We start from the raw sequence: 93103 nt of genomic DNA on the forward strand, positions 1-93103 counted from the left end.
TCCTCCTGTCTTTCCTCCAATAATGCCAGTCACTTGTTTAACTCAATAAGCAACTGGCATTTCTCCAATTCCCTACTCTTTCCATGACCAAAAACAGCTAGAGAACTAACTCTAGCTGTTTTTACTATTAAATTTCTTTCACAAAGTGATCAACTATTACATCTTCCATTACTAGTTAATCTTTTTTTGCAGATCTGTATCTACATTTACTTCACTTTTTTTATTAGCGAGCCATGTTTCCTCAATTTCTTCAAGAGATTTGTTCTTCGTTTCAGGAACAAATTTCAATACAAAGAAGAAGGCGAACGTACTAATAAGACCATAAATTAGAAACACTCCTGTGCCTAACGCTTCATTTAGTGGAGGGAATGTAGAAGAAGCAGCTAAATTCGCTCCCCATACTAATGTTACCGCAATCGCAACTGCCTGGCCTCTAATTTTATTAGGGAATAGCTCCGAGAGGATAACCCATGTCACAGGTCCCCAAGTCATTTGGAACACAGCTACGAATCCTAAGATAAATAAAAGTGTTGCAATTCCTTCAATACCTGCAAAGAATAATGCTGCTACTGCTGTTAAACAAATGGCACAACCAGCTGAACCAAACAGAAGCAAGAACTTTCTTCCTTTTTTATCAATTAGTCTGTAAGATAAGAATGCAACTACAACTCCTATTGCTCCAACAAAAATCGTTTGGAACATTGATGTTGACTGATCTGCACCAAGGTTTTCAAATATTCTTGGAGCATAATACAGAATTACATTGATACCAATAAATTGTTGTAAAACCGCCAACGTCATACCTACGATTAAAACTAACTTTCCATAATAAAATAGGTTTACTTTTTCCGTCTTTGTATTTAAAGAATGTTTTATTTGTTGAAGAGTCTCAGTCGCAACTTGTTTTGAGCCATTTAGTTTTTCTAATAAGTTAAATGCTTTGTCATATTCCTTTTTAAGAGCCATATATCTTGGCGTCTCTGGAATAAATAAGAGCAGGAAGAAAAATAACGCAGCTGGAATTAATTCTGAAGCAAACATTAATCTCCATCCAATATCATTGATCCATTCAGTCGTTCTCCCTAATGCAATTTGCCAATTGACAACGTATACAATTGTTTGTCCAAATACAACTGACATACTGTATAAAACAACCATTTTTCCTCTTATATTTTGAGGACTCATTTCACTAATGTAGATAGGAGCAATAGCTGAAGCTAAACCGACTCCGATCCCACCAATAATTCTATAGATATTAAAAGTAACCAATAACGCCAGACTAGGTTCACCTACAGTAAAGAATAAAAGTTCTGGATAGGCTGAGCCAAGTGCTGATAGGAAAAATAATGCTGCTGCAATAACGAGTGTATTGCGCCGTCCGATTTTATTGGACAAGATTCCAGAAACAATAGCCCCTATAATACACCCTACTAATGCACTTGATACAGTTAGACCATGAACAAAGGAACTTAACCCTAAATTATCGACTAAATATAATTGAATCGATTGTTCTGCACCTGCAATAACAGCTGTATCGTAACCAAAAAGAAGTCCACCTAACGAAGCAACGGCTGCTACAAATAAAATGTAATAACGTTTGTTATTTATCATAAAGTTGAAGGAATTTCCTTCTCCCTCCCTTTTGTTTTCAAAATAGTATGCTGATTCTTTTTCACATTCAATTGTTTCCCTATTAGTAAAGATTTTCATATAAACCATAGCAAGTAATAATAAGCTAGTTTTTTATTTCCTCAGAATATTCCCAATAAGGAAAACGCTATCATTAATATCAATAACTTACACGCAATGAAATCGTTATCATTAAACTCAATACCTATTATAATAAAGAATTACCAATAGTGTTAGTGAAAAAGTTTCTAATTTAATATCTATAAATCATTTTCATCATTTCTAAAAAGAAAGTGCCTCAAAAGGTTCTTATAGTCCTTTCGAGACACTCCAACTGCAATCATAAAATTGCTGAATTCCCAAAAAAACTAATTAAAGTGTAACACAAGTATAACGCTTTCGTAATAGAGTTAAATTACAGATTTAAACCCTCTTTAATTGATTTCAGTGTTAGTTCGTTTGACCATTCTGGTCGATCAGGATAAGCAAATACGGAATTAGTTACTATTCCATCAAATTTCATCTCTCTTAATTTACGATATAATGCATCAAAGTTGATTTCACCTTCACCTGGGTTTAAATGCTGATGAATGGTTACTTTTGCATCAGGTGGATTGACAATATAACGTAATCCAAAAGCTGCTTTATGATTAAGAGTGTCCGCAATTAAAACATGAGCCAGTAAATCTCCCGCTTCGTCTAAGTGCTTTTCTACATCACCAATTCCATCATCATAGAAGAAAGCGTGCGGAACAGAATAAACTAACTTAATCCAATCTTTGTCTAATGCACGAATCATTCGGATCGCTTCTGTGTTCAATTCAATAAAATCATTCGGATGGGATTGTAAATTAAGTTTTATGCCTTCTCTTTCAAAAATTGGCATTAATTCTTCCATCGATTTTACAAACGCCGCTTCACTTTCAACCGGACGGCTGATATCGCCAGCAAATTCACTGTTCATTAGATCAACTTCAAGTTCAGAAGTGATTTCAATACAGCGCTTCCAATTCCTCACGGCCGCTTGACGTTCTTCTTCTTTTGGAGAAGACCATTGTTGAACAGGTAACACGGAAGAAATTTTCACTCCAGCATCTGAGCAATATCTTTTTAGATCTTTAATTAGCTGTTTATCTACCTTTGGATATTCATAAAACCAAATAAAATCTTTACGTGGAGATAACTCTACATATTCATACCCTAACCGAGCTACGGTATCGATTGTGTCTTTTAAGTTCGTATTGTCGCGATAATGTGATGGATCATATGCTAAACGCATGTTGAAACTCTCCTTTCATTGTGGCAAAACATTTTTTTAATATTAAGAATAATTAACTTACATATGTGAATTGAAATGTTACACATTTAAACAGTAAGCTTAGATCCTCACTTGTTTTCTTATCTTTCATGTGTAATCGATTTCAATACCACGCATCTTTTGTTGCTCATTAGCAATTACATCTTTACTTTAATGCATGATCCCCTTTACGACCTTGCAAAATCTAACTCAAAAACTGTATATTCTTGCTCTTTGTTTGATTCCGCTTCCAATTACTATAACATTTACTTCTTTTTATAGATGAAATATACTAAAAGAATAAGTTATCTATTATTCTAAGGGTGATAAAAATGAATTATTATATTCCGAAAGTAGAACCAGGCCTCAAGTTAAAAAAGGGATTATATTTTTATGAACCTTCTGAATTAACAAAGAACTTATATTTTTATGTGTTATGGGGCGGCGAATATATTGTAGAATCGCCTTATAGTATTAGACGTAACTATATGAATTCCTTTTTAGTTTTTTTATAAAAAAGGGTCCATGCATTTCCATTACCTTGATCAAGCCTTTACAGCCTCAGAAGGTGATATTGTTTTATTAGATTGTAAAGAAAAGAACAATTATTCAGTGACAGAAGAAACTGAGTTTCAATTTATTCATTTCACAGGCAAAGACACCCAAGATTTATATAATGAGATCTACCAAAGAAATGGGTGTGTATTTAAACTGCCATCCGATCAAAACAATATACCAACTATACTTTCGCTCTTGGCATCAAAAAAAGAAATTGATTTTAACATCTCCCTTGAGATTTATCAATTATTAGGGAATTTATTAGAAAGTACACGTAACACTTTTGAAAGCAGAGACGCCAATATGAACAAAGTTCCACCTGAAATTCAAACAGCTCTAGCTTATATCAATGAAAATTTCTCTTCTAAAATTACCATTGACAAGCTCAGCGAATTATCGAACCTAAGTTCGTCTCATTTTTGTCGTACATTTAAAAAATATATGGGCACTAGTCCCTATCAGTATATACTGAACTACCGTTTAAATCAGGCCAAGAATTTACTCGTACAAACCAACCTATCAGTTGAACAGATAAGTGAAGATTGTGGATTTTATGGAATAGGACATTTTATTAAAGCTTTTTCTAAATCGACTGGTGGGATGACTCCAGGTAAATTTAGAAAAGTTTGTTTTTAATTTTTTGGTTTCATGGCCTCTTCATGTTCCAGCTCGTATAAAAAAGGATCCTAAAATAAGGATCCTTTTTTTATTATTCAGTTATTTTCTTATCACAATTTTCCCGTTAAAAATTGGGCTTCGCCAAATCCAAAGCTCCAATCAGCATTTCCATTCGAAACAATTGACATCATGATGTCATTTGGCTGGATCCCACATTGTTCCCCAAGTTCTTTAACCATTAGCTGATATAATTGTTGTTTTTGCTCTTCGGTTCGTTCCTTGCTTGTCACACTGATGACGACGACATCTTTACTTCGCTCAAACCCTAACCCAGTATCTTCAATAATCATCTCATTAGCTCTGTGCTGACTAACAATTTGATACCGATCTCTTTCAGGCACTCCGAAAGCTTGAACCATCGCTTTATGAGCAGCATCTAATAACTTTTTCAATGATTGTTCATCTCTACCCTCTATTACATCAAAACGCATTAAAGGCATATGTATTCCTCCTAGATTTTTTAAGAGTAATTGTATAATTTCGCTTCTCATTTTGCAACAGTAAATATCTTAACTTCAAAATATTGTCTCAAATCTAAATATACTATCTCAACATCGATTAGTCCGTAGGTCTTATCAAGATTCTTCCTTTACATATCACTTCGATATAACTTTTAGTTATAACCAACCATTAATTTTAACACTTACACTATATCAATTCTCTCGTGCTACGATACGACTAAGAAAAAAACAAACAAAACTTATCGAAAGAGGGTATAAAAGATGACAAAAGTATTAACGAAAGTTCCATTTAAAGCAGACCATGTAGGAAGCTTATTGCGTCCAGAAAATTTACATAAAGCAAGAAAGGATTTTAACGAAGGTACCATCACAGCCGAACAATTACGCGCCGTTGAAGATCAAGAAATTAAACGTGTCGTAGATAAACAAATTGAAGTGGGACTTCCCGCTGTAACAGATGGAGAATTCCGAAGAAGATTTTGGCATACGGACTTCTTAGAACATCTAAACGGAGTCGAAGGTTATGTACCTGACCATGGGTATAAATTTAATGGAATAGAAACAGAGAGATATAACATTCGTTGCAACGGGAAAATTTCCTTTAACCCAGACCACCCTTTTATTCAAGATTTCGTTGAATTTAAAGAGTACGTTGGAGACCGTGCAGTTGCAAAATTAACGATTCCAAGTCCAAACCAATTATTCAATGCCGGCATTCAAGATCTAGATCTTTACCCTAACATTGATGACTACGCAAATGACATTATTCAAGCGTATCAAGACGCAATCAAAGCCTTTTACGATGCCGGTTGCCGTTACTTACAATTAGATGATGTGTATATTGCTGGACTTTGTGCGCCGCAACTTCCATTCAGCTCTAGTGATCTATCAAGACAAGATCTAATTGACCTTGCCTTACGTGTTGTGAACGGCTCTCTTGAAAACAAACCAGAAGATTTAATTGTTACGACTCACCTATGCCGTGGAAACTATCGTTCTACTTGGGCTTTTGAAGGCCCATACGACAAGATTGCTCCTACTTTATTTGCTAAAGAAAAAGTAGACGGTTTCTTCCTTGAATACGACGATGATCGTTCGGGAGATTTTAAACCACTAGAGCATATTCCAAATGGCGGTGCTCAAGTTGTCCTAGGAGTATTCACATCAAAATTTGCTGAATTGGAGGACAAAGAAGCCATCAAAGCACGAGTGAAAGAAGCGTCTCAATACGTCCCACTCGAGCAATTATGCATTAGCCCTCAATGTGGTTTTGCTTCAACTCATCACGGTAACGACCTTACAGAAGAAGAGCAATGGGAGAAACTGAAATTCATTATTGATGTAGCGAATGAGATTTGGAACTAATAGAAAAAAGAAGCTCTTAGACGAGTTAGTCTGAGAGCTTTCTTTTTGGTGCCTCTACCTATAATTTTTCCTTTGATTTTTTACCTCATATTAAAGTACAAACTTTTCAAAAAAATGGTAAAATACAATTTATGAAAGAAAAACTTTTACATACATTAGTTCTAGAACGTCACAGAAAGGAAAAGCATAATGACACAAAAGGTAGCTTTACTTTCCATTGGAGCTGCGGCTTTTTTATGGGGAATCATCGGAATTTTTGTAACTTATTTATATGAGATGGGATTTACCCCAACACAAGTCGTAACGGTTCGCGCTTTATCCGCCTCTTTGTTCTTAGTTCTTTATATCCTCATTAAAAATAGGAACTACCTCAAGATTAAGGTAGCAGACAGTAAGTATTTTGTTGGGACTGGGGTCATTAGTTTTCTCTTTTTTAATTGGTGTCTCTTTAGTGCCATTGATCAGATGTCTATATCGGTAGCAGCGATTCTTCTTTATACCGCCCCAGCATTTGTAACCATTTTTTCCTGGCTGATGTTTAAAGAAGCTCTCACAAAACGAAAAATCACTGCACTACTTGTCACGCTTATTGGATCTTCCTTTGTCGTTGGGATCTTACCTAGCTTAAACGAGTCGATTTCGTTAGTAGGGCTCGTCCTTGGTGTTGGATCGGGTTTCTTTTACGGGCTTTACAGCATATTTGGAAAGTTTGCCTTACAAAAATATCATCCGTTAACCGTTACGGTCTATACATTCTTGTTCGCAGCCGTTGCGATTACTCCTTTTAGTGGATTGTGGAACGTTCTTTCGCTGTTTTCCAATCTTTATGTGTGGATATTTATTATAGGCCTTGGCTTTCTTTCAACGATGCTTCCTTTTTTGTTGTATACAAAAGGTCTTAGCACCATTGAATCAAGCAAAGCTTCGATCATTGCGACAATGGAGCCTGTTGTCGCATCGCTCGTTGGATTTGCAATCTTTCACGAAACCTTAACATTCTATCAATACGTTGGGATTATTTTAGTCATCGCAGCGGTCCTAATTGTTCAAGAAACAGCTAAAACGACTTCGAAACAGCCAATCATTCGGGATAAGGCTTCCGTTTAAACCCCTACACCAAGACCTCCTGTACTCGATGTACAGAAGGTCTTGGTTATGAATTGAGTCTACGGATATTTTCTTTCGGTGTGACAAGGCACTTTCACTTGCGTCTTACCTACTGAAAAAGGTCAATCACTTCCTCTAACGATACTTTTTGTGAGTGTGTAATGGTGATGCCTTCTGTCCTGAATTCGTCCTCGAGGATTTGCCAGTTATTCGTAATTAACTGCAAAGGTTGTTCGACAAAGTGAAAAACATTTGGATGATTTCTAATTGAATCCGTCATCCCCGTAACCCATAACCTTGCCCAGTTTTCATAAATTTCATCTTTATTAGCTGTGTAAATGATTTTTCCTCTATCTAACACTGTAATATAATCACAAAGTTGGTTAATTTCGTCCACCATATGCGTGGCTATGATCATGCTTTTTTCGCCACTTTCCATAAAGAGCATAAGGTCTTCCTTTATTTTTCGCTGCGTGCTAATGTCAATACCTGCAGTTGGTTCATCAAGAAGGAGTAGATCTGGATGGTGACTTAAGCTAAAAATAAATTCGACTTTCTTTTTCATCCCTTTCGAGCAATTGCCATACTTCGTTTCTTCATTAATTTGATAGCGCTCAAGTAAATGATGATATGTTTTATCATCCCACGTTGGATACCAAAACGAGATCATGGTAGAAAGTTCTTTGATCGATAAATAGGAAAATGGTTCTAGCAATTCCCCAACAAACCCTAGTTTCTCCTTAAGGGATACTTCATTTTCCATAGTTAGTTCTTGGTCAAATATTTCAATCGAGCCTTCTGTTGGCTGAAGAATGTTCATAATTAAACGAAATAACATACTTTTTCCAGATCCATTTGCCCCTACTAACGCTACAGATGTGCCCTTTTCTACATTCAAATTTAACGGACCAAGCATAAACGCTTTATAATTCTTCGTTAATTCCTTTATTGTCATAACATTGGTGGATTCCATATAACACCTCCAAATCCTTACTTTTTATCTAAAAAGTAAGAAGAAATAATCTCGTCAAATATGGTACGCATTTCAGCCTCGGTATAACCTACTCGCTCTCCTTGTTCCACTGCTTTTAAAAAGGCATCGTGGACAACCTTGGTCTTCGTATTCTTCCTTACTTCTAACTCGACCTCTTTTACAAAAGTTCCTTTGCCTTGAACGGTCTTGATATAGTCCCCTCTTTCTAGATTTTGGTATGCTTTCCGTGTTGTGATTGCACTACAAGCAAGGTGACTTGACAGCTCCCTTATGGAAGGAAGAGGCGTGCCCGGCTGCAACTGTCCACTAACAATTAAGGATATAATTTGCGTTTCAATTTGATGATAGATTGGTTCTCTGCTCTCATCGGAGACCCGAATAGGCAGCTTCATGTCCCTCCTCCCTTTCATCATAAATAGTCCCTTCTCTGCAACCTTCTTGACAGCAAGAAATTCCAAACGTATACTCCGATCAGTCCGACAAACAGCATAGCAAAAGATACCATCCAACCATATTCTTGAATGAATAAGAAGCTCCATTCAACAATTCCATAATCGGAAAAATAATGGGTAATCGCTATAACGGAAATAAACAAAACAATTAGTACAACAGGTGATAAGTGAAGCATTTTCCCATTTGTTCCATATTCCAAAAACGGATTAAGTCCTCCTAAAGCTAGCGAATAGCCTAGCCAAAATACTATGAATGCCGCATACGTACTTAGTGAAATGTGAGAAAAGAATTCTTCGCTTAGGCCAATTGTAATAATCAGATAAAACACCGTAGACATGAGAAGCCATGTGCCAAGCATCATGATCGTTCTACTCAAAGCCAAAACCGCGACCGAAATCGGTAACGAACGAAAAAGTGCTATTCGTTTCGTAAAAGGGTCTTCCTTAATCGTACGCCAACTTAAGTATGGCCCCGACATAAAGATCGCAGCCAATGAAGGTGTCATCCCAATAAAAAACGCATCGATTATAAAATCTGGTGAATAAGGTTTTTCTGTCACAAATAAATTGGATATCAGTTGGGGCATACGTTGTGTAACAATTAATCCCCAAAAAGCAGTCACCAACACCGTTAACATAACAGGTCGCCAATGTTGACGGAACTCCTTTTTAGCTAACCAAAAAGCTTGATGGATCATTCTTTTTTCACTCCCTGTGTTACCTATTCAAAGAAACGCTGAATGAATGGCCGATCATCTAATCCTAAAATATCAATACCAAAATGAGCAAGAATGGCAAAGAGAATGCTCCAAGTTGTAATACTAATCACAACCCACAAAAACGTTTTTTTCTTGGAACCACCTAATGTTAAACCCATAAAAGCAGTAAGATGACTACCAACAAATAGTGGACCTATCATCGCTAAACCTGGTAGCCCGTAGCGTTTCCACAATTTCTGTGCTCTTTGTTTCTTCTTACTTGGTGCTGCTTCTTCTTGATCCCCTTTTTTCTTTTCTCTCCACCTTTTAATTACATCAATAAATGCTATTAAAAGAAAGACCGTAAAGATATTCCCCGCTAAACCAATTAAAAGCGTTGGTAAAAAAGAAACTCCCCCAATAATCGCAATTGGTATGACAAAATAGGCTTCAAAAAGCGGAATAGCCGATAATAGAAAAACAAAAAAGTATACCGTAATCAGTTCTAATACACTCATACATTTCTCTCCTCCAAGTGTTATAGTGTGTATATCAATATACACACTATAACACCATTCCCAAAAAAAGAAAAGGCTTTTTAAACATTTATGTGCCCAATTTAAAAACAAACTTGCTGTTAACTAGAAAAACCAGTTAATCTCTAACGTTCGGCATCATGACGCAAACAGCTAATAAAATAAGAAAAAAGGGCGACTGATCAAGCAGTTACCCTTTAAGCTTTTTCTATGCTACTAGTTTCTTTTTAAAGACCTTTTCTGGTGAAACATACTCTTCATAAGTGACTTCACTACTAGCTACGATTAACCCTAACTTCCATAACTGACTAAATTCCTGGCAAGTAGATTTGTTTAAAATATAATAATGCGTAAGGAACCGTATTTTCAGGGCGATCATCGATGTTCATGGAAGCACGCCTAACCTGCTTGAGCAAATTAATAACGAGCGGTGAGCATTTTTTTACGAGTGTAAAATTGGACTCCATCTTTGCCGTTTGCGTGGAGGTCACCATAAAATGAATCTTTATAACCTGAGAATGGAAAGAAGGCCATTGGAGCAGGAACGCCTAGATTTACCCCAAGCATCCCTGCATCCATATCTTCACGAAACTGACGAACCGCTTTTGCATTGTTCGTGTATAAACAAGCTCCATTTGCAAATGTAGACTCATTGGCAATCTCAATGGCCTCGTCTAAGTCTTTTACTCGAACAACGGATAAAACAGGTGCAAAAATCTCCTCTTTCCAAATTTTCATTTCTTGTGTCACGTTGTCAAAAATGGTTGGTCCAACAAAGTAGCCTTCTCCTTTTGCTGCAACGTCTCCGCGTCCATCACGAATCAGTGTCGCCCCTTGTTCTACACCTGATTCGATGTATCCAATTGTTTTTTCCTTATGTCCTTCTCGAATAACGGGTCCAAGGAACACACCATCCTCTAATCCATTTCCAATCGTAATGCTATCAGCTGCTTGAGTTAGATTTTCAATGAATTCATCTGCAATCTCATCTTCTACAACGGCTACTGCTGCAGCCATACATCTTTCCCCCGCTGAACCGAAAGCGGCATTCATGATTTCTTTTGAAGCAAACTGTAAATCAGCATCTTTCAACACAATCGAATGATTTTTTGCTCCTGCAAGCGCTTGAACACGTTTGCCATTGGCTGCTGCTGTTTTGTATACATACTCTGCAACTGGTTGCGAACCAACAAATGAAACAGCCTTAACATCTTTATTTTCCAAAATGCCATTTACGACATCATGAGCACCGTGAACAATATTTAACACACCATCTGGAAGGCCTGCTTCTTTAAATAATTCTGCTAAACGGTTAGCAAGTAATGGAGTTCGTTCAGATGGTTTTAGTACAAATGTATTTCCACAAGCAATCGCTAATGGGAACATCCAGCATGGAACCATCATTGGAAAGTTGAATGGTGTAATTCCTCCCACTACTCCAATTGGGTAACGGTACATTCCTGATTCAACCCCTGTCGCGATATCAGGAAGCTGCTCACCCATCATAAGTGTTGGTGCCCCTGTAGCAAACTCGACACATTCAATTCCGCGCTGTACTTCTCCATATGCTTCACTGTAGCTTTTTCCATTTTCTTGCGTGACAATCTTTGCAAGTTCTTCCCAATTTTCGACTAACAATTGCTGATATTTAAATAAAATACGAGCACGCTTTGGTACAGGTACTTTCTTCCATGTTTTGAACGTTTCCTTCGCCACTGACACAGCGTTATCTAGCTCTTCCCTTGTTGAGAAGGGAACTCTAGCGAGTATTTTCCCCGTTGCTGGATTTGGCACCTCTTCAGTAGATTGGCTAGTAGAGTCTACCCATTGTCCCCCTACAAAGTTTTTTAATGTTTGAACCGTTTGTGTTAATTCCATTTTAGAACCTCCTGTTAAAAATGAGATTAAACCTTACTGTAATGATATTTCTCGTCTAGTAACCTAACACTAGATTCTGTGAAAATTATCAGCTTCCTACTCTTTTTAATTTACTTTCCCATTCTTATCGACTGACTTTCTAAACAAATTACAAACGACGATCCCCCTCATATCCATCATTATAGTCATAGGCTACATCTTTTTGAAATATTTGTAATATTTCCTCACTCATTCTTTTTGTGAAGGCGCGATTAAGAAAACAAACAAACTACTGAAATCGCCAAACCTAAGATCTCTCATATGTTAATTATAGAGATACATTCAACCATTAAAAAAAGAGCCTATACTTAGACTCCCATTTAACACTTTTGAGTTGTTTTTAAGGATTACTCACTGACTCGAACAATTCTCGGATCTGTAAACACATCTTTTTCATCAATGCTTAGTGAGGAAAATTCACTCACAATCGCCCCTTCTTCACTAGCTTGGAACCAATGCTTCGTGTTGGGAGGGATCGTATATTGCTCTCCAGCTTTTAAGATAATTTCATGCATGGCTGTATAATATTCTTCATCCCCTTTTGGTGGCTGACCTTTACGGTTCTCTGATTGGTCACCTTCCACATAGAGATAAACAGTGCCTTTTCTACAACGAAATGTTTCCTGCTTCCCTGGATTCGTCTCGTCAATAGGCGGATGCAAATGTTCTGGACATGTTTGATTAGGTAATAAAACCAAATCCTTTGCACAGTAACGAGGAAAATTTACATATGTATAGAGTTGTAACCCGGTCGTTCGAATATCATGTAAACCAAAATCTGCTACTTCAATTTGAGGAATTTCTTTTTCAGTCAGAACGATACCAGCTGATTTTAATGCTTGAACCGTTTCATGTCTAATTTGTTCTTCTAGCTTTTTTTCAACCATACTTATCACTCTCCTTAGACAGGGGCCAGGTTGTTATCCCTCTGTTTATTCGCGTTATCTCTTATAGTAGGATTTTAGTCGTCCTACCACAAAAAAGAATTCGCTTTCATTTATATCATACCAAATAATGTACGATTATTAAATATTCGCTTCTTGCCCTACCACCGAAAAAAGAGCAGCTGATTATACAGCTACCCCTTTAACATATCAATTATTTTTTTAAAACGGATTGTAATCAAAAGTGGGACGAGATTCATGCCCAAACTCTATCCTACTTTCACAATAATCGCTGCCCCGTTGTCACCAGCCGCACAACCTGTTGCTAACGCGTAACCGCCGCCTTTTTCAACCGTCTCTTCGATCGCTTCAATAAGCAATCGCCCGACCGTTGGGCCTTGCGGATGACCGAACACTAATGAACTTCCATAATTATTGACATTCATCGCATCAATTCCAAGCTCTTTTGCAAGGAACATATCATTCACGATAAATGGATTATGATTTTTAATTGCTGTCATGTCATGAACCGTTAATCCCGCTCTCTCCAGTGCCATTTTCACTGCAGGTACAGGAGCTGCAGGCATTTTTGCTTTTTCTACTCTTGAATATCCATATGAAATGACTTGGATTGGAATACTAGGATTCGTGCTTAGACGCGCAGCATTCTCTTTTGTTGTCACAATGATTCCAGCATTTCCATCCGCGGGATGCGTCTGAGAGCCAAATGAGACGATTCCGCCTTCGGTCGTAGGTTTAAGTCTATTTAACGCTTCTCTTGACGTTTGACTAACCCCTTCATCAGCTTCAAGGACTTTTGTTTCCCGCTTTGAAACAGGCACTTCGATTGGCATCATATAACGCTTTTGAAAAGCCCGATCATCCTTCAAAGACTCAGCATATTGTTCATACCTACGAAGAGTTAGTTCATCGGCCTCTTCTTTCGTAAAACCATTTTCTTTAGCGATTGTTTCTGCGGTGACAATCATACCAAGTCCTGTTGACGGGTCTCCCGCCATATTGTCCATATTCCAATTCTCCGAAAGGACCTCGCCTCCCGGTCCCTTCGGATTTGGCCAAATCGTGTGCGGGCCATTGGAACATCGATCCGCTAGTAAACAATAGGCTGTGTTCACATTTCCTAGTTCTACAGCAGCCGCTGCATTGAAGACAGATGTAGTAGATGTCGCACATGCATGCATCACCGTCTGCCAGGTACATCCGGAGCTCCCATCATTGTGGAAGCCCAGGAAGAACCATAAAAGATGCTTTTCTGACCGATTGTGATTCCAAGGTATAAGTAGTCTAGCTCTTCATTCGGATCTAGTTTTTTTAACTCAAACCATTTCTTACTACTTCTTGCCCCTAGTTGTATGGAATTCTCATTTTGTAAACTGCCTTGCCATTTAGCGAACGGCGTCGTATAGTATCCTCCGTACGGAATATACGCTTTATGAAACATGCTCATCTACACTCCCCACAACGACTTTCTCATTGAAAATTGGTCGTTTACCAGTCGTAGTGGAAATTAAACCTGTTAAGGCATCCTCTGTTTCAAAAATAGCAACCAAACGATCTAATTCCAGTTCAATACTTTCATCAATCGTAAGCTCTGACTCTTTATTAATAAGTTCGTTGATTGTTTTCAACGCAATTAATCCTTTTTTCGAAAGAATGTTTACGGTTTTCTCCGCGAACGAACTACTTACTCCTTCTGGTTGCTGTCCTTTTAGCATTCGCTGCACATTTTCTTCTGAAAAGGCATCAACACATTCGCTGAATGAAGAAGGAATTTCTCTCTCCACATACTTATCAATCTTGCCATTTTGAACAAGTTTCTCGATTGTGACTTCAATGTCCTCCATCTCTACTAATTCTGTGACGATCCCTAACTCTTTCGCCTCTTGTGCCGATAGCGTTTTTCCAGTAAAAGCATAGTATTTAGCGAGTTCTTTGCCAACATGATGGTTCATTCGAAGCATTCCACCTAGACCTGGGTAGATTCCGATCCCACTCTCAGGAAAGCCCATTGATCCTTGGTTTGTTGCAACGATCGCTTGACAAGCTAGTGCCATTTCACTTCCACCACCTAGAGAAATGCCATCAAGCACTGCAATGGTCAATTTATCAGACGTTTCAAAACGTCTAAGTAATTCATGTCCTTTGCGAGTGAAAGCCACGTTTTTATCGATTTGATTGTTTTGAATGCAATCAATGAAATATTTAATATCAGCTCCTGCGACAAAGGCTTTCCCCGCGCCTTGAATCGCGATTCCTTTTACTTGCGGGTTGTTTTCAGCTTCAGTAAATGTCTTTTCGAGCTGATCAACAACAGCTGGATTTAATGCATTCAACACTTCAGGGCGATTAAGTGTAATGTATGCAATTTCGTTTTTAATCTCTAAATCAATAAAACGAAACTCAAATGGCTCTCCTTTTTCGGCTTGTTTTCTTAACACTTCAGGCAAGTGAAAACCTGGACGTTTTTCATATAATTCTTGAACCATATTCCACGCTTCCCTCACGCCTACTTTATTGATAAGCTCAAATGGTCCTAGTTTCCATCTTAATCCGATTTTTGCTCCTCGATCTGTGTCTTCAATGCTAGCTACTCCCTCATCTACTTGCGCACCGGCCACTCCAAAGATCGTAGCATATAGATGTCGATTGATTTCGGCAAATTTGCTTTCATCAACTTCACCTTCTAAATCCCACCCTTTTTTCAATTCTACCTGTTTTCTTAATATTTCAGCTGGTTCATAAAACTCACTAATCTGTGAAGCTACATAACTCGATGCATGTAGGGCAATTGGAACTCCTGTTACGTTCATTAATTCAAACGGACCCATGCCGATCTCAAACCCTTGTTTGGCAGCGGCATCAATAGTTGGAATATTAGCTACTCCTTGGTCAAATAATTGAATAGCTTCTGTTAAGAACGTTGTAAAATAACGATTAACCGCAAACCCTGGTGAATCTTTTACAACAATGCAAGTCTTATTATGAAGTTTTCCAATTAAAAGAGTTGTTTCAACTGTCTCTTCACTTGTACCATCATGTGGAATGACTTCTACTAATCTATTTTTTGCTGGATGATAGAAATAATGCATTCCTACTACCTTTTCTGGGCGGTTCGTATATTTCGCAATTTCTCGAATGAAGATCGTTGATGTGTTCGTGGCGAAAATCGTTTTAGGATCACAAATTTTATCAAGTTTCGCAAAAACTCCACCCTTAATTTCAATGTCTTCAAAAACGGCCTCAACAACAAGATCGGCATCCTTTAACGCTTCATAAGATGAGGTCCCATGAATTCTTGCCATCGTATCAGCCACTTGTTCTTCCGTGAATATCCCACGCTCAATTCCTTCTTGTAGAATCCCATAAATCGTCGAAATGCCTCTTTCCACTTGCTCTTTTGTTACATCCACTAACGTCACATCAAGACCTTCTTGTGCCATTTTTTGTGCGATTCCAGAACCCATATTCCCTGCTCCTACTACCCCAACTTTAAATGATTTTCCCATGTTTTTCTCTTCCTTTCTTGATCTAGTCTTTTATTTAACGGAATTTTCAGTCTACAGAAGTTACAATCTCTTTTATCTCAATTGCACTTGGTCTTTAATCTTGTTTTGCATGTCTACCTTTTTGATCTTCCCTGAAGGTGTCATCGGGAAGTCATCCACAAAAATGATTTTATCTGGGACTTTGTAATCGGCTACTTTGCTTTTAATAAAGGTAAGGACCTCTTCTTCAGTCGCTTCACAATTAGGTTTCAGCTGAATGCAAGCACATGAGATCTCACCAAGAACCGTATCTGGTAATCCAATAATCGCAACATCATTCACATAGGGAAGGGTATAAAAGTGCTCCTCAACTTCTCGAGGATAAACGTTGTAACCACCTCGAATAATCATTTCCTTTTTGCGCCCTACAATCCGAATATACCCAGCCATATCCATCGTCGCTAAATCTCCTGTATAAAACCACCCTTGCTCATCAACCACTTCGCGCGTCTTTTCAGTCATATTGTAATAGCCTTTCATTAAACCAAAACTACGACACGCCAGCTCACCAACAACTCCGATCCCTACTTCTTTCCGCTGCTCATCGACGATCTTAAGATCTACACCTGGAAGTGCTCTTCCGACGGTCTCTGCCCGTAATTCATCATCATCCTTAAAGCTAGTTAACGTTAACGTTGGAGATGCCTCTGTCATTCCATAACCAACCAAAACATTGCATCCCATTTCGCTTCGTATTCGCTTAATAATTTCAACAGGCGCCGGAGCTCCGCCCATTTCACCTGTTCTTAAAGATGAAAGGTCATATTTTTTAAACGAAGGATGATTCAATTCGAGAATATACATCGTTGGGACACCTGGTTGAATCGTTACTTTCTCCTGTTCAATCAGCGCCAATGCTTTTTCTGGCTTAAATTTTTCCATTAAGACCATTCTGCTTACCGATGCAATCGTACGTAAAACAAACATAAGTCCCATCACATGAAAGATCGGTGTCGGAAGTAAAAAAACATCGTTTGGTGTACATTCCATGCATTCCGTCCCCGCTACTGCGGTATGAACCAGATTACGATGCGTGAGCATAGCCCCCTTTGGTCTTCCGGTCGTTCCAGATGTATATAAAATGGCATAAACATCATGTAGAGGATCAATGACAGCATCTAATATTGCCTTGTTTTTCCCATCTTCCAACAAGCGATCATAGCTTAGCATATCGCTTGCTTCAAAACGAACTGTGATGAAGTGTTGTAAAGTGGGAACACTTCCCTCAATCTCTCTGTATTGCTGAGCATGATGGATATGATCAAATTCCTCTGGAAAGAAAACAGCTTTTGCACCTGAATTGTTCAAAATGTACATCACTTCGTCTTTTCTAAACCGTGTGTTAAACGGAATTAAAATAGCACCTAATTTAGCTAAAGCAAATTGAATGACAATGAATTCATGCCAATTTGGTAAACTAACGGCAACTCGATCCCCTTTACCAATCCCTAGCTGGTTCAAACTTGATGCTAATTGACCGGCTTCTCGATCTAGTTCTTGATACGTTACACGCCTATATCCATCGTATATAGCTTCTTCATCTTGTTTCATCGCTAATGCCGCTTCAAGCAATTGGGACAAAGACATCTGATATCGCTCTTTGAACATGAGTTATTACCTCTCCTCAATTGATCTTATTTCGCCTTAATGTAATCGCTTACTTTTTACTGTTTATTTAAGGGGAATCCCCCATGAACGACTAGGCAACATCCTTCTCTTTCTAACAACCATCCACCTCCAGCTAAATATGAGTATTATCTTTTCCTATGGTTTAACTTTAAACTTAGAGTGAAACTCGCACCACCTACATGACATACGAAAAAACTTTTATAATTCGTTATTTTTGATGAAGAGGACAATTGCTTAGTAAATAAATGAAGGGATCGTACAAAAAATAGTACGATCCCTTTTGATTAATGAATTTCATATTTTTTCTTAAGCGATTCTGGAGACATTTTGATCATTCGCTCAAAAATAAATGCAGCCACCATAACATCATCCAAGACCCCAAAAAAAAGCAAGAAATCAGGAATAAGATCAAACGGAAAGACTGCATATCCGATTAGAAGAAAAACCCCTATGCCTTTTTTCCAAGCAGATATTTCTTTTGAAACAAAGTAATCTTTCAAAAATGGAACAAATCTCCAAACTTTTAAGATAAATGTCAGCCTTCTTACAATTCTCCTCACTCATATCACCTACGTTTCCGTCTAAACCTATTCTACACTTCGAACTTGTTTTCTAGCAATCTCAGCTGTTTTACCCACCATTGTTGTTCATAACTTCTCCTAACTTGCACATCACTTTTACTTACTTGTCCAATAACTCCCTATTAAAAAATACCTGACACCATCTACTGTGCCAGGCATAATAAATTTAGCTAGAAAAATACTTATTAACCAGCATCTCTGCCATTCGAGTTGTTAATGCTTGAGTCGTTAAAGTGGGATTGACTCCACCAATTGAATTGTAGTGTACACTATTATCAGCAATAAAAAGACGTTTAACTTGATAGGCTTCACAGGAGGTGTCCACTACATGCCCCATTCTCATCGTGCTTTCTAAATGAATGTAGAGATTCGGTGGCAAATCACTTCTATGAATGGATTTGGCTCCTGATTGCTGCAACATATTCATTGCAATTTTTGTTAATTGGTTTCGCTTTTCTGTATCTTGCTTACTCGGTGTATATTTCACAATTGGTATGTTTCCATGTTCGTCTTTCGTATGAGGATCCAGTTCAACTCGGTTGTTGTATTGCACTTCATCAGCTGTAATGATCAGAAGGCTTAATGAATTTCTATATTGATTCATCGCATCTTTCAATTCGTTCCCTACGAGTCTCCCTTTTTGATCCGCTAGATTATGTTGGGGTTGGAGAGAATTGTATCCCGCTTGGCTAAATCCAAATAAAAACTGAGCTGATAAACCAGGGCTGTTCCCAAGATTTTCTATCATTCCTAACCCTGGATAATCAAGTCTAGCTCCAGATGTATGGCCAACAAACGGGTTAATAGATGGACTTCCTAAGATACTCATAAGGGTCTTCTCATCGAACGTACCTGTTACGGCATCCATATAATGATTCGTTAAGCCTCTTCCAACCCATTCATTATGTGGAAGGTCAGAATTTAACCAGAGTCGTGGAGTTTCGACGCATCCAGCAGCCATTACGATCACTTTTGCATAGAGTTCCTCCGTTTCTCCTGTCCATGTGTTCCGAAATTGAACCCCAAATGCCTCTTCCTCTCCACTTGGTTGTGTTTCTGTTAATACTTTTGTTGCATAGGAATTCGGACGGAATGTAACATTTCCTGTTTTCATGGCCAACGGGACATAGCTCACATTAGTTGAACGTTTCGCCATCCGATCCACAGATGGACCGTACGGACAACCCTGTTCACAATGTCCGCTTAACGTGCAACCTTCCATATGGCTAATCTGTTCCAATGAAACATTTGGATTCATTAAGTTTTCATTAGGAGGTAAAATGGCATTAGGCTGAGGCCGATACCCGACACTCCTCACATCTAGTGTAGGCAAAAGTGAAAAGCCCGCCTTTTTTGCCCCGTAATAAAACAGCTCTTCTTTCGCTGTTGTAGGAGCAAATTCAACCGGCAATGTTGCTTCGACTTTTTCGTAATAGGGCACAAGTTCCTCATAACTGATCGGCCAACTTTCAAAACTCACAGGATAGGCTCGTGGAGAGTTTCCATAATAATGAAGTGTCGTTCCACCAATTCCAGCATTTTGCCACAATAATGCTTGATCAGGAATAGTTCGATACCATGGTGAACGCCTTCGGTCTGCAGGACCCCAACGAAACTTACCCGTAACGGGGTCATTCATATCATTTTCAAGTCTCGTTAACTGTTTTCTATATAAAGATGCATCTAAATCGTTTGGATCATGGCTCGCTTTCGCTCCTCGATGTGAATTTGGTTCAGGCCATTTTTTATTTCCATACCAAGGGCCTGCGTCAAGAACGGTTACTTTAAGTCCCATTTCTCCTAACTCTTTTGCAGCTACCGCCCCACCACCGCCGGAGCCTATAATGATTACATCGATGTTCGTACTCATGTTTCCCCTCCTGTTCTTCCCATCCTTAATAAAAACCCGCGAAAATCACGATAACCATACGAAGGACCAGGATAGCCAACCTGGCTCCAACCTAAAGGATGGTATTGTAACTGGCGATTTTGAGGTGGGTTATTTCTAGTTGTGCCATAAGCTGGCCATTCGGAATAGTTCCCAAAATAGGCAAATCGGTTAAGTGCATCTGTGACATATTGAACGAGACCCGCATCATTTTGAAAAGGAGAGGGTAAAGAATACAAATCCACTTCAAGGTTTTCTAAGCAAGCTAACGTTCGAACACGATCTTTTCTCGAAAGGGTCGTAAAAACCCCTCCATGTTGATTGTGTTGTTTTTGAATCGATTGGGTTGGTTTGTGATTAAGTAAGTAGGTTGCTGCTACATCTAACATAAGGGCAGTTGGATAAGCGAGAGGCGCACGCATTTGATACAGATGCTGTTGAATGGTGATGTAGTGGTCTAATGCATAGATGATATATTCATGAACAAATAAATCCGAAGCTTGATAGATCTGTTGTTGGCCGTTGTTCATCAGAGTACTTGCTGGCAGGAGAGCGTCCGTAAGTGCTTTAAATGTCGCATGAAGGTACTCTTGATTGTATGACGTCATTCCATTCACCGCCTTATTCTGAACTAATGGTTTTAGTATCATCATTAATCCTTATTTTTCTGGTGGGAACTTTATGAATAAAGGGACAGAGATGTATAAAACACTCCCTGTCCCTCTTTTTAGTCTTATTTAAGATTGTATAAAACGGAGGTTGCTTGTTCAGAAACGTCCCATAATTTTTCCATCGTTTCTTTTTGATAGACGGTTGCGCGCGGGACTTCAATTGTTGGATTTCCTTTTCGGTTTCCTGCGCCATCAGGACCCATGTATTCTCCACCTACTAAGTTCTCATCTGTTGCTGCCATAATAGTAGGCAAAGCCCCTTTTTCAGCTGGTTGACCCATTAGTTTCATTAATGGTTTGATATACCAAGGCGTTTTGGTTTTGCCGATTTTAAATAGATTCGTAGAAGAAATTCCCGGATGGGCCGCTAAGCTTATTGTTTTGTATCCATTTCGTTTCAAACGATCATCTAATTCTTTTGCAAACAGGAGATTGGCCAACTTACTCTGGCTATAAAACTTCATCCCTTTATACCCCTTTGAACCATCTAGGTTATCAAAATCTATGATTCCACTTCGATAAGCAATTGAGCTCAATGTTACAACCCGGGGCTGAACTCCTTTCTCTAACAAAGGTAGCAATAGACCCGTTAAGGCAAAGTGTCCTAAATGATTGCTAGCAAACTGAAGTTCAAATCCTTCTTCTGTTTGCGAATAAGGAGGAAGCATCACACCCGCATTATTAATCAACAAATCTAAGGAATCATATTTTTCAGAGAAAGCATTCACAAAATCATGAACGGTTGCTAACTTCGATAAATCTAAATAAAAAACATCAATTTCCCCTTCTGGAAAAAGGCCCAATAACTCTTGCTTGGCCGTTTCACCTTTGTTGACATTTCTCACTGCCATAATGACTTTGTATTCTGCACCAGCAAAGTATTTGGCTGTTTCAAACCCTAACCCGCTATTCGCACCTGTGATAATGACGGTTTTATTGGACATTTATGAACACCTCAATTTTGATTTTTTTATAAAGATAGTAAAACAGCACCTGAAACCTCTACAGGTGCTGCTAATTTCTTTTATAAGAACAAATTCTTAAGTCTCTCCCAAAAACTCACTTTCCCCTCTTCCTCCACGAAAGTCAATTCTTCCTCTTCATCTAATTCAATCGGTTGTGTCTTTAAAATAAATTGAACAGAATCCACATTATTATTTTTCGGCGATACAAACGAAACAGGCTCGAAATCAGATTTATCGAATTCTTCCATCATCGCATCAATCTCTTCTTGCATCGTTTCAGGTAAGTCAAACGTCTCATCAGCTAATTCTGTTGTGCCATCATAAAGTTCACCAACACCGTTAGCCAATTCTGACGTTCCTTTGGCTACTTCACCAAATCCCGAATCAATTTCACTGTAGGAATTTGCAAGCTGAGACACACCATCTGTATAAGAAACGAGACCTGCATGAAACTCGCCATAATTTTTAGCAAGCAAGCCAAGACCCTCTTCTAGTTCACCTAATGCATCCAATCCTTCCATACTTTCAAACGCAACGGAAAGCTCACTTGCCATCGTCCGTAATTGGTTACTGATTTCAGTGACCGCGTCGCTTGTTCCTGTCAATGCAGGAGCTACTGCGGCAAATGCTTCTTTGACATTGTCAAATGTTCCTTTTGCTGTTTGAGCAGCAACAAGAACATTGACTAACTGTTCAACGGTTTCTGGGTTCGCTCCACTTGCATACAATTGCTGAATGTCTTCTTCAGACACAGCAGAACTTGGGATTCCATTCATTGCTTCACTGAGTGCCGAAAATGCAATTTTATAGTTTTCTTGCAGTTGATTTAATCCTCCAGCTACCTCTTCAAGACCATTTGCCATTAGGGACAACCCTTCTGGTAATTGTCCTAAATCACTTAAGTCCATCTTGTCTGATGAACCGCTCAGTCCCTCTGACAACAATGAGAGTGATTCTTCAATCGTTCTGGACGCTTTGATGATTTCAGAAGAAGCACCTCTTATTTCAAACATGCCTGCTTCATATTTATTTGAACCTGAGTTTAAGCTTTGAACCCCATTATTTAGTTCAGACACACCTGTGTTCAATTCAGACACACCATCATTTATTTCCTGAATCGCATCACTTAACGTACGCATTTCACTCGTCATTTCGTCTGTTTCAAAGTGATCAAGCGCCATTGATAATGGAATTCCCGCAATGTCGATTCCCTCCATCTCAAAATCAACAACGTCGGCAAGAAAACTGATGTCTCCTTCGCTATCAGGCATAACGGTATACGTTAATTGTCTCTTCTTCCCTACATTAGAAATCGTAGCATCTGGTGCTTGAATGTTACTGATGATTTCTGTATCAAGAGTTAGAGAGATTTGCATCGTATAGTTTTCAAAAAACGTTGGATCTACCTGCTCATTTTCTGAAGTTTTAATCGTCAACAGCAGACGACCCTCTTTTCCTGCTAACTCATCTGGAAAAATCTCTTCCCCATCAAGCATGTAAGAAATATCGATATCCCATGGCAATTCCCGAGCAGCCAGATTTCCTTGATAGTAAAACCAACCTGCAGACGCATCTAACTGTACCTCATCTCCGTCTTGCTCAATCACGGAGAGATCCGTTAAATTACGTATAGTTGTATATTCTCCATAGTCAATGATGGAACCAGGCTCCGTTACATCTAACATATTCACAACATAAAGTTCGTTTAGCACGCCCGTTGCACTTAAGTTTCCGTACACAACTTCATCCTTAGAAGCTGCAGCCTCATTTGCATTGGCACTGGCTACTTGAAAAGGAAAAACGAGCAGCGTTGCTAAACATACAAGCGTCATTTTCTTCTTCATCATTTTTCCTCCTTATAAAAGTTTGCTTTAATCGTTGTTTTCCCTATTACTTTATCAAACACAAGAAGTAACGCTGGCAAGAAAAAGAGAACTAAAATAAACGCCAATAGTGCCCCTCTTCCAAGTAGTAATCCAATCGATCCGACAATCGGATTGCTAGACGTGATCCATAAAATAAAACCAACACCTGATAAGATAGCCGCAGAGATCGAAATCGAGAATGTCTTTTCATTTAATGTTTTCATAATCGATTGCTTCGCAGACATTTCTTTGCGATTCTCAAGATAATTTTCGGTAAAGAGTATCGCGTAGTCCACTGTCGCTGCAAGCTGAACGGTGCTGACAACCAAATAACCGACAAAGACTAATGGTGTATCCGTAAAGTACGGAACAGCAAGATTGATCCATACCGCTGCTTGAATCGTCAGTAATAAAACGACTGGCAGAGAAATCGACTTAAATGTAAATATTAAGACGGTCCCAATCGCAACGATCGTCAAAATGTTAACCACTGTGTTATCTCTTGTAATGGTCGTTTTCATATCATACAAGGCAACGCTCTCTCCAAGGGCTAACGCTTCATCCCCATAGTAAGATGCTGCAATGTTACGGACGGTTTCCACGACACCAAAGGCAACATCTCCTTCATTGTCTGTGTCTGTATAAAGAATAATTTGACTATAACTTTCTGAATGAAACTGTTCCGTTATCGAAGGGTCGAGATACTCCGGCGGGATTGCTGGACTAACGGCTTGATTATAAGAGATTACATTTGAGACATGCTGGACTCCTTCTAATTCTTGTTCCATCCTTACTTCTCTAGCCACATCGCCTTTTGGGACAAGAATTACAATTGGAGTGGTCTTTCCGAACACCTCATCAACGGCTACAAGATCCTGACCAAGACGAGTTGATTCAGGCTGTTCACCGTTTCCATAAATAAAGGACGTTTGTTGTTGTGCTAAGAAAGCAGGTACAAGAACTACAAACACAGCGATTAAGCTAAACACACGCACCTTCATTACACCCTTTCCAATCGAGAAGGTACTCGGTACGAAAGGCTTATGTTGAGTCTTATCTATCCATTTATAAAACATAACTGTTAATGCTGGCAAAAACACCATTACACTAATGAAACTTAATAAAATCCCTTTTACAAGGTTTACTCCTAAATCAGCTCCAATTTCAAACTGCATAAACGTTAAAGCCAAGAACCCGAAGAACGTCGTAGCGGCACTCGCTGCGATTGCCGGAAACGATTTTCTAATAGCAAGTTGCATCGCCTCTTCTGGATTCGCTGTTTTCGTCCGGTAATGCTGAAAACTATGAAGAAGAAAAACAGCATAATCTAATGAAACCGCTAATTGTAAAATAGGAGCAACCGATTGAGTAACGAATGAAATCTCACCTATAAAAATATTCGTACCTAGATTAATCAAGACCGATACACCAATAGCTGTCAGGAAAAACAGTGGCTCGATCCATGAAGTAGTAGAGATTACAAGAATAATGACAATGAGTGGCACTAACAACAGCGCTGCATAGATTGCTTCACTTGATGCCATACTTTGAGCAACCGCTGTATCAGCCGCCTCTCCAATTAGCGCATTTTCCTCACCAATCAGTTCGTAAATAGCTTGCGTAATTGCTACTTCATCCCCTTCTCGTACCGTTAACGAAAGAAGAGCATGATTGTCCTTATAGTACATTTCTACTAACTCGCTTCTGCCATTTCTAAAGGCGTTTTTAAATCAAGTACTTGATCGAGCCAGACAACATCCGTTACTCCATCAATCTCCTCAAGCATGTCTTTGTACGATAGTGCTTCTTGTACAGATACATTCCGAATCATCACTTGCGCATTTGAAAGAGGTGTATCAAATTCCTTTTCCATCATCTCAATCGCTTTAGTTGACGGAGTGTTCTCTGGCATATATTCACTCATATTATAATTGACTGAAACAAAAAACTGGGCGATTGCACTAAACACGGTCAGTAGCATAAACACAATTACAATCGACTTTTTATATTTCATGATTTTTGATGCAAAACCTAGCATGCTGAACAACTCCTTGAATCGTAACTAATGTCTAAGTATAATGACACTGTGTAGGATAATCAACAAACAGTTTATTATCTTTTGTTACATATCCAACACCAACAAAATAAATGATGGTTTTTTAACAAATTGTCTTAATAAAGGGTGAAATAGCATGAGTTCTAAACTAGATAGACGAATCAAATATACCCGACTCGCTTTGCAAGAAAGTTTTATCAAACTAATGCAAGAAAAACCGTTAACAAAGATTACGATAAAAGAAGTCTGTGAATTAGCGGATATTAATCGTTCAACGTTTTATTCCCATTACAAAGATTTATATGATCTCCTTAATCAAATTGAAGATGGCATCATCGAAGACTTAAACCAAACATTGTCCTCCTTCAATCACACAAAAAACGAAGAAGCAATCCAAATGACAGAAACATTGTTAGAATATCTCGTAAAAAATCACGAAAGCTCTCAAACGTTATTTAGTGAAAATGGCAATCCCGAATTCCAACAGAAAGTAATGATGTTGGCCCACCAACATTTATTAAACGTTTTAAATGCAGATAAACAAAACCTCCCTATTAATGCTGAATATTTAAGTTTGTATATCGTGAACGGTAGCATACACGTGATCCAACATTGGCTAAAAAATGGGGTAAAAGAATCTCCTAAAGAAATAGCTGAATTAATTATTACTCTTGCCAATGAAGGACTTTCTCCCTTTCAACAATGAGCATCACCCTAACATCATAAAAAAGCAAAGGATGTTCTTCCACTTCACTCTCCTGAAAGTGACAAGAACAGTTCCTTTGCTTTTTTATAGTGAAAGTTTTCTTAGAGAAAGAGCAACAATCCTTCTTTGCTACAACGAAGCAACGTACTATTTTTCCTTTTAAAGAGCATCATTCACTCTCGGGTTTTAATCGTTTACTTACCTGTTTTCTCCTCTTCATTTCTACTCAGTATAATTCCAGATATATGTGACAAAAGATGACAATGATCGGTTATTTGAGAATCTGATATGATATAATATACGTTACAACCTACTCCTTTTTAGAACATGTTAAATCTTTTAGAAGAGGTGGCTCTTATGGAAAAATTTGATATAATTCTTGATGAATTACAAAAATTAACCCAGCGAGTAATTAGTATTGAGGGAAACGTGGTTACAAAGCAGGATCTTAAACATATGGCTTCTAAGCAGGACCTTGAATACATGGCCACTAAGCAGGACCTTGAATACATGGCTTCTAAACAGGATCTTGAAAACATGGCCACTAAACAGGATCTTGAAAATATGGCCACTAAACAGGATCTTGAAAATATGGCTTCTAAGCAGGACTTGGAAAACATGGCCACTAAACAGGATCTTGAAAATATGGCTTCTAAGCAGGACTTGGAAAATCTATCTATTAAGATTGAACAAATGAGCAAAAAACTTGATGCTGTTGCCTCACAAGTGGCCCACAATACTGAACAAGAACTACTGTTAAAAGATGTTGCTCAAAAAGTAATAGATCATGAAATGGACATCCGTCTCATCAAACAAATGATAACCAACAAATAGGTTTCCAGAAAGTATCCGTTCCTTTATCCCCCAATTGTCGTTCAACATCGTTTCTTCATACAAAAAGTTGAATCAAGCACCAACCTCCAGACCTTCCTCTATTTTAATTCTATCGCCCCTCCATTGATTCGTTTAAATCCTCGTAATTTCCCTAACTCTTCAACTATCTTTAATGCCGCTTTGTCTTTTGCTTTCGCTTCTATCATGATGTCTGCTGATTTCCCGTATGCTTTTAACGCTTTTATAAACGCCGTCGCAAATTCGACCTCAACATAATCAGCATGAGCTCGGATTAATTTTTCTGATTTAGGAGAGGATAAGTGGAATTTAGGAGGCTTTCCCGTCCCTTCCAAGTGGCAAAAATTCTTGGCAGTAACTCCTCAACCGTTTGTTCACCAGGATTCGCCCAATGATGATGATAGTCAAAAACAAATGCAAGGCCGTGCTGTTCACAGACTCTTAGTGTCTCTTCAGCCGTATACGTTTTGTCGTCATTCTCAAGTGTTGTTTGCTTTCGTATGTTCTCATCTAGCTTTACAAAATTTTCGTTGAACCGACCGATGGCTTCTTCCTTATTCCCATAAGCACCGCCGACATGAATATTGATTGATGCATTCTTATGTAGTCCCATTGCTTCAAACATCTCATAGTGATAAGTCATATCAATAATGGCATTCGTCGTGATATGTTCTTGTGGGCTTGTAAACAAAGTGTATTGATTTGGGTGAAAGCTAACACGTAAATGATGTTTCTGAACCAAATTTCCAATCTCTTTGAACAAATCACCAAAAGGTGTAACAAAATCCCATTTCACCTCCGGATGGGTCGCAAGTGGTACAAGGGAAGAGGACATCCGGTATAATTCAATGCCGTGTGCAATATTATAATGAAGAATTCGAATCGTGTTTTTTAAATTTTGTTCCGTAATATGGTATAACTTTTCCTTTCTACTCGCTTCCTCTTGCTTCTTCCAATTCGTAAACGTTAATGTCCTAGAAGGAGTTGCTTCCCATAAAGAGAGTGCTGTAGAGACATACCCAAACCTTAGTATCATTGTTTCCTCCAACATTTGATTATAGATGAATGTAGTTTGTGTGAATGATGTCAACTTCATACTTTATAAAAACATAAGAAAAACACGCAACTAGTTTTACACTTTATTGGTCTTTCATTCAATTCCATCATTATGAATGATGCAAAATATTCTTCTTACTTACCATCCTCTCTCAAAAAAAGACGTTAGGCAACCATTTCAAACCTCTCCTTCCTCCAGTCCTATTAATCATATAAAACACGAACTAAATCACTGGTCTTCAAAACTTCTTCCACTTAGTTCTCATAATAATTCTCGTTTATTAATTAATTTTTTCATTATAAGACTCTTTTCGCATATGGATATAGTGAGAGATATAGCCAATCAATTGCGTCTTATTCATCTAAAATCAATCAAGCAACACTACCTATTTCCCAACTCTCCCAAGGGTTCTTCGACAAATCTCGTCTGAAAAAGGACTCATTTTTTAAAATCGCAAGTTATTTTTCTTTCTTTTTGAGTAATAGTTTATTATAATGATTACATAATAATAATTATTGTCTTTCCGATTCGATTTCATAAGCTGAAGGCCATAATTATTCTTACTACTAACTTATTAAAAAGGAGAATGAGAAAATGCATAACTATACTGATAATGCGAACGGCGGAAAATGTCCTTTCATGCACGGTAGCGCTACAAATAACAGCCCTACTGTTACAACAAACAAAGACTGGTGGCCAAATCAATTAAACTTAAATATTTTACATCAGCATGATAGAAAAACGAATCCTATGGGTGAAGAATTTGATTATGCAGAGGAATTCCAAAAATTAGATTATGATGCTCTTAAGAAAGATCTACATGATTTAATGACAGACAGCCAAGATTGGTGGCCAGCTGACTATGGCCATTATGGTCCTTTCTTCATTCGTATGTCTTGGCACGCAGCTGGTACATACCGTACAGGTGACGGCCGTGGGGGCGGCGGAACCGGTAATCAACGTTTCGCGCCTTTAAACAGCTGGGAGGACAACGGGAACCTTGATAAAGCTCGTCGTCTATTATGGCCAATTAAGCAAAAGTACGGAAACAAGATTTCCTGGGCTGACTTGTTAGTTCTAACAGGAAACGTTGCTCTTGAATCAATGGGCTTTAAAACTTTCGGTTTCGGAGGAGGACGTGCTGATATTTGGCAACCTGAAGAAGATATCTACTGGGGTTCTGAAAAAGAAATGTTAGGTGAAAATCGTTATTCAGGTGATCGTGAACTGGAGAATCCACTAGCTGCTGTTCAAATGGGTCTAATCTATGTAAATCCAGAAGGTCCAGACGGTAAACCGGATCCGATTAAAAGTGCTCACGACATCCGCGAAACGTTCGGACGTATGGGAATGAACGATGAAGAAACCGTTGCCCTAATTGCTGGAGGTCATACGTTTGGTAAGGCACATGGTGCGGGTGATGCTTCAAATGTTGGTCCAGAACCAGAAGCTGCTCCGATTGAAGCGCAAGGCTTTGGCTGGTTAAGCACTCACGGTAGTGGTAAGGGTGGAGACACCATCACAAGTGGCCTTGAAGGTGCTTGGACTGCTAATCCAACACAATGGGATAATGGTTACTTCGATTTATTATTCGGATACGAATGGTGGTTGACTAAGAGTCCTGCAGGCGCTTATCAATGGCAGGCTGTAGATCCTGATGAAAAAGACCTTGCACCAGATGCTGCGGATCCGTCTAAGAAGGTTCCAACCGTTATGTTTACAACTGATTTAGCATTACGCCATGACCCAGCATACGAAAAAATTGCACGTCGTTTCCATGAAAATCCTGAAGATTTTGCAGATGCATTTGCTCGTGCATGGTTCAAACTTCTTCACCGTGACATGGGTCCTAAAGCAAGATATCTAGGACCAGAAGTTCCACAAGAAGATCTTATCTGGCAAGATCCAGTACCAACTGTTGATTATGAATTAACAGATGCAGAAGTAGCTGAATTAAAAGAAAAAATCCTAAACTCAGGTCTTTCAGTAAGTGAGCTTGTTACAACTGCGTGGGCTTCAGCAAGTACGTTCCGTGGCTCTGATAATCGTGGTGGTGCAAATGGTGCCCGCATCCGTCTTGCTCCTCAAAAGGATTGGGAAGTGAATCAACCAGAACAACTTGAGAAAGTTCTTGGTGTCCTAGAAGAAATTCAAAGTAGTCTAGACAAGAAAGTCAGTCTTGCTGATTTAATTGTCCTAGGTGGTTCTGCAGCAATTGAAAGAGCTGCACAAGATGCAGGCTTTGATGTAACAGTTCCTTTTGCTGCCGGGCGCGGGGATGCGACACAAGAGCAAACAGATGTTGAAGGCTTTGAAGTACTTGAGCCTGTTGCTGATGGATTCCGCAACTATCAAAAGAAACAATACAGCGTAAGCCCAGAAGAACTTCTTGTAGACAAAGCACAACTACTAGGCTTAACTGCTCCTGAAATGACTGCACTAATTGGTGGTTTGCGCGTTCTAGGTACAAACTACGGTGGTACTTCACACGGCGTATTCACAGATCGTGTTGGAGCCCTTTCTAACGATTTCTTTGTGAACTTACTTGACATCGGAGTTGAGTGGAAGTCTGTTGATGGAGTCGTATACGAAGGACGTGACCGCACAAAAGGTGAAGTCGTTCGTACTGCAACAAGAGTTGACCTAGTATTTGGTTCAAACTCAGTTTTACGTGCAATTGCTGAAGTTTATGCTCAAGATGATAACAAAGGTAAGTTTGTTAATGACTTTATCTCTGCATGGGTGAAAGTAATGAATGCAGATCGTTTCGATCTTAAGCTTAAGAAAGCTGAATTAGCAGGAAATTAATGTTTATAGTAAAAACGTCGTCCTAACCGGACGACGTTTTTTGGTTGAGTCGAATTCAGACCGTATTCAAAAAGAAAAACATTTACATGAAAAACCTTCATTTACGCCCCGACTTTTTCCGCTTCGCTTTGCTCGTTTAGAAAGAGCAAAGATAGGTTGTTAAATTCCTTAGCTTCCTCAATAATACATACATGACCAGCACCTTTAATGAGTTGAATAGAAGCAAATGGATCCCGCGATACAGCCTCTGTTGCCGACTCAATAAACATGTGATCCTCCTCACCCATAACGATTAACTTCGGGATTGAATTTTGTGTATTGACTGCGTTATTATACGCATACTCAGGCTTCAACACTAATTTTGCCCACTTAAAAAACTCTTGCCTACCCAATTTCACCGCTTCTCTTATAAAGATATCACGTGACCGTTTGTGATTTTCTTTTGGCATCATTATTAGCGCAAAAGCTTTATAAAAAAACATATATGGAGCGAAAAAACGTAAGGAGTATACAGCTTTTACTAATTCTTGTGACCACCAGCTCCAGCGAACCACTGCCCCTGCTAAAACAACCGATTTAATCCGGTCTGGTGCTTGTGCAATCATTTGCTGGGCAATAATGGTACCTAGTGAAAAACCAACCAAATGAAATGCACTAATCGAAAGCTTGTCTATAACGGAATAAATTTCCTCTGAAATCTTCTCAACTGTATGAGCTTCTCTTGTAAAAGATTGAGAGTCGCCGTGTCCTGGGAAGTCTATTAATAGTAAATTAAAGTATTTCTCATATTCGTCGATTTGTTTATAAAAAACAGTTGAGTTACCACCTAACCCATGTAAAAGAACAACCCAATCCGTCCCTTTGCTTTTTTCAATTGTTTTATACGATAGCAAGGTATTTTCACTTCCTTTTCATTTAATTCACCATTAACAGGTAACACCTTATTGCGTAACGAGCTCTGGTTGTAAATAGCTAAGCAACATATGCTCGAAAACAGCCTCATTTAAATCTAATTCTTCTAAACTAGCTGCTTTTAGCAACGTACGGGTATTTTGCGAATCAAACTCAATGGAACGTGATAAATACTCCTCAAACACTCTCATCTTTTCATGTAACATAAGTTCTTCCTTTGTCAATTCATACTCGCCATCAATTGAGCCAATTTCTAAATTGGGAAATTGTAAAGTCTTTTTAATAATGTTAAAGACTGTCTGATTTGAGAGTGGATTTGGATTCGTTATGTTATAAATGGTTTCTTTTTCTCCGTGTTCAGAGGCAACGGCCAGAACGTCTGCAACATAATCAACAGGTACAAGATTTGAATTCGTCTCACTCGCAAACACGACTCGAAACGATTTAGTCTTGTAAAAATCATTCTTTGAAATTATACGCTTCATCATGCGTATCCCTTTTAAAAGACCATATAACGCAAAATTTGTGTCAGCTTCCCCTGTCTTTGTATCACCAATGATAATTGCTGGTCTCATGATCATCGTTTCGAAATCGTTTTTATAAGAAAAAACAACTTCTTCACCAACCGCCTTGCTTTGTTCATAGTAATTAACAAACTCTTGCTCTGTCGAATAAAGCTGTTCGCGTCCGATTACCCCTTTTCCTACCGTATATGCCGTGCTAACGTAAATAAACTTCCGCACGCCTATGCGTTTTGAAAATTCCAGTACATTGCGAGTTCCATCAACATTAACGGAAAACGTCTCTTTTTTCATCTCTTCATCAAATGACAATAATGCAGCCATATGATAAACCGTATCTATTTTATTTTCCATCACATTGATTACCGTATGATCCTTCACGAGTGATGGATTTGTTATATCACCATAAACAGCAACGATTTGCTGTTTTTCAATCGCTGTATTTCCTTTCAGCAATCCTGCAAACTTTTTTTCATTACGCACTAATACGTATAAAAAGTGGCCTTGTTTAATTAATTTTGATATTAATTTCTTCCCTAGAAAACCTGTAGCACCTGTTAAAAATATATTCATCCTTCTCTCAACTCCATAGATAGGTTGGTAAACCTTTTCTAGTATATCATTAAGAAAAAAATGAAAAATACAGCCACCATCCATTGAAAAGTCTCTTCGTGACTGGTATGAAAGCATTTCTTTTATGAATGTTGAAATTTTTTAAGGGCTGCCTCAAAAAATTCTCCACATAACCTTCACATTTTTGGGTAATAAAGTAACAAACATCATTAAAAATGGCAAAATATAACTATTATAAAATAACTAAATCGCAGTTTGAACTTCCAGTGATGATCGTTAGTGATTTATCCTTCGATCTTATCAATGTACTAAAGTCATTCCTTCTCCCCAAAAAACCTGCCTATCAGCACGGAAACGTACTAAACGACAGGAACCTTTTTCTCCACGTTGTAAATCACTTGTAAAAATAGCTGAACTTAAACCATGTTCAGTATCATTGGCAAATTTCTATTACTTCTCCCCTCCGTCCACTCTCCATTTATATAGCTCTTGTTCATACTCTCAAAGTTTTGGAATTAATTCACCCTTTTCAATCCGTATTTTAAACACGCTTACATAATTATGAATTACGTACATGGATTGATATAATAAGGGGAGAAACTTCCCTTAATTAGGAAATGGCACTAAAAAAAGTTGAATTAGAAGGAAAAATTCCCGCTAATTACTTTATATACATGATAATTTGATTTCTGTGTATGTTTAAAGGGAAAAATTCCCCTTATTTATCCCTAATCTAGCTATATTTTTCAGTTTAAAGGGAAAACATTCCCTTATTTTAAGGTACCTCTGAAGAAAAATTCGTATACTGACAAAATCAATTTTTACAATCCTCCTCATTGCGTACATTGTTTTACAAATTCTGAACAATGCTTTCTGATATTTTAACTTAAATATCCAAATCCTTCTCTTTTACATTAGAATTCACGTAGCAAATCACATCAAATTCACAAGAAGGAAATATTTATTTACACCTATGTGAATAGGTGTGCGAATGACTGTGTGATTTTACATCTATTCAAGTAATGAACATTGATATAACAACAAAAAAACACATGTGATTTCTCCGTGAAATCGCATGTGTTTTCGTTTGTGAATGGCTTGTTTGCACCTCTGAAGTAAACCCGTTAAGATTACTAGAGTGTTTTTTCGAATTCAAACAGATAAAGTAAAGTATCTATCACCATCGGTAAAAATCGATAACTAAAACAATTCAATCTGCTCTTGCTCCCCAATACGAAGCAGTGCATCTGGATCGTTATCTTGAAAATATGCTGTTCGGATTTGCTTCTCTTTTGTCATGATTTGTTTGCCTGCTTGTCCGGTTTGGCGCAGTCTGCAGCTATAAATGACAGGGAAATAATCACGCAAAAACTTTCCTTCTGCATGAGCAGTTAAGGCAATAATTTGAAAGCCTAGTTGTTCAGCAATAAAAAAGACTGGTTGAAGTACATGTTCACTTGATGCCTTTCCGAATGGATTATCGACAATAACGGTTCTGCTTCGCTTTTTTGATGGGCGAATGTCCAGTCGTTTTTCGGCAACATAATTTAATAAACCTAAAAACAGCGTCATATTCTTGCTCCACTTTTCACCGCCTGACCAGTTGTTGGTCGTTTCCCAAACGTACCGTCTTGATGTGACGGACTTGTTATTTGTAACTTTTCGACAAAGAACCGAAAGTTGTTGTTGCTTGGTGACGATGTGTAAAAGTTGGCGAGAGTGAAGGGCTTGTTCTACTTCTTGCTGAACCTTCGCTGTGTTCTCTTTGCCTTCTACATCCTGAAATCGTTCTGTGTCTAATCTGTTTGCAAGAGATTGAATGTATTGTCGTAAGTCTTGTTTGGCTTCATGCTCATTCCACTCCGGAATTGAGAAATCAAAGATTGTCTTAGACGAATCGTCTACTTTAACTCTTGTATTCTTTGGAATTGTTTTTAACTCTTGAACAATCTTGACAATATGGGTATACATTCGATGAATGAATTGTTCAATTTCCTCGTCTTCTTTCTTCATATTCGCTTCGGCTACTTGGACCGCACGTGTTAACGTCTCGGTCATCCTCGTTTGGAATTCAACGATTTGATCATAACTTACGTACAAATTAAGTCCGCTAACGGTACGCTCCTGTAACTTACGGTTTGTAATAAAATCTCGGCAAAAATCCTTCAGGTTGTCCCTCTCTTTTGAAAGAAGTGATTGAAGTTCTTCCACGTTCTTTAACTGCTTTAACAAAGTTCCCTCAATGTCTTTGAACAACTTTTTCGAGTTATAAGGCAACGTTAATCGAACATTTTGATCAAGTGGTTGTTCTTCGACTGTTGGTGCCAGAAATTCATGTTTCACATTTAGCTTGTCATACTCCTGAACAATCTCTTCTACTTGTTTTTGTTCGGTTTCAGTTTCTTGCTTCTTTTTCTCTAATTGATATTTCCGTTGCTGAAGGTCCTTTTTTTCTTCAACTAGTTCATCTTTGACAGTCGGGAGGGCTTGCGCAAACGATAGAATCTCTTCTTCAGCAAACCGTTTTAAAAACTCTTCTAGCTCCCTCTCCCAATCTCGTTCCTGCTTGGATTTAGCATCACGAACTGTATCGAACTTCTCTTGTTCCTTCTTAATGACAATCTCAAGATCACGCTTCTTGATTTCTAAACTCTTCAAACGCTCTTCCCCGTCAATTGGAAACCGTAGTGACTCATCTAATAGGTCAAATTGTCGATGAAGTGAGGCTATTTCCGCTTCAGCTCGTTCTACCCTTTCTTTTTGACTTTTCATTTGTTGCTCAAGTTGAGTTCGTTCTACCGATAGTTTGTTTAACTGCTGTAAAATAACGTGTTGCTCTTGTTTTAATTGAAAGATGCGTTTATCCGTAAACAAGGGTTTTGTAATATGTTTTGTTTCCTTAAAAAGATCTTGTGCTTCAATCTCTATTCGCATATTCGTTCGTTGGTCGTTTATTTCCTTTACGACTTCTATTAGTTCTTGCTCAAGGTGAGAAACAGAACGATCCAACTGTTCTTTCTTTTTCAACTGTTTCGCTCGCTCGTCGCGTTCGTTGTTGATCTTTCTCACCAGTTCATGTACCTCTTTTTCACGGTCTACGTATGATTGGCAAGTAGTAAGCAATTGATTGATTTGTTGGAACGTTGACTCATGATCTCTCATTTGCTCAGCCTGGTTTGAGAGTTTTTCTCGAATCTCGTGCAACTGTGTACTTAATAACTGACTTCTTTTCTTCTTCCTGTTCTTTAGCTTTTTTTAATTCTTGTATTTCTTGAACGACCTCTTGATAATCCGCAAGAGTATGTTGGTCATAAAATACCTTCAATTGGTTGTAGACCGTTTTCCATTTTTCAAGTGTCGCTTCAGCCTCTATCCGTTCCTCTTTGATCAGAGTCGCTTGAGCCAAAAGCTGCTCTTTCCACTGTTGAAACACTTCCGCGTTAAGATTACGCTCCCAGTGCTTCGGTTGAATCGTATCCCAATGTGGTGTTTGTTCAAGTAAGGCATGGGCTTCATCATTTGATAAAACAATAATCGGAAACTGCATTTCTGCTTGAAGCTTGTTGATTCGCTCGATTAAATGTGACTTTTCCTCTGTTGTTGTAATAAGCGAGATTGGCCAATAATGTTGGTTTTGCATCGAATGAAGTTCAACACCAGTATGTTTTAAAAATTCAACTCCAGTAGCTAAATAATGGAACTGATTCTTCCAGTTTTGCATCGCATCATAAATGATTCGATCTGCAAAAAATGTTGGAATTTCCTGATAATCATCTACAAAACGGTAGGCTACACGTTCTCTTTTTAACAATTGCTCCTTCTTGTCCGCAAGCTGTTTCATTTGATCACTCATTTGCCCTAGCAATGTTTCTTGCTGGGTAAAAAGAGAAGCAATCAACTCAAATCGACGATCAAGAAAACGAAGCTGTCCTTTCACCTCATCATGCTGTGCTTCCATTTGCTCTTTAATGGATTCTACCCTTGTTAGATCGCTTCCTACAGTTACGAGCTTCGCCTGTAGTGCTTCGCGTTCCCTTGTCTTTTCTATTGCTTCTTGATCAAGTTTTTTATTGGAGGTTTTTAATTTCGTGATGGATTCATCAAGCGTTTGAGCTTCAAGAGACCATCTTTTTTGAACATCGTGAATCGTTTCCTTTTCTAAGTCTAAATTAAGTTTGTCTGCGAGTTTAGCAAGCTGATCTTGCCAATCATCAAGCCTGCTTTCTAGGATCCCACATGACTTATCAAGTTCGAGCCAAAGCTTTGTTTCCTTTTCTAGTTGATCTTTTTCTGTGTTAAGTAAGTTCTCTTGCGTTCTGCGTTCATGTTCTAGTTCGTTAGCTTCTTTATCAAATTGTTCTTTTAATGTGATAAAATAACCACGGATTTCACGTTCATTTCTCTCAAGTTGACCTTTTAGATCATCAACATCTAATTCTTGATCGAGCCGATCTATTTGCAACTTAAGAACCGTTAATTGATCATTGCCATTATCCCTATCTTTTTTGTGCAACGCTAAACGTATCGATTGATACATTCGTTCCGCTTCCGCTCTCTTTTCCTTTTCACGATCAAGAGATTCTTTTACTTGGTCAAGCTGTTCCTGTTTATGAGCTAACTTCTCTTTAGCGACTGCAATTTGAAAGGAACGTTGTTTTTTCTCATGAGCAATGAGTAACTTTTCCAATTGATGGACTTCTGCTTCTATTGATTTCATTGTTAACTCAACTTGTTCAAGACGCTTCTGATAAAAAAGGGAATAGGCTTTTCCAGTACGTTTTTCGTTTTCATACACATCCAACGCCCTTTTTTTCGCGCAAAAACATCTACATAGTGCTCGAGCTTTTCTTGTATCAATTTATTTTCCTGTATCGTCTCTTGAAACTGTTGATACTCCTTGAACCCTTTCCGTCTCGTTGAAAAGGTGTCCACAAACGAATCCCCATCATTGGCTGCCAATGCGTTTTCAACTGTCGGAATTAACAGCTGCTCAAAAAGTTGCTTTGATGTTTTGCATTGGTCAAAATAAGCCTCAACTCCACCTTCAGCACTGTTGATTTTTACAATATTTTCCCATTCTTTTGTAATAATCCCATAGTGATCTTCAATATGCTCTTTAAAACTCGTTAATGTGTCAAACAGCTCGCCACTTGAAGATGTACGCCCTTTATAATAATCATGAATTTCACCTTTTCCTGCTGGTCTCTTCCCGTCTGAGGACTCTTGAACAAATGGAATTTCAGCCAGACTATTCGGATCATTTTCACGATATTCATCAACAAACCGGTAGGAGTCGACCTTGTCTTGTCCTAAAAACAAAGAGACCGCTGTCACCGCATATCGCCTTGGTTTATCCGATACAATCCATTCAATGCCTACATGTGCTGGACCTTCCTCTAGCTTGAGCGTTTCTTTGATTTTTCGATCTGCCAGCGATGTATGTGGGAGAATCGCTTGCAGAGCTGTTTGAATGAAAACCGTTTTCCCGCCTCCATTTTCAAGTAAAATCGCCCCATTTTCTCCATCAAAGTGAAACATGTCATCATTGTAGCGCTTATTTCCATCTTCGTAGATTACATTCGTAAAACGAATTTTAGAAATGGCCGGCATTAGTCCTCCTCCTCTTCCTTGTATTCATGCTGATAAAGAAAATCAAGTATCCCGCGATTGTACTCATAATCCATGAAGTAACTTTGGACAATTGTTTTCGCTTTTTCAGTTAGGCGTAGCTCGCCGTTTCCAATCTCCATGACAAGTTCTTGATCTTTTAAAAAACGTTGCACCGAATCGATAAAGCTCAGCCGCGATTGAGTTTGACCGGATTGACGTTTCGCTGTTTCTTTATAATCGTCTAGGCTATCCCATTTTTCGACGATTTGAATCCAATTGTACGAGTATTCATGCTCTAGCTCTTTCAATTGTTCTAAGTCATGTTCTTTCAAAAAGTCAATCCGTTTCGTAACAGCTCTTACCCAATCATCGATTTGAATGAAATCACGTGTTGCTTCTCGTGTAGCGTAACTATCATAAAATTCACCAAAAAGAACAAGCGTTGCCAAATACATTGTGTAAATATCCGCGTTTGTTGCATTGCTTTTTAAATATGTTTTTTTCATTGTTTCATTTGTTATATGAAAAGGAGACAACTTAGTCGTGGGAACAAGATACAATCGATCCCCTGCTGCAACCACTTTGCAATCCACTTCCTCCGCATATGCTTCAACTAATCTTCGAATCTGACTTTCCGAGCTATATTCCTCAAATGTTTCCCCTTCAACGAATCCATTCCTTGTTAGCTCCCTAAACACAGTAAACGCCCGCATGACGACACTTTCTTCTAGTAACATCTTACTCCTCCAATCTAATCAACATATTTTGAATAGAATAGCGCTCGGTCACCTGAAGTAAATCCGGTAATTCTTCAACATAGAGTGTCTTTCCCCCTAAAATTTCCATCACTTCTGTTAAAACATACTGCGCTTGACTTTGTTCATCAAACGACTGATCTTGAACAAGCGGAGACCGTTGATGCAACACTAGAAAGAATTCATAAAACATACGCTCGTGTAAGACATCGGCCTGTCCCTCGGTTCGTAAAAAGGAGAGAAAACTCGTTAATTCGCGAACTTCGTTTGACTCATACCATTCCATTAATAACGTCATATATTTCTGATAAATCTCTCTTTGATAACTGACATAAAGCTGTTCTTCATCCTCATTTTCTAAGCCGAGGAACGTTGTTTGTTTTTCCTGTTCATTGTCCTGATTTGTCACCACCTGTTTCTCAAACAGAGACAGCATCGACCAAACCTTTGTTTGTTCAATACCAAGAAAAGGAGCAACCATTCCTTTCATCGTTTCCACCGCAGCAGGGGAATTTAACATACGAGCCGTGATATCCTGCTGAAAATTAAAGGAGTCTACTCCAGCATAGTATAATGATTCTTGTGCCGCTTTTAATGCCGTTTGTTTAAGATGTACGCTCTTATTTAATAAACCACCATGTTCAGCATGAACAAGCTCTAGTTCTTTACTAATTTTCAAAAGTAAGGTGTACGCTTTCCGTTCTTTCTTATCGTTATCTTGATAATACAGATGGTTTCTAGTTTCCGTAACAAAATCTGCTAATTCATCAAATTCATCGTTCTCTCTTGTCAGTCTTCCATAAATGTCATTAAGAAGTGTTTCATATCTTGCAAAGGTTTCATCAGAAACAATATTTCGTTTGATTTCAAGTTCAATTTTTGTGATTCGTTCATACAGTGTTTCTACATCAATTCTCATTTCGTTGATTTGTCTCAGTGCGCCTTTAAATTCGCCCTTTTCCAACTGCTTCCGGAGCATTAATTGATGAATGGACAATTGAAACTCACTGTAAAATTCTCGTGTCGCAAACAGTAATTCAAGTCCATCTTCATCGAGAGCATAGTATTGAACACCCTCTTTAAAGTCATTGTCGCGAATATAGGAAAACTGTATCTCTTCTTCTGCACGTGTTTCCCAATTATAAAAATGGACCGTTCGCTTTTTCCCCATCGTCGGTCGAAACGTCTGGATTAATTTTCTAGCAATACTTTCATATATTTCCTTTGAAAGTGAAAAACGTTCCATTGTCATCTCTTCTAAAAATTGTGCTACATCAACCGTTCCAATCTTTTGATTTCGGATTAATTTATGCTCATAAAAAATAACAGCATTAACAATCCGAAATCTTTCATTGGAAGAACTTGATTATTCTGATCCTTTTGTTGCATGCGCTCCAATTCATAAAGTGGATCAAATAAGGCAATTCGCCTCATCCTCTCTTTATATCCTTGGACTAGATCGATTACATCAAAATCTCTCATCACCAATTCCTCCATAAGTCTTGTAGCACATTTGTTTTCAATACTTCCTGAGGCAAGTAATGTCCTTTTTCAAACATCTCACGGACCTTTTGTTTATCCTCATCACTCATATATTTCAAAAAATTTGCGAGGGCTTGTTCAACTCGACGGTGATTTCTTTTCCCAGCGACTGATGCATATGTTAAACAGGCAGAATAAAAAGGGATGGCAGGTCGAGCATCTATACTCTCTGAAAGCTCCGACCAAATGTTAATCCCTTCTAAATCAAGGTCTCCAAAATAATAAAAGTGGTGCTGACCTGTTAACGGAACTTGTTCATGAAAATGGTCCATTCCTCGTAGGATCTTTCGCCCTGAACCATAAATTAACGTTGTAAATTCCGTATCACGTAAAGCTGGCAACAACCCTTGATACGTCGTTTTGTTTTCAACGATAAGATGAAAATGAATTGAATTTTCCCTTTTCGATACATCAACAGCAAGCATCAACGGATCTGCGACAGGAATGACTCGCATCTCGTCCCATAAGCTAATTCGTTTTAAAAGTTCAACTCCACTACCATCTGTCATCCATTTTTCATCACCGATTAGCTCAAAGCTACGTTCAGGTGCTGGAACTCGATCCTGCGGCAAATTGTTTTTTTGAAGGTATTCACTAATTTTTTGGAGGTAAGGTTGATCTTGTTCAAATTGCACAGGGGGAAGTTGAAAATATCGATCAAGTTGAATGCGCTTGTGTAAAACGGAGCGGGCACGTTGAAGCCGATTGAAATGTTCATCTTTTAAAATCGCTTGGTTGATTCGATAGGAATAGGCAAGTTGTGGCTTCTTAATGGTTCTTCCTTTTGCTTTCACACATTCAAGAATTCCATCTTCTTCTAGCTCCAAAATCAACTCAGCAAAATGTAGATACGATTTACCTTCACCTTGTGCGATATTCTCTAACTCTTCTAAAGCAATCGTCTTTCTTGAATAAGAGAGCAAGTACGATGTAATAACTTCTTTCATATGTAACGTCCTTTCCTAGGGACTATTCGACAAAAACTCACTTTTGTCTCATTATAGCATCATTTTTTGAAAGTACATATGCAATAGGAATCATTTGTTGCATCCATTAAATATGAAGGCATAGAAAGAGGTAGAGCTTTTTTCGGTTGCTCTACCTTTTATACTTGCTTTCAGCTCCCTTCACTCACGGGATTGAGTGATTTACCTTTCGATCTTACATGTTTATACTCGACAGGCCACCACCTTCATCAAAAAAAGTTCCTGTCACCAATTACAAAGTAACTCTGGTAGACAAGAACACTTTCTAATTACAGAACGGATCACGTAACTTCTAACATAAAGATGCTAAATCAAAGCACCCGTCTTCAAGGAAGTCATCTCCTTAATTGAGGAACCAGTAAAAGAAAAATAAGCGGAAGTTTTTCCGCTAAATGCAGATTAGAGCTCGTTTTGGGAAAATTAAGGGGAGTTTTTCCACCTATACAAAGCAAATAACCTATTTTTTTAAGTTGTTGAGGCAAATAAGAGGATTTTCTCCCTCTATTTAAGATATTTTCAGTGCCATTTACTAATTAAGGGGAATTTTTCCTTCTATTTATTAAGTCAAAGTGTCTTACTTGATTTCCTAACCGATAAGAGCGAACTCTCACTGTCCCAGATGCGGGAAGCAGCATCTTTTTATCGACTAGTTGAGAAAGTACTTTTCTAACCGTCTTGCCACTTAGCTTCAAATGCTTCTCGACTTTTATAGGGGAAATGGCTTCCCCACTTGAAATCGCTAGCCGAAGTACTTCCTTTTCGACCAAGGACAAAGTAGTATGGTCAAGTTCATCCCCCAGCCATCGGCCAATCGCTTGCTGAATAATTTGTTGGCATCGACGAGGCTTCTCTTTAACTTGGTCATATGAAAAGCGAATTACGGTCCATCCGTCAATCACCAACTGGTTTTGGCGTTCTAGGCTGTCGGAAAATTGCCATCTGCTTATATTCTGTAAGTGAGGGCCGTACCCATCAATCTCAAGGCAAATCTGGATGGCAGGACGAATATAAGCAAAGTCTAAGTACCTTTTGCCATCCTTGAAATCATTAACCTCATATTCTGGATGCAGATACCGAAAGTGGTGAAATAAGGGCCACCACACATGCTTCAAAAACAACATCTCAGCATGTTTGTGACCTTCCTGTAAGCGACGCAACCGTTCACCTGTTCTTGCCTGTAAGTGTTCATTGATAAAGGTCTGATATTCTTCTTCAAATCCCATAGCATCCCTCATCCTATCCAATGGTCATGTCTTTTAAGGAACCTAAAATTTTGAACTTCAGAAAGTTTTTAAAGGTAACAAGTATTAATGCGAATGAAAAAATTTTTTAATTGGAGGCAAATAAAGAATTGTAGAATAGTTAATAAAAAGTAAAGAAGAATTTGAGGATATAACTATTTTTAGTTTAATAGAATGATTAAATTTGTCAATCTATTCTCTTTATATATCGGTAATACTACCCTTATAATTTCCAAAGCGTTAGGAGAAGTTATAACCTTAGCCTCCCCAACCTTAAGGAGAGGCATTGGGCTATAACTCATTTACTTATGACGCGGATCATCTCAACACAAACTCAGTCCGGCTATGCCCTTCCTTCGTCTTCTTCACTTCTAATGTTGCAGGCAATGCATTTTTCAACTCTTGAACATGAGAAATGACTCCAATCATCCGACCTGACTTTTGTAAATCAATCAGCGTATCAATCGCTTTATTTAACGACTCCTCATCCAATGAACCAAAGCCTTCATCAATGAACATCGTATCAATGGAAATACCACCTTGATAACTTTGAATCACATCGGACATTCCAAGAGCTAGACACAAAGAAGCATTAAACTTCTCCCCACCTGATAACGTTTTAACATCGCGGGTTTGCCCGGTGTAGGCATCAAACACATCAAGGCCTAGTCCGCTTTGCTTGCCGTGGCTTTCCTGTCTTTCACTACGAATTAACTGGAATTGACCATTTGATAAACGGCTTAATCGCTCATTCGCTGAGATAATAATGTGCTCAAGGAATTCAATTTGTAAATACCGCTCAAACGAAATTTTCATGCCATTTTGTCCGCGAACGACATCATACAGATCCGTGATGACCGTAAGCTGTCGTTCGATTTCTGCTACGCTTTTTTCTGCTTCTAAAATATTTGTTTTTAAATCTAGTGTTTGTTGATGGTATTGTTGAACCTTTCGAACGGTATCATTTGCCTTTTCTAACGTTTCTTTTAACTGCTCGAGTTCCGTTTGCAGTGCTTCTAAATCCGATTTCGTTTTTTCTTTTAACGATTCCTGTAACTCGAAAACTTGCTGCTTGATTGTAGCTAAGCTACTCGTAAACTGTTCTATTTCTTTTTTTAGTTGCTGACGATCAGCTTCTTGCAGCTTCGCCTGTCGATACAGTTCTTCTGAAGAAAAGCCGGCTTTTTCTAAAGCATCTATGAATTGTTTTTCTGCCTTCTCTGTCTTTTGAATGCTTTCTTCTACTTGTGACTTGGCACTCGCTTCTTCTGTGCGAGCTTTTGTTTCTGCTTCTTTGGCGAGTTGCAGTTGATTCTGCGCATCTTCCCACTCTTTTTCTAGTTTCGTTTGGAGGGCTTTTGTTTCCACTATTTTTTGTTCCAAAACAGAAAGAACCCTAACCTCTTCCGGAACATGACTGATTTGTTCCTCATAGACGGCTTTCTTTGATTCAAAAGATGTTTTCCGTTCATGAAATTCCTTTTCTATTTCCTCTTTATTCGTATCTAGTTGTCCTAAAGCATCTTCATGTGCTTGAACAGTTTTTCTTATTTGAATCAGTTGTTCTCGCTTTTTCTTTAAATCACTAACTTCGCGCTCGAACTCTTTCAGTTTTTCAACCAACTTTTGATAGGTAAGTTCCACATTCGACATATCGACGCCTATCTTAGCAATCTCATCTGCCTTTTCCGTAAGCTGATCTTGTACCGTTTTTAATTGCGCAACCGTATCGCGGTAAGTACCATACTCAGAATCCAGCTCCACTTTCGCCTTTTGATAGTCTTCTTTTGAAGGAACGGAATCCTGATCGGTCGCTTTATTCGGGTGCTCATCACTTCCACAAACGGGACACGGTTTCCCGTCGTGAAGATGTGTTGCTAGAATACTAGCTTGTCCCATCACCCAAGCTTCTTCGATCGCATCGTATCGAGCCTTTTTCAAGTTGTATGCTTGCTTTTTTTCGGTATGCTCGATCTCCAGCTTTGTTTGCTTATTTTTCACCTGCAAAAATTCTTGAAGAATTCTCACATGATCTCGTACCTCTAGCAGAGTTTGTTGTTTATCTGCAAATTGATCAACAACTTCTTCCATCTCTTTCATTTGCTTACTAAGTTGTTCCTTTGAATCTTTTTCATTCTTGATTTGAACGTTAATCTTCGTGAGATTAACTTCTAATTCTTCGACTTGCTTTTCTAGAGACATAAGCTCTTTTTTGTTCAAATCGATGTCTTGAACCGTTTGTAACAGCTCGGTGTATTGGTCTAACGATCTTGTTGTATTTTCTCGATCTACTTTCTTTTCTTTTTCCCGTTCATACGTTTGATCAGCCATTGTCAGCTGCTTTCCTGCTTTTTCAAGCGCTACTTCTGCATTTATCAGCTTTTGTTTCTTATTCTTCTCATCTTCACGCCATTCGTTCACTTGCGTTTCATATACTTCTACAGTCGTAGCACGCTCCGCCTCTTCAAGCTTTCGTTCTTTCTTCTTAAAAAGTGGTTCTTGCTCTGTTAGGCTGTTAAGTTGACTTTCTTTTTCCTCTAGCCTCGTAAATTCACCATTCATGAATTCAGCCTTATGAAACGCTTCGAGCTTAGTGTTATACACAACAGTCGCGCTTTCTAATTCCTTTTTCTTATTCAGAATTTCACTCTCGTAAAAAGTAGATTCATCCTCTAAACCTGAGACAATTTGATTCGTGTTGTGGTGCTGCTGCGAGAGAACTTCAAAAAGGTTCGATCCTTCACGATCTGGCAGTACAGCACTTATATCCGCGATAAACCGTTCCATTGTTTGTGATTTACGTTTAAACTCCTCGTCTTTTGCTTTTCTCTTTTCATTTAGACGTTCACTAATCCAGCGGTATGGTTCGGTACGGAAAATTTTACGGAGAATTGCCTCTTTGTTTTCTGTTTGCGAAGTTAATAGCTTTCGAAATTCACCTTGTGGCAGCATGACAATTTGGCTGAATTGATCCTTCGTCAGTCCTACTAACGCTTCAACTTTTTTATTAATCTCTGAAACAATTTGACGGTCGACACAAGGGACTTCCTCCCCGCCCACTATTTCATAAAACTCATTTTTCTCACCTGTTTTTCCTTTGTTTCCCTTTTTTTGATGAGCTAGCTGCCTGAGGATACGAAAATGCCTGTTATGCAAAGTGAATTCAAAGTCAACAGCCGTATGAACATCATCATCGGCAAAATCACTTCGCATTGACTTTGAATCGCTTCGGTCCTCTCCACTCGCGGACCCATAAAGAGCAAAACAAATCGCATCAAAAATGGTTGTCTTTCCGGCACCCGTATTTCCTGAAACAACAAATAATTTGTGCTCCTTTAAGTCTGCAAAATTAATGACTTCTTTATGTTTGTATGGTCCCATGGCTGTGATCGTGATTTTAATTGGTCTCATTTGTCCCTCTCTCCTTTCTTTAGTTTTTTACGACTGTTTTAGTTTGTTTTGGTTGTTCGCTTTCATCCTGAAGAAGCTCTTGAAGAACACTCTGAAAAATGGCTTCTGTTTCCTCCGTTACCATCGTCTCTTTCACTTCTTGATAAAACGCTCGAAAAAGAGAGAGGTCATCCATTTTATGACGTTCTTGTCTTTCCAGTTCCGTTCCATCTGCTTTTGTTCGGATTTGAATGTTTCGCTCAACATGCATCGCATTCGGGTATACCGAACGAATTTTTTCCATCGGGGATAGAATAGGCGTTTCATCTAACAAGCGAACGAACACGTAATCCTCATTGTTTGGATGTGTTAACAACTCTTCCATTGTCGCTTCAACTGTTCTTATGTCACGCCGTGGCTGTAACAACCGTTTCTCTAGTGTGACCTTTCCTTCACCGTCAAGTTCAACAATATAAAAGCCTTTTTTGTGGCGTTCCTCTGAAATAGAGTACTTTAGAGGAGAACCAGCATATTGAATCGTCTCATTTGAGACAAAATGAGCTTGGTGCAAATGACCTAAAGCCGTATAGTGAAATTTCGAAAAATGAATGGAATCAACGTGTTCAGCCCCACCGATGGCAAGAGGACGTTCTGAATCACTTGTATTCTCCTTCTCTTCCCCACGTGGTGTTACAAAAGCATGTCCAACAAAAACGTGACGCGCTGCTGGATTCATGTTTGCAGCAATTTCTTCAGTGATTTTTTTCATAGCTTCATTATGTGTCCGAATGTCCTCATCACCAAAAGCATGTTTAACAACACTTGGATCCGCATACGGAACAAGATGGAAATGAACTTCGCCATGTTCATCTTTTAATACAATCGGATTCACGGTATTTGAAATTTGGCCGACAATGTGGCAGCCGTTTGCTTTCATAATATTCGTAGCAAAATTGACACGACTAGGGCTATCGTGATTTCCTCCGATCGCTAACACAGGCGTTTTCAGCTTTAAGACAATCGTCTCAAGTACTTCGTCTAACAAAGTAACCGCCTCCGTTGGCGGAACAGCGCGATCATACAAATCGCCGGCTATCACTACTGCATCTGGCTTTTCCTCTTCAATTGCTTGAACAAAACCTTCGAGAATATGACGCTGATCCTCAGTCATATAGACACCCTGTACAAGCTTGCCTAAATGCCAATCAGCTGTATGAAAAAATTTCATTGAACCTCTTCCTTTCTCTAGTAAGTGATTATCTATTTGCGTAAATTCTTGTTTTATGAGTCCTCTATCCTGTAATGCTATCATACTCAAGGAACGTTAGGTACCTATAGAAATAACCATTGTAACAAGGTATGAGCACCTTAATGCATGTAGAGGTATGGATGTACCAATTCGATTTGCTACTACCATTGCAGGTAATGAATAGAACGGGCTCTCGCTAGAAAAGCGAGAACCGTTGCCTAGTCTTACATTTCATCTCTAGTGTGCTGTAAAACAACTTCTACTATTTCCTCCGGTGAATCGACAAGGTAGTCAGGATTTTGTTCAAGTACAAGCTCTTTACCATCATAGCCCCAACTTACCCAAATGATTTTTACACCCGCGCCCTGACACGCCAAAATGTCTCGTTGCTCATCCCCTACATAAATCACTTCTGATGTTTTTAATTGATGGTCTTTTAGAAATTGGCGTATCATCTGATCCTTGCCGAAGATCGCCTTTGAACTCATAATCTTTTTGACATTTTTCACAGAATTTCGTTGCAATACATCTTTGATTACATCTTCAGAGTTTGAGGAAAGAATAACAATATTGTACCCTTTTCTTTCTAATAGATCGAGCATCTCTTTTATCTTTGGATACAAGCTAATCTCTTTTGAATATTTGCGAAAAAAACGATAAAAGTCTGGCAGGATAAAGGGTGTTTTTACGATCGGGAAATTCAAGTATTTCATTCTTTCAAAGATTGATAACTTTCTAAGTGAACTCAAATCCTCTCGACTTATTTTGCGAAATTTAAATTTGTCGGCTAAAGCATTCCATGCAGAGATAAATACCGTTCTAGAATCGGCAAGCGTTCCGTCAAAATCGAAAATTACATAGTTACGCATTTAATTTCTCCTCGCCCTAATTCAGTAATGAATCAGACATGAATCGAATATTCGTTGTCCTAAGCTACTTTATGATATTACGTCTCACTAAAAAATGTACCCCATTCCTCCAAAAATAAGCATTAGCTGAGTGATCCTTATCGGCTACATGGACGAGACTCCCATCCCTACACCTTTCTTTTAACAGCTTATCGAACTCTTCACTAGACACAGGAGGACTGTAAAAATAACCTTGTCCATAATCACAACCATACATGTTTAAAAAATCTACTTGATCTTGATTCTCAATTCCTTCAGCGACGAGGTGAAATTGTAGGTTTTTTCCCATTTCGATAATCGTTTTTACTAAAGCTGCTTATTACTATTTACAAACATATCATCAAGGAAGGACTTATCAATTTTCACTGTGTCAATGGGTAATTTATTTAAAACACTTAAAGAGGAATAAGGAATAACTTCTGTGGAAGTCACTAGATTTTCGCGTGAAAAAAGTAGGTGCTTAGGCAGTTTCTATATATTCTATAATACCTAGTATTCCTTCAATTAACTAGGGTTTAAATACAGATGTAAAATTAGGAAGTTCTCTCTCATTTGTGAGATCCCCTTTTGATAGACTTCTACATTGTGGATCATTTGCCACACTCTAATTACTAGGCAACAAAGAGAGAGGAGATCATTAATTATGATCTCCTCTCTAAATCTCACTACAAATCAATGCTTTCTTCGACTTGATTTGTTTCAATTAATCGCATCATTTTCATATCTGCACCGGTTACGTTTACATCATACGATGAATGAAAGGTTTTGTATTTGGCTGTACCGTCATTGTAATAAATCGTGTACTGCTCAAACGTGTGGACAATATACATCATCGCTTTTTCTCTCGACTGAACGTACCTCAACCCCGTGGAAGTCTTCCTTAATCCCTCTTCGTTCAAGATAATCAATGTAATCTGATGCCTCTTTTTTATAGGTTGCCGCTGCAGGATCTATCATATTAACGACGATCGAGAAATCCCTTTGATTAATGGCCTCTACAGACGTTGTTAAGTAATCGTCTAAAAACCGACCGAATTCAGCTATTGACGGTTCTCGGACTTGAGACAGCGAAGCAAAAAGTGGGGTCGACTCTAGTTGTTCTTTTTGTTCAGATACATTGATGTCTAAATCTTTTAAGTGAGTGCTGTTTAATCCATTTCGCGCAGACCAATCTTGAACGGTCCACTTCTGACTAGTTGTCTCATATTTCAATCTATATTCATTCGTCTGCGTGCTTTCTTGTAGTGACATAGAATATCCGTTTTGTACATAATCCTCTATCCATTTTTCTTGTACGTCTACCCGAACAAACCAATCATCCCCTACCTGCTCTAGAATGAAAGAATCTACATCCACCACAACCTCGCTCAAATAACCAAGATAATCCCAGCTTGAATTCATCAATTCATAAAAAGCAGCTACAATATAGTCGGATGCAGAATCTAATCGACCTTCAGATTGAAAAGCAAGAGCAGAGGAAAAATTCAACAGATGGTGCCGAAGACTTTCCATGATCCCATCTTTTTGTTCACTACTCAACTCAAGATTAGCTGTTACCATCTGTTCATGAAGACTCAAAACAGAACTATGGATTGTTCCAAAAGGTGTTTCCTTCTCAAGTTTCAATGACATTGATCCATCCAACAACACAGGTCCAATCGTTCCACCTTCGTTCCTAGTTATAGACTCACCATTTAAAAATACATTTGGTTGCTCCACGTTCGTTTCGACCGTGACATAAACGCATCAAAAAAGATGTCTATCCATTGCTCCCCAAAATGACTTACTTCTGTTTCTTGTTCTAACTCGATAAAATCATTCGATAAGATTGCTTTTATGATAATAACCTGGTAAGATGGAACCAAGTTTAAACCCGTTATCGACAGCTTTAGAAGAAATTTCTTCTCCATTAAGAAAAAAACGTATATCTCCTTGATCAGTATGAACCATTAGAGGAAACGACTGCAGAACAAACTCATAACGATTAAAAAGAAAAAAGTGCTTCCCTCGCTGTTGAAACAAAATCAGGCGATCTTCCCCAAAGTCGACTTCATTTTGCTCTTCAGAAGACCTCTCTTTTTGAAATGAAGATGTCCGAACAGTTTCAGTAAGTTCATCCAACAATTGCTCTTTCTTGTCAGGATGTTCATGCAAATAATCCAATAGGTATTCGACATGCTGATTAGTTATCTCATTACCTTCGGACACTAAAAATCCCGAAACAGACTCCATATCCCTTTCCTCCACTGACTCAGTAAAAGCTGTTATCATGTTAAACGGATCATAATACGACCTCAGCAAACTTATAAAATCCAAACCCAACCAATGTAAGCACCATTACAGAGACAAGGATTGCTTTCGTTTTAAAGGAAAAAGCACTAAAAGATGGACTTTGAGATTTCTTTTTTTGCGTATGGCCTGTTGACGCTTTAGGCATTTTTGCCCCGCATTCCTGACAAAAATCACTTTCCTTTTCCATTTTATTGCCGCAAGATGTACAAAAATTTATGACAAGCCCCCTTCCCATTTCAATAGTAGTACAACTTCTTTTCTACCATTGACGAACGCGTTAAACATACTCTCAACAAAAGAATAATTTGCCGACAGCGTAATATCACCCATAATTCCCGTTGGATCAGGGATACTTAAGGAGATTCCCGCAAATAAACTAATAATCCCAACGATGACAGCATAGATCACGGATAATGATACATTCCGAATCAACCTTGCCTCTATACCGCTTTGCACATGACGATTCATAAAAAATCCAATAGTAAAAAAGATAATACCTGGAATGAGTAAAAATAAAAAGAGCCCACTTGTCGTTCGAAGGGCACCCTCAAACATTAATGCATTGGCTGTATAGTTTACGCTGGTCATATGGCTAAGCATAAATACATCAGTTAACGAAACAAATTTAATCGCATTTGCGAGTCCACCAATTTCTGGAGCCAATAAGTCGCGCATATAACGTAAAAACTAGTAAAAAATCTCATTTTAATAAGGGGATTAAAACATTATTCGTTATTCGTAATACAGAACGAGTGAGACCTTTGGACAAGATCTAGTGAATAAGACAGAAAATAGTCAGAAGTTAGGGTATCTTCTGACAGGTTGCCGGGAAAATTTCAGGATCTTGTCAGAAGTTTGACCACCTTCTGACTGGTTGCCGGGAAAATTTCAGGATCCTGTCAGAAGTTTGACCACCTTCTGACTGGTTACCGGGAAAATTTCAGGATCTTGTCAGAAAACTAGATTCCTTCTTCATATTAAACCCCTACTCCCTATATTCCTGTCTCCTGAAAACTCAATAACTACTATTTGTAATTCACTCTAGCAAATACTATACTGATTAAAATTGACTTCAATCATATAAACGTCTCAAACAAACCAGTGATTACCTACAGGAGGGTATGCAGAATTGAATGCCTCTTTACTAATTCAGAAACAAAAACAATTTTTCCAAACAGGCAAAACAAAAGAAATTGCTTTTCGAATGAATTCGTTACAATCACTAAAAGATGGGATTAAAGCGAATGAAGATAAGCTTCTTCAAGCCTTACAAGAAGACTTGAACAAATCGGAATTTGAAGCGTACACAAGTGAAATTGGAATTGTACTTGAGGAAATTCGTTTCACCCTAAAAAAATTACAATCTTGGGCGAAACCGAAAAAAGTAAAAACACCAATGACTCACATAGGTTCATCCAGCTATATTTATTCTGAACCGTATGGGGTGGCCTTTATTATCGCTCCGTGGAATTATCCTTTTCAATTAGCGATCGCCCCCTTAATTGGTGCTATCGCCGCAGGAAATTGCGCCATTTTAAAGCCTTCAGAGCTAACTCCGAAAACATCTGAAGTTTTGCAAAATTTGATTTCTGAGTCTTTTCCCAAGGAGTATTTGACTGTCGTTCAAGGTGGCGTGGAAGAAAGCCAAACCCTTTTAGAGGAAAACTTTGACTATATCTTTTTCACAGGCAGTGTGCCAGTTGGAAAAATCATCATGGAGTCGGCTGCCAAAACATTGACACCCGTTACTCTAGAATTAGGCGGAAAAAGTCCATGTATTGTACACGAAGATGCTCATATACAACTGGCGGCCAAACGGATTGCATGGGGAAAGTTTATGAATGCAGGTCAAACGTGTGTAGCACCTGATTATTTGTATGTTCACAAAAACATAAAAAAAGAATTTATGAAGTGTTTTCATCAAGCCATTCAAGAATTGTACGGAAAGGAACCGTTAAAAAACCCAAACTATACGCGAATTGTGAGTGAAAAACACTTTATACGGCTACAATCTTTTGTTCAACATGGTACAATTGCAATAGGAGGCAAAACAGATAAAGACACGTTAACCATTGAACCAACTGTACTGGAAGGTGTCTCTTGGGAAGATGCCATTATGAAAGATGAAATTTTCGGTCCAATTCTTCCTGTTTTAGAGTATGATCGACTGTCTAATGTTATAGAAGACATACACAACCATCCAAACCCACTTGCTCTTTATGTATTTTCTGAAGATACGAATGTGCAACAAAAAGTGGTAAACAGCGTTTCGTTTGGAGGGGGTTGCATCAATGACACTGTCTATCATATTACATCACCCTATTTGCCGTTTGGTGGTGTTGGTACAAGCGGGGTTGGTGCTTATCATGGAAAAGGAAGCTTTGATACGTTCTCACATCAAAAAAGCATATTAAAACAAACAACCCGCTTTGATATCCCGTTGCGGTACCCAAATGTGAAAAACGGGTTGAAAAAGATAAAATATTTCTTGAAATAAATATTACTGATTCAGAAGAAGGAGAAATTCAAAATGGCGAATACTCACACGTTTTCAAAAGGAGAGGAAATAGCTAATGCGATCACACACGGAATTGGTGCGCTTTTAAGCATCGCCGCCTTAGTTATTTTAATTGTCTTCTCTTCATTATATGGCACAGCTTGGCATGTCGTAAGTTTTACATTATTCGGTACAACGATGGTGTTGCTTTACACCTCTTCGACCCTCGTTCACAGCTTCCCACCTGGTCGAGCAAAAAATGTCTTTGAAATACTTGATCATTCTTCGATCTACTTTTTTATCGCAGGGTCATACACTCCATTCTTATTTGTTGCCGTCCAAGGCGCTTTAGGATGGACCTCTTCGGAATTGTCTGGGGGCTGGCGATTGGTGGAACGGTGTTCAAGTCATTTTTCGTAAAAAAATACCTTCACTTATCAACGCTTCTATACGTTTTAATGGGGTGGATGATTGTATTTGCTTGGGGTCCTTTAGTTGAAAATGTTTCAACACAAGGATTGGCATTTTTAGTTATTGGCGGTGTTTTATATTCAGTCGGTGCTATCTTTTATGTATGGCGAGGATTCTCGTATCACCATGCCATTTGGCATCTGTTTGTTGTCGCCGGGACCATTATGCACTTTTTCTCCGTTTTAACTTTATTGTCATAGTCAACTAGTTGAATTAAATTGCAAAAGAAAAGTGCAATGGCATTAATTGTCCATTGCATTTTTTAACGTTATCCTAAAAGCTGTCATTTTTTACTCGATGCAATCGAAATAAGCCAGATTAACCCCCGACTTCACGATCACCGGAAAACCACCCGCATCATAACAACTGTTTGCTATTTTTGTTACTTCGATATAACTAAAATAAGATTGTGAAGCCAATAAAAAAGAGACCACTAAAACCGCTAACACGAGGATTGCAAGTAAACTTTGAATGGGTGTAATTTCTTGTATTCTTTTTATATCCTTGACCACAAATATTCTCCTCATTGCTTATTTCTAAAAAATTTCTATTATCATAACCGCTAAGTAATGTGAGCATAGTTGCTTTGGTTCTTGCCTTTAGTTTCCCTTCTAATACCCCTCTTCTTTACTATACACCAATCATTCTTTATTTCTCCCTTTGTCTAGTACCATTGTTCATTTTCCATTAATTTAGCTGTTCTTTCACATAAAGCTCCCTTTCAATCCAACAAATGTTTATAGCTATAAACTAGTCACATTATCAAAAGAGATTGGTTCTTCATTAATGAACACAACGATTTCCTCATGTTCTGGGTCTAATGTTACTTTATAAACATGTTGTTTGACTGCACCATTTTGTTGATCAGCCTCAGCTACCTTTACAAATAATGCTTTTCCTTCTGCCTCAATTTCCGTCAAAACGGTTCCATTTGATTGATAGACTATATACGCAATATTGTCATGACCGAAAATAAGTTGTAGTGAATATTCAGAGTCTATTTTCCCTTGTACATCATAAGGCACAACCTCTAGTTCACTTATACTCAAACTTGATACTGTACAAGCTCCTAGAAACATTGTGATCAATAAAACGAATAGTCTAATTTTCAATAAGCTCACTCCTCCTCCCCTAAAAAATGAAACAAGCAGCACTAGCTTTCCTTTCAAAATATAATGAAACAAATCACATTTTTCTTTTAAATAAAACCTTAAACCTTTCACAAACAACAGGAATTTGATCATGAAAGTCTTTCTTGATCGCTTCAAATTCATTTTTAAAAAAGGCCTCATGAACCTCACGCCAATGTTGCAAAGACCGGTCACCTTCCCCTTCTAAATAAGCATGCTCTTTTGTCACTTCATTAAACGGTACCACTTCTACTGACGTCGTCTCTGCTACAGCGATAGCTTGCCCATCTCCGTCTAGTATGATATTAATAAGGCCAGGATACGGCAATTCCTCATTTTCTAGTTCATAGAGCGTATAATTTGATGCTGTTGCTGTCTTTTTCCCTTGTAACACTAAATTTGCCAAATCATCAGCCATTTCTTTTGATGCTCCAAATGCCCACGCAGTATAAGTTTTTTCCGCAGTATTTGGATTCATTTTTCTAAAATCTTCCCACATTTGAGTAATTGACTCATTTTTCATTTATATCAACCTTCTTCCACTTTTATATTACCATAAATATCCAAGCGATTATCTAAAATTCTTCTCATTCAAAAAAGCGCTCCGCTTCTTCAACGGAACGCTCTGATTCATTTGAAGAATGCGCACAATCTTCAAAGAAACCTAGTTTTGGCTTAATAGTAAACGAATGTCACATACTTGAAATTGGGTAGCTTCCAACAGTTTAGTGCCTCATTAAACCCCTTCATCTCAGTAGCCTTCATTCACTACGTACTTCTTTTTCCTCACCTTAAAAAAATTCGATGAGACTATAAAAATGACCTTTTTTATTGTAGTTTTTCATAAAAAACTCCTCTCTACTGGAGAATTCTCTTTATTCGTTTTTCATCAGTCTATATGAATTACCACAGGCAACATGGATATCTTAAATCCACATTAATCATTTACAGGAACCCACTCTACTTTCTCATGTTCGATTAGTGATTCAATTGTTTGTAAATGATTGGTATTGCTTATTATTTCATATCCATTGAGAGAATGATAATCCACGTCTATATATAAATCAGATATCCTTGAAACACCTTCGCGGACTTCATTATTAATCGTAATTGCTATCGTATATCTATTATCTGAATAAAGAGCATCTTCATCTTTTTTTAACTCTAATTCCGAAAAATCCTCCAAAATAGCGTGAATGATTGACTCATCTTCAATGGTTGCTCTTACTTCTGTATTAGGAATCTGGCCAGATATGTCGTTAATGGCAATAGACATCGCTTTTACAGTACTGTCGTCATGTAATTGATCTTCAAAAAGCTCTTCAAATGTTGAATACCTCGTTTGATCGATCGCAAATATCGTCGCTGTGACAAGAATCAATAAGGTTACAAAGATTAAGATTTTATTTTTCATAAAAAAACTCAACAGAACCGCTACACCAATGAGGGCCATTGCAATAAGAAACCAATGAAATAAATGCCATGAAACGTCAAATATTACGTTCATGAATGAATCCCTCCTTTCTTTTTACTCTAACACACTTTTCCATTGTCCAGCACGAAGTAAACCATTTATAGAGCTAGTTTCACTACACGCTTAAAAACTCTGTGCACAAAGTAGTGCACAGAGTTTTTAAGCGTGTTTTACTTTTCTTTTTTCATAAACAACTCATCTGAAAGAATCAACTCAGGCTCCGTACAATTCTGAATATCCTCAATCGAAAAACCCTCTACCACTTCAACCAGCTCCAACCCCTTCTCCGTCACATCTATCACGGCCCGATCCGTTATAATCCGATTCACAACCTTTTGACCCGTTAGTGGCAAAGAGCATTTTTTTAATACTTTCGGTTCACCCGCTTTATTAACGTGTTCCATAATCACGACGACTTTTTTAGCTCCGTGAACTAAATCCATCGCACCTCCCATCCTTTAATCATTTTTCCGGGAATCATCCAGTTTGCTAAATCACCATTTTCAGCCACTTCCATGCCACCTAAAATCGCTAAATCAATATGCCCCCCTCGAATCATCGCAAACGACTCTGCATTACTAAAAAAACTTGCACCTGGCATCGCGGTGACCGTTTCTTTTCCGGCATTAATTAAATCAGGGTCAACATTGTCTTCGGTTGGGTAAGGTCCAATTCCTAATAATCCATTTTCTGATTGCAAAACAATGTTTTTGTTTTCAGAAATGTAATTAGCGACCATCGTCGGCATGCCAATTCCAAGATTTACGTAAAAGCCGTCCTGTATCTCTTTTTCTGCTCTTTTGGCAATTTGAATTCTCACATTTTTGCTCATCGTTTCTCCTCCAATGTTTCGTTTTTTAAGATTGTACGGTTAAACGCTCGATTCGTTTTTCTTGTTTCCCGACAACGAGACCTTGAACGTAAATACTTGGAGTATGAATTTGATCTGGATCTAATTCACCTACTTCAACAATTTCCTCGACCTCAGCGATCGTGACTTTTCCAGCTGCAGCCATCATCGGATTAAAGTTTTGAGCTGTTTTTCTGTATACTAAATTCCCTTGCTTATCTGCTTTCCACGCCCGAATGAAACTAACATCCGCGCTGAATGCTTCTTCTAATAAATACTCTTTTCCATCGAATACTCTTGTTTCTCGGCCTTCCGCAATCGGTGTTCCTACTCCAGCTGGTGTATAAAAAGCCGGAATGCCCGCTCCGCCTGCTCGAATTTTTTCTGCTAAGGAACCTTGAGGTACAAGCTGAACCTCTAGTTCCCCACTAAGCACTTGTCTTTCAAACTCTTTATTTTCTCCAACATAAGAGGCTATCATTTTTTTTATTTGTTTGTTGTTTAAAAGAAGACCAAGGCCCCAATCATCTACTCCGCAGTTGTTTGATATGACCGTTAAGTCTTTTGTTTTTTTCTCGCATAAAGCCTTAATAAGATTTTCCGGAATGCCTACAAGCCCAAATCCTCCGACCATTAACGTCATGCCATCTTTAATTTCTGCTACTGCCTCTTCGAAACTCGAATATATTTTTTCATATCCATTCCCCTCTCCCTCTTAATCTTTTTCAATAATTGTCGCCACGCCTTGACCTCCGCCAATACACAAAGTCGCTAAGCCGTATTGGCCATTGCTTCGTTGTAATTCATGAATAAGTGTGACAAGAATTCTTGCTCCACTTGCGCCAATGGGGTGTCCTAAAGCAATTGCTCCCCCATTGACATTTAAAATATCTTTCGAAAATTGCAGTTCTTTTCCGACTGCTAAAGCTTGGGCTGCAAAGGCCTCATTTGCTTCAATTACACTCAGTTGATCCATCTTAATTCCAGCCTTCTCTAACGCTTTTTTTGTAGCTGGCACCGGACCTAAGCCCATCACACTTGGGTCAATGGCAGCACTTGCATTCGCCCGAATCGTCACTAACGGTTTCAACCCTAACTCCTCGGCTTTACGACGGCTCATCACAAGTAAGGCTGCAGCTCCATCATTAATACCAGAAGCATTACCTGCTGTCACACTGCCTTCTTTTTTAAAAGCTGGTCGTAACTTGCTTAATTTCTCTACGGTCGTACCTGCTTTTACGTACTCATCTGTTTCAAATACAATTGATTCCCCTTTACGTTGAGGGATTTCTACTGGGACGATTTCGTCTTTAAACTTGCCTGTTTCTATTGCTCTTGCCGCTTTTTCTTGACTCCACGCTGCAAATTCATCTTGTTCCTCTCGTGTAAGCTCATGTTTGTCACAAATATTTTCAGCTGTCATTCCCATATGGTAATCATTTGAAGCACACCATAACCCGTCGTGAACCATACTATCTACAAACTTCTGATCCCCCATTCGAAAGCCTTCTCTCGCATTCATCGATAAATAAGGCGCTTGACTCATGTTTTCCATTCCACCAGCAATAACCACTTCCGCATCTCCTGTTAAGATCGCCTGGGCTGCCAAATGAACGGCTTTCAATCCAGAACCGCAAACTTTGTTAATTGTTAACGCAGGAACGCTCTCTGGCAAACCAGCATGAAGTGCCGCTTGTCTAGCTGGATTTTGACCTAGCCCCGCTTGAAGAACATTCCCCATAATGACTTCATCGACTTGATTCTCATTAATCCCAACCTTTGTCATTACCCCATTTAAAACCTTCGCTCCTAATTGAACAGCATTGATATTTTTTAAGCTTCCGCCAAAACTTCCAATAGCAGTTCTGACAGCGCTTACAATAACAACTTCATTTGAATTCTTCATCAACTTCCTCCTCGCTTAATCGTTATCTGAATTTTTCAACCAATGTCTTTATTTAAGTTTACAACATTCGTTATATGAGTAAAATGAATAAAAGTAATATAAATCATTACGATTCAGAATAAATGAGGGATGGTTTTGGAATTAAAAGACCTACGTTATTTTATAGAAATTGTCCATTATGGAAGCTTTACAAAAGCAGCAGCAAATACTTATATCTCCCAGCCTACTTTAAGTAAATCGTTAAAAAAGTTGGAGACAGAGCTAAAAGTGGAGCTGTTTGATCGTTCTACAAGGAAACTCAAATTAACTGATGCAGGAGAAATTGTATACAAACAAGGTGTAAAGATAATAGGAGCTACAACTGAACTTTCAACATTATTAGATGATCTAATCCATTTGCCAACCGGGAACATTAAAATAGGAATTCCCCCATTAATAGGAACCCTCATTTTTCCTGCGATTGCAAAAAATTTCGGGAAAACGTATCCCGAAGTGACCTTGGAATTAGTCGAATTAGGAACAAAACGGATTGAGCATTTAGTGGAAGAGGGACAAGTGGATGTTGGCATTATCGTTTTACCTGTTGAAAACAGCAACTTTAACATTCTTCCTTTTTTCAAAGAGGAATTTATGTTATATACTTACGCCAATCACAACCTTGCCAAAGAAGAGTCTGTTAACATCAAACAGCTCGAGAAGGAGAGCTTTATCTTATTTAACAGAGAGTTCGCCTTACATAAACTGACGATTGAGCACTGCCAACATGCAGGTTTTCAACCAAACATTGCTTATGAAAGTTCACAGTGGGATTTAATAGCTGAACTTGTAAGTGCCGAGTTAGGAATTACCCTCTTACCTAAATGGATCTACGCAAAAATGGATCCAAAGTCGATACAAATTACACCTTTACACAATCCTCCACTATGGGAACTTGGAATTATTACAAAAAAGGACAGCTACCAATCTTTTGCGGTACGAACATTGCTTTCGTTTTTGTCAAAAGAGTTTAAAATGTAGCTAAAAGTAAAAAACAAAGGATAATACGTACGCATACGTATTATCCTATTCGTCTTGTTGATCATGCATTCAACTTGATCTTCCTTGTACTAGCTAAAGCACAGAGTAAACAGGCACAACCTCTTTCTACATATGAACACCTATCTTTCGTTTTATCTCCTTCAAAAATGGCTTAGCTATCGCTCTTGCTCTTTCTGCACCGTTCTCTAATATTTCATCAATCCGTTTAGGAGAACCCATAAGCTCCTTGTATGTCTCCCTTGGCTCCTCTAAAAAATGATTCATCACATCAAATAGCTCCTTTTTTGCCTCTCCCCAGCCAATACCACTCCTATAACATTCCGCCATTTTTTCTATTTGAGCCTCTGTCGCAAATTCCTTATATAGCGCAAAAACAATTGAAGTGTCAGGGTTTTTCGGCGCTGCAGGCGGGAGTGAATCGGTTTTTATTTTGTTAATTAACTTTTGTAGCCTCTTTGGTTCTTCAAATAAAGGAATCGTGTTGTTGTAACTCTTACTCATTTTTCTTCCATCTAAACCCGGAAGCAACTCTGTGCCCTCTTGAACTTGATAATCAGGTAATACAAACGTCTCACCATAATGATGATTAAACGTTTCAGCAATGTCTCGTGCAATTTCTACATGCTGAATTTGATCTTTACCGACAGGGACGATATTGGTTTGAAACGATAAAATATCTGCTGCCATCAAAATCGGGTACGTGTAAATCCCCATATTCACCCCATCATCCAAATCACGGTCCATTTCTCTATTTTGTTCAACAATTCCTTTATAAGCATGAGCTCTATTCATTAACCCTTTTGGTGTAAAGCAAGATAAAATCCAATTCAGTTCAAAAATTTCTGCTACATCTGATTGTTTGTAAAAAATCACTTTTTCAGGGTTTAGCCCTAACGCCAACCAAGTTGCTGCGATCCCATAAGATAGCTGTTTAAATTCATCAGCTTGATGAATTTTTGTTAGTCCATGAAAGTCTGCCACAAAATAAGCTGGTTGATAATGAGGCACTTTAGCGAGGTCAAGTGCAGGTTTAATCGCTCCAATGTAATTTCCTAGATGAATTTGCCCAGTCGGTTTAATCCCAGTTAAAATTGTTTTTTTCATCATAACCCTCCATTTTTTTGGACACAAAAAGGGCTACTCATCCTATAAAAAGGACGAGTAACCCCGTGGTGCCACCTTCATTCGTTCATCTTCAAATAAACGCACTTGTCCGTACGGAAAACAATGTTTCGATACGTAGTCTCTTGTAACGGTAAGACAATCCGCTAAGCCTACTATCCATTCAGCCTAGAAGCTCAGAAGCCCATTCAACTTTATCACGTACTGATTTTCACCAACCATCAGCTCTCTGAAAACGATCGTAAAGCCTACTCTTCTTCATCAATGCTTTTTTGTATTACACATATAGTAATATATGGATATTAAAAGGTCAAGATGTAATAACCTCAAAGGTTATTTATAGACTTCTTTTTCCAATTCCTCTAATCTTTCTTTCAACTTGTTGTTTTCCTTTTTAACTTCCGCTGAATTATAGAACGCCCCCGCTGCAAGAGAAAATGCGAGCCAAGCCCATATCCATTCCATTTTAATCCTCCAAACTTAACTTTTGCGATCAGCTTGATTTTGTAAGAGTGATGTTATTTTTTGTAGTTCTTGGTAAATAAGAAACAATGTCCCGATAATCACTCCAACTAAAAATCCCCACCTGCCAACGAGGATCGTTCCAATAAACCCAAAAGCGAAAAAAATGATATAAGGCATAGATCTATTCATATTACCCCTCCTTCAAAACCAAAGACTGAATTTTTCTCTTTTCTACTATTCTTCTCTATATTGCTCAATGAAGGAGAGTAAGCGACTCTCTACACGTGTGGCTGTCACCCACAAGTCTGGTTGAATTCCAACCGTCTCTTTCTCTAGTAAATCTGGGTTATAGTTAAAAAATGTTGGCGTAAACATTTGGATTTGTGAATGAGGCAGCTGCCACATTAAAGAATTACCACTAATGATAGATCCTCTTGTATTTCCCCCAACTACGGTTGTCTTGTTTGCTAGTTTTAATTTAGCAACTAAGTGTTCAGCTGCAGAAGCCGTGTTGTGATCGACTAGAATAAAAATATGCGTACGATTATCATTCACTTCTTCGTACACATTTTCTTCTATCTCCCAATGTGGTTCCATGTACTCCTTCAAGGCTTTCATTCTAAATAAATCAGTGAAATCATCTTCAAATGTTTGTGCCGATATCCCTATTGATTGATATAGGTTGATCGTATCTTCTACAAACGTTCTACTTGTATTTGAAAACAAGTAAATAGATTGTGCGCTCCAGTTAATCGATTGACCAAAAAACTCTTTCAGCCACTTTTCTACTAAAATCATGCTTCCGCCTTCGTTTCCTCGAATATCAAGTACAAAGAATGGCTCCTTATTCAGTTCGTTAGCAGTGTGAATGATGTCATCATAGTCGTACATGGCTCCTTCGTAAGCAAACATGCTTCTCAGTTGTACCCAGGGAACTCCTTCTTTTTCCGTTACGCTAAAAAGATCTCCAAATTGATGTCTCGGTATTTCATTTGGCATAGGCTCAAGAGTGATTGTTTCTGTTTTAAGCAAACCGTCTTCTTGCAGAGTAACCTCCCACACACTCTCCTCTGCCTTTAATTCAGTCGAGAAGATACTTGGAATCAAAACAATGGTCCCGTCATCATGTAAGGAGTAATTCAAATAAGACTCGAGATTGCGATCTCCGTTTATGTCAACCAATTTCACTTGTTCGTTCTCGGCTAAGCGAAACGCCCCGTCTTCATCATGAATAAAATAAAAACGTTCCGAATAATAAAAGGTGTGTTCCGATTGTACGAGTGGAGCGTTATCTATATAAAAATGAGTATCTTGTACAAACCGGTAATGTTTTTTTAATAAATCAATGAAGGATTGCAAGCTCAAACTCGTTTCATCATCTACCTCATTTAGATCATTTATGACGTTATCTCTCGCTTTTTCAAATGCTTCATCGCCCCCCATGTATTCATATAAAGCATACATATGCTTTAACGCAAGGTGCAAAATTTCAACATCCTCTATCATCGTTTCTTTTGTTAACTCGGGTGTTTTTGTATTGCTTATTCGTAATTGCTCTACTATTTCATCTGTTAATTCTTCATCTGCGCTAAGTGAATAATCATATAAATGGTTCGTTTCATGAAAAGAATGCTCTTTATAAAATCGGTTTTCTTTTGAAAGAGCTTCTAATAAATGGACTGCCTCTTCTTCTAATTCTACAGTTGGGGTGTTCGAGCATCCTCCTATCAATAAGAAAAGAACAAAAACCCAACCAAATCGTTTACCCAAATCAATTCCTCCGTGAATGTAAATTACTGCCCTAAATGTCAGCGTCTATATCAAATTAATAACAAACACATGAAGTAAAATGATTCCCATAAAGGAAACAACACCAATCAAGTTTAACGGGTGTGTGAATGTTAAATTCGAGTTTGGCATAGCTCTTCTTGCAATAACATAGAAAAGATTAAACCCAATAAGAACGATCATTCCCCCTAAAAAAAAGTTGTTTAATTCATTAAATAGGTCCACAATATGGTTGACAAACAACACAAACAAATAGCCTAAAAACGCATTTATAACAATGGTCAAAGCCATTTCTTTTCCCTTCATGCTATCCCTCCTACCGATTGTAATACATTCTTATATGCATAACCTTTCCTTGATAATGCCAAAATTGCACGGTTATGTTACTCTCCCGATCTATATAGCCGATTATAGGCATCCCTTGTTCCGTTCTAGAATAAAAATCTTCTCCATACAAATTTTTAACCTTTTCAATCTGAGTACCAATTGTTACCCCTTTATGCGTGGCCATATTATTATCATTGGCTTGTAAATAAACAATCCTGTCATCATCATTTGTCCCAACATGAAAAGGAGAAAAGCGGAGTAATTCTTTATAAAAAACATTCTCTGATTTACTATATGGGCCATGCCTCTCCTTAAACTCGTCGTTTACTGGATCCAAAAGAGAAACTTCTCCCAACCCTTCTTGAGGTAAAAACGTACTGCTAACAAAGTGATCATTTTTCTCATAAATCATCCATCCAACAACCATAACCATGATCATAAAGGGAATGCTTAAGAAAATAATTGCCAGCTTTTTAGAATGCTTTAATAAAAGGATGGAGATAACAGGAAGCATGAAAAAAATCAAAATGACAATAAGACTCATTGTAGCTCCTCCTATAAGTGGAGATTTATTTTCTTTTATAAGTTACAAAATATGGTGCTAACAAAGAACCTACGATACAAATCAAAATAGCTACCCCAAGAGTCAATAAAATGTTATGAAATGGCGAAAGAAAATGGCCAAAAATAAGCATAGGTAAAATCGTAAACGAGACAAAAACAAACCTACTTGAAATCGTTATTTTGTGTATCGTTTGACACTCTTTGCATGTTATAGGTTGATAGTTCCATAGAAAGGACCCATAGATCTTCCCCCAACTAAAGGGTGTGTTACAGTTTTCACAAGTTTGCAAGTTAAAACCACCTTAATCATTATTCTTTAAATAGGAAGGACCGTAGCGGCTTCTCTTATTCTATTTTCACCTGCCGTCATGCAGTGTGCTTGTTTCCATTTATGTATGCAGATTATTTGCCCTGATTTTTCTCCTCTTCCAATAGCTCAATGATTCGATCCAACTTCTCTCCAATTTCCTTATTCTGTCTCTGTTTTGATGCAGAGTTCACAAGTAACCTCCTTATAAAAAGAGTAAATGAAACAGCAAATAAAATAATCAATCCAAAAGTGACAAGTTGATAAATCACAGATCCCCATGCAACGTCCATTTAACACTTCCTCCTTCCAATTGTCTGTTTTACTAGGATACCATTTTCTTCTTCCTTTTTGGGTATAATTGTAAAAAACAAATGAGTCAACTACCATTTTCTAGACTAAAAAGAGGGATGTCCAAAAAAGGTCTGTTATGAAGGCATTAAAAAAGGTAGGTTTGAACCTTTTTCCGTGCCTTTCTATTAATCACCTTTTTGAACATCCTAAGCATTTGCTCTATCTACTCTACCTTAAAAACTACCTCACCATTTCGATTCACAAATTGCTCTTGTTCCTCAACAAAAACTCTAGCTAGCCCGCCTTTGAACGGTTCTGCATAGTCATAATAAGGTTCAATCAAAACTGTCCCGTCTTGATCAATCGCCCCCCACTTATCTTCTTTTCTTATCCAAGCAAGTCCTTCCGAAAAGCGGTTAGCGATATCATAGTCAGGTGTTATGATTATATTACCTTCTTTATCGATAAAGCCCCATTTCCAATCGATTTGAACAGGTGCAAGCCCTTCTGAAAAACCATCGACTCGTTCAAATTGATGCTCAATAACAATGTCTCCATTTTTATCAAAAAATCCCCAACGTTCTTCTTCATCTTTGATACAAGCAAGTCCCTCGGAAAACCCACAATAAAAATGATGTCTTTCTTCTGCTTCAATCAATACTTCCCCATCTAAATCGATAAAATAGCCTTTTTCTGTGTCATCAACACGAGCAAACCCTTCTGAAAAATCACTTGCTAATCGGTATTGAGGTTCTTTTACAACCTCACCTTCTTTATTGATATACCCCATCGTCATGAAGGTGTCATCAGGATCTTCCCAAACCCCTACAACCGCCATTCCATCAGAAAAAGGGAATAGATCATGAAATTGATCAAAGACTAACACTTTCTCACCTTGCTTATTAATATAGCCAATTGTTTGCTCACTTTCATATGAATTGACCGCTGCAAGCCCTTCTGAAAAATCACGTGCTTCCCGATATTGCGGCTCAATCACGTAATCACCATTCTCATCAATGAATCCAATCTTTATGATATCATCGTCAACCACTGTCACTCTTCCTAAACCGTCTGAAAAGTCAAAAGCTTGATCAAACTTTGGCGAAATGATCACTTCTCCATTAGAGTTGATATATCCATATAATTCGCTAGTCGGGTCTTTGAAACTATAAAACACTTGGGTGTTGTCTATTTCAGAAGCTTGTGGCTCTTCTATTTCAGCTAATAGAGAATCATCCAAAACAGGTTTCTCTCCCTCCTCGTCAGTTACATGACTGCTTTCATTACATGCCGTTACTAACATCACGAGAAAAAGAAAACCAAGACTAGCAAGTAATCTGTTTGGTCGGATAACCATTGATTACACCTCCTACTTGTGCTTATACGTATTTGTATGTATTGAAAATGAAATTAGAGAGTTTTCAGAAGAAATGGTTACAATTTACAATGTGACTTATTATAATTAAATAGTCAACTATTTTAGAATGGAGGATAAGGTTATGATTCTGAAATCACGAAACGAACCAGTAGAATTACAGGTTTTAAGATCATTACGACTTCGCATGAGATTGACGAATAAAGAAGAAAGTTATTATTTACAATTAGACAAAGGATACGAAGGGGAAAAGAAGTTTGACAGATGGATAGAGCCCCTCTTAGCAGATAAGCTTCTGTTAACAGACTTGTTGTTGGAATGCAGCAACTCGCTTTTTCAAATCGACTCATTGTTATTAACTTCAAATATGATTTACTTATTTGAAATCAAAAACTTCGAAGGTGACTTTCTCATCGAAGACGATAAATGGTATACCAATACGAAAAAAGAAATCAAAAACCCTTTGCTTCAATTAAAAAGAAATGAATCTCTTTTTCGACGATCTCTTCAAGAAATCGGATGTACCTTCCCGATCGAATCTTACCTTATCTTTATAAATCCTAACTTTCACCTCTATCAAGCGCCTACAAATACATCGATTATTTTTCCAACACAACTGAATCGTTTTTACTTTAAACTAAGTCAAAGCCCCTCGAGCTTGAAAGATTCACACTTTAAACTAGCAAATCAGGTACGATCTCTTCATTTATCTGAATCCCCCTTTAATCGTTTACCTGTGTATCAATATGACATCCTCAAAAAAGGAATTCCTTGCCCCAATTGCAAAAACAAATTCTATAAAATCGATACTAGAACCACTGTCCTTTGCCATACATGTGGCCATAAAGAGAAAGTTGAATCGGCTGTTTTACGCTGTATAAAAGAATTTAAGCTACTCTTTCCAAAGGAAAAAATCACAACAAACACAATCCACGAATGGTGTGAGGTCGTCCCTTCTAAGAAAAGCATAAGAAATATCCTTTTCAAACACTTTACACTCACCAGACGTGGGAAGTCAGCTTATTTTATATAATCTTATAAGGACGAATCTATCTCTAGGAGTGTTCTTTCTTCATGAGTCTTTAATTAGAAGCTTTCGTTCCCTTTTTCATGCCGCTCTCCCCAAAAAGGAAACGATTCCTTCTCTTTCGTTCCCTTTTTCATACCGCTCTCCCCAAAAAGGGAACGATTCCTTCTCTTTCGTTCCCTTTTTCATCCCGCTCTCCCCAAAAAGGGAACGATTCCAGCTCTTTCGTTCCCTTTTCCGTGTGGATAGGCTACACTTAGTTGGACAAGAAAAATAAGGGCTAGTAGAATAACATATAACGAGTGAGGAGCGAATCTACTATGTCCAAAAAAAGAAGAACGTTTACCACAGAATTCAAGAAGCAAGTGGTTGCTTTATATGAGGGTGGAAAAAGTCGTCAAGATATTGTCCGTGAATATGAATTAACTCCTTCTGCTTTAGACAGATGGATTACTCAGTTTCAACAATCTGGTTCCTTCAAAGAGAAAGACAATCGCAGTCCAGAGGAACAAGAATTGATTGAGTTAAGGAAAAGAAATAAACAGTTAGAAATGGAAGTCGATATTTTAAAGCAAGCCGCGCTGATCATGGGACGAAAATAGAAGTCATTAAGAAAAATCGACAACTCTATTCGGTATCAGCAATGTGCAAAGTCCTACAAATAGCTCGAAGCACCTTTTATTATGAAACAGAAGTAGCTGCTCAAAAGGAAAAGGAAAAGGCTACAGAAGAACAAGAATTAAAAGAAAAAATACTAAAAATCTTTAATGAAAACCGCAAAGTATATGGAACTCGTAAAATAAAACGAGAGCTTCTAAAAGCGGGCCGCAAGGTTTCCAGACGTCGCATAGGGAGGTTGATGAAAGAGCTCGGAATCCAATCCAAGTATGCACAACCATCCTACAAACCAATGAGCTCTCAGCCAAATGAAGAATCCGTTCAAAACGTATTAGATCAGGAATTCCAAGTGAATGAAGAGATGTCCGTACTGGTTAGTGATTTGACGTACGTCAAAGTAGGGCATTATTGGAACTACGTCTGTTTTCTAATTGATTTATATAATCGAGAAATAGTTGGTTATAGCGTTGGAAAACGCAAAGACGCAGCTTTAGTTCAACGCGCCTTCGCAACGGTGAATCGTCCATTAGAGAATGTAAAACTCTTTCATACAGATCGCGGATCTGAGTTTAAAAACGTAGCTATTGATGAACTATTAAGTGAAAATGGGATTGAACGTTCATTGAGCGACAAAGGAAACCCTTATGATAATGCAGTGGCAGAAGCAACATTTAAGATTTTAAAAACAGAGCTAATTAACGGAGAGCAGTTCCATTCCCTTAACCACCTAGAACTTGAACTTTTTGATTATATCAATTGGTACAATAACATCCGTTCGCACAGTGCCCTAGGGTATCAAAGTCCGGCTAGTTATCGTAACTTAGCCCCTAAAAAAATTGTTTGATTTAGTGTTGACATACCAGTGCTGCTCTCCTCAAAAAGAGAACCTTTCCTTACCTCTACTCCTATCCCATTATCAAAAGCACCGAGCATTGCCTTTTACGCCAATTTAATAGACTCATTTTCTTGTGCCAACTCCAGAATTTCTCTCCAAACGATATCTTCTGTTTCTTTCAAATTTCTGGGATCGGTTAAATACCGCATCATTAATTTGATATGTCCATCCTTTACAGTAATCAAAACGAGTGGCGTAAGATCTTGAGCATGAAGCATATATTTTTTGGAAGCTTCATGCATCTTGCCCCTCGCTTCCTCTGTGATGAACTCTGTATGGTTGTTCAAGATTGCCTCAAGCTTCTTTTGAGCTTCTTCCCACTTACTGTCAAGCGTCAGTCGAACTTCGATTTCATTCCAAACATAACCAAATCCCTTACTTGAATTAGCTACGGTATGTGAAAAAATATAGTTATTCGGAATGTGAACCACTTTTCCTGTGCTCTGCTCGTTTGCTACTTCCATTACGACAAAATGAAAAATTTTTTGATCAATCACATCTCCTGCTCGATCATTGACTACAACACGATCGCCGACTTCAAACGGCTTTTGAATAACAATAATGAGTAACGCTGCGATGTTTGTAAATATCTCTCTCAAGGCAATCGCAACACCAGCGGAAATGAACCCAATGTAGATCGTTAAATCAAGCCTCGATTCAGACCATAAAATGATAAAGATCACAAGCAAAATCATAGAGTGTACATAATAAAATCTTTTACGAGTCTGGTAATAAAGGCTGTTTTCTTTAATGGTTCGAAACAGCAGCTTATTTACAATCCTAATAAGCTTAAAGTAAATGAGCAAAATGATGATGGACAAAAGCAATTTATAAATAATCGGGTTCATCTGAAAGTAATGGATGATCTCTTGCATCATATTGACTCCCCTCCCTGCTTATCTCTAATTTCTAATAATAATAAAAATCATATATATCACATACGCAGCCGCTAGAATAATCCCTTCAACCTTACCAATTTTAAATTGTGTTCTTGAAAAGACAAGTAACAAAATGGTTAAAAAGATCATGAAAAACACATCAATGAAAATTTTGCTATCTACAATTAGTGGAGAAATGACAGAAGCTGCTCCTAACACAAACAAAATATTAAAGATGTTGCTTCCAATGATGTTTCCTAATGCAATGTCACTTTCCTTCTTTATGGCTGCTGTAACAGACGTGATTAATTCTGGTAATGATGTCCCAACCGCTACAATGGTTAAACCTACTAAAGTATCACTCATCCCAAATGAAAGGGCGATGACCGAGGCATTGTCTACGACGACATCTCCTCCAAAGATGATGGCTGCAAGTCCTACGATTGTCAAGAAAATCTGTTTTCCCCACATAGGATCTTCTGTAAGTACTGTTTCTTTACCCGCATTATCTCTACTTCGTCTAGCAACTTCAAATATATAATACAAAAACACGGCAAAGAACAGCAAAAGAACAAACCCATCTGTTCTAGTGAGAAGATTGTTACTTAACGCTTGTAAAAACATATCGCTCATTAATAGAAGTAACGCAATTGAACCTAATAACGCAAAGGGAATCTCTTTTCTAATCGTCTCATTCTCAACTTTTAACGGATAGAAAAGAGCGGTTATACCAACAACAAAGGTAATATTGAAAATATTGCTTCCGACTACATTTCCTATCGCCACCCCTGCATTTTCTTCTAGTGCTGCGACGATACTGACTGTTGCCTCAGGAGAACTGGTTCCAAACGCCACAATCGTTAAGCCTACTAACAACGTAGATACGTTTAAGTTTTTAGCAATGCTAGAAGCACCTTTCACAAAAAAGTCAGCTCCTTTAATAAGCAACGCAAAGCCAATGATCAATAAAAGATACGGTGCCATTTTCCACCTCTATTATATTAAAAGTTAGCTTTTAATTTCATCCCCTTTGATAAATCTCCATATCCCTTCAAATATTTTCGCCTCGTAAAATGAAAGAAACAATACTAATATGACTGGACCAAGAAATAAACCGATAAAACCAAATAACTGTAAGCCAACAAATAATGAAACGAGCGTCGCTAACGGATTAAGCCCTAAACTGGATGAAAGGACTTTCGGTTCAGCTAATTGTCTCAAGGTAATTGTCAAGCCATACAAAATTAATAAACCAATTCCTAAAAAAAGATCTCCTGTTAGGATGCTGTAAACACCCCAAGGAATTAAAATAATGCCGGTGCCAAGGTAGGGCAATAAGTCAACAACTCCAAGGATAAGAGCAATCGTTAAGGGATGTTCAACTTGCAAGATAAGAAGTCCAATTAAATTAACCAAGGCTGTCATACTAATTAAAATAAATTGAGCCGTAAGAAAGCCCATTAACTTCGATTTTAGATCCAGATAAACCTGGCCTATTCGATCAAAGGTTTGATTTGGAATCTTATGCTTCGCCATTGCTTGAAGTCGGTTCCAATCCTTACTAATAAAATATAAAGATAGAAGAACAAAAACAAATACTGTTAATGTAATAGGCAGGGCCCCTATAAATTGAGAGAGACCATTGGCAATCGTTTGACCTGCATTTCCAAGAATCGAGGCAAGCTGCCCTCCCAGTTGTTGTATGCTGTTTTCTACGGCATCTCTTTGTGCAACCTCTAATCCATCTATGAGTCCAACTCCTTTTACCCAAAGCGGAAAAATATGCTCATTCACATATGCCTGAATATGAATGGAGATGGTTTCAATTTGAGTCGGTACGAGACGGGATAAATATCGAAAACCATCAACAAGCTTTATGATGATTAACGTGAGCACGCCACCAACTAACCCGAATAAAAATAACATTCCCGACAACACCGCTAACGTTCTGGGGAATCTCGCTATTTTTTCAAGGAAATTCACAATAGGATTAATAAAAAAAGCAATGAACGCAGCAATGATGAAAGGAAAAGTTAGCCAAACAACATAATAAAAAGCAAACCATCCTACTACTAACAACACAGCAACAATGAATAAGCGAACAATCACTTGAAGAATCTTTTTATCACCCACAAAGCCACCTCCTTCATGTAATAAAAAAACAAATTGCTTTCACTTTGCCTTTTTCACTTGTTACCCATTTTACCCACACTTATGTGTGTAAATCCTTTTCGTTTTGTCATTAAAATAAGAAGCAATTATAAAACCCAAAGGAGAAATCCTCCTACAGCAAAACAATACACGGCAAAATAGATGAGCTTACCACTTCTCATGATGTTCATAAACCATTTCAATGAATAATAAGAAGAAACAAGAGATCCAGTAAAAGCAAGTGTATACGGAAGCAACAATTGTCCTAACTGAGGGTCATTTAATAGATCTGTTATAGATAAAATCCCAGCCCCAATGCTAATTGGTATAAACAAGAAAAAGGAAAATCTCAAAGCTGTTTCTTGGCGCCACCCTAAAGCCATCGCCGCAACAATCGTCGCGCCTGATCGGCTAATCCCCGGAATTAACGCAACAGCTTGTGCCAAACCAACGAGGATTACCTCTTTTAGATTAATGTCATGATCTTTCTTCCAACCTCTTAAATTTCTAATCAACCAAAGTGCCAATCCTGTAATCACTAACGTAACAGCAATCACACGAATATGCTTGAACTGCTCTGCAATCCAATCATCAAAAAACAAAGCAACCGCTACAGCAGGAATCGTAGCAACAATGATGTACATTCCAAATTTGAAATCGTCTTTTACCGATTGATTTCTCGTGCGAATATAAAGAAAAAATCCAGAGAGCAACTTCCATAAATCCTTTCGATAGATGACTAGAACAGCTAGGAGGGAAGCAAAATTCACCAATACTTCAAAGCTTAGTCCTTCAATTTCTACACCTAAAAAATGTTGCAAAAGGACTAAATGTCCACTTGATGAAACCGGAATGGGTTCTGTAAAACCTTGAATCAATCCCAAAATAAAATATTTCACCCATAATAAAAAATCATAACTTGTCTCCACTAGAGTTTCTCCTATTTCAAATTTTTTCTCGTACAAAAAGACCTTTACCAAAAAGGCAAAGGTCTTACTTATAAAAAGAAAAGACCTCTACCATTGGTAAAGGTCTGGCTAACAACATTGAATGTTGCCAATAAAGCCGAGGAATGCATCCTGGAATGACGACTTTATTGTACAGCTACTCCCCTTTAATTGGACATATTCAATTATTGAAATGATCATAATTGATTCCGCATAGAAAAACAACTGATTTTGAATCTTCACTTAATTTTTCACATTGCTAAGAAAATAGACCAATCTAAAAAAATCACACTCTCTTCCAATGCATAATCACATAACACCGATAAGAAAGAAAAGAAAATGCCTGTACTTATATATACTGCCTAGCAAGTTTATGTAATTACTCGCCACTTCGAAAAACACCTCAAAAAAACACTTAGAGTACTAAGCCCCTAAGTGTTTACACTCTTAATCCTCCAATTGGTTTACCTTCGATTCGGATAACTTCCCCACTTACTCAATCCTTCCATTTGTCAAATCTGCCTCAATCCGACTCATAAACTCTTCGGCTGCACTATATCCAGACTGCCGTAAATACCAGTTGTTTGCTGCTGCTTCAATTAATCCAGCAACATCACGCCCAGGCTGTAGTTGGATCTCTAACGAAGGAATTTTCACGCCCATATATTCGGTAAACGATTGATCATGTTCCAATTCATTATTCAAAGAATCTTTTTGCCATTTTGTTAAGTGAATATCAAGAGAAATTCTCGTCTCATCTTGAAACACTTTTCTTCCGTACATTCTGACAACATTTAATAATCCTATACTACGTAAAGCCAAAAATTCCTTTGTTTTTTCATCATGTGTGCCAAGAAGTGTTCGGGGACTAAGTTTCTTTAAAACAACCATATCATCTGCAACAAGGCGATGCCCTCTCCCAATTAACGTATGGGCAAGCTCGCTCTTTCCTATTCCAGATTGACCTCGCAACAAAACTCCTACTCCAAACACATTCATACAAACACCATGTATGGATATTTCCGGAGCCAAATTCTTTAGCAAATAGGCGTCCAACATAATGATAAATTCCGACGTTGTTTCAACGGTATTCGCAACCAACAAGGGGATACGCTCTTCTTTACAAAAATGAGTTAAATATGTGAGTCCTTCTTCACCCGCTGTTACGATAAAACATGGTGGATGATAATGAACAATGTTTCCAATCCTGACCTTTCGTTCCTCATGGCTTAACTTATGTAAATAGTTAATTTCTTTTCTTCCTAATATTTGAACTCGTTCTGTTGGAAAAAAATCAAAATGTCCAACAAATTCCAATCCGGGACGATGCGCACGGGATTGGGTAATCGGCTGCTGTAACTGATCCTCCCCAGCCAAGATTTTTAATGAAAATTTCTCTATCAAGTCGCCTACTGTTAATTTATTCATGTGTACCTCACCACCATTACTCCCTACTAATTTTTTCAACCTTACCATTATAAGATTTAGGACGTAAGAGTGCACATTCCTAATACGGCAAAAAATTGAATCATTACTATATTACCTATAAAAAAGGGTAAAAACAAAGAGTCCTTCGACACACACGTGAAGAAGGACTTGCTAAAAAGGTCTTTACCTACCCTCATATCCATATGAATAACATCAAGACATTACTGTGACGAGTATTGAGCATTAACTACAAAGCACCGATCTTGCAGTTAGGATTCTTTGGGCAACTCTTACACATTTTACAGTCTTCCGAGAGTTTATAGGAAAAACAGCAGGTTTTACGAATGCGTATGTTCTGTCCTCCAATTTTCTTTTTTGGGCTTAAATACAATTCAAATGGGTTATCATTCGTAAAACAACCAAATAAACGAGCGTTCGCCTCATAAATAATATAATCAAAATCTGATTGAATGAGATCTCGCTCAGATGCTGTCAAATCAGATCTAGATAATAGGGATTCAAAGACCCAAAAGAGATAAACAGCTGTATTCTCCCATAAAATATGTTGAGGCACTTTCGATAGGACGGATAACTTGTCCCAAAGCGGACTTAAATGATGAGCAAAAATGGTTTCAAGTAATTGGTTTCGATTTGCTTCTCGTTCCGTTTCGTTGTCACACAAAAGTGCCTGTTGATCATCTATAAAAATACGTGGTAGCCATTTGTTTTCTGCTACGGATGGTAACAATCTTAAGTTTTTTACTGACATATTTAACCGCTTGTTAAGAAAAGAAAAAGTGAAGAGTGCTGGTACAACCACAAGATAACTGTACCTTTTTGCAAAGACAGACGCCGCTACAAGGAGATCTGGTGCCTGCAATTCATTTTGTACTGACTCTAAAAAACTCGATAAGTTCTTTTGATCAAAAAAATCATGAACATCCATGTAAGCCGTTTCCTCTTGAAAACAAACACGGTATTTTTCTAATAGTATCCGATCTTCGGCTATTAATGAACATTTCCGCATAGTAACCCCCAAAATCCTTAACATTACATTTCTCCCTCTTATTTTAAGCAATAATGATTCTCATTGTCAAAGTTGTTTTACCTAATCTAAATATCCTGCTATGAATTACGCTCATAGCAGGATAAATGTTCTCTTATAAACTGGTTAATGGATTCGGTACCTTAGTATAAGCATAATCAGTTACATCATCAGTCAAACGCATCAAAGTAAGTGCTTTCGTTCGAACCATCTTACTGAATAAAGCTGTTTTATCCTTTTCAACCTGGTTCGTTAACTTCTCATCACGTGAAAGTTGATCAAACAATTCATGGCATGTCTCTCTTACAATTCTCCAAAAACTCTGCTCATTTACATTGTATTTACTTGCTAAATGATAAGTCATTTCCCCAATATGACTTTGGAAAACGGTATGAATGACTTTGTTTTGCATTTCCTCTTCATCCTCATTTATCGTAACAGAACCTGGATAATAACTTCCTATGAAGCCTTGCTTTTCTAATCGACTTCGATCTACTCGTACTCCACCTAAATCACGAACCAATACTTTTACCGGTTCCCATCTTTTTATAACAATGAGTGTATTTTGCAAATGCGCTTCTAAGCCAATCCCGTACTTTGTCATGAGTGGAATCACACCAGCAAGAAGTTGTTCTACGTATTTTCTAAAAAATTGAAGTAGACTTTCTTCAAATGAATGCATGGGATTTAGTAAATGAAATTGTTCAATGATTTCAAAAAGTAGAGTATCCCCAGTCGTTGGTGATTGATTAAAGAATGCACAAGCAACAATAGCGAGCTCATCTTGACCGACCAGAGTCGTAGGGTTTCTCCTAACAAGGAAACCAAGGTTTTTACTTCGATCTCGAAATAGAAGCTCATTTTCATTTTTTGATTGAAAACGCAATCCTAACTCTTCACCAATTATACGGAAGCATTGACCGAAATGTTGCTCCTTTTCTAATACCTCACCAAGAATACGCGTCAATTCAGGGCCATTATGTATCGAATTCGCTGAGACTGTTCGAACAGCGCTCGTCATCTGAATGTTAATCGGCAGTTTAAAATGAAAAGTTCTTCCCTCTGTTAAAGGTAACACCGTTCGAAGTGATAAGGTTGGCTTCATCGGCATTGTATAAGGAATCGATAAAATCGTTCCGCTCTCTAGTTCTTCTTTATAAAGAATAGGCAATGTATGTTTTACCTGCCATGGATGCACTGGAAAAAGAAAAAAATCTTCTAGGTTGTATCCGTTCTCCTCACATCTTTTTTGAAACTGCTGATACAGTTCAGGTTCATGCTCTAACCAAAATGGATTGATCGCGTCTTTTTTAATTTCCGGATTATGGTATACATTCTCTTTATGAACTGCAACAAAGTGAAGCCGTACAGGTGAGTCAAATTCTGCAGAGTACTTAATCATTTGTTCAATATTCAAACCTATTTTAGACTTTGTACATGGGTGCAGAAAATGTCCAGATACAGATAATTGTTCAAAAAACAAAGAAGAATCAAATTGACAACCTTTATCCTTTTCTAATTGGTTGACTAAATCGACAATTGTTTTTCCTTTGTGGTTGATATGAAATGCTAGTAAGTTCTCACGAGTGATTTTCTGAAACAGTAAAGCTAAACCCATATTTGCCACACTATCTGATAATTCTTCTCGAAATCCTTCTAAGTTTGTATACGCCCTTGTATCTTGATTTAAGCTAATGAATTCATTGAGCAAAACAGTAGGATGAAAGATTTCATACATTTCTCCATTTTCATGAAGGAAGCATGGGTTTTTTTCCAGCTTAAATCGGTTATAGCTATATCTTTCTTTTATCGAAATCAATAGTTTGCCCTTCTTTAAATCAAATTCAAGTTGACTCGAATTTGCCAGTTGAGTTTCAATGAGCTCTGATTGAATAAATCCTTCTCTAAGAAGAGCATTAACCATTCGCTCCATAATCATAAACCGGGCAACTGGGACTGTCTCCATATACACTCGTAATTTTTGAGGGAATGCATCTCTAATATATCCATATACGTTCTCTTCACTTTTCTCCAAGTCTAAATCAGTTAACAGCATGCAATCCCTCCAGAAATAAACCACTCTTGTTTTTAAATGACATTTTAATATTTATTCGAAAAAAGCTTAACAAATTCCTACTTCATCTTGCTGTCATTAAGAAAAAAAATCTCCTTTCAACTAAGTCACTTGCCGACCTGAGTATTTTTCTAGTCAAATCCCTAAGCTTACTAGCCATTCTAGATCATCTTCTAACTAAACCTTCTTATGAATGCTCTCACAAAGAAAGAGTTACCCGACAAGATCATTAGACCTTATAAGGTAACTCTAACAAACAATCTATCCATTTTTACTTTAATACCATTTCCATAATTTCATGGGTGTATGCTTTTGAGAGATCGGCCGGTTCGCTTATGACTCCAAATTGATAAGCGATATCGGCAGTTTGCTTAAACTTGTCATCATCAATCATTCCAATATTTGCAATATCAAACCCTTCTGGAATAACAAGTTTTGCGACCTCTTCCATCATCACAAGTTGGTGATCTCGCGTACTACTTCCTTCTTCAGCTTCTGCCATGACGGCATCGACTGCAGCTTCCGGGTCTTCAATCGCGTCTTGCCAACCTTTAATAGAGGCACGAACGAATTTGGCAGCCGCTTCTTTATTGTCTTCAAGCCATTCTTCATTGGCGAACAAATTGTCTTGAAGCATGGCTACTCCTTCTTCATTCATATCAATTAACGATAACTCACTTTCAGGAATGCCTTCTGCTAGGACAACTTGGTATTCGTTATAAGTCATCACCGAAGCTGCATCAAGCTCACCGGATAAAAATTGATCCATCGTAAAGCCTTGTCTTACAAATGATAAATCTAAATTTGGATCAAGGTCGTATTTATCGAATAGAGCTAAAATTTCAAACTCATTTCCCCCCATCCAGTTCCCAACATTTTTACCGGCTAAATCAGCTGGTGATTCAATCCCTGCTTCTTTTTTCGAAACGAGCATTAACCCACTATCTTGATAGATTTGGGCAATTTGGACAAGAGGCATGCCTTGTTCTTGATGAGGAAGCAAGCTAGCAACCCATCCAATTCCGATATCTGCCGCACCATTTGCCACTTGCTGCTCAGGCACAATATCTGGTCCTCCTGGAACAATGGTTACATCAAGACCTTCCTCTTCATAATAACCATTTTCAATGGCAACATAATAACCAGCAAATTGAGCTTGAGGTACCCATTTTAATTGAAGGGTGATTGGTGTTAATTCATCAGAAGAACCTCCTGATGACGAATCCGCTCCACAACCTGCTAAAACCAAACCTACCAACATGACCAATACGAGTAAACGCTGAACATTGCCAATGAAACCTTTCATTCATTTTCCCCCTTCTTTTTCTTCATTTTTCATTTTTGCTATATCATGACCTTCTTGCTAGAAAGATCAAAATATCAAAGGATTATACTCGCTTCGAGGGATGCCAACGTAAGAAAACTTTTTCTAAACGCTCAACGACCGTGTAAAATAGTACCCCTACAAGCGCAGCTACCACGATACAGGCCCAACCGAGTGGCATCTGCGCTACTTTAACGGAATTAGAAAGCAAATAGCCAAGTCCTCTAGATGAAAAGAAAAATTCTCCGACAATTGCTCCAATCATACTCGCTGTTGTATTAATCTTAAGCGCAGTGAAAACGTTAGGCATGCTATGAGCAATCCGTACATAACGGAAAACGGACACTTTTGATGCAGCATAAGAATGCATCAAATCAAGATTAAGCGGGTGAACATTGGTCATTCCTTTATGTGCATTGATGGCCATCGCTGCCATTGTAATGATTGTCACAATAGCAATTCTTGAGCCAATTCCGCTCCCAAACCAAAGGTTCATAATAGGTGCCAACGCAACAATGGGAACGGCATTTAATGCGACAACAATGAACAATCCTCCTTTCCCCCACCTCGGAAAGGCTGTTGCAACGAGGGCTAACAAAAAGCCAAGAGTTGATCCTAGCAACATGCCAGAGACTGCTTCTGTTAATGTGTACCCTGTATATGGCAGGAGAACATGGATGTTTTCAATGATGGCTGTCAAAATGGCTGAAGGAAGTGGAAGTTGATACGTTCTGAGTTGAAAAACCATATGAAAGACTTGAAGCTGCCACAAAGTAATAAATAGAAGACCCGCTCCTAGTGGAAGGAGCACTTGTGCCACACCTTTTTGATTGATTTTGCTCTTAGAGGAAAAAGGATTTGCTGACGGTTTCGGTATTTTTTTCTCTTTAACAATCGGTTCACTAACCCAGTTCATATTTTTTTCAACTGGTTTGCCTGTCATTGGCTATCACCCCCTGACTCTCGAAATTCAGGCTGCCAAGACGTAACCCAGCGTTCAATTAAGCTAATAACCACATAACTGACAATTCCTAATAACGCGGCAACAAGAACGGTAAGCCAAAACAAATAATTGTGTGACGGTCCATAATACAAATTACGGAGCATAATTACGCCAATCCCTTTTGTTGCCCCCATCAGTTCGACTAGGATCGCCCCCGTGACAGCTAGAGGGGCAGCAATTTTCAAGCCACTAAATAAACCAGGTAACGAGGCGGGCAGCTTCAATTTCCAATAAACATGCCACGGTTTAGCTGCATAGGAGTACATTAATTCGACTGCTGTAGGGTCAACACTGTTCAGTCCCCTAAGCATATTAAGGGCAACGGGGAAAAACGTAATATAGGCAGCAATTATGATTCGTGATAGTTGGGCGTCTTGAACAATGCCATATACAATTGGTGCCAGTCCTAATATCGGGATCATTTGAGAAGCTACTGCGTACGGAAACGATAATAGCTCCATCCATTTTGATGCGCTCATCACAACTGCTAATATCACTCCCGCTAATGCACCAAGTAAAAAACCATAAGCCGCATTCGAAAATGTAGCTAGCCCTTCCGACAATAGGACACTCATATATCCAGGCAAAACTGCTGCCAACTCATGCAAATAAGGAATCTTCGACTGAGCAAGTGGTACATCAAAAAATAATAACAACCACGATACAAGCTGCCATACAACCAAAATTCCAATAACCCATAGAAACGGAGGTGCAAGACGACTTACAAGAACGGCATTGCGCATTCGTTACACTCCTTCAAAACTATCTCTTATTTGCGTCACTAACTCATAGAACTGTGGACTATTTCTCATCTCCTGCCTTCTAGGTCTTGGTAAAGGTATTTCTACAACGGCCGACAACCTACCAGGATGAGGGGAGAGGACGAATACACGATCTGACAAAAAGATGGCTTCTGGTATGCTGTGGGTAACAAAAACAACTGTATTGTTGACTTTGCTCCAAATCGAAAGCAATTCTTCGTTTAACCGTTCTCTTGAAAATTCATCTAATGCAGAAAATGGCTCATCCATTAAGAGAATTTCTGGTTCAATCGCAAGAGCTCTTGCTATCGCCACTCTCTGTTGCATTCCTCCACTAAGCTGCCACGGAAACTTTTCTTTGAACTTGCTTAATCCAACCAGTTCTAATAAATCATTAACACGCTCCTCCTTTTCTTGTTTGCTAAACCCCATCATCTCAAGCGGCAGTGATATATTCGTTTTAATTTTTCGCCAATCGTACAAGACAGGGCTTTGAAACACGATGCCATATTTTCTAGCAAGCCTTGCTTCTTTTGCCGTTTTTCCAGCAACCTTGATTTGTCCACTCGTCGGCTGAAGTAAGTCTGCCATAATTCGAAGCAACGTCGTTTTCCCGCATCCAGACGGACCTAATAACGAAACAAACTCGCCTTTTCGAATATCTACTGTCACATCATCTAGTGCCAATACTTCTGACTGATCGGTTTGATAACGCATGCTAACATGATCAAGCTCAATTTCTGGTATGTGTATCTTTGCCAAACTCATGAACTCACTCCTTAGTTGTTATTTACATTTCTTTTGCCACATACATTAAACAAACTAGTTCCAATTCACAGTTATCTAAAAATAAACTCTTTTCAGAAAATAATAGTTACAGCTACTTGACTCATCTTCATCTAATGTAACTAAATGTATTACAAAAAAAAGGAATCTTCTAGTTTTCTGCAAGATTTTCTACCGGTATTTTACAGATGGAGTTGAAGATCAATACGATTCTTGCTTTTTTGCATCATTACACAGCAACCCCGATCAAATGAAAAAGCCTGCCCTTCGTTCAGAGTAAAACCACTGAACTTGAGGGCAGGCATTCATGTATATTTTTTTCTCCATTCAACACGTTCATGCTCTTCTATTTGCTGCTCTAGAACGTCATCCCAACGTTTGAGCCACGTATTCCAGACACGCGCATAGAAAGTATCCTGTTCCTGATTGTATAAGTGAAATTCTAGACATGGTACATGTACGACTGATTGTTGTTCGAACGTCGTAACGTCAGAAACAACGATTTGGTAGCCGTTTTCATCCAATCCATTTTCTTGCTCGGAAAGAACTTGTACTAATCGATTCTCACTTACTACATCCCTAGGTTCTGTGTATCGATAAAGGGACCACTCTTCCTCTTCCGGCATATCCTGAGGCATTGAAAACCAAAACTCATCATGAGTCGAGCTATACTTTACTTCTGTCGACTCCTCTTCCAACTCCTCTTCAATGATACCCTCCTGTAATTGGTTACGCCCCTTTTGGGTGAGTTTATAAATTGATCTTTCAAGCTGAATGAGGCCAGTCCGCTCCATTTTTTCGATTAAGTCTACAATAAATAATTCTTCAACTAAGAGCATTTCGGCCAAATTGGCCGCTCGCCGAATATCCGTCTCCTCTACTGACAGTAAAATCATTTTCATGAGAATATCCATTTTCGATCGCTTCACTCGTTTAAAGCCAACGTTATATAGATCAACTGGCACATACCAAACAGCTGATTCTTTTATTTCTACAGCTGGATTCTCAAGCAAAATGGAACGTAAATCCTTTGTTCGTTTATCCATGCAGACTCACCTCTTTAAGCGTATGCATTCCATTTTGTTTTTTGACCGCTTCTAATACATGCTTATACATGTTTCTCGTATCAGCCTGTCTCGCTTTTTCAGTGAACATCTTTGCACTACCAATTAACACAAGTAACTCTCTCGCTCTTGAAAGGGCGACATTCAGTCGACGGTAGTCCTTGGCAAAGCCAATGTCATCTTGTTTGTTGTCATGATTTCGAACCATACTTAACAAAATCACATCCATCTCCATTCCTTGAAAACGGTCAACAGTCCCAGTGCGAATCAATAAGTGCTCTAACTGCAACTCCTGTTGAATCAACCGGTCGATTCGTTTAACTTGTTCCCCGTAAAAGCTAATGACACCAACGCTTTTCTTTTCATCAGCCTTCATCCTACCTGCTTTCTTCGCCTCTGCAGTCGCCGTGTCTAACTCCTGCAAAAGCTCTGCAATTCTCTTTAATTCAGCTGAGTTAAAGAGGCTTCTTCCTCCTTTTACTCGCTCTTCGAAAAACCCCATCTCGTTTGGCACATCGAGCCATACTAAATGATTATCCCGTTTGATAAGAGGAGAATCAAGCAAGTGATCACGCTGTACGTCAGAATCCGATAAGCCACATTGTAGCCGTTCATTTTCTTGTTCATAAAATGGCGAAATGGTTTGCATAATGTTTTCATGCATTCGGTATTGAATCGCGAGCATTGTTTTATGTGTTTTCGGCAAATTTTTAAACAATCGCTCAAAAAGGGATTCTTTTAAAAGCTTCTTTAATTCCACTTTGCCTTCGAAGTCATCACTCTCATCAGCCAATTCCTGCAAAGTCTCCTCAAGCGTATCATCTCCAAGTAAAGGAGGGAGTTGGTGGTGATCACCGACTAAAATAACCTTTTTCCCTTTCAACATAGGTAAAAGAAGCTCTGGAGGCGTCGCTTTTGATACTTCATCAATAATAACAACATCAAACACTGGATAATTATCGATAAAATCTTTACGCGCAGAGGCCACACATGTTGTTCCAATTACGTTTGCATGCTTCACATAAAGCTTCCGGATTTCATCTAAGTCATGATCACTAGCTTCTTCTAGCATGGATAGCCATTGTCCTTGGATAGATTGGAAGATAGGAAGTTTTTGCTTTTCCTGCTTCAATGATTCTCTAGTGAAAGATAAACTGGCCATTTTTTTCAGAACTTCTTCATGCTCTTGTTCAGGTTCAGCTTTGATTAGTAGCACCAAAGGCTTTAACTCTTCTTCCTTCTGCATAAGCAAGCCATTGTGTTCATGAAGGCGTGCTATGACATGCTCGAGAGCCTGTTCTTGTTCCGTCAACTCGACCGTAACTTTTTCTTGCTTTTGACGATTTAACTCGACACGTTCTTGCCCTTTCTCAACCTGCTCTTTTTTCCTTTTAAGCTCTTGCGCTTGTTCTTCTTTTTGCGGGAGCCATTCTTCGGCATTTGGAATGGGCTCTACCTTCTCCCGTAATTCATTCATTTGCGATTGAAGGGTTTCAATCTCTGCTTTCTGCTCGTCTACATTTTTTTTCCACTTTTGATTAGATCGATGGTTTTCCTGCTGTTTTAGTTGAAGTTCAGCTAACAATTCTCGCTTAAGCTGACCAAATATGTCTTGAGCCATTTTTTTACTCGTATCAAATGACTGCAAACGGTTTGCTTTTTGCCTTACATATTGCCTTCTACTGTATAGTCCTTCTAAAGCAGCTCCTAACTCTTGCGGATACATGTTTGATTCTCGCATTTTATCCCGTAGATCGTCTAAAAAATGATCGATCTCAACTGCCGTATACGTCATTGCTCGACTCGTCGCTCGCTCCTGAATTTGCTCTATCGGAACGTGGCGAGGTTGTAATAGTTTTTCAATATAGGAAATGGCTCCATTTAGTTTGTCATGGTAGTCTTTTAGTTTTTCAAACTGTTTTATTTGTGCACGAACGTCATTTAACTCATCGATCAGTTGTTGGATGTTTATAGTCCGTTCAATGTTGTGTTGTAGCAATATCCATTTCAAGCCGTCGATTTGGGTCACATCTTTAATCTTTGTTAGCAAGATCTCCAATTTCGATGTTGCTTCAGACTCCTTTTCGTATGCAACCATCGCCTCTTCAAAAGCTTTTGTTTTTCGTGCCATTTGTTCTTCAAGATCTACGTATAAAATGCTGTTTCGTAGTTGCACGATCTCTTTTTGAATTTCGTCGTACTGCTCTTGAATGACAGCCACATCGGGCTCTTCTCGAAGAAACGTTTCATCTTTTTCAATTGTTAAAGTTAACTCTTCAAAAGATTGACGAATTTCTTCCAGTTGTTGCTGAATAGAAACCTTATCCTGTTCTGCAGCGTGCACATTCTTTCTTTGTTCTTGAATACTAGCTTCAACTTCATTAAATTGTTCTATTGCTTTCTTTTTCGCTGCAACTTCTGCTTCCAATCGCATAAGTTCTGGTTCAAGCTGCTCGATTTTCTGTTCATTCCTCGTCCATTCAGCTTCAATTTCATCTTTACGTTTTTGCCTTGTATCAAATTGAACAGAAACTTCTTTTAACGTATGGTCTTTCCAATACTGACCTACATTTTCCTCAATAAACTTTTTTCCTTCTTCTTCAATGCTTTCTGTCCGCCCAACTCGCAAAATCCGAATATCTTTATTTTCAAGTAAACGGCCAAGAGCATTGTCGACCGCCAAATTCGACTGCGACGCGACAAGTGTACGTAGGCCCGCTCTAGCATTTTGTAAGCAAATCTCAGAAATGACGGTTGTCTTTCCTGTTCCAGGTGGCCCTTGAATGACGTATAAATCTTCTGCTGACATCGCGCCTACAACTGCTTCTCGTTGGAAGTCATTCAATCGATTGTGAAACTGAAGCGCTGGAATCTTTTTCGGTGTTTTGACGGGTGGCTTGTTTTCAAATAAAAGTTGTTCTAGCTCGGGATTGGCAGCTAGCCCGTTTTCCAGATACTTAAACCCTTGGCGCAAACGCTTCACCTGACTCAATGTCGCAAAATTACTAAAAACTACTTCCTTCTGGTTCAAGTCAAGCTGGCCCTGCCTCGCTCGATTCTCCATATATTTATTCAGTTCAACTTCAACTTTGAGCGAGGAGCGGTTAGCTTTTAGAACCTTCCCAACATCCTGGTCCAATCCCTTAAGTTTGACACTTAAATTATTTAATACTTTCCATTCCTTATCCCCTAATTGACATCCGACAAGGGTCATTCGAGTAAAATTCTGATTGAACGAAAGGCCAGAATAACGAGCAGTCATGTCTGGGATATCAGCTGACCGCTCTTGAATTTTTAAATAGCCTTCCCAGCTCGAGATCCGCTTTTTTACATACTCGGAGCTTTCTTGCGCAACTGGCATGTCGTGTATCATTCCGAGTAAATCAAATGGAACCATCTTCCCCGGCTGTACATCAAAGTCAAAAATAATATCAGTGGCCCGACGCCAGTTCGTATCTATAGATGTTCGTGCTGTTTTTGTCGTTACATTCGTAACAATAAATCGATCCCTTTCCACGACACAATGCAAAATGACAACAATCCCTTCGTACTTAGCGGCCATTTGCAGATTCCACTCATTGTCTAAAAATAATGCGACGGAAAGAGGACGATCCTTTGTCTGTGGATATTTTTCAATAGATATACGAAACGATTTTTCCAATAAAAAAAACGAACGCTCGTCAATGCCGAGCGACCTCATTTTGTCCTTTGCTTTATTTGTCAAAGCAACCGGACAACGATATGTTTTTACTTGTGTCCTTATCATATGTCCACCTGCTTGCTTCTTTACGCATAAGAATTTTGATTGTTTTTTGTCCAAAGTGAATTATAGCATATCGAACAGAAGAGGTCTTACAATGCAGCAAGAAAAACATTAACAATAAATACAAGGAACAGCACTGTCTTATTTATAACTTCCCTATCTTTTTTACTCACTAGATTTTTTAAAACGATTCCCGGTGTTTACGTAAAAAAGAATGAACCCGACAATGCCTAAAAATAAGACTAGACCTACTACAAATAACCACTTTATCTCAAATATGTCACTAAGCATCCATAACATTTGACTAAATACTAAGGCAAACATCATTTTCCCCATAAACTTACATAAAGCAACTGTATCATATTTTTCTTTTTCTTCCTTAGGCAACGTATTAAAACCAGCTATTAAAAAGGAACCTTTTCCATTCAGCAGGAAAATCCCTAGTATAACAAATAACCCCATTACTATTATTGAGATTAACACATTTATCACTCCTTTCGTTTCACTCTTATATACGGTGAGTTATAATGAGAGGTTTCTCCTTTCGAAGGCTCAATCAAAAAAAACACCTGACCCAAACTCGGGTCAGGCATCTTACACCAAAATACGATATTCTTTTATCTTGTTATACAACGTTCCTCTAGAGATACCGAGGAGATTGGCTGCAGCGCTTTTATTCCCATACGTCTTACGAAGGCTTCTTCAATCATAATTGCCTCGTTATTTCCAGAATGGATCTGCCCATCCGATGAAACATTTTCTTCCTCTTGCAAACCATGCATCTCTGTTAGCGTAGGGGGTAAATGCTTTAGTGAGATTTCCCCACCATCTAGCAATACGATGCATCGCTCAATTACATTTCGGAGCTCTTTCACATTGCCTGGCCACGAATAATGAACAAACACATCCATGACTTCTTGCGAAAGGTTTGGAATTTCCTTTTGATATTTCTGACTAAATTCTTCAACAAATTGATCCACTAATTCAATTATATCCTTCGTCCGATTACGCAATGGAGGAAGATCAATTGTAATAATTGCTAAGCGATAATAAAGGCTTTCATTAAACTCCCCTCTTCTTACCATCTCTTCAAGTGGTTGAGTGGAAGAAGCAATCATTCGTGTTTGTGTCGTAATCCGTTCATCCCCCCCTACACGGTAGAAAGAGGGGTTCTCAAGATAATCAAGTACCTTTTCTTGAAATTCCAGTGGCATTCTATCAATGGCTTCAATAAATAACGTTCCGTTGTCTGCTTGCTCAAGTTTCGAGCTGTTTTCTGTGTTTTGATAGCCAAACAACTCTGCTTCAAAAAGTCCCGGAGGAATGGTTTGACAATTCATCGAAACAAATGGACCGTTTCTTTTTGAACCTCCATAATGAATTGCTTGTGCAAACATTTCTTTACCTGAGCCTGCCTCCCCTGTTAAAAGAACAGGAATATCCGCATAAGCTACTTTTTGTGCAACATGAAAGGCTTCTTGTATTTCTGACTCTCCTCCTAATAGGAAAGAGAACGGTTCTTTTTCATTAACAAGTACCGAGGCTTGGGAATCAAGCTCCTCATTCAACCGGACTACCCTAGTAATATCTTGTTCTGTGGCGACTCCCCCGATAATTTTGTTATCGTACAATATAGGAGAAGCATTGATCAAAACATGCGTTTTATCATTCGGTCGATGATAGGCTCCTCGGACTGGTAAACCTTCTGTTAAAATACGATGAAGATAGACCGATTCTGTTTGGAAATGCTCACTAATTTTTTGGCCAATAATCTCTTCCCGCTTGATTTTATATGTTCCTTCAGCTGCCGTATTCCAGCAAAGCACAGCCCCTTCATGATCAACAGCCGTTACAGCATCATTAACCGTTTCAGCTAAAGTTTGAAAATACGAGGTTATCTTTGCCTTTTCTTCTTTTAAATACCGTGACCATTCACTAGCCGTAACAATTCCAACAAAATCGGATCCTTCCCGAACGATTACCGGCCTGCTCCAGATCTCATCTTGTTCTGAGATTTCCTCTAACGTTGTCACAGCCGAAGTCATCCATTCAATTTCATTAAGCCAATCTCCAACTAGTTGAAAGTCTTTACCTAAGGCAATAAGCTTACTCTCATCCTTTGCGATCACATACGTTTTTTGCCCAGTAATAATAACAAAATCATTTTGCGTTAATGTTGTTATTACATCTTTTAAAGGGGTGTCAGACTCCAGAATCGCAAAGGCGTTATGAATATAAATCTGTCCAATTCTGAACATACTAAGTCCCTTCTCTTGTAGTTTCTTTTTAACTATAACATAGATTGAACAGTAGTATCTAAATGAAACAAAGCATTAAACACTTTTGTTTATCGAGAAAAATCATCCGTTTTGTTAGAGAGCACGGAAAAAAGGAATATTTCCGTACTCTCTAACAAAATGAATAAACCATTTTTCGTTTGCTAAAGCCTGCTACAAGTATTCTTCTCCTAGCAGGCTTGCAAGTTGTGAAGCTATTAAATGACATTTCAAATAGCCTGTTCTTTCAACTGAGATTTTGAATTATAATTTTCGAGACGTTAATTTTGCTTGTGTAAAAAGCAGCATATAATCATATCCACCTGCTTTTGAGTCCGTTCCAGACATGTTGAAACCTCCAAATGGATGCACTCCAACTAATGCTCCAGTACATTTACGATTAATATAAAGGTTCCCGCAATGCATCGTCTCAAGCGCATATTCAATACGGTCTTCAACACTTGAATAGTAAGCGCCCGTTAACCCATAATCTGTATCGTTGTAAATCGCTATTGCTTCCTTCCAATCAGCTGCTTTAGCAAGTGCTAACACTGGTCCGAAGATTTCTTCTTGCATAATACGCGCCTTAGGATCCACATCAGCAAACACAGTTGGCTGAATAAAATAGCCTTTGCCTTCCGCTCTTGAACCGCCTACTTTTAAAGTCCCTTCTGATTTGCCAATTTCAATATAACTTAACACCTTTTTCAACGCTTTTTCATCAATGACTGGACCTATCGGAGCGTTTTCTTCTGGTAAACCAATTTGAAGTTTCTTCGTTAACTCCACCACTTTATCAACTACTTCATCGTAAACCGATTCAACGATTATGGCACGTGAGCCCGCTGAACACTTTTGTCCTTGGAAACCAAAAGCAGAAGCAACAATTCCTTGTGCTGCAGCATCTAAATCTGCTGTCTCGTCAATAACGCACCCGTCTTTTCCACCCATTTCAGCGATCACACGCTTTAGCCAAATTTGTCCTGGTTGTACTTTTGAAGCCCGTTCATAAATACGGCAGCCAACTTCACGAGAACCTGTAAACGAGACAAAACGTGTTTTCGGATGCTCTACTAAATACTCGCCAACTTCAAGTCCATCACCTGGTACAAAATTTAAAACTCCTTTTGGCAAGCCCACTTCTTCCATTAACTCAACAAATTTTGCAGCGACAACCGGAGCAGAATCAGCTGGTTTTAATAAAACGGTATTTCCAGAAACAATCGCCGCTACAGTCGTACCAGCCATAATGGCTAACGGGAAGTTAAAGGGAGAAATGATAATACCAACTCCAAGAGGAATGTACGAAATCTGATTATTCTCTCCTTCAAGCTTTGTTAAAGGTTGATGTGTACTTGTCTCGCTTAGTCGAATCATTTCTCTTGCATAAAATTCCATAAAATCAATTGCTTCCGCAGTATCTGCATCAGCTTCAGCCCAGTTTTTTCCAACTTCATACACAAGCCAAGAAGAAAATTCGTGCTTACGCTGTCTCATTAAGTTTGCTGCTTTAAACAAATAGTCAGCACGTTCAGCCACATTAACTTTTTTCCATGACTCGAATGCAACTAGCGCTTCTTGCATCGCCTGTTCAGCTAATTCTGTTGTTGCTTTGTTTACATACCCCACTACTTCATCTATATTAGCTGGATTAATGGAAACAATCTGTTTGTCCGACGTTATTTTTTCCGCACCAATGGATAAAGGGTAATGTTTTCCAAGTTCAGCTTTGACTGTCTTTAGAGCGTCTTGAATGTCTTTTTTGTTTTCTTCGTTAGAAAAATTCGTAAATGGTTCATTTTGAAATAGAGAAATATTTGTTGTTGTTGTCATCGTAATCAAGCTCCTTTTTATTTAAAAAGATTTTTTACTACAAACCAGACATTAGCAGGTCGTTCTGCTAATCGCCTCATGAAAAAGCCAAACCAGTCGATTCCATAAGGAACATAAACTCGTACTTTGTATCCTTCTTTGACCAATTGATCTTGTAATTCAACGCATATGCCATACAACATTTGAAATTCAAATTGTTCATTTGGAATGTTATTTTCCTTTACGAACTGTTTTGTGTAGGTAATGATTTGTTCATCATGGCTTGCGATTGCGGTATAATTTCCATTTAATAAATGTGTTTTTATAATAGATTGAAAGTTTTCATCTACATCTTTCTTATCTGGAAAAGCAACGTTAGGTGATTCCTTATAAGCTCCTTTTACGAGACGGAGGTTTGCACGGCACTTGTTTAATTCATGCATGTCTTGTTCCGTTCTGTACAAATAAGCTTGTATCACTAGACCGACATTGTCATACTCTTTTCTTAGTTCTTCATAAATATCGATGGATACTTGACAATGTGCATAATCTTCCATATCAATGCGAACGAAATTGTCGTAAAGCTTCGCAGTATCAAGAATTTTCCGTAAATTTTGCATGCATAAGTCTTTCCTAATATCTAGTCCAATCGATGTTAGTTTCAGAGATAAGTTTGATGTTACGCCAGCTTCAGCAATAGCCTCTAATGTGCGAATACACATCAGTGCAGATTCAATTGCTTCTTCCTCGGTAAAAACAAACTCGCCCAAATGATCAAGGGTGACTACTTTCCCATGTTCATTCAACGTTTGAACGGTATGAATGGCTGCTTCAATCGTTTCTCCAGCAATAAATCGACTTGCTCCAAAACGTAATCCATATTTTTTAGCCAACTGATTAGCCGAACGATTTTTCCCTAGTGTCTGAAACACATTTCGCATTAACACTTCCATAACATCCCCCCTTTTTTGTAACCAAGAAAACTTAAAATGATAGATATTAAGCCGGCCATACATGTACAAACACCACCTCCACAACTCGAACAACCTTGTTAATAACAGTTTATTAAATTTAAACAATATTGTTCATTCGTTGATGTAATTATATTTTATTTTGGACACTTTTATTACATATATGAGAGATTTTTTGACAAAAAACTTTTAAATTGAACACTTTTGTAAAGTTCACCACACAAAAAAAACGAGTCAATTTGACCCGCTGCCCTACTCACTATTATTTATCTCATTCATTTTGAGAATTGAACACTTGCATACTATGACTTTGTAGATCTCTACCGATTTTTTCTTGAATGAATGATGCTGCATGGATAAGCTTATTGTAATCAATACCTGTTGCAATTTTCATTCCATTTAGCATATAAACTAAATCATCTGTCGCTAAATTTCCAGATGCTCCTTTTGCGTATGGACATCCTCCTAAACCACCTAATGAAGAATCAAACGTTGTAATTCCCATACCTAATGAGCTCAACACATTCGCCAATGCGATTCCCCTTGTATCATGAAAATGCATAGCCAATTTCTCAGCAGGATAACGCTTAAGCAAAACATCTAAAACTTCTTGTACTTGCTTTGGATTTGCTACCCCAATGGTGTCCCCTAACGAAAGTTCACCAATGCCCATTTCAAATAAAGCTTCTGCTATACGTACAACTTGCTCTACATTAATAACTCCCTCATACGGGCAGCCAAAAACCGTTGACATATATCCTCGTACCCTTTTTTTCTCCTTGATAGCCTCTTTTACAACAACATTCACACTTGAAAGAGATTGCGAGATGGATTGATTCGTATTTTTTCGACTATGTGTTTCACTGACTGACGTAAAAACAGCAATTTCATCAATATTCACTTCAAGTGCTCTTTCTAATCCTTTTTGGTTAGGTACTAGCGCTGTATAGACAACATCTTTTTCCTTCGTAATTCCACGCGCAACCTCTTTTGCATCAGATAAGGAAGGAATCCACTTCGGATGAACAAAAGAGGTTAATTCAATCGATGTTAGCCCCGTTTTCGATAATTGATTAATCCAAGCAATCTTATCCTCAGTTGGAAGAAAAAGAGGTTCATTTTGTAAACCATCTCTTGGACCAACCTCTTTTACCTTAACTTGACTCGGCCATTGCATATTGCATCTCCCTCCGTTCGAAATCATTTCCGTTGTTTCTTCACATTGATAACGTTTACATTTTTTTCGATCTGTTTTCTTGATTTTATTCGTAATCCGTTTATCACATTCCGCCTCTTCAAAATTTAGATAAGGACTAATAAAAAAAGTGAGGGTATTTCCATATTTAAACACCATTTTTACTCAACCAGTTTCACAGAAGCAGGTTTCTTTTTTTTAATGACCTTTCGAAGATTATTAATTCATTAAGATAGGAAGGTTATACAATTGTAACTGTCTCTGAAGGATTAAATAAA

The 93103-nt window shown here is 38.2% G+C and carries 79 protein-coding genes, 9 pseudogenes and 1 other annotated feature; of the genes and pseudogenes, 12 read left to right on the top strand and 76 right to left on the bottom strand.

The genetic code is table 11. The features are described 5' to 3' along the window. Window positions 1-171 precede the first annotated feature (171 nt). Both JCM9140_RS05785 and JCM9140_RS05790 read right to left on the bottom strand, forming a co-directional pair. On the bottom strand, window positions 172-1611 hold the full coding sequence (locus tag JCM9140_RS05785) for a sugar porter family MFS transporter (protein ID WP_052002095.1): 1440 nt from the start codon (window positions 1609-1611) through the stop codon (window positions 172-174). A gap of 433 nt (window positions 1612-2044) precedes the next feature. After that, window positions 2045-2908: a sugar phosphate isomerase/epimerase family protein gene (locus JCM9140_RS05790; RefSeq protein WP_034743613.1), complete on the bottom strand. Its 864-nt coding sequence runs from the start codon at window positions 2906-2908 to the stop codon at window positions 2045-2047. A gap of 350 nt (window positions 2909-3258) precedes the next feature. Between JCM9140_RS05790 and JCM9140_RS05795 the strand changes: the two genes are divergently transcribed. Together JCM9140_RS05795 and JCM9140_RS22360 are read left to right on the top strand one after the other, a co-directional pair. Further along, window positions 3259-3441, top strand: coding sequence for a hypothetical protein (locus JCM9140_RS05795; RefSeq protein WP_034743616.1), 183 nt, complete (start codon window positions 3259-3261; stop codon window positions 3439-3441). 10 nt (window positions 3442-3451) lie between these two features. Further along, the gene (locus JCM9140_RS22360; RefSeq protein ID WP_052002089.1) at window positions 3452-4120 is read left to right on the top strand and encodes a helix-turn-helix domain-containing protein; all 669 of its coding nucleotides are present in this window, start codon (window positions 3452-3454) and stop codon (window positions 4118-4120) included. A gap of 92 nt (window positions 4121-4212) precedes the next feature. Here JCM9140_RS22360 and JCM9140_RS05805 read toward each other — a convergent pair whose 3' ends face one another. Continuing rightward, the gene (locus tag JCM9140_RS05805; RefSeq protein ID WP_034743619.1) at window positions 4213-4602 is read right to left on the bottom strand and encodes a tautomerase family protein; all 390 of its coding nucleotides are present in this window, start codon (window positions 4600-4602) and stop codon (window positions 4213-4215) included. Window positions 4603-4884: 282 nt separating this feature from the next. Between JCM9140_RS05805 and JCM9140_RS05810 the strand changes: the two genes are divergently transcribed. Continuing rightward, a complete protein-coding gene (locus tag JCM9140_RS05810; RefSeq protein WP_034743622.1) occupies window positions 4885-5988 on the top strand; it encodes a 5-methyltetrahydropteroyltriglutamate--homocysteine S-methyltransferase in 1104 nt (367 codons plus the stop codon). Between the two features lie 189 nt (window positions 5989-6177). Continuing rightward, window positions 6178-7095 carry a DMT family transporter gene (locus JCM9140_RS05815; protein ID WP_034743625.1) on the top strand — a complete coding sequence of 306 codons (918 nt, stop codon included), beginning with the start codon at window positions 6178-6180 and terminating at the stop codon, window positions 7093-7095. Window positions 7096-7204: 109 nt separating this feature from the next. On the opposite strand, the gene JCM9140_RS05820 is transcribed toward JCM9140_RS05815, so the two are convergent. The 16 genes and pseudogenes from JCM9140_RS05820 to JCM9140_RS05890 all read right to left on the bottom strand — a co-directional run bounded on the left by JCM9140_RS05820 (window position 7205) and on the right by JCM9140_RS05890 (window position 25779). Next, window positions 7205-8068: an ATP-binding cassette domain-containing protein gene (locus JCM9140_RS05820; RefSeq protein ID WP_034743628.1), complete on the bottom strand. Its 864-nt coding sequence runs from the start codon at window positions 8066-8068 to the stop codon at window positions 7205-7207. Window positions 8069-8085: 17 nt separating this feature from the next. Continuing rightward, a complete protein-coding gene (locus JCM9140_RS05825) occupies window positions 8086-8481 on the bottom strand; it encodes a GntR family transcriptional regulator (RefSeq protein ID WP_034743798.1) in 396 nt (131 codons plus the stop codon). Between the two features lie 17 nt (window positions 8482-8498). Further along, the gene (locus JCM9140_RS05830; RefSeq protein WP_034743629.1) at window positions 8499-9239 is read right to left on the bottom strand and encodes a hypothetical protein; all 741 of its coding nucleotides are present in this window, start codon (window positions 9237-9239) and stop codon (window positions 8499-8501) included. 23 nt (window positions 9240-9262) lie between these two features. Next, window positions 9263-9757, bottom strand: coding sequence for a small multi-drug export protein (locus JCM9140_RS05835; protein WP_034743632.1), 495 nt, complete (start codon window positions 9755-9757; stop codon window positions 9263-9265). Window positions 9758-10192: 435 nt separating this feature from the next. Next, window positions 10193-11653 carry a CoA-acylating methylmalonate-semialdehyde dehydrogenase gene (locus tag JCM9140_RS05840; protein ID WP_034743634.1) on the bottom strand — a complete coding sequence of 487 codons (1461 nt, stop codon included), beginning with the start codon at window positions 11651-11653 and terminating at the stop codon, window positions 10193-10195. Between the two features lie 386 nt (window positions 11654-12039). Next, window positions 12040-12579, bottom strand: coding sequence for a D-lyxose/D-mannose family sugar isomerase (locus tag JCM9140_RS05845; protein WP_034743637.1), 540 nt, complete (start codon window positions 12577-12579; stop codon window positions 12040-12042). Window positions 12580-12845: 266 nt separating this feature from the next. Further along, on the bottom strand, window positions 12846-13778 hold the full coding sequence (locus tag JCM9140_RS05850; protein WP_235715287.1) for a thiolase family protein: 933 nt from the start codon (window positions 13776-13778) through the stop codon (window positions 12846-12848). Then, window positions 13778-14044, bottom strand: coding sequence for a hypothetical protein (locus JCM9140_RS24395; protein ID WP_235715288.1), 267 nt, complete (start codon window positions 14042-14044; stop codon window positions 13778-13780). The genes JCM9140_RS05850 and JCM9140_RS24395 overlap by 1 nt, the downstream gene beginning before the upstream one ends. Continuing rightward, the gene (locus JCM9140_RS05855; protein ID WP_034743640.1) at window positions 14028-16103 is read right to left on the bottom strand and encodes a 3-hydroxyacyl-CoA dehydrogenase/enoyl-CoA hydratase family protein; all 2076 of its coding nucleotides are present in this window, start codon (window positions 16101-16103) and stop codon (window positions 14028-14030) included. Before JCM9140_RS05855 ends, JCM9140_RS24395 begins: the two co-directional genes overlap by 17 nt. A gap of 72 nt (window positions 16104-16175) precedes the next feature. Beyond that, complete coding sequence (locus tag JCM9140_RS05860; protein WP_034743643.1) at window positions 16176-17750, bottom strand: long-chain-fatty-acid--CoA ligase; 1575 nt, start codon at window positions 17748-17750, stop codon at window positions 16176-16178. Window positions 17751-18055: 305 nt separating this feature from the next. Beyond that, window positions 18056-18331: a YkvA family protein gene (locus tag JCM9140_RS05865; RefSeq protein ID WP_034743645.1), complete on the bottom strand. Its 276-nt coding sequence runs from the start codon at window positions 18329-18331 to the stop codon at window positions 18056-18058. A gap of 187 nt (window positions 18332-18518) precedes the next feature. Further along, complete coding sequence (locus tag JCM9140_RS05870) at window positions 18519-20222, bottom strand: GMC family oxidoreductase N-terminal domain-containing protein (RefSeq protein WP_034743648.1); 1704 nt, start codon at window positions 20220-20222, stop codon at window positions 18519-18521. Then, a complete protein-coding gene (locus tag JCM9140_RS05875) occupies window positions 20219-20848 on the bottom strand; it encodes a hypothetical protein (RefSeq protein WP_034743651.1) in 630 nt (209 codons plus the stop codon). Before JCM9140_RS05875 ends, JCM9140_RS05870 begins: the two co-directional genes overlap by 4 nt. Window positions 20849-20973: 125 nt before the next feature. Then, the gene (locus tag JCM9140_RS05880) at window positions 20974-21855 is read right to left on the bottom strand and encodes an oxidoreductase (protein ID WP_034743654.1); all 882 of its coding nucleotides are present in this window, start codon (window positions 21853-21855) and stop codon (window positions 20974-20976) included. 80 nt (window positions 21856-21935) lie between these two features. Further along, the gene (locus JCM9140_RS05885; RefSeq protein ID WP_235715289.1) at window positions 21936-23720 is read right to left on the bottom strand and encodes a YhgE/Pip domain-containing protein; all 1785 of its coding nucleotides are present in this window, start codon (window positions 23718-23720) and stop codon (window positions 21936-21938) included. Next, window positions 23720-25779: pseudogene (locus JCM9140_RS05890) on the bottom strand (efflux RND transporter permease subunit). Before JCM9140_RS05890 ends, JCM9140_RS05885 begins: the two are co-directional and overlap by 1 nt. 154 nt (window positions 25780-25933) lie before the next feature. On the opposite strand from JCM9140_RS05890, the gene JCM9140_RS05895 reads away from it, so the two are divergent. Then, on the top strand, window positions 25934-26503 hold the full coding sequence (locus JCM9140_RS05895) for a TetR/AcrR family transcriptional regulator (protein WP_034743660.1): 570 nt from the start codon (window positions 25934-25936) through the stop codon (window positions 26501-26503). A gap of 357 nt (window positions 26504-26860) precedes the next feature. Then, the gene (locus tag JCM9140_RS24115; protein WP_034743663.1) at window positions 26861-27337 is read left to right on the top strand and encodes a hypothetical protein; all 477 of its coding nucleotides are present in this window, start codon (window positions 26861-26863) and stop codon (window positions 27335-27337) included. Between the two features lie 98 nt (window positions 27338-27435). On the opposite strand, the pseudogene uvsE reads toward JCM9140_RS24115, so the two are convergent. Continuing rightward, window positions 27436-28391 (bottom strand): annotated as a pseudogene (gene uvsE, locus JCM9140_RS05905) (UV DNA damage repair endonuclease UvsE). Window positions 28392-29006: 615 nt separating this feature from the next. Between uvsE and katG the strand changes: the two are divergent. Then, a complete protein-coding gene (gene katG, locus JCM9140_RS05910) occupies window positions 29007-31220 on the top strand; it encodes a catalase/peroxidase HPI (RefSeq protein ID WP_034743666.1) in 2214 nt (737 codons plus the stop codon). 101 nt (window positions 31221-31321) lie between these two features. Here the strand turns inward: katG and JCM9140_RS05915 are convergent, their stop codons facing one another. From JCM9140_RS05915 to JCM9140_RS05995, 21 genes and pseudogenes are all read right to left on the bottom strand, one after another. Continuing rightward, a complete protein-coding gene (locus JCM9140_RS05915; protein ID WP_034743669.1) occupies window positions 31322-32113 on the bottom strand; it encodes an alpha/beta fold hydrolase in 792 nt (263 codons plus the stop codon). Between the two features lie 48 nt (window positions 32114-32161). Then, entirely contained in the window at window positions 32162-33226 is a 1065-nt protein-coding gene (locus JCM9140_RS05920) for an SDR family oxidoreductase (RefSeq protein ID WP_034743802.1), read from the bottom strand. 1200 nt (window positions 33227-34426) lie between these two features. Next, window positions 34427-36388: a coiled-coil domain-containing protein gene (locus JCM9140_RS22365; protein ID WP_156314804.1), complete on the bottom strand. Its 1962-nt coding sequence runs from the start codon at window positions 36386-36388 to the stop codon at window positions 34427-34429. Between the two features lie 4 nt (window positions 36389-36392). Continuing rightward, the gene (locus tag JCM9140_RS05930) at window positions 36393-38021 is read right to left on the bottom strand and encodes a coiled-coil domain-containing protein (protein ID WP_034743672.1); all 1629 of its coding nucleotides are present in this window, start codon (window positions 38019-38021) and stop codon (window positions 36393-36395) included. Continuing rightward, window positions 37946-38836 (bottom strand): hypothetical protein, encoded by an 891-nt coding sequence (locus JCM9140_RS05935; RefSeq protein ID WP_034743675.1) that lies wholly within the window; start codon window positions 38834-38836, stop codon window positions 37946-37948. Before JCM9140_RS05935 ends, JCM9140_RS05930 begins: the two co-directional genes overlap by 76 nt. Further along, window positions 38836-39573, bottom strand: a complete 738-nt coding sequence (locus JCM9140_RS05940; protein WP_034743678.1) for a DUF6063 family protein — start codon at window positions 39571-39573, stop codon at window positions 38836-38838. Before JCM9140_RS05940 ends, JCM9140_RS05935 begins: the two co-directional genes overlap by 1 nt. 1 nt (window position 39574) lies before the next feature. Beyond that, window positions 39575-40837 (bottom strand): replicative DNA helicase, encoded by a 1263-nt coding sequence (locus tag JCM9140_RS05945; RefSeq protein WP_235715290.1) that lies wholly within the window; start codon window positions 40835-40837, stop codon window positions 39575-39577. Window positions 40838-40893: 56 nt separating this feature from the next. Then, the gene (locus JCM9140_RS24400) at window positions 40894-41073 is read right to left on the bottom strand and encodes a hypothetical protein (RefSeq protein ID WP_235715291.1); all 180 of its coding nucleotides are present in this window, start codon (window positions 41071-41073) and stop codon (window positions 40894-40896) included. Further along, the gene (locus JCM9140_RS05950; protein WP_034743681.1) at window positions 41073-42080 is read right to left on the bottom strand and encodes a Wadjet anti-phage system protein JetD domain-containing protein; all 1008 of its coding nucleotides are present in this window, start codon (window positions 42078-42080) and stop codon (window positions 41073-41075) included. The genes JCM9140_RS24400 and JCM9140_RS05950 overlap by 1 nt, the downstream gene beginning before the upstream one ends. Before the next feature lie 572 nt (window positions 42081-42652). Then, window positions 42653-43342, bottom strand: a complete 690-nt coding sequence (locus JCM9140_RS05955; RefSeq protein ID WP_034743684.1) for a putative endonuclease domain-containing protein — start codon at window positions 43340-43342, stop codon at window positions 42653-42655. A 336-nt stretch (window positions 43343-43678) separates the two neighbouring features. Continuing rightward, window positions 43679-46771, bottom strand: a complete 3093-nt coding sequence (locus JCM9140_RS05960; protein WP_034743687.1) for an SbcC/MukB-like Walker B domain-containing protein — start codon at window positions 46769-46771, stop codon at window positions 43679-43681. 19 nt (window positions 46772-46790) lie between these two features. Further along, complete coding sequence (locus JCM9140_RS05965) at window positions 46791-47978, bottom strand: exonuclease SbcCD subunit D (protein ID WP_034743689.1); 1188 nt, start codon at window positions 47976-47978, stop codon at window positions 46791-46793. A gap of 245 nt (window positions 47979-48223) precedes the next feature. After that, on the bottom strand, window positions 48224-48868 hold the full coding sequence (locus tag JCM9140_RS05970) for an HAD-IIIA family hydrolase (RefSeq protein WP_034743692.1): 645 nt from the start codon (window positions 48866-48868) through the stop codon (window positions 48224-48226). A gap of 64 nt (window positions 48869-48932) precedes the next feature. Next, window positions 48933-49208 (bottom strand): annotated as a pseudogene (locus tag JCM9140_RS25130) (EAL domain-containing protein); the annotation flags it as partial. Window positions 49209-49572: 364 nt separating this feature from the next. Next, complete coding sequence (locus tag JCM9140_RS25490; RefSeq protein ID WP_156314806.1) at window positions 49573-49740, bottom strand: TcaA NTF2-like domain-containing protein; 168 nt, start codon at window positions 49738-49740, stop codon at window positions 49573-49575. Continuing rightward, the gene (locus JCM9140_RS05980) at window positions 49715-50467 is read right to left on the bottom strand and encodes a YvbJ-related protein (RefSeq protein WP_464388464.1); all 753 of its coding nucleotides are present in this window, start codon (window positions 50465-50467) and stop codon (window positions 49715-49717) included. The genes JCM9140_RS25490 and JCM9140_RS05980 overlap by 26 nt, the downstream gene beginning before the upstream one ends. 18 nt (window positions 50468-50485) lie before the next feature. Continuing rightward, window positions 50486-50635 (bottom strand): annotated as a pseudogene (locus tag JCM9140_RS25495) (TcaA 3rd/4th domain-containing protein); the annotation flags it as partial. Window positions 50636-50722: 87 nt separating this feature from the next. Then, window positions 50723-51178 carry a TcaA second domain-containing protein gene (locus JCM9140_RS05985; RefSeq protein ID WP_439644274.1) on the bottom strand — a complete coding sequence of 152 codons (456 nt, stop codon included), beginning with the start codon at window positions 51176-51178 and terminating at the stop codon, window positions 50723-50725. A gap of 10 nt (window positions 51179-51188) precedes the next feature. Further along, entirely contained in the window at window positions 51189-51344 is a 156-nt protein-coding gene (locus JCM9140_RS05990) for a hypothetical protein (protein WP_235715292.1), read from the bottom strand. Between the two features lie 6 nt (window positions 51345-51350). After that, window positions 51351-51434: pseudogene (locus tag JCM9140_RS25135) on the bottom strand (zinc-ribbon domain-containing protein); the annotation flags it as partial. After that, the gene (locus JCM9140_RS05995; RefSeq protein ID WP_034743705.1) at window positions 51413-51874 is read right to left on the bottom strand and encodes a hypothetical protein; all 462 of its coding nucleotides are present in this window, start codon (window positions 51872-51874) and stop codon (window positions 51413-51415) included. The gene JCM9140_RS05995 and the pseudogene JCM9140_RS25135, both read right to left, overlap by 22 nt. 454 nt (window positions 51875-52328) lie before the next feature. Here JCM9140_RS05995 and JCM9140_RS06000 point away from each other — a divergent pair, with 454 nt between their 5' ends. Next, window positions 52329-53696, top strand: a complete 1368-nt coding sequence (locus JCM9140_RS06000; RefSeq protein WP_034743708.1) for an aldehyde dehydrogenase — start codon at window positions 52329-52331, stop codon at window positions 53694-53696. Window positions 53697-53807: 111 nt separating this feature from the next. After that, window positions 53808-54367 (top strand): annotated as a pseudogene (gene trhA / locus JCM9140_RS06005) (PAQR family membrane homeostasis protein TrhA). 90 nt (window positions 54368-54457) lie between these two features. Here the strand turns inward: trhA and JCM9140_RS06010 are convergent. The 7 genes and pseudogenes from JCM9140_RS06010 to JCM9140_RS06040 form a co-directional block, all read right to left on the bottom strand. Beyond that, window positions 54458-54679, bottom strand: a complete 222-nt coding sequence (locus JCM9140_RS06010; RefSeq protein WP_034743711.1) for a hypothetical protein — start codon at window positions 54677-54679, stop codon at window positions 54458-54460. A 231-nt stretch (window positions 54680-54910) separates the two neighbouring features. Further along, on the bottom strand, window positions 54911-55279 hold the full coding sequence (locus JCM9140_RS06015) for a hypothetical protein (protein ID WP_034743713.1): 369 nt from the start codon (window positions 55277-55279) through the stop codon (window positions 54911-54913). 73 nt (window positions 55280-55352) lie between these two features. After that, on the bottom strand, window positions 55353-55820 hold the full coding sequence (locus tag JCM9140_RS06020; RefSeq protein ID WP_034743716.1) for an ASCH domain-containing protein: 468 nt from the start codon (window positions 55818-55820) through the stop codon (window positions 55353-55355). A gap of 414 nt (window positions 55821-56234) precedes the next feature. Continuing rightward, window positions 56235-56804 (bottom strand): hypothetical protein, encoded by a 570-nt coding sequence (locus JCM9140_RS06025; protein WP_034743719.1) that lies wholly within the window; start codon window positions 56802-56804, stop codon window positions 56235-56237. Between the two features lie 137 nt (window positions 56805-56941). Beyond that, window positions 56942-57603, bottom strand: a pseudogene (locus JCM9140_RS06030) (3-oxoacid CoA-transferase subunit B). A 25-nt stretch (window positions 57604-57628) separates the two neighbouring features. After that, window positions 57629-58309, bottom strand: coding sequence for a CoA transferase subunit A (locus JCM9140_RS06035; RefSeq protein ID WP_034743722.1), 681 nt, complete (start codon window positions 58307-58309; stop codon window positions 57629-57631). Between the two features lie 27 nt (window positions 58310-58336). Then, window positions 58337-59527, bottom strand: coding sequence for an acetyl-CoA C-acetyltransferase (locus JCM9140_RS06040; protein ID WP_034743725.1), 1191 nt, complete (start codon window positions 59525-59527; stop codon window positions 58337-58339). A 135-nt stretch (window positions 59528-59662) separates the two neighbouring features. Here JCM9140_RS06040 and JCM9140_RS06045 point away from each other — a divergent pair, with 135 nt between their 5' ends. Further along, window positions 59663-60544, top strand: coding sequence for a LysR family transcriptional regulator (locus JCM9140_RS06045; RefSeq protein WP_034743728.1), 882 nt, complete (start codon window positions 59663-59665; stop codon window positions 60542-60544). 126 nt (window positions 60545-60670) lie between these two features. On the opposite strand, the gene JCM9140_RS06050 is transcribed toward JCM9140_RS06045, so the two are convergent. The 9 genes from JCM9140_RS06050 to JCM9140_RS06075 form a co-directional block, all read right to left on the bottom strand. Then, entirely contained in the window at window positions 60671-61672 is a 1002-nt protein-coding gene (locus JCM9140_RS06050) for a tryptophan--tRNA ligase (protein WP_034743731.1), read from the bottom strand. A gap of 43 nt (window positions 61673-61715) precedes the next feature. Beyond that, window positions 61716-61961, bottom strand: a binding site (T-box leader). 59 nt (window positions 61962-62020) lie between these two features. Further along, on the bottom strand, window positions 62021-62152 hold the full coding sequence (locus JCM9140_RS24830) for a hypothetical protein (protein ID WP_268870552.1): 132 nt from the start codon (window positions 62150-62152) through the stop codon (window positions 62021-62023). Between the two features lie 15 nt (window positions 62153-62167). Then, on the bottom strand, window positions 62168-62341 hold the full coding sequence (locus JCM9140_RS23650; protein ID WP_156314808.1) for a hypothetical protein: 174 nt from the start codon (window positions 62339-62341) through the stop codon (window positions 62168-62170). A 45-nt stretch (window positions 62342-62386) separates the two neighbouring features. Then, window positions 62387-63922, bottom strand: coding sequence for a S41 family peptidase (locus tag JCM9140_RS06055; protein ID WP_034743734.1), 1536 nt, complete (start codon window positions 63920-63922; stop codon window positions 62387-62389). 45 nt (window positions 63923-63967) lie between these two features. Continuing rightward, window positions 63968-64246, bottom strand: coding sequence for a hypothetical protein (locus JCM9140_RS06060; protein WP_034743737.1), 279 nt, complete (start codon window positions 64244-64246; stop codon window positions 63968-63970). Between the two features lie 10 nt (window positions 64247-64256). Then, a complete protein-coding gene (locus JCM9140_RS06065) occupies window positions 64257-64811 on the bottom strand; it encodes a hypothetical protein (RefSeq protein ID WP_034743739.1) in 555 nt (184 codons plus the stop codon). Window positions 64812-64836: 25 nt separating this feature from the next. Beyond that, complete coding sequence (locus JCM9140_RS25140; protein WP_081727586.1) at window positions 64837-65121, bottom strand: TIGR04104 family putative zinc finger protein; 285 nt, start codon at window positions 65119-65121, stop codon at window positions 64837-64839. 112 nt (window positions 65122-65233) lie between these two features. Further along, window positions 65234-65431 carry a DUF4083 domain-containing protein gene (locus JCM9140_RS06070; RefSeq protein WP_034743742.1) on the bottom strand — a complete coding sequence of 66 codons (198 nt, stop codon included), beginning with the start codon at window positions 65429-65431 and terminating at the stop codon, window positions 65234-65236. A 224-nt stretch (window positions 65432-65655) separates the two neighbouring features. Then, window positions 65656-66789 carry a WG repeat-containing protein gene (locus JCM9140_RS06075; RefSeq protein ID WP_052002093.1) on the bottom strand — a complete coding sequence of 378 codons (1134 nt, stop codon included), beginning with the start codon at window positions 66787-66789 and terminating at the stop codon, window positions 65656-65658. A gap of 142 nt (window positions 66790-66931) precedes the next feature. On the opposite strand from JCM9140_RS06075, the gene JCM9140_RS06080 reads away from it, so the two are divergent. Both JCM9140_RS06080 and JCM9140_RS06090 read left to right on the top strand, forming a co-directional pair. Beyond that, window positions 66932-67840, top strand: coding sequence for an NERD domain-containing protein (locus JCM9140_RS06080; protein ID WP_034743745.1), 909 nt, complete (start codon window positions 66932-66934; stop codon window positions 67838-67840). Window positions 67841-68154: 314 nt separating this feature from the next. After that, window positions 68155-69296, top strand: a protein-coding gene (locus JCM9140_RS06090; protein WP_156314810.1) for an IS3 family transposase whose coding sequence is annotated in 2 segments (ribosomal slippage) — window positions 68155-68401 and window positions 68401-69296 — 1143 coding nt in all. Because the reading frame shifts where the segments join, the coding sequence is not laid out codon by codon here. A gap of 95 nt (window positions 69297-69391) precedes the next feature. Here JCM9140_RS06090 and JCM9140_RS06095 read toward each other — a convergent pair. From JCM9140_RS06095 to JCM9140_RS06180, 19 genes and pseudogenes are all read right to left on the bottom strand, one after another. Then, a complete protein-coding gene (locus JCM9140_RS06095; protein ID WP_052002094.1) occupies window positions 69392-70225 on the bottom strand; it encodes a mechanosensitive ion channel domain-containing protein in 834 nt (277 codons plus the stop codon). Window positions 70226-70249: 24 nt separating this feature from the next. After that, window positions 70250-71209 carry a calcium/sodium antiporter gene (locus JCM9140_RS06100; protein WP_034743755.1) on the bottom strand — a complete coding sequence of 320 codons (960 nt, stop codon included), beginning with the start codon at window positions 71207-71209 and terminating at the stop codon, window positions 70250-70252. Window positions 71210-71233: 24 nt separating this feature from the next. After that, entirely contained in the window at window positions 71234-72358 is a 1125-nt protein-coding gene (gene ytvI, locus JCM9140_RS06105; RefSeq protein ID WP_034743757.1) for a sporulation integral membrane protein YtvI, read from the bottom strand. 125 nt (window positions 72359-72483) lie between these two features. Continuing rightward, window positions 72484-73305 carry an undecaprenyl-diphosphate phosphatase gene (locus JCM9140_RS06110; RefSeq protein WP_034743759.1) on the bottom strand — a complete coding sequence of 274 codons (822 nt, stop codon included), beginning with the start codon at window positions 73303-73305 and terminating at the stop codon, window positions 72484-72486. Between the two features lie 510 nt (window positions 73306-73815). Next, the gene (hprK, locus tag JCM9140_RS06115; RefSeq protein ID WP_034743763.1) at window positions 73816-74751 is read right to left on the bottom strand and encodes an HPr(Ser) kinase/phosphatase; all 936 of its coding nucleotides are present in this window, start codon (window positions 74749-74751) and stop codon (window positions 73816-73818) included. Between the two features lie 247 nt (window positions 74752-74998). Continuing rightward, on the bottom strand, window positions 74999-75778 hold the full coding sequence (locus JCM9140_RS06120; protein ID WP_034743767.1) for an IucA/IucC family C-terminal-domain containing protein: 780 nt from the start codon (window positions 75776-75778) through the stop codon (window positions 74999-75001). Window positions 75779-75911: 133 nt separating this feature from the next. Then, complete coding sequence (locus tag JCM9140_RS06125) at window positions 75912-77852, bottom strand: IucA/IucC family protein (RefSeq protein ID WP_034743770.1); 1941 nt, start codon at window positions 77850-77852, stop codon at window positions 75912-75914. Window positions 77853-78141: 289 nt separating this feature from the next. Next, entirely contained in the window at window positions 78142-79176 is a 1035-nt protein-coding gene (locus JCM9140_RS06130) for an ABC transporter substrate-binding protein (protein WP_034743772.1), read from the bottom strand. 82 nt (window positions 79177-79258) lie between these two features. Continuing rightward, on the bottom strand, window positions 79259-80137 hold the full coding sequence (locus JCM9140_RS06135; protein ID WP_034743775.1) for an ABC transporter permease: 879 nt from the start codon (window positions 80135-80137) through the stop codon (window positions 79259-79261). Continuing rightward, the gene (locus tag JCM9140_RS06140; protein ID WP_034743778.1) at window positions 80134-80940 is read right to left on the bottom strand and encodes an ABC transporter permease; all 807 of its coding nucleotides are present in this window, start codon (window positions 80938-80940) and stop codon (window positions 80134-80136) included. Before JCM9140_RS06140 ends, JCM9140_RS06135 begins: the two co-directional genes overlap by 4 nt. A gap of 3 nt (window positions 80941-80943) precedes the next feature. After that, window positions 80944-81726 (bottom strand): ABC transporter ATP-binding protein, encoded by a 783-nt coding sequence (locus JCM9140_RS06145; protein ID WP_173585932.1) that lies wholly within the window; start codon window positions 81724-81726, stop codon window positions 80944-80946. Window positions 81727-82049: 323 nt separating this feature from the next. Continuing rightward, entirely contained in the window at window positions 82050-82790 is a 741-nt protein-coding gene (locus tag JCM9140_RS06150; RefSeq protein ID WP_034743781.1) for a hypothetical protein, read from the bottom strand. Next, on the bottom strand, window positions 82783-86574 hold the full coding sequence (locus JCM9140_RS06155; protein WP_034743784.1) for a DEAD/DEAH box helicase: 3792 nt from the start codon (window positions 86572-86574) through the stop codon (window positions 82783-82785). The genes JCM9140_RS06150 and JCM9140_RS06155 overlap by 8 nt, the downstream gene beginning before the upstream one ends. A gap of 162 nt (window positions 86575-86736) precedes the next feature. Then, complete coding sequence (locus tag JCM9140_RS06160) at window positions 86737-87054, bottom strand: DUF3784 domain-containing protein (RefSeq protein WP_034743787.1); 318 nt, start codon at window positions 87052-87054, stop codon at window positions 86737-86739. A 111-nt stretch (window positions 87055-87165) separates the two neighbouring features. Beyond that, window positions 87166-87228 (bottom strand): annotated as a pseudogene (locus tag JCM9140_RS25145) (helix-turn-helix domain-containing protein); the annotation flags it as partial. A 170-nt stretch (window positions 87229-87398) separates the two neighbouring features. Next, a pseudogene (locus JCM9140_RS06165) lies at window positions 87399-88829 on the bottom strand (sigma 54-interacting transcriptional regulator); the annotation flags it as partial. A 282-nt stretch (window positions 88830-89111) separates the two neighbouring features. Next, on the bottom strand, window positions 89112-90680 hold the full coding sequence (gene pruA, locus JCM9140_RS06170; RefSeq protein WP_034743790.1) for an L-glutamate gamma-semialdehyde dehydrogenase: 1569 nt from the start codon (window positions 90678-90680) through the stop codon (window positions 89112-89114). A gap of 17 nt (window positions 90681-90697) precedes the next feature. After that, entirely contained in the window at window positions 90698-91612 is a 915-nt protein-coding gene (locus JCM9140_RS06175; RefSeq protein ID WP_034743815.1) for a proline dehydrogenase family protein, read from the bottom strand. A gap of 289 nt (window positions 91613-91901) precedes the next feature. Further along, on the bottom strand, window positions 91902-92807 hold the full coding sequence (locus JCM9140_RS06180; RefSeq protein ID WP_034743818.1) for a hydroxymethylglutaryl-CoA lyase: 906 nt from the start codon (window positions 92805-92807) through the stop codon (window positions 91902-91904). Window positions 92808-93103 lie beyond the last annotated feature (296 nt).

The sequence above is a fragment of the Halalkalibacter wakoensis JCM 9140 genome (assembly GCF_000513095.1).
Classification (GTDB): domain Bacteria; phylum Bacillota; class Bacilli; order Bacillales; family Bacillaceae_D; genus Halalkalibacter; species Halalkalibacter wakoensis.

What these genes read in the sequence shown, in the direction of transcription:
- JCM9140_RS06020 (WP_034743716.1), bottom strand. Translation starts at nt 55,820, where the DNA reads ATGAAAAATGAGTCAATTACTCAAATGTGGGAAGATTTTAGAAAAATG.
- JCM9140_RS05785 (WP_052002095.1), bottom strand. Translation starts at nt 1,611, where the DNA reads ATGATAAATAACAAACGTTATTACATTTTATTTGTAGCAGCCGTTGCT.
- JCM9140_RS06065 (WP_034743739.1), bottom strand. Translation starts at nt 64,811, where the DNA reads ATGAGTCTTATTGTCATTTTGATTTTTTTCATGCTTCCTGTTATCTCC.
- JCM9140_RS05955 (WP_034743684.1), bottom strand. Translation starts at nt 43,342, where the DNA reads ATGGGATTTGAAGAAGAATATCAGACCTTTATCAATGAACACTTACAG.
- JCM9140_RS05965 (WP_034743689.1), bottom strand. Translation starts at nt 47,978, where the DNA reads ATGAAATTTTTTCATACAGCTGATTGGCATTTAGGCAAGCTTGTACAG.
- JCM9140_RS06140 (WP_034743778.1), bottom strand. Translation starts at nt 80,940, where the DNA reads ATGCGCAATGCCGTTCTTGTAAGTCGTCTTGCACCTCCGTTTCTATGG.
- JCM9140_RS05830 (WP_034743629.1), bottom strand. Translation starts at nt 9,239, where the DNA reads ATGATCCATCAAGCTTTTTGGTTAGCTAAAAAGGAGTTCCGTCAACAT.
- JCM9140_RS05880 (WP_034743654.1), bottom strand. Translation starts at nt 21,855, where the DNA reads ATGTCCAATAAAACCGTCATTATCACAGGTGCGAATAGCGGGTTAGGG.
- JCM9140_RS06095 (WP_052002094.1), bottom strand. Translation starts at nt 70,225, where the DNA reads ATGATGCAAGAGATCATCCATTACTTTCAGATGAACCCGATTATTTAT.
- JCM9140_RS23650 (WP_156314808.1), bottom strand. Translation starts at nt 62,341, where the DNA reads ATGAATAGATCTATGCCTTATATCATTTTTTTCGCTTTTGGGTTTATT.
- JCM9140_RS05985 (WP_439644274.1), bottom strand. Translation starts at nt 51,178, where the DNA reads ATGATAACAGCTTTTACTGAGTCAGTGGAGGAAAGGGATATGGAGTCT.
- JCM9140_RS22360 (WP_052002089.1), top strand. Translation starts at nt 3,452, where the DNA reads ATGCATTTCCATTACCTTGATCAAGCCTTTACAGCCTCAGAAGGTGAT.
- JCM9140_RS06040 (WP_034743725.1), bottom strand. Translation starts at nt 59,527, where the DNA reads ATGAAGAATTCAAATGAAGTTGTTATTGTAAGCGCTGTCAGAACTGCT.
- JCM9140_RS05885 (WP_235715289.1), bottom strand. Translation starts at nt 23,720, where the DNA reads ATGAAGAAGAAAATGACGCTTGTATGTTTAGCAACGCTGCTCGTTTTT.
- JCM9140_RS06130 (WP_034743772.1), bottom strand. Translation starts at nt 79,176, where the DNA reads ATGAAAGGTTTCATTGGCAATGTTCAGCGTTTACTCGTATTGGTCATG.
- JCM9140_RS05970 (WP_034743692.1), bottom strand. Translation starts at nt 48,868, where the DNA reads ATGCGTAACTATGTAATTTTCGATTTTGACGGAACGCTTGCCGATTCT.
- JCM9140_RS24395 (WP_235715288.1), bottom strand. Translation starts at nt 14,044, where the DNA reads ATGAGCATGTTTCATAAAGCGTATATTCCGTACGGAGGATACTATACG.
- JCM9140_RS05840 (WP_034743634.1), bottom strand. Translation starts at nt 11,653, where the DNA reads ATGGAATTAACACAAACGGTTCAAACATTAAAAAACTTTGTAGGGGGA.
- JCM9140_RS05920 (WP_034743802.1), bottom strand. Translation starts at nt 33,226, where the DNA reads ATGAATATATTTTTAACAGGTGCTACAGGTTTTCTAGGGAAGAAATTA.
- JCM9140_RS06025 (WP_034743719.1), bottom strand. Translation starts at nt 56,804, where the DNA reads ATGAACGTAATATTTGACGTTTCATGGCATTTATTTCATTGGTTTCTT.
- JCM9140_RS06100 (WP_034743755.1), bottom strand. Translation starts at nt 71,209, where the DNA reads ATGGCACCGTATCTTTTATTGATCATTGGCTTTGCGTTGCTTATTAAA.
- JCM9140_RS25490 (WP_156314806.1), bottom strand. Translation starts at nt 49,740, where the DNA reads ATGATGTATATTGTCCACACGTTTGAGCAGTACACGATTTATTACAAT.
- JCM9140_RS05895 (WP_034743660.1), top strand. Translation starts at nt 25,934, where the DNA reads ATGAGTTCTAAACTAGATAGACGAATCAAATATACCCGACTCGCTTTG.
- JCM9140_RS05825 (WP_034743798.1), bottom strand. Translation starts at nt 8,481, where the DNA reads ATGAAGCTGCCTATTCGGGTCTCCGATGAGAGCAGAGAACCAATCTAT.
- JCM9140_RS06145 (WP_173585932.1), bottom strand. Translation starts at nt 81,726, where the DNA reads ATGAGTTTGGCAAAGATACACATACCAGAAATTGAGCTTGATCATGTT.
- JCM9140_RS05995 (WP_034743705.1), bottom strand. Translation starts at nt 51,874, where the DNA reads ATGCGCGACTTATTGGCTCCAGAAATTGGTGGACTCGCAAATGCGATT.
- JCM9140_RS05960 (WP_034743687.1), bottom strand. Translation starts at nt 46,771, where the DNA reads ATGAGACCAATTAAAATCACGATCACAGCCATGGGACCATACAAACAT.
- JCM9140_RS05875 (WP_034743651.1), bottom strand. Translation starts at nt 20,848, where the DNA reads ATGACGTCATACAATCAAGAGTACCTTCATGCGACATTTAAAGCACTT.
- JCM9140_RS05990 (WP_235715292.1), bottom strand. Translation starts at nt 51,344, where the DNA reads ATGCCTAAAGCGTCAACAGGCCATACGCAAAAAAAGAAATCTCAAAGT.
- JCM9140_RS05980 (WP_464388464.1), bottom strand. Translation starts at nt 50,467, where the DNA reads ATGGTAACAGCTAATCTTGAGTTGAGTAGTGAACAAAAAGATGGGATC.
- JCM9140_RS05835 (WP_034743632.1), bottom strand. Translation starts at nt 9,757, where the DNA reads ATGAGTGTATTAGAACTGATTACGGTATACTTTTTTGTTTTTCTATTA.
- JCM9140_RS05860 (WP_034743643.1), bottom strand. Translation starts at nt 17,750, where the DNA reads ATGTTCAAAGAGCGATATCAGATGTCTTTGTCCCAATTGCTTGAAGCG.
- JCM9140_RS06120 (WP_034743767.1), bottom strand. Translation starts at nt 75,778, where the DNA reads ATGCGGAAATGTTCATTAATAGCCGAAGATCGGATACTATTAGAAAAA.
- JCM9140_RS06135 (WP_034743775.1), bottom strand. Translation starts at nt 80,137, where the DNA reads ATGACAGGCAAACCAGTTGAAAAAAATATGAACTGGGTTAGTGAACCG.
- JCM9140_RS05790 (WP_034743613.1), bottom strand. Translation starts at nt 2,908, where the DNA reads ATGCGTTTAGCATATGATCCATCACATTATCGCGACAATACGAACTTA.
- JCM9140_RS05940 (WP_034743678.1), bottom strand. Translation starts at nt 39,573, where the DNA reads ATGTTACTAGAAGAAAGTGTCGTCATGCGGGCGTTTACTGTGTTTAGG.
- JCM9140_RS06075 (WP_052002093.1), bottom strand. Translation starts at nt 66,789, where the DNA reads ATGGTTATCCGACCAAACAGATTACTTGCTAGTCTTGGTTTTCTTTTT.
- JCM9140_RS24830 (WP_268870552.1), bottom strand. Translation starts at nt 62,152, where the DNA reads ATGGAATGGATATGGGCTTGGCTCGCATTTTCTCTTGCAGCGGGGGCG.
- katG (WP_034743666.1), top strand. Translation starts at nt 29,007, where the DNA reads ATGCATAACTATACTGATAATGCGAACGGCGGAAAATGTCCTTTCATG.
- JCM9140_RS06050 (WP_034743731.1), bottom strand. Translation starts at nt 61,672, where the DNA reads ATGATGAAAAAAACAATTTTAACTGGGATTAAACCGACTGGGCAAATT.
- JCM9140_RS05845 (WP_034743637.1), bottom strand. Translation starts at nt 12,579, where the DNA reads ATGGTTGAAAAAAAGCTAGAAGAACAAATTAGACATGAAACGGTTCAA.
- JCM9140_RS06150 (WP_034743781.1), bottom strand. Translation starts at nt 82,790, where the DNA reads ATGGATAAACGAACAAAGGATTTACGTTCCATTTTGCTTGAGAATCCA.
- JCM9140_RS05935 (WP_034743675.1), bottom strand. Translation starts at nt 38,836, where the DNA reads ATGCCGGCCATTTCTAAAATTCGTTTTACGAATGTAATCTACGAAGAT.
- JCM9140_RS05815 (WP_034743625.1), top strand. Translation starts at nt 6,178, where the DNA reads ATGACACAAAAGGTAGCTTTACTTTCCATTGGAGCTGCGGCTTTTTTA.
- JCM9140_RS05855 (WP_034743640.1), bottom strand. Translation starts at nt 16,103, where the DNA reads ATGGGAAAATCATTTAAAGTTGGGGTAGTAGGAGCAGGGAATATGGGT.
- JCM9140_RS06180 (WP_034743818.1), bottom strand. Translation starts at nt 92,807, where the DNA reads ATGCAATGGCCGAGTCAAGTTAAGGTAAAAGAGGTTGGTCCAAGAGAT.
- JCM9140_RS05945 (WP_235715290.1), bottom strand. Translation starts at nt 40,837, where the DNA reads ATGGAACGTTTTTCACTTTCAAAGGAAATATATGAAAGTATTGCTAGA.
- JCM9140_RS06060 (WP_034743737.1), bottom strand. Translation starts at nt 64,246, where the DNA reads ATGAAGGGAAAAGAAATGGCTTTGACCATTGTTATAAATGCGTTTTTA.
- JCM9140_RS05850 (WP_235715287.1), bottom strand. Translation starts at nt 13,778, where the DNA reads ATGCATGCATGTGCGACATCTACTACATCTGTCTTCAATGCAGCGGCT.
- JCM9140_RS06080 (WP_034743745.1), top strand. Translation starts at nt 66,932, where the DNA reads ATGATTCTGAAATCACGAAACGAACCAGTAGAATTACAGGTTTTAAGA.
- JCM9140_RS05950 (WP_034743681.1), bottom strand. Translation starts at nt 42,080, where the DNA reads ATGAAAGAAGTTATTACATCGTACTTGCTCTCTTATTCAAGAAAGACG.
- JCM9140_RS06070 (WP_034743742.1), bottom strand. Translation starts at nt 65,431, where the DNA reads ATGGACGTTGCATGGGGATCTGTGATTTATCAACTTGTCACTTTTGGA.
- JCM9140_RS05810 (WP_034743622.1), top strand. Translation starts at nt 4,885, where the DNA reads ATGACAAAAGTATTAACGAAAGTTCCATTTAAAGCAGACCATGTAGGA.
- JCM9140_RS05870 (WP_034743648.1), bottom strand. Translation starts at nt 20,222, where the DNA reads ATGAGTACGAACATCGATGTAATCATTATAGGCTCCGGCGGTGGTGGG.
- JCM9140_RS22365 (WP_156314804.1), bottom strand. Translation starts at nt 36,388, where the DNA reads ATGAGAGATCATGAGTCAACGTTCCAACAAATCAATCAATTGCTTACT.
- JCM9140_RS05795 (WP_034743616.1), top strand. Translation starts at nt 3,259, where the DNA reads ATGAATTATTATATTCCGAAAGTAGAACCAGGCCTCAAGTTAAAAAAG.
- JCM9140_RS24400 (WP_235715291.1), bottom strand. Translation starts at nt 41,073, where the DNA reads ATGAGAGATTTTGATGTAATCGATCTAGTCCAAGGATATAAAGAGAGG.
- JCM9140_RS06125 (WP_034743770.1), bottom strand. Translation starts at nt 77,852, where the DNA reads ATGCTGTTAACTGATTTAGACTTGGAGAAAAGTGAAGAGAACGTATAT.
- JCM9140_RS06175 (WP_034743815.1), bottom strand. Translation starts at nt 91,612, where the DNA reads ATGGAAGTGTTAATGCGAAATGTGTTTCAGACACTAGGGAAAAATCGT.
- JCM9140_RS05805 (WP_034743619.1), bottom strand. Translation starts at nt 4,602, where the DNA reads ATGCCTTTAATGCGTTTTGATGTAATAGAGGGTAGAGATGAACAATCA.
- JCM9140_RS05820 (WP_034743628.1), bottom strand. Translation starts at nt 8,068, where the DNA reads ATGGAATCCACCAATGTTATGACAATAAAGGAATTAACGAAGAATTAT.
- JCM9140_RS24115 (WP_034743663.1), top strand. Translation starts at nt 26,861, where the DNA reads ATGGAAAAATTTGATATAATTCTTGATGAATTACAAAAATTAACCCAG.
- pruA (WP_034743790.1), bottom strand. Translation starts at nt 90,680, where the DNA reads ATGACAACAACAACAAATATTTCTCTATTTCAAAATGAACCATTTACG.
- JCM9140_RS06155 (WP_034743784.1), bottom strand. Translation starts at nt 86,574, where the DNA reads ATGATAAGGACACAAGTAAAAACATATCGTTGTCCGGTTGCTTTGACA.
- hprK (WP_034743763.1), bottom strand. Translation starts at nt 74,751, where the DNA reads ATGAATAAATTAACAGTAGGCGACTTGATAGAGAAATTTTCATTAAAA.